The sequence below is a fragment of the Streptomyces sp. bgisy100 genome (genome assembly GCF_057709105.1).
The window spans coordinates 222,478-324,699 of record NZ_JBYITE010000001.1 but is presented as its reverse complement, the minus strand read 5'-3'; the positions used below and the strand labels follow the sequence as shown (position 1 = coordinate 324,699).

Here is a 102,222-nt window from a genome sequence, read left to right as displayed (position 1 = left end):
CACATCACAGTCCGTCCCACCGAACCGGACACATCAGGAGCGGGCCGCGCAGCAGCGGGCCGCTCAAGGCTTGGCGGACGGCGACACCCAGGCCCGGTACCGCCCGTGCCCCGACAGCGGCGGCAGCGGGACGACGCGCCACCCGCGGGCGTAGTAGGGCGGCGGCACGTTCCCGGTCCCGAGGTGGACCACGGGCCGGCGGCCGGCCACGTCGAGCAGCTCCGCCGGGGTGATGCTGCGGTCGTTCCCCCGGATCTGCCGCGAGGAGCAGCCGGTGCGGAACGCGATCCGGACAGCCTCGTGCCCGCTGATCACACAGGGCGCCCGCACCCCCTGCCGGTGCAGTCCGGCGGCGATCCGGTCGACGGCCTCGCGGGTGACGCGGGCGCGGGACACCATGCTCCGCAGCACCGCGTACTGCACGGCGAGGTGCCCGGCCAGGGCGAGGACCAGCACGCCGACGACCACCGGACGCAGCCCCGGCCGCACCCCGGCCACCATGCTGACCAGGCACAACGCCACCGGCAGGGCCAGCAGGGCGTACATCGGCAGCAGGAAGCGGGGCGCGGCGTAGTCGATCAGCAGCAGATAGGGCACGGCGAGGAACAGTCCGGTGACGACGGGCAGCAGGGCCACGGCCGTGCGGCGGGCGCGGGCCGCGGCGACGACGCCGCCCGCGGCGAGCAGGGGCAGCGCGAACCACCAGGCCGCGGTCGCCGGGTGCCGCCACGGCACCTCGCACGGCCGGCACAGCGAGCGCCCCTCCAAGGCCCGCACCTGGTCGTCGACGGCGAGGTGCAGGCCCATGCCGCCCTGGACCTCGCCGGCCCGCTCCAGCCGGGCGAACAGCCCCCCGTACCGGAGATACGCCTCGATGATCCACTCGGCGCTGCCGACGAGCGTCCCCGCCGCCAGCACCAGCAGCACCACCGGACGCCGCCAGGCGCGTACGCACAGCGCGGCGACGGCGAGCGGCAGGGCCAGCCAGAGCGCGTCCGCGGGACGCATCAGCGCGGTGAACGCCACCGCACAGCCCAGCCCGACCAGGGCACGGCGGTCCACGCGGCCCGGGCCGGCCGGGCGAGCTGTGAGGTCCGGGCCGGCCGGGCCGGCTCCGGCCTGACGGGCCGCGAGGGATCCGTCCCGGCGGGTCCCGACCGGGCCGTCCTCACCGGCCCCGGCCGGGCGCCTCCCCCGGACGGCGCGCAGGAAGCATCCGGTGGCGAACAGCGCCCCGTACGCGACCCACAGGTTGGGCATGGCCTGCGGGCCGTAGTACAGGGTGATCCACAGCGAGGCGAACAGCGCTCCGGCGAGGGCGAGCACCGGGGCGGGCAGCAGCCGTCGCCACACCCACAGCGCGAGCAGGAGGCCCAGGCCGGAGAGCACCGCGAGATACACCCGGAGCGCGGTGACCGACGTGGTCAGCTCGGTGACGGGCGCGACGAGGAAGCTGATGCCCCGGGCGCGCGGGGCGCTGAAGAACGCTGCGGGGGCGTGCGGGCTGACCTGGCTGATGTAGACCGTCTCGTCCCAGCCGAGGCCGATGCCGGGCATCACCAGGACGAGCTGGGCGAGGGTGAACGCGGCGGCGACGGCGGCGAGCAGGGGCAGCGGACGGGGCGCCGGACGGCCGCCCGGACGGGTACCGGATCCTCGCCGGCCGGGGCCGACGGCCAGACTCGCTGGGTGCATGACCGACCTCGCCGTACCTCGGACGCGTGGTCGGCTCCCGGAGGGTGCGGACTCCCACGGCGTGTGCGGATGGGCTCGGCACCACGCTCCGCCGGGTGCACCGGCCGGGCCAGGCGGGAGGGGCAGTCGGCGCAACGTTGCCCTCGAACGGGTAACCGCCCGACGCCGCCGTGCGGCGCCCACGCCGGTGACCGGCCACCCGGCACCGCGCCCGACCACCCCGCGACCGGGTGCAGCCGTGACCGGGCCCGGGTTTCAGCGGTCCTTGCACGGTGAGCGCCCGATGGGGTCGCGTGGTCCGGTGCCGTGCGTCGCAAAGCGCCGAACAGCCCTGGTAGCTCTGCTACCAGGGCTGTTCGGCAACGCGGCGAGTCACGGTGCCGGGCCGCGCGCCCCGGGCGGGCACGGGGCAAGGCCCTCAGCCGGTGACCGGCCGCCCGGTGAAGCGGTGCCACCAGTGGGTGCGGCGCGGGTGCACCGCCCGGCCGAGCCGCCGCCCGAGCAGCAGGTAACCCAGCAGCGCGCCGGAGGTGTTGAGGATGACGTCGTCGATGTCGAACGCCCGGCCGGTGACCAGCGCGCCCTGCACCAGCTCGACCAGGACCATCACGACGGCGGTGGCGACGCCGACCCGCAGCAGCCCGCGGGCGCGGGGCACCAGCACCGGCAGCAGCAGCCCGAACGGGACGCCCAGCACGATGTTGCCGCCGATCTGCTTCACCGTGTCGCGGAAGGCGGGCTGGGAGACGTAGTCGCGGATCGAGTCGCCCGGCTGGAGGTTGCTGTGCGTCAGCGGCTCCGAGGCCGACGACGGGACCAGGGTGAGCTTGGCCAGGACGACCGCGAACCCCACCATCGCGGCGAACGCCACCAGCATCAGCAGCACCCGGACCGCGGTGGGGGTACGCGGTGCCGGAGCGACCGGCCGGGTGTCCTCCCGCTCCACGCCCTGCGGGCGCCCGGTCCACCAGGCGCGGAGGGCACCGCCCCGTCGGGAGGCGTCGTCCCGCCGGGATGCGTCGCCGCTCCGGGACGCCGTCGCCCGCCCACCGCGCGCGCCCGTCCGGTTCCTCCCGGACGCCCCGCCCCGCCCGAAGACCGTGCCCCGCCCGGAGGCCTTGCCCTTCGCCGCGGCCTTGCCCTTCCCGGACGTCGCGCCCTTCCTCGGCGCCGTGTTCCCGGACGTCCCGCTCTTCCCGGAAGCCTTGCCGATCTCGTAGCCGAACAGCACCACTCTGCGTGCCATGAGGTACCCCAAGTCCGGGGCGGGTCCCGTGGTGGGGGCACGGGATTCCGCCGCTGCCATTGCCGGTGTCGCCTCACTCGCGGTTACCCGGAGTCCGGCACGGCACGCGCCCCGCCTCGGCGGGCCCGGGGTTCGGCGGCGGGCCCAGGCGGTCACCCACCCGGACGGCCGAGCAGCGCACACGGACGAGGCGACCGGTCCGGAGGAGCCCCGTCCGGCCGCGGCGCCCCCGTCCGGGGCGCCGCGGCCGCTTGCGGTCAGACGCCGATGTCGCGGCCGTCCCGGCGCCACACCGTGACGACCGACGGGCGCACCAACGTGCCGGGCCCGTCCGGCCAGGCCGACGCGGGCTTCTCGACGCTGGCGCCGTCGACCTCGCCCGGATGCTGCACCGCCACCAGGACCCGCTTGTCCTGCACGATCGGACCGCAGGTCTCGGCGCCCTTGGGGACGGTGAGGAACTGCCGCACCTCGCCGCGCCGCTCCCCGGCCGTCGCCACACCGAACAGCCCGTCGTGGCTGCCCAGCGCGTTGCCGTCGGTGGAGATCCAGAGGTTGCCGTACGCGTCGAACGTGATGTTGTCCGGGCAGGAGATCGGGCTGACGTGTTCCTTGGGGAAGCCGCCGAAGTAGGTGGCCGGGTCCTCCGGATCGCCACACACCAGGAACAGCCGCCAGGAGAAACGCTTCGCCGCCGGGTCGTCCCGCCGCTCGGCCAGCTCCAGCACCTGGCCGTGCTTGTTGCCGTTGCGCGGGTTGACCTCGTCGGCACCGGCCTTGCCCGGCTTGCCGCGGTCGGTGTTGTTGGTCAGCGCGACATAGACCCGTCCGGTGCGCGGGCTCGGCTCCACGTCCTCGGGCCGGTCCATCTTGGTGGCGCCCGCCTTGTCGGCGGCGATCCGGGTGAAGACGTACACCTCCTCGGCGGTCATGCCCGCCACATGGGAGGTGTTGCCGGTCGCCAGCGGGATCCACTCGCCGGTCCCGTCGAACCGGCCGTCCTCCGGGAGCGTGCCGGAGCCGTCGATCTCCCCGGCCGGGCTGTCGCCGGTGAACTTCGCGACGTAGAGGGTGCCCTCGTCCAGCAGCGTGCGGTTGTGCTCCCGGGCGGCGCTGCCGGTGCCCCGCATCATCCGCTTGGCGGAGACGAACTTGTAGAAGTAGTCGAACCGCTCGTCGTCACCCATGTAGAGAACGGGCCGGCCGTCGTCGGTGAGCCGCGGCTCGGCGGCCTCGTGCTTGAAGCGGCCCAGGGCGGTGAGCTTCCGCGGTGTGGAGTCCGGGTCGGACGGGTCGATCTCGACGACCCAGCCGAAACGATTGCTCTCGTTCGGCTCCCGGGCCACGTCGAACCGCCGGTCGAACCGCTCCCACTTGCGCTCAGAGGCACCGCCGGTGATGCCGTAGCGCTTGAGGCGGGCCGCCGTCTCCGGGTCGGTGACGGATCCGCCGTTGGCGAAGTACTGGTTGACGTTCTCCTCGCCGGACAGCACGGTCCCCCAGGGGGTGATGCCGCCGCCGCAGTTGTTGAGCGTGCCGAGGATCCGGGTGCCGGTGGGGTCCGCGGAGGTGCGCAGCAGCTTGCTGCCGGCCGCCGGGCCGGTCACCGCGAACGGTGTCGTGGCGGTGATCCGGCGGTTCAGCCGGTGGCGGGGCACGGCCGTGAGCTTCCCGGACCGGCTGTCCTCGGCCGCGACGAGGACGGACAGCCCGTGCGCCGCCCAGCCGATCTCCGCCTGCTCCCGGGTGGGGTCGTCCGGGTCGTAGTGGGCGAACATCAGCTGCTCGTCGGTGTACTCGTGGTTGATCACGAGCAGTTGACGGTCGCGCTCGCCCGGCACGTCCAGCACGGCCATGTAGTCGTTGTTGTAACCGAACTGGCCCGCCTGCGCCTTCGCCGACTGCCGGTCGGGGTCGAAGGCGGGCGCCCCGCGCAGGATCGGGTCGCCCCAGCGGATCAGGATGTTCTCGGCGTACCCCTCGGGGACGGTGACCGCGTCCGTGGTGTTCGGCCCGACCAGGGGGAACCGCAGGCCGCGGGCGGCCCGGTCCGCCGCCCGTCCGGCCCGCTCCGCCGCGCCGGCCGTGCCCGCCGGGGCCGCGGCGCGGGCCTGCGGCGCCTGCCCGGCGGCGGTGGCACCGGCCGTGGCGGCCACGGTGACGACCGCGCCCGCCCGCAGCAGCGAACGGCGCGAGAGGGCCTCGGCCACCACATCGCCGAGGTAGGCGTTCCCACTGGTGTTCGGCACCTCGTGGAAACAGGCGTCGCCGCAGCGGTAGCGGCAGGTCATCGCGGAACGTCCGCCCGGGTGCGAGCTGATCAGCGGCAGCAGTCTGCGCACTTCTTCCCCTCCGTAGGGCCCTCACCGGCGCAGCGCGCCGACATGATGTCGGAATAGGTCCGCGGTGACGCTAGGGGCGCGGCCCCGCTCCTGGGAGGACTGCGGGTGAACGCGCGATGAACGAGGACGGACGGACCAATTCCGCCGTTCCGCACGGACGTTGGCGGGAGCCACTACGATCCGGCGTCATGACCGACGAGTTGCTGATCGATCTGCGCGGCCGGCACCTGGGGACGCTGGACGCGTTCTGGGACGCCGTCCGGGAGCCCTGCGCGCTGCCCGCCTGGTTCGGCCGGAATCTCGACGCGTGGTGGGACGTCATCGAGTCGCGCGGGATCTCAGCAGTGATCGACGCCCACGAAGTCCTCGTCGTACAAGCCGACACGGCAGGTCTCTTCGCCCCGGACAATCCGGAGGGGAAACGACTCGCCGGGCTCTTCGCGGAAGCCACCCGCGCCCGGCTGGAACTCGCTCGAGCCCATTCCCGTCCGCCGTCCGGACATTGACGCCGGACCGCGGGTGGCGAGGCGAGAACCGGGGGAGCGGCGCGGCACCGGAACATACCTGATGAGCCCCGCCCGTCAGCGGATTTCTCCGGCTGCCGATCCTGCTATTCGGTTTCTGCATGAGCGTTCCATTTCCCGGTCCGCATCGCGCCGCCCGCCCGGCGGGAACGCCCCCTTCGAGCACAAACGGGTCTTGTTCATTGGCCCGATCCGCATCACCCGGCGTCAAAACCGGAGCCTGACGAACAGATACCGGTAGCCTTACGTGTCCGTCCTGGTCAGGGACGAATTCCCGCACCGCGGACATTCATCGCACCCGATACGTGTGAAGGGCTTAATCCCATGGGCATTCGGAGTCTGCTGCGGAATGCGTTCGGCCGGTCGCGGGCGACCGGGAACGATGAGCCGACCGTGCCGGAGGCGCGTGGCGCCGAGGCGACGACGGGCGGGACGGCGGACGCCGCCCCCACCGCCACCGCGCCGGTCCCGGCTCAGTCGACACCGGCCGAACCCGCATCCGCGTCCCCGCAGCCGGAGAAGAGCGATTCCCTCCTCGCCGCCTTCGACAGCGGCGCCACGGAGCCGGCCCCGCAGCAGGAGCCGGCCGCCCGGCAGGATCCGGCGGCCGAGGGCCGGCGGGCCGACGCACGTCGGCAGGAGAACACCGCCCCCGCCGAGACGCCCGGGGCCGACCGTGCGGCGGCGCCCGCGGACACCGCGTCCGCCGCCGTGCCCGCCCAGGCCGCTTCGCCCGACCCGGAGCCCGAGGCCGCGGAGGCCGCGCAGCCGGAGGCCCCGGCGGTGCCCGCGCAGGCCAAGCCGGTCGAGGAGCCCCGGAACACCCAGGTGCCCGCGCAGGCCGAGCCCACGGACGCGGAGCCCGCCCCGGCCGCGAGCACGGAGCAGGCGGACGCCGCGGCGCCGGACGCCATCACCGAGCCGGAGGCCGCTGCCGGGCCGGAGCCCGTGACCACTGCCGAGCCGGGGCCCGTCTCCGAGCCGGTGGCCGCCGACGCCCAGGCGTCGGAGACCGTTGCCGCCGCGGAGCCGGAGGACGTCACCACGCCCGAGCCGGTGACCACCCCCGCAGCCGTCGCCGCTCCCGCAGCCGAGCCCGAGGTCGCCGCCGAGCCGGAGCCGGCGCCGGAGGCCGCCGCCACCGCGGAGCCGGAGGCCGCCGTCACCCCGGCACCGGAGGCCGTCGTCGCCACGGAGCCCGAAGCCGCTCCCGAGCCGGCTGCCGCCACCGACCCGGGGACCGCTCCCGAGCCGGAGCCCCTCGCCGCCCCGGAGCCCGAGGCCGCCGCCGTCCCGGACCGGGCCGAGCCCGTCACCGCCGAGCCCACCGAGGCGCAGCCCGTCACCGCGGAGCCCGTCGCTGCCGAGCCCGTCGCCCACGAGGCCGCCGCGGCCGCCGCGGCCGCCCCGGTCGGTTCCGCCGGCGCCCTCTCGCTCACCAAGATCGAGGAGTCCGCGCCCGGCCTGGTCAGCCTCTACAAGAGCGCCGGCTCCGCCCTCGGCGCCCAGGGCCTCACCGGGACGCGCGCCGCCGTCTACCTCGTGCTCGACCGCTCCGGCTCCATGCGCCGGTACTACAAGGACGGCACGGTCCAGCACCTCGCCGAGCAGACGCTCGCGCTCTCCGCCCACCTCGACGACGACGGCACCGTCCCCGTCGTGTTCTTCTCCACCGACATCGACGGCACCGCGGACGTCTCCCTGGACGACTACTCCGGCCGGATCGAGACCCTTCACTCCGGTCTCGGTCACATGGGCCGGACGAACTACCACCGGGCCATCGAGACCGTCGTCGAGCACTACCAGAAGTCCGGCACCACCGCCCCGGCCTTCGTGATCTTCCAGACGGACGGCGCCCCCACGTCCAAGCCCGCAGCGGAGAAGGCGATCTGCGAGGCCGCCGGGCTCCCGATCTTCTGGCAGTTCATCGGGTTCGGCGAGCCCGACGCGAAGGGCTTCGACTTCCTGCGGAAGCTCGATGTGCTGACCGTCCCCGACCGGCGCCCGGTGGACAACGCCGGCTTCTTCTCCGCCGGTGCCGACCCGCTGACCGTCGCCGACGCGGAGCTCTACAGCCGGCTCACGGCCGACCTCCCGCAGTGGCTGACCGAGGCGCGCGCCGCCGGCATCCTGCGCTGACGTGCGCCGCGGAACCGTCCGCGGCCGGCCGCCGCACACCACCGGCCGGCCGCGGACATCCGCACGGCCCACCCGAACCCCGCCCCCGGCGGGCACCCAGCGGGGCACCCGCACCCGCGGTGCGCACACCGGGGCTTACCACGGGGAAAAGCGTGCGGAAAAAGGGGGCGCGGACGGCCCCCGGGGGTCCAGTACGATATTGACAGCCTGTAGACGCTGTATTCCGATGAACTACGGGCCTCACTCCGCGTCACGAATTGGGAGCAGCCGGCAATGGCTCGACACCTCATCACCAGCGCCCTTCCGTACATCAACGGGATCAAGCACCTGGGCAACATGGTGGGGTCCATGCTCCCGGCCGATGTCTATGCCCGCTATCTGCGGCAGCGCGGCCACGACGTCCTCTACATCTGCGCCACCGACGAGCACGGCACCCCGGCCGAGCTGGCCGCCAAGGAGGCGGGCCTGCCCGTCGACACCTTCTGCGGGCAGCAGCACGACGCGCAGAAGGCGATCTACGACGGCTTCGAGCTGGCCTTCGACTACTTCGGCCGCAGCTCCTCGCCGGAGAATGTGGAGATCACCCAGCGCTTCGCCCGCAGCCTCAAGGAGAACGGCTTCATCGAGGAGCGCTCGATCCGTCAGGTGTTCTCCGTCGCCGACGACCGTTTCCTCCCGGACCGCTACATCGTCGGCACCTGCCCGCACTGCGGCTACGACAAGGCACGCGGCGACCAGTGCGAGAACTGCACCCGGGTGCTGGACCCGACGGACCTGATCGACCCGCGCTCCGCGGTCAGCGGCAGCAGCGACCTCGAGGTCCGCGAGACCAAGCACCTCTTCCTCCTCCAGTCCAAGCTGCAGCCCGAGGTGGAGGCCTGGCTGGAGGGCAACGGCAGCAAGGACTGGCCGACGCTGGCCTCCTCGATCGCCCACAAGTGGCTCACCGAGGGCCTCAACGACCGGGCGATCACCCGCGACCTGGAGTGGGGCGTTCCGGTCCCCGCCGACACCTGGCCGGAGCTCGCGGCCGAGGGCAAGGTCTTCTACGTCTGGTTCGACGCCCCGATCGAGTACATCGGCGCGACCAAGGAGTGGGCGGACGCCGACCCGGAGAGCCGCGACTGGAAGTCCTGGTGGTACGAGGCGGACGACGTCCGGTACACGGAGTTCATGGCGAAGGACAACGTCCCGTTCCACACGGTGATGTTCCCGGCCATGCAGCTCGGCACCCGTGAGCCGTGGAAGAAGGTCGACTACGTCAAGGCCTTCAACTGGCTGAACTACTACGGCGGGAAGTTCTCCACCTCCCAGAAGCGCGGCATCTTCACGGACGCCGCCCTGGAGCTGCTGCCGGCCGACTACTGGCGCTACTTCCTGATGGCGAACGCCCCCGAGTCCGACGACACCTCCTTCTCCTGGGAGCTGTTCTCGTCCGTGGTCAACAAGGACCTGGCGGACACCCTCGGCAACTTCGTCAACCGGGTGCTGTCCTTCTCCCGCAAGCGCTTCGGTGACGAGGTGCCCGCCGGGAAGGAGGCCGGGGAGGCCGAGGTCCGGCTGGGCGAGGAGATCGCCCGCCTGCTGTCCGAGTACGAGGGACACCTGGAGGCGCTGCAGTTCCGCAAGGCCGCCCAGTCCCTGCGGGCCCTGTGGAGCGCGGGCAACTCCTACCTGGAGGAGAAGGCCCCCTGGCTGGAGATCAAGACCGACCAGGAGGCCGCGGCCCTCACGCTGCGCACCGCGATGAACCTGATCCACCTCTACTCGGTGGTGTCCGAGCCGTTCATCCCTGCGTCGGCGAAGGCGATGCGGTCGGCGTTCGCGCTGCCCGAGGACGCCCGGACCTGGGTGACGGCCGACGAGGCGAAGACCCTGGACTCCGTCCCGGCGGGCACCGGGTTCACCGTTCCGCCGGTGCTCTTCGCCAAGATCTCCGAGGAGGACCTGGAGGCCTACCGCGAGCGCTTCGGCGGCGCGGAGACCAACGAGTCCGCGGAGTGACAGGTCACGCCTCACCTCCGGGGACGTGAGGCGTCCCGCACGGCGGGACACGTACCGCACCTACGACGAGGGGCCCGAACCATCCGGTTCGGGCCCCTCGTCGCTGTCCGTCCCGGCCGGACAGTCATCCGTCCGGCCGGGCAACGCGGTTACTTCGCGCCGTCCGCCTCGGGCTTCTCGGCGCCGGACTGCTCGTCCGTGCCCGCCGCCTTGGCCTTGGCCTGCTTGACCACGGGCTTGCGGATGTTGAGGTGCAGCTCCTTCAGCCGAGCCTCCTCCACCTCGCTCGGCGCGCCCATCAGCAGGTCCTGCGCGTTGCCGTTGAGCGGGAACGCGATGGTCTCGCGGATGTTCGGCTCGTCGGCCAGCAGCATCACGATGCGGTCGACGCCGGGGGCGATGCCACCGTGCGGCGGGGCGCCGAAGTGGAACGCGCGCAGCATGCCGCCGAACTCGCGCTCCACCTCCTCCTTGGAGTAGCCGGCGATCTCGAAGGCCTCGTACATGACCTCGGGCTCGTGGTTCCGGATGGCGCCGGAGGAGAGCTCGACACCGTTGCAGACGATGTCGTACTGCCAGGCCAGGATGTCGAGCGGGTCCTTGGTGCGGAGCGCCTCGAGGCCGCCCTGCGGCATGGAGAACGGGTTGTGGGAGAACTCGATCTCGCCGGTGTCCTCGTTCTTCTCGAACATCGGGAAGTCGACGATCCAGCAGAAGCGGAAGACGTTCTCCTCGAAGTGTCCGGCGCGCTTGGCCGCCTCGACCCGGACCTCCGACATGATCTTGGAGACCTCGTCGAACTCGCCCGCGCCGAAGAAGACCGCGGTGCCGGGCTTGCCGTCGACCTCGGCGAGCAGCTTCTCGACGTCGGCCTCGCTGAGGAACTTGGCGATCGGGCCGGTGATGCCGCCGTCGTCGCCGATCCGGATCCAGGCCAGGCCCTTCGCGCCCTTCTCGACGGCGAACTCGCCCATCTGGTCGAAGAACTTCCGGGTCTGCCCGGCGGTGTCCGGCACCGGCAGCGCCCGCACGTGCTTGCCCGCGAAGGCCTTGAAGCCGCTGCCGGCGAAGACGTGCGAGACGTCCACCAGCTCCAGCTTGGCCCGCAGGTCCGGCTTGTCGCTGCCGTACTTCAGCAGCGCCTCGCGGAACGGGATCCGCGGGAACGGCGAGGTGACCTCACGGCCCTGGCCGAACTTGTTGAACAGGTCGGTCATCACCTTCTCGATGACCTGGAAGACGTCCTCCTGCTCAACGAAGCTCATCTCGACGTCGAGCTGGTAGAACTCGCCCGGCGAGCGGTCCGCGCGGGCGTCCTCGTCGCGGAAGCAGGGCGCGATCTGGAAGTACCGGTCGAAGCCGGCGATCATCAGCAGCTGCTTGAACTGCTGCGGCGCCTGCGGCAGCGCGTAGAACCTGCCGGCGTGCAGCCGGGACGGGACCAGGAAGTCCCGGGCGCCCTCGGGGGATGTCGCCGAGAGGATCGGGGTCGCCATCTCGTTGAAGCCGAGCGCGGTCATCTCCTCACGGATGGTGGCGATGACGGCCGACCGCAGCATGATGTTGCGGTGCATGCGCTCCCGGCGCAGATCGAGGAAGCGGTACTCCAGACGCCGCTCCTCGTTGACCCCGTCCTCCGGGTAGACGGTGAACGGCAGGGCGTCGGCGGCGCCGAGCACCTCGACGTCGGAGACCTCGACCTCGATCTCACCGGTGGGCAGCTCGGGGTTGACGTTGTCGGCGCCCCGGGCGAGGACTGTCCCGTCGACCCGGACGACGGTCTCCTTGGTGATGCCGCTCAGCGCCTCGTACGCCGCGGTCTCGGGCCGGACGACCAGCTGCACCAGACCGTAGTGGTCGCGGAGATCGATGAAGAGGATGCCGCCCAGGTTCCGACGGTTGTGCAGCCAGCCGCTCAGCCGCACGTCGGCGTCGACGTCGGCGGCACGGAGCTCGCCGCAGGTGTGGGAACGGTACCGATGCATCGCTCATCCAAGTCGTCAGGTCGGGGTGTGCGCCCCTGGGGGCACTCGTCGGCCTAGCGAAGGCCGTATGCAAGGGTACCGGCACACCTCCGGCGCCCGGCCGCTCGTCAAAGCTTTGGAAAGCCTCATAAAGTGGTGCAATGCGCACCGAGGATGTCCTGGCCGCCACCGCGACCGGCCTTTGGCGCTGGGACAACGCCTCGGGGACGGTGACCGTCGACGCCGAGGCCGCCCGGCTGCTGGGCCTGCCCGCGGATCCCGCCACCCTTTCCGTGTCCGCCGTGCGCTCCCGCTTCCACCCCGTCGACTGGGTCGAGATCAACGGTGTGGTGAATCTCGCCGTCGCCGAGGGGACCCTCGCCGAGATGCGGCTGCGGATCATGGGCGACGACGGCAAGGTGCTGCGCACCGTCCGCGCCCGGACCCGCCCCGACGCCCAGCAGCACGAGATCGTCGGCACCATCCAGGAGGTCGCCGAGCCGCAGCCCGGCACCGCCGCCGCGGCCCGCACCCGGGTCACCGGCGACTGGCGCCGCTCCCGCGAGGCGTTCCTCCTCGACGCGGGCCGGGCACTGGCCGAGGCCCGCTCCACCTCCGAGGTGCTGCGGGTGGCCGCGGCCCTCTCCATGCCGGGCTTCTCCCCGGACGGGCTGGCCGTCTTCGGGGTGGAGGGCGACCGGCTGAACGTCATCGGCCACCACGGCTACGGCGACGGCGACGAGCGCCCCTTCGTCCACATGGGGCTGAACACCGACTACCCGGCCGCCGAGGTGGTGCGCACCGGACGGGCCGTCTACCTGCCCAGCCCCGAGGAGTACCGGCGCCGCTTCCCCGGCACCTGGCCGCTGTCCGCCCCCTTCCACCGGCAGTCGTGGGCGTTCCTCCCGCTGATCGTGGCCGGCCGCACCATCGGCGCCTGGATGGCGGCGTTCCGCTACCCGGTGACCTTCACCCCCGACGAGCGGTCGGTCCTCACCACCGTCGCCCGGATGCTGGCGCAGGCGCTGTCCCGGGCCAGCGTCCAGGAGTCCGAACGCGAACTGGCCAGCGGCCTGCAGCGCAGCATGCGGCCCACCGTCCAGCCCGACATCCCCGGGATGACGGTCGCCGCGCGCTACGTGCCGACCGGCGGCGGCCTCCAGGTCGGCGGCGACTGGTACGACATGATCCCGCTGCCGTCCGGCCGCATAGCCCTGGTCATCGGGGACGTCCAGGGGCACGACGTGCGGGCCGCAGGGCTGATGGGCCAGCTGCGGATCGCGCTGCGCGCCTACGCCGCCGAGGGCCACCGGCCGGACGCCGTCCTCTCCCGGGCCTCCCGCTTCCTGTCCGGTCTGGTCGACCAGTGGCCCGACGGGGAGGGCGGGCCCGACCCGCGCTTCGCCACCTGCCTCTACATCGAGGTCGACCCCGAGACCGGCGCCCTCGACGTCGCCCGGGCCGGCCATCCGGACATCGCGACCCGGATGAGCGACGGCACCATGCTGGTCCGGCCGACCGCCGGCGGGCTGCCGCTGGGCATCGACCCGGACACCGACTACCCGACCACCCGGCTGACCCTGGAACCGGGCGAGCTGATGATGGTCTGCACCGACGGGCTGATCGAGACCGGCGGCCACGACCTGGAGAGCGGCTGGCGGCGGCTGCGCGGGATCATCGAACAGCACGCGGGCGAGGACCTGGAGTCCCTCGCCGACGGGCTCGTCCAGGCGGTGCACGGGCCGTCCTCGCACCACACCACCGGCCCGCTCGCCGACCGCCGCGAGGACGACATCGCACTCCTCCTGCTCTGCCGGAACGCGCCGGGCTGCGGCTGCCACCCCGCCGAGGGCCCGGCCCCGCGGCCGCTGCGCCGGACGGTCCTCACCATCGCGCAGGCCGAACCCGAGCGGGTCGCCGGCGTCCGGCACGAGCTGCGGGAACTGCTCCACGACTGGGCGGACCCGGAGCAGGTCGACTCGGCGGTGCTGATGGTCTCGGAGATGGTGACCAATGTGCTGGTGCACACCGACGGCGACGCCCTGATGGTCGCCGAGGCGGCGGGCGAGCGCTCCTCCCGGAAGCTGCGGGTCGACGTCTCGGACGCCAGCGACGAGCTGCCGCACCGCCGCCGTCCCGGCGAGATGGCCTCCTCGGGACGCGGGCTGCTGCTGATGGAGATCCTCGCCGACTCCTGGGGCGTGGACCCGCGGGGCGAGGGCAAGTGCATCTGGTTCGAGCTCTACGAGGGTTCGCCCGGTTCGGCGGACGGGCCTTCGCCGGACGGGCCCTCGCCCGACGGCTCCTCACCCGATGGCGGCGGCGACGGCCCCTCACCGGACGGCGACGGCTCCGGTCCCTCCTCGTAGGCCTCCCGGAGCGCACCGAGCACCCCGAAGGCGGCCGCGGCGATCGGCACCGCGAGCAGCATGCCGAGGATCCCGGCGAGCCCGGCCCCCGCGGTGATGGCGACCATCACCATCGCTGGGTGCATCTGCACGGTGCGGCTCTGGATCACCGGCTGGAGCACATGCCCCTCCAGCAGCTGCACCGCCAGCACCACGCCCACCGCCCACAGGGCGATGACGAAGCCCCGGTCGGCGAGCGCCACCAGCACCGCGACGGTGCCGGAGATCAGCGCGCCCAGATAGGGGATGTAGGCGCCGACGAAGACCAGCGCGCCGAGGCCGACCGCACCGGGCACCCTCAGGATCAGCAGCCCCGCGGTGATGCACACCGCGTCGATGAACGCGATCAGGGTGGTCCCGCGCATGAAGCCCTCGACGGCCCCGAAGGCGATGCGGGCGACGGCCTCCACCCGGGGTCCCGTCCCGCGGGGCGCGAGGGTGTGGAGGGTGCGCGCGGCCCGGTCGGAGTCGCGCAGGAAGAAGAAGGTCAGCAGCAGGGCGAGCACGGAGGCCGCGAGGAGCTGCCCGACGACGCTGAGCCCGGACAGCAGCCCGGACGCGGCGGACCCGCCGAACTTCCCCACCAGCTCCTTCGCCTTCGAGGCGAAGTCGTCGAGCGAGGTGCCGGCCAGATCGAGGTGGTCGCCGATCTGCCGGGCGACCGTCCGGACCGAGTCGACGATCTGGTCCCCGGAATCGATCAGCGCGCTCACCACGATGTATCCCGCGCCGCCGACCACGCCGACCAGGGCGAGACAGGTCAGCCCGGCGGCCAGGGAACGGGAGAGGCCCAGCCGGACGAGCCGACGGTGCAGCGGCCCGAGCAGCGCGGTGCCGAGCAGCGCGAGCAGCACGGGCACGAGGGCGTCCCGCAGCACCACACAGAGCCAGATGGCCACCGCGCCGACCCCCGCGACGAGCAGCGCCACGGCGCACCAGGCCGCGGTCCTGCGCGCCGCGCGCGGAAGCAGAGGCGGGTCGTTCGCCACCACCCCAGCCCACCACGGGCGCGCCGGGCCATCCCGCCCAGCGCGCCCGGCCGGGTGACGGCGGGGTCAGGCGGCCCCGGCGGGGACGGTGCCGAGGCGGCCGGCCTGGAAGTCCTCGAAGGCCTGGGCCAGTTCCGCGCGGGTGTTCATCACGAACGGTCCGTACTGCATCATCGGCTCCCGGATCGGGGCGCCGCCGAGCAGCACCACCTCGAGGTTCGGGCTGCGCGACTCCTGGGTGGCGTCCGCCCGTACCGTCAGCGTCTCCCCCGGGCCGAGGACCACGGCCTGGCCGGTGCGGAAGGGGCGTCCCTCGGCGCCGGCGGTGCCGCGTCCGGCCAGCCCGTACACCAGGGCGTTGAAGTCGGGGCGCCACGGCAGGGTGAGCTCCGCGCCGGGGCCGACCGACGCATGGATCATGGTGATCGGGGTGTGCGTGATCCCCGGCCCGCGGTGGCCGTCGAGCTCGCCCGCGATCAGCCGCAGCACCGCTCCGCCGTCGGACGAGGCGAGCAGCTTCACGTTGCCGCCGCCGATGTCCTGGTACTTCGGCGGGATCATCTTGTCCTGGCGCGGCAGGTTCACCCACAGCTGGAGGCCGTGGAACAGGCCGCCGCTCACCACCAGCGACTCCGGCGGCGCCTCGATGTGCAGGAGCCCGGAGCCGGCGGTCATCCACTGGGTGTCGCCGCCGTTGATGGTCCCGCCGCCGCCGTGCGAGTCCTGGTGCACAAACGTTCCGTCGATGAGATAGGTGACGGTCTCGAAGCCGCGGTGGGGGTGCCAGGGGGTGCCCTTGGGCTCGCCGGGCGCGTACTCCACCTCGCCCATCTGGTCCATCATGATGAACGGGTCGAGGTGCCGGTAGTCGATGCCGGCGAAGGCCCGGCGCACCGGGAAGCCCTCACCTTCCAGCCCGCTCGGCGCCGTGGCGACGGCCAGCACGGGGCGCGGCGCGGCGTCCGCGGGGGCGGTGACGCGGGGCAGGGTCAGCGGGTTCTCGGGCGTGACAGCAGGCATGTCGGCCTCCTCGGGGCGTGCTCCCAATTTAGTTGAATGGTGAACATCCGGCAACCGCGGAGCATTCCCGGGGCGCCCGGCACCTCCCGCCCCGGACGCGCCGGAGGGCCCGCCGCACGGGTGCGGCGGGCCCTCCGGGAGCGGGCGGGGCGTACGGGAAGAGGCGGGAGCAGGGAGGAGAAGGGGCGGAGCAGGAAGGGGAGCGCGGTCAGCCGTACATCCGGCGCATCGCGAAGTCGACCATCTGCTCCACGGCCTTCGCGTCGAAGACCATGCGGTGGTCGCCCTCCATGTCGAGCACGAAGCCGTACCCCGTGGGCAGCAGGTCCAGGACCTCGGCTCCGGTGATGACGAAGTACTTCGACTCCTTGCCGGCGTAACCGCGCAGCTCCTTGAGCGAGGTGAACATCGGGATCACCGGCTGCTGGGTGTTGTGCAGCGCCAGGAAACCCGGCCCCTCACCGCGGGGGCAGTAGACCTTGGACGTGGAGAGAATCCCCTGGAAGTCCTCGGCCGACATCGAGCCGGTGGTGAAGGCACGCACCGCGTCGGCGAGCGAGGGCGGCGACGGCTCGGGGTACAGCGGCTGGCCGCCGTACCCTCCGGGCGCCTGCTGCGGCGGTGGCGCGGCGTACTGCTGCCCGGCGCCCGCGTTCTGGTCGTAGCCGTACATGGGTCAAAGCGTAACGAGTCACAGTTGCGCGGTTGGGGGTTGCTTCTTATTACCGGCCGGTAGCATCATGGCGGCAACGTAGTTGATATGCGCACGAGGATCCCGCCTCCCGAGCCTTAACGGAGCCGTCGCCATGGGGCACTACAAGTCGAATCTCCGCGACATCGAGTTCAACCTCTTCGAGGTCCTCGGCCGCGACACGGTGTACGGCACCGGCCCGTTCGCGGAGATGGACGTCGAGACCGCCAAGAGCGTGCTGTCCGAGATAGCCCGTCTCTCGGAGAACGAGCTGGCCGCGTCCTACGCCGACGCGGACCGGAACCCCCCGGTGTTCGACCCGGAGACCAACACCGCGCCCGTCCCGGCCAGCTTCAAGAAGAGCTACCAGGCCTACATGGACGCCGAGTGGTGGCGTCTGGGCATCCCGGAGGAGCTGGGCGGCACCTGCACCCCGCGCTCGCTGCTCTGGGGCTTCGCCGAGACCATCCTCGGCTCCAACCCGGCCGTGTGGATGTACGCCTCCGGCCCGGCCTTCGCGGGCGTCCTCTACGACGAGGGCACCGAGCAGCAGAAGCACATCGCGAAGATCGCCGTGGAAAAGGGCTGGGGCTCCACCATGGTGCTCACCGAGCCGGACGCCGGCTCCGACGTGGGCGCCGGCCGCACCAAGGCCGTCAAGCAGGAGGACGGCTCCTGGCACATCGAGGGCGTGAAGCGCTTCATCACGTCCGGTGAGCACGACATGTCGGAGAACATCCTCCACTACGTGCTCGCCCGCCCCGAGGGCGCCGGCCCCGGCACCAAGGGCCTCTCCCTCTTCCTCGTGCCGAAGTACGAGTTCGACTTCGAGACCGGCGAGCTGGGCGAGCGCAACGGCGTCTACGCCACCAACGTCGAGCACAAGATGGGCCTCAAGGCCTCCAACACCTGCGAGATGACCTTCGGCGACCGCCACCCGGCCAAGGGCTGGCTCATCGGCGAGAAGCACGACGGCATCCGCCAGATGTTCATGATCATCGAGTTCGCGCGGATGATGGTCGGCACGAAGGCGATCGCCACCCTCTCCACCGGCTACCTGAACGCCCTGGAGTACGCCAAGGAGCGCGTGCAGGGCCCGGACCTGGCCGCCTTCACCGACAAGACCGCCCCGCGCGTCACCATCACGCACCACCCCGACGTGCGCCGCGCGCTCATGACGCAGAAGGCGTACGCCGAGGGCATGCGCGCCCTGGTGCTCTACACCGCGACCGTCCAGGACGAGATCCTCGTCAAGGAGGCCGCGGGCGAGGACGCCTCCGCGCTGAGCCGCCTGAACGACCTGCTCCTGCCGATCGTGAAGGGCTACGGCTCGGAGAAGTCCTACGAGCAGCTCGCCCAGTCCCTGCAGACCTTCGGTGGCTCCGGCTACCTGCAGGAGTACCCGATCGAGCAGTACATCCGGGACGCCAAGATCGACACCCTCTACGAGGGCACCACGGCCATCCAGGGCCAGGACTACTTCTTCCGGAAGATCGTCCGGGACCAGGGCCAGGCGATGACCGCCCTCTCCGAGGAGATCAAGAAGTTCCTCGCCGAGGCCGTCGGCGGCGAGGGCCTGGCCGAGGCCCGCGAGGAGCTGGCCAAGGCCGCGGTCGACCTCGAGGCCATCGTCGGCGCCATGCTGACCGACCTCGCCGGCACCGAGAAGGACGTCAAGTCCATCTACAAGGTCGGCCTCAACACCACCCGCCTGCTGATGGCCTCCGGTGACGTCGTCATCGGCTACCTGCTGCTCCGCGGCGCGGCGGTGGCGGCCGACAAGCTGTCCTCGGCGTCCGCCAAGGACAAGGCCTTCTACGAGGGCAAGATCGCGGCGGCGAAGTTCTTCGCGCACAACGTCCTGCCGGGCGTCGCCGTGCAGCGCAACCTCGCCGAGACCATCGACAACTCCCTGATGGAGCTGGACGAGTCGGCCTTCTGAGCCGGGTGATCCACTGACGGTGCAGCCGTGACGGGGCCCCTGTCCGCTTGATGCGGACGGGGGCTTCGTCGTGGGTGGCGGGGCCACGGGACACCCGGCGGTCGCGCCCGGCGCCCTGGGCACCCGCCCGTCGCTCTCTGTCCGGTCCCTTCGGACAACGGCCTGCCCGTTCGGATCCAGCCCGTCCCGTCTCCTGTCCGATCCAACAGGACTGCCCGGCTCTCGTGCCCGATCCAGCAGGACTGCCCGGCTCCCATCCAGCAGGTCTGCCCGGCTGCCCTGTCCGCAGCAACAGACTGCTCGGCTCCCCTGTCCGACCCAACAGGACTGCCCGGCCACGGGCCCGGCCTCACCCGTCGCCGCCCGCGGCCGGCCCGCCCACCGTGCGCCCCGCGGCCGCCGGCCCACGCCCCGGCGCCGACCCGCGAGGACCGCGGAACGCGTCACACCCGCTCCAGCTCCGGGAAAGGCATGCGGCCTGCTCTCTATGCTGTTTGCATGAGCGCGCACGCCCGCTTCGACCGCGGCCACACCGACGACCTGATCACGTTTCTCGCCGGGAGCCCCTCCCCGTACCACGCGGTGGCGAGCGCGGCCGCCCGGCTGGAGAAGGCCGGGTTCCGTCAGGTCGAGGAGACCGCGGCCTGGGACGGCAGCACCGGCGGCAAGTACGTGCTGCGCGGCGGGGCGATCGTGGCCTGGTACGTCCCGGAGAACGCGCGCCCGGAGACCCCGTTCCGGATCGTGGGCGCCCACACCGACTCGCCCAACCTCAGGGTCAAGCCCATCCCGGACACCGGCTCGCACGGCTGGCGGCAGATCGCCGTCGAGATCTACGGCGGCACCCTCCTCAACACCTGGCTCGACCGGGACCTCGGCCTGTCCGGGCGGCTCACCCTGCGCGACGGCAGCCACCGCCTCGTCGCCGTCGACCGGCCGCTGCTGCGGGTCCCCCAACTCGCCGTCCACCTCGACCGGTCGGTCAACAGCGAGGGCCTCAAGCTCGACAAGCAGCGCCACATGACGCCGATCTGGGGTCTCGGCGACCCGCGCGAAGGCGATCTGATCCGCTTCGTCGCCGGCGAGGCGGGCGTTCCCGCCGACGACGTCACCGGCTGGGACCTGATGGTCCACAGCGTCGAGCCCCCCGCCTACCTCGGCCGGGACCGGGAGCTCCTCGCCGGGCCGCGGATGGACAACCTCCTGTCCGTGCACGCGGCCACCGCCGCCCTGGCCGCTGTCGCCACGTCCGGCCAGGAACTGACCCACATCCCCGTCCTCGCCGCCTTCGACCACGAGGAGAACGGCAGCCAGTCCGACACCGGCGCCGACGGCCCGCTCCTCGGGAACGTCCTCGAACGGTCGGTCTTCGCCCGCGGGGGCAGTTACGAGGACCGGGCCCGCGCCTTCGCAGGAACGATCTGTCTCTCCTCCGACACCGGGCACGCCGTCCACCCCAACTACGCCGAGCGGCACGAGCCCGGCCACCATCCGATGCCCGGCGGCGGCCCGATCCTCAAGGTCAACGTCAACCAGCGCTACGCCACCGACGGCAGCGGCCGGGCCGTGTTCGTCGACGCCTGCGACCGGGCGGGGGTGCCGTGGCAGTCCTTCGTCTCCAACAACTCGATGCCGTGCGGCACCACGATCGGGCCCATCACGGCGGCACGGCACGGCATCGCGACCGTCGACATCGGCGTCGCGATCCTGTCCATGCACTCGGCCCGTGAGCTCTGCGGCGCCGAGGACCCGTACCTTCTCGCCAATGCCCTTTCGGCATTCCTGGGGGACTGAGTTGGAATTCTCGCTGCTCGGGCCGGTCACCGTCACGGGTGGATCCGGTGAGCTGCCGCTCGGACCCGCCAAGCGGCGCAGTGTGCTGGCGATGATGCTGCTCCAGCCCAACGTCATCGTCTCCCTCGAGCAGCTGATCACCTGCCTCTGGGAGGACGAGCCACCGGCCCACGCCCGCACGGTCGTCCAGGGACACGTGTCGCGGCTGCGGGCCGTTCTGGCGGAGGGCGGCGCCGAACTGCACGGCATCGAACTGGCCACGCACGGTTCGGCGTACCTGCTGCGGCTTCCCGAAGAGCTGCTGGACGCCCACCGTTTCAGTGAACTGCTGGACCTCGCCCGGCCCGAGAGGGCCCCCGGCGACGCGGTGGGGCTGCTGCGCGAGGCGCTGAGCCTGTGGCGCGGGCCGGCGCTCACCGGCACCGTGCCGAGCCCGCCGTTCGCCGCCGCGTCGCACGCCCTGGAGGAACGGCGGCTGGCAGCCGTCGAGGCGCTGGCCACCGCGCACGTGGCACTCGGCGAACACGAGCAGGCCGCCGTCGTGCTGTACGCCGAAGCCGCCGCCAACCCGCTGCGCGAAGGGCTCGTCGCCGACCTGATGCAGGCGCTGTACCGGTCGGGCCGCCAGTCGGACGCCATCAGCTGGTTCCACCGGACCCGGCAGCTCCTCGGCGAGGAACTGGGCGTCGACCCCGGGGAGCGGCTCACCCGCGCCTACGAGGACATCCTGCACGCGGAGGCCGCCACCCCCGCGCCCCATCACCCTTCGCAGCGGCACACGACGACCGGACCGGAAGCATCCGGAACCACAGACTCCGGATACACCGAGTACACCGCGCCCTCCCTGCTGCCCCGGCCGCCGGCCCGTTTCCTCGGACGGGAGATCCAACTGCGGGAACTGTCCGACTGGTTCACCGCCACCGCGCAGGGGGAGAGCCCGGTCGCCGTCGTCACCGGGCCCGCCGGGGCGGGCAAGACCGCCTGCGCCGTGCAGTGGGCACACCAGCACGCCGGCGCGTTCCCCGACGGACAGCTCTTCGCCGACCTCGGCGGCTTCGGCGAGGGCGAGGAGGCCCACCCGGCCGCGGTCCTGCGGGAGTTCCTCATCGGACTCGGCACTCCGCCCGACCGGGTCCCCCCGTCGGTGGAGGCGACATCCGCGCTCTACCGCACCATCGCGGCGCGCCGCAGGCTCTTGGTCGTCCTCGACAACGCCCGCAGCTCAGCGCAGGTACGGCCGCTGCTGCCGGGCGGCCCGTTCTGCGCGACCCTGGTGACGAGCCGGAGCCGGCTCGACGGACTGGTCGCCACCGACTGCGCTCGGCCCGTCCCGGTGCCGGCGTTCGGGGCGGACGAGGGGGTGGCGCTGCTCGGCGCCATGCTCGGCGCGGAGCGGGTGGCCGACGATCCGCAGGCCGCCAGGGAGTTGGTGGATCTGTGCGACGGCCTGCCCCTCGCACTGCGCGCTGCCGCCGCGCAACTGACGGCCCGCCCGCGCTGGCGGCTGGCCCGGCTGGCGGCCGCGCTCCGCGACGAACGGCGCCGGCTGGCCCTGCTGTCCGCGGAGGACGCCGGGGTCGCCGCGGCACTGAGGAATTCGGTGGCGCGGCTCTCGGCGGACGACGCCCGGCTGCTCAGCACCCTCGCCATGGGCTCCGGCCGCCAGGTCGACGCCTCGGCCGCGGCCGCCCTCGCCGGTTCGGATCCCGACCGCACCCGGGACGGCCTGGACCGGCTCGCCGAGATGCATCTGGTGGACGAGGAGGCCACGGACCGCTACGTCATCAGCGCGCTGGTGCAACTGTTCGCCCGCGAGGCGGAAGCCGGTGCGGGGCCGGACGGGGCTGTGCCGGACCGTCCTGCGCGGCCCGACACCGACCGCCCGGGGGCGGCACCACCCGGGGACGCGGAGCGGTAGGGACGCGGAGCGGTAGGGGCACGGACCAGCAGGGCAGACGGTCCGGCGAGGCGGGGACGGGTGTCCGGGCCGGAACCGGCCCGGGCGGAGCGTTAGGCGGAAGTTAGCGGCACGGCAACGCCCCACGGCAGGGTTCCCCCTGTACTCGTCAGCCGCCCAGCCCCACGGGAGACCGACATGCCGTCCGCCATCCCCCGCCAGTCCCGTTCGCTGCGTCTCGCCGCGGTGTGCCTGACCGCCGTGGCCGCCCTCGCACTCACCGCGTGCAACGACGGTTCGGGCGCCGGGGTGCGGATCTCCGACGACTCCACGAACAGCCTGGAAACGACCGGTTCACCTGAGGCGAGCCCGTCGGGGTCGCCCACTCCGACGGCCTCGGGACGGGCCGGCGCGGGCCGGGACGACGACAGCGCGGGTCCGGATGGCGAACGGCGCCGCGCAGGCGGAGGGCGCGGGGCTTCCGGTCTCCGGGGAGAGAGCGACGCACGGAGCGACACCGGCCGGGCGCAGGCGGGCGAGGGAGCGGAGCCGGGGTCCGGGCGGCCGGGCAACGACGGACACGGCTCCGGCGGGGAGGCCGGGACCGGCGAACGACGGGCCGGGAGCGGGCAGGAGCCCGGCAAGACGTCGGGTGGGGCCGACGGTCAGGAGTACAGCCTGGGCGGCGCCTTCGCCCCGGGTGACGCCGCCGGGCGGACGGGTCCGGTCTGCACCACCGCGAACACCGTTCTGCGGATCAAAGCCATCGAACGCCCCGTCAGGGACCTGGTCCTGATGGCCACCAACACCTCGCGGACCGCCTGCGACGCCGCCTCCGGCCCCCGAGTGGCCCTGGGCACCGGCCGGTCCGCCCTCGACCGGGCGGAGACCAGCAGGTCGCAGTCGGTCACCACGATCCCGCCCGGCGGCACCGTCTACGCCGGCATCCGTCTCTCCGGTACGGACACGGGCGCGGACACCGGGAAGGGGTCGGGCCGCTACGTCATTTCCGAACTCCGCGTCGATGTCACCGGGACGGACGGGAAGCGTGGCGCAGGCCGTCCGGTGATCCTCAGGGCCCCGGGCGGCCCGGCCCACGCCGACGCCCACGCCCGGGTGACGTACTGGCTGGACAGCATGGCCGACGCTCTCACCTGGTGACGCACCGGACCGGCTGAGACGGCGGCCCGGGAACGGCCCGGGTCCCGGAGGAGACGCGGCCGGCCGGATTCCCGTCCGGTTCCCGTACGACCGGCTCTCCTGGGCGGGCCCCATGAGGCCTCCACCGCATGGCCGTTCCGGACCCGGGTACCCGAAAAGGGTCCAGTCCGTCACAGGTCCGGCAGCAGCCGGCCCCGGTCACGGAACAGCCATACGAACAACGAAGGCGGACACCATGGGTATCGGCGGGTGCATCGGTCTGATCGCGGTAGGGGCGATCCTCACCTTCGCGACCGACTGGCACATGGCCGGGGTCAACATCGACCTGGCCGGCCTGATCATGATGGCGGTCGGATTCATCGGCCTCGCGGCGTACGTGAGCATTCTGAAGCGCCGGCGGGTCCAGCCTCCGGCACCGGGCGCTCCAGTGGTCGAGGTCGAGGACGAACACCGCTACTACCGCTGATCGTTCCCGCGGCCGTCGCCGGCGCTGTCCGCTTCAGCGGGACACTCACCGTCGGTCCCTCCACCGTCAGTCCCTCCGCGAGCTGTCCCGTCGGCCGGGACGCCATCGGCAAACGCTGCGCGGCACCCGTTCACCGGGGGACCGTCAACAGCAGCCGAGCCGACTCCGGACAGCTGTCCCGTTCACCAGGACACTGCTGCTGACATACGACTGCGCGGCGCCGAGGGCGGACCAGGGTGCCGAGACACGACCGCCGCGCCGCTGACGTCCGGTGAGCTCTCCGCCTCCCACCGACCCTGAGTGATGGGCTGCCGCTGGTGCACATCGCCGTGCACACGGATCCCACCCCCCACCCGCCACATGTGCGGCCCTGCCCCCGATGTCAACGGGCCCGGAGCCCGGCGTCACCCCTCGTCCAATCCGGCGAGCAGCAGCGGAAGCCGGTCCGCACCGTCCGCGGTCACCCGGACGGGGACGCCCCAGTCCTGCTGGTGCACATGGCAGGCCGGGTACTCGTTCGCCGGGTCGTCGTCGCAGGACGCCGCCATCGCCGAGACGTGCAGCACGCCGTCCGTGACCCCCTCGGCCAGGACGAGGTCCCGGCTGAGGTCCGTACCCGTACCGGCGCCGTCCGCCAGCAGTTCCGGCGGCGAGGAGCTGACGATCAGGCGGGTCGACGGGCCGTACCGCTCATCGAGCTTCTGGCCGGCCGGGGCCCGGAAGACCACGTCGAGCCGCAGCGTCCCCGGGGCGATATCGGTCGCCGTCCGCTGCGTCCGGTGCGCGACCGATTCGACCCGCACGGCCTCCTCGGGCAGCCGCAGCCGGGTCAGTCGGTGACGGGCGGACTCCACGACCACGATGTCACCGTCCACCAGCACGGCTCCGGACGGCTCCCGCAGGTCGGTGGCGAGGGTGCTCACCTCGTCGGTGTCCGGGTCGTAGCGGCGCAGCGCGTGGTTGTAGGTGTCGCTGACGGCGACCGAGCCGTCGGGCAGCGCGGTCACGCCCAGCGGGTGCTGGAGCAGGGCCTGTCCGGCGGGACCGTCCCGGTGCCCGAAGTCGAAGAGACCGGTTCCGACGGCCGTGCGGATCGCGAAGCCCTCGCCGTCGCGCTCCGCCCAGCGCACGGCGCTCGTCTCGGAGTCGGCGATCCACAGCCGTTCCTCGGTGGCCGCGAGCCCGGACGGCTGGGCGAACCAGGCGTCGGCCGCGGGCCCGTCGACCAGGCCCTCGTTGGTCGTGCCGGCGGCGGCCTCGACGGTGCCGGCCGACGGGTCGTACGTCCACAGCTGGTGCACACCCGCCATGGCGATCCACAGCCGGTCCGCCCACCAGGCCACGTCCCAGGGAGAGGAGAGGTTCACCTCGCGGGCGGGTCCGGACGTGGGCGAGCCCTGCCACCACTGGCGGCCGGTGCCGGCGAGGGTGCCGACCTCGCCGGTGGCGGGGTCGAAGCTGCGCAGCGCGTGGTTGACGGTGTCGGCGACGGCCACCGTGCCGTCGGGCAGCAGGGCCAGGCCCTGCGGTTCGCTGAACCGCGCCCGGTCCGGCCCGCCGTCGGTGAACCCGCGCTCACCGGTTCCGATGCGGCGGAGCACCGTCTCGCCGTCCCCGGCCAGCTCCACCAGGGCGTGCCGCGTCGTGTCCGAGACGAGGAAGGTGCCTCCCCCTGAGGTTCCCGCCCCGGAGGTCCCTTCCGGCAGGAAGAGGGCCTTGCCGGGGAAGCGCAGCTCGGTCGCGACGGGCTCGGGTGCGACATACGGGCCGTCGCCGCGGCGCAGCGTGCCCTTGGCGGTGTGCGTGGCCTCCAGCTCCTCGACGAGCTTCTCCAGGGCGTGGGCGTGTCCCTCACCGGCGTGCTGGGCTACGACGTAGCCCTCGGGGTCGATGACGACGAGCGTGGGCCACGCGCGCACCGCGTACTGCTTCCAGGTGGCCAGGTCGGGATCGTCGAGGACGGGGTGGTGGACCTCGTACCGCTCGACGGCGTCCACGACCGCCTGGTGCTCGGCCTCGTGCACGAACTTGGGCGAGTGCACCCCGATGATCACGACAGTGTCGCGGTGCTTCTCCTCCAGCTCGCGGAGCTCGTCGAGAACGTGCAGGCAATTGACACAGCAGAACGTCCAGAAGTCCAGAATGACCACTCGTCCTCGCAGGTCGGCGAGGGTGAGGTCGTTGCCGCCGGTGTTGAGCCAGCCGCCCTTCCCGATCAGCTCGGGAGCGCGGACGCGTGCACGTGGAGCCATGTCCTCAGCCAACCACATGCGGGACGTGGTCATTCCTGCGGCTCATTCCGCGGCTGGGCGCCTCATTACGGCCCGGGGCTGGGCGCCACGGCTGGTTCCTGCGGCGGTTCCCTCCGGCTGAAGCCTGCCGTCGGCTTCTGGGGGCGGGTCCAGGTTTTCGGGGCCGGTCGCCGGGCTGGCTGGTTTCCCGGGGCCGGGCTGCCGGAGCTCTCGCGGCGCGGGGCTCTCACAGCGCCGCGCGCTGAGCCGCACGGGCGGCCCCGGGCAGGGGGCGTGGGTGGGGGTACGCGACAGGCGGGCCGGGTGCGCCTACGGGCGGCGGTCGGGGTCGGGCAGGCCCAGCATCCGGTCACGCTGCGCCGGGAAGTCCTCCCTGGTCCGGGCCACGCGCTTCGGGTCCAGCTGCACCGTGAGCACCTCCTCACCCGTGCCCCCTTCGGCGAGGACCTCGCCCCACGGATCGACGACCAGGCTGTGCCCCGCCTGCTCCACCCCGGAGTGGGTGCCGGCCGAGCAGCAGGCCAGGACGTAGGCCTGGTTCTCGACGGCGCGGGCGCGGGACAGCAGGGTCCAGTGCTCGCGGCGCCGGGCAGGCCACCCTGCGGGGATGACGAGCAGCTCGGCACCGGCCATGGTGAGCCGCCGGAAGAGCTCCGGGAAGCGGAGGTCGTAGCAGGTGGCCAGGCCGATGACGGTGTCCGGGACGCCGACGGTGACGATCTCGTCGCCGGCCCCCATCATCACGGCCTCACCCTTGTCGAAGCCGAACCGGTGGATCTTGCGGTAGGAGCGGTGGAACGCGCCGTCGGGGCCGAAGACGAGAGAGGTGTTGTAAAGGGTGCCGTCGGGCGCCTTCTCGACGATCGAGCCCGCGTGCAGCCAGACCCGGGCGTCGGCAGCGGCAGCGGCCATCGCCTCGGAAGTGGGGCCGAGCGCGGACTCCGCACCGTCCGCCGTGGGAACCGGCTCGGCGTGGTCGGTGAAGCTCTCGTAGGCGAAAGCACCCACGTGCCACAACTCGGGAAGGACCACGAGATCGGCGTCGGACTGGGCACGGACGAGAGCAGCTACTCGCTCACGGCGGGATTCGACCGACTCCTGCTGATTCACGTCGATCTGGAGCAATGAGGCGCGCACACTATCACCAGTCTCATGGTTCGAGCGTTCGAATCGAGGCGGTCAACAGGCCCTACGATCAGTCGTGAAAGCACTGCCGGGGTGCCCGTGCGCAGCGTAACTTAACTGGCAGAGCCGAGGCTCGAGCACCCAGCCCACGTACCAACCGCCCGAGGGGTCACGTGACCGTCCACCCAAGCCTCCAGACCTACGTCGACGCCTGGACCCACTCCATCGAGGCAATATCCGAGCTGGTGACACCGCTCGTCGAGGGCGAGTGGAACCGCGCCACCGCCTGCCCGGGCTGGTCCGTGCGCGACGTGGTCTCCCATGTCATCGGGGTCGAATGCGAGATGCTCGGCGACCCCCGTCCGATCCACACCCTGCCTCGCGACCTGTACCACGTGACGAACGAGCTCACCCGGTACATGGAGGTCCCGGTCGACGTCCGGCGGTGCCACACGGCGCCGGAGATGACGGCGGAGCTCGAGTACACGGTCATCCGCCGCTCCCGGCAGCTGCGGAACGAGACCCGGGACCCGGACACCAGGATCCGCGGCCCGCTCGGCAGTGAGACGACGCTGGAGCACGCCCTGCGGCTGCGGGCCTTCGACGTCTGGGTCCACGAGCAGGACCTGCGACGGGCCGTGGGCAGGCCGGGCAACCTCGACTCGCCGGCCGCGTTGGTCGCCCGCGACCTGCTGCTGGAGGCACTGCCGAAGGTCGTCGCCAAGGACGGGGACGCGCCGCCGAATTCGGCAGTTGTCTTCGACGTGAGCGGGGAACTGGAGTTCATCCGTACGGTCCGGGTGGATGCCGAGGGGCGGGGCTCCATCACCGGCAGCCCGTCGTTGGGCCCCACGGCGACGCTCTCGCTGGGCTGGGAAACCTATGTGCTGCTGGCCTGCGGGCGGGTCAAGCCGGACACCGTGGCGGAGTCAGTGAAGATCGAAGGCGAGCAGGAACTCGCCCTGACGATTCTGCGGCGGTTCGCCATCACGGTGTAGCGGCGCGGGGTCCTGTCACGGGGTCGTGTCACGGGCGCTGCCCGAAGACTAGGCAGGGACGTGGACCGTCTCCACCCGGCTGGCCACGATCCGTTCACGCTCCAGCCGGTCCGCCCGGCGCCGCAGTCGCAGGATCTGCGAAAGCCCCAGCGCCTCCAGGACGAAGACGGAGGCGAAGGCGATCCGGTAGTTGTCGCCGGTGGCGTCGAGCAGGACACCGATGGCCAGCAGCGTCACCATCGAGGCCGTGAAGCCGCCCATGTTGACGATGCCCGATGCCGTACCCATCCGCTCGGGCGGATTGGCGGGACGGGCGAAGTCGAAACCGATCATCGAGGCGGGCCCGCAGGAGCCCAGCACCAGGCAGAGCGCGGTCAGCAACCACACCGGTGCCTGTCCGCCCGGCCAGCCCAGGGCAAGCCCCCAGACGAGCGCGGTCGTGGCGACCGTGCCGAGCGCCAACGGCATCCGGGCACGGTGATGACGGGCGATGACCTGTCCGTAGACCAGCCCGACGGCCATGTTGGAGAGCACGACGAGGGTGAGCAGTTCCCCGGCGACGCCCCGGGAGAGCCCCTGCGCCTCGACCAGGAACGGCATCCCCCAGAGCAGCATGAAGACCATCGCGGGGAACTGGGTGGTGAAGTGCACCCACATGCCGAGCCTCGTACCGGGCTCGCGCCAGGCAGCGGCGATCTGTTTCCGTACGAAACCGCCGCCGGCATGCGGGACGGTCCCGGGCTCGAAGCCTTCGGGATGGTCCTTGAGGAACAGCAGGATCAGCACCAGGACGAGGACGCCGCCGAGCGCGCTGCTCGCGAACGTCGGGGTCCAGCCCACGCTGTGCAGGAGCCGGGCGAGCACCATCGTGGAGACCAGGTTGCCCGCCATGCCGAACAGCGCGGCGACCTGTGCGATGAGCGGGCCCCGCCGAGCGGGGAACCAGCGTGCGCCGAGTCGCAGCACGCTGATGAACGTCATGGCGTCCCCGCAGCCGAGAAGAGCACGCGCGGCGAGGGCGGCGCTGTACGAATGGGAGAACGCGAAGCCGAGCTGGCCGACCGTGAAGAGGACGACACCGAGGGACAGCACCTTCTTCGTGCCGAGCCGGTCGACCATCAGCCCGACGGGTATCTGCATCCCGGCGTAGACCAGGAGCTGGAGGATGGAGAACGTCGACAACGCCGAGGCATTGATGTGGAACCGGTCGGCGGCGTCGATGCCGGCGATGCCCAGACTGGTCCGGTAGGTGATGGCCACGAAGTAAACCGCGACACCGAGCCCCCAGATGGCCACAGCACGTCGTCCTCCGGGCGGGTCCCCCGGAAGCCGTAGCTCGCCGCTCACCGCTCGTCTCCGCGGACCAGGTTCTTCACCCAGCTGACGTGCTGGTGGACGGCGGCGGCCGCGGCTTCCGCGTCACCGTTGCGCAGGGCCCGGAGGATCTCCGCGTGCTCAGTGATGTTCTTGGCGATCCGGTCCGGGTGAGCGTGCATCACAGCGACGCCCATCCTCAGCTGGCGGTCACGCAACTGGTCGTAGAGCCGCTCGAGAATCTGGTTCCCGGCGTTGCGAACGATTTCGGCGTGGAAGCACCGGTCGCTGGCTGCCACTGCGGCCAGATCGCCTTCTGCGGCGAACCGACGCTGCTCCTCCAGCAGTTCCTCCAGCCGCTGGATGAGCCTTGGTCCCGCGGGAACGGCCTTGCGAACTGCGTGCTCCTCGACGAGCAGGCGCGTTTCGACGACATCCCCGATCTCCTGAGCGGAGACCGGAAGCACCAGCGCGCCCTTCTTCGGGTAGAGCTTGATGAGCCCTTCGACCTCGAGACGGAGCAGCGCCTCGCGCACAGGCGTCCGGGAGACGCCGACGGCATCGGCGAGGTCCCCCTCGGTGAGCAACGTGCCGCCCTCATAGCGGCGGTCGAGGACTGCCTGCTTGACGTGGCTGTACACCCGCTCGGCAGCGGGAGGTTGCTTGGCGGGGGCAGCAGCGGAAGACATGCGCACAGCATAGATACAACACGTATGCGTCGGCCTGTACCGTCCGAGATACGGACACAGCTCTCAGACACTCGTGAGCGGCCTCACGCCACCGCGGTGAAGTCACCCGGTTCATTGAGGTAGACGTGCCCGGTGGGTGCGGTCCAGGTCGTCCGCCCGGTGGCAGGGTCACGCGTGACCGACCAGCCGGCGTGGTGCTTCAGCATGTGATGCCGACGGCACAGGGCGACGAGGTTGTCCGGCGTCGTCGGCCCACCGGACGCGAAGTCACGGTGATCGAACGGCACGACGTGATCGAGGTCGCAGCGGTGAGCCGGCATCCGGCAACTCGGAAAGGCACAGCGCCGGTCCCGGATGGTGACATGGCGCGTGACGTCGGCCGTAGGCCGGTAGGTGGTGGGATCGACCTTGAGCAGTATCCCCGTCCCGGGATCTGTGATCAGGCGTCGCCAGACCGAGCCCGGATCCGAGGCGAGCGCCCGCGCCTGGACAGCGGTGACCGCGCCGTACCCTTCGAGTTCCGCAGGCTCCTCGGAGACACCGATCAGTGTGTCCAAGGAAACCGTCACCTGGATGGTTGGCGCCGAACGCCCGCCTGCGCTGATCGGCCGGAGGGTCGCCCCGTCCTCAAGGAGTTCCATACCGCTGAACGGGACGTCTCCGTGCAGAACCAGGTCGACCAGCGCGTCCACCCGCCGCTGCTCCAGAGTTCGCCCGGCGTCCACTCCCGGCCGGCTCTCCGGGCCACGCGCGCCCTTCGCGCGCCGGTGTTCCTCCGCGCCCTGCAGGCAACGGGCGTGGGCGTCGACGGCGGCATCCAACTGCGCTGCCTGTTCTGCGGGCAGGTAGACGGACCACCAGGCCATACCGTCCTGGTCCATCCGGTGAGAGACCCTCCGCTCGGCACGCGCCGACCGGTGACGGCCGTCCGCGCCCTCCGGGTCGGCCTTCAGTACCGCGCGGTGCAGCGCCTTACGAGTGGCCGACACGGCCTGCTCGGGCATCTTGCGTACCACCAGCGTCTCGACCCGCGCCGCGGTCGCGCGCGGCAGATTGCGCGTCACGTCGACGACGGCGTGTGCCTGCATGTAATGGATCCGCCCCGCTTGGAGCAGGTCCAGAGTGGCACGGAAGGTGCGGGTCAGATGCCGGGCGGTGGCCAGGCGGGTGGCAGCCGTGCGGTTCGAGATCCGTAACGCACAGGCGACCTGTTCACAGGTGAAATCCCACACCTTCTCCGCGGGGCTGTCACCCTCAGGGGCGGGGTCGACCCGGTCGGCGTCCAGCGCACCCAGCAGCCGTACCTGCAGAGCCTGAACCCACTCGGCGTGACGCTCCAGAGCCCGCAGCGCGTCGATCCGGCCCGCCGCGGAAAGCTGGGCCGGGTCCAGGTCTCCAAGGAGTGGGGCGGTCTCCGGGCCCGGCGCACATGTCGCAAGACAGGCGGCCCGTTCGTCCGGCGACACCGGATTTGCAGCTCCAGACCCCGCAATGCCGCCGCCACCCACACCGGCACCCGCAGTCGCAGTCGCAGTCGCCGAGGGAGCGTCTGCCGTTCCCCGGTCGGCTCCCGCAGAAGAGGCTTGTCCTGCCACCTCTGCCACTCCGTCCACGCAGCACATTCCGTTCATGATGTCTCCCCCATCCCCGATGAACCTCTCGCTCGTACGGAGGTTCGCAAGCCATCCTTAATCACGGAGAGTGATGAATCCAGGCTCCGCAGGGTGAATCACTCCATCAGGTGGCACGGAAGGCTGTCGGGAACGGCTGCCAGGGCGAGCCACGTTCGCCCTGCACAAGAGGCACCGGCGTGCGTCCCGTCCGGCCGGACAGGGCAGTACAGCGCGGTGGCCCGCCTGCTCGACGCAGACGGGCCACCGTCACAGAGTGCAATCTCCAGCTATCGACCACCGGGGGCACCGATGCGCCACTCACCAGCCGGAGAAGTCCGAGGCGACCGGCGATCAACACCCAGCTGCCAACCACCGCCGACCATCGGCCCGTGCTGTCCGGCGCCCGGCTTCGGGCATCCGTCGAGCGGGCGGGGCGGGCAGCTCCTGGCCACAGATCCGGTCAGTGCTGCGGCCGTCCTGCGGCCGGCCCTCGGTCATGTCAGCCATCGGCGCTCCAGAGCGCCTGGCCGACAGCCAGGGGCCGACCGGTGGACCGGCTCCGGCGGTCCACCGGAGCCGCAAGACGGCCAGGTCAGCTCAGCCCCAGGTGACGAGCCTCTTCGGATCCTCCAGGACCGACGCGATGTCCGAGAGCACCTTGGAGCCCAACTCGCCGTCGACCAGTCGGTGATCGAAGGAGAGCGCAAGAGTCGTCACCTGGCGGGGCTTCACCTTCCCCTTGTGGACCCACGGCTGAAGCTTGACCGCTCCGAACGCGAGAATCGCCGACTCCCCCGGGTTGAGGATCGGGGTACCGGTGTCGACACCGAAGACGCCGACGTTGGTGATGGTGACCGTGCCGCCCTGCATCGCAGCGGGGGAGGTCTTGCCCTCCCGCGCGGTGGACACCAATTCACCGAGGGACTCGGCGAGCTCGGCCAGGGTCATGGCGTGGGCGTCCTTGATGTTCGGGACGATCAGGCCACGCGGGGTGGCCGCAGCGATCCCCAGGTTCACGTAGTCCTTGCGGACGATCTCCTGGTTGGCCTCGTCCCACGCCGCGCTGATCTCCGGGTTGCGCCGGATGGCGATGAGCAGCGCCTTCGCCACCAGCAGGAGCGGGTTGATGCGCACACCCGCCATGTCCGGGTCCTGCTTGAGCTTCTGCACCAGCTTCATCGTCCGCGTCACGTCCACGGTGATGAACTCGGTGACGTGCGGTGCGGTGAAGGCGCTGGTGACCATCGCCTGGGCGGTCGCCTTGCGAACGCCCTTGATCGGCACCCGCGTCTCCCGGGCTCCCGGGGCGAACGTCTCAGCACCCTCGGGTGCGACGGCCGGCTGTGCCACCGGTGCCGGGGCCGGGGCCGGCGGCGTCACCGGCGCGGCTTCGGTGGCCGCCATGGCCGAAGCCGCGGCAGCGTGCACGTCCTCGCGGGTGATCACACCGTCGCGGCCCGTCGGGGTCACCGCGGCCAGATCGATGCCCAGGTCCTTCGCAAGCTTGCGGACCGGGGGCTTGGCGAGTGGCCGCGCCCCACCGGGCTCACCACCGGACGGCGCCGTGGGGGTCACTGCCGCAGGGGCACCGGTGTGTCCGTTCAGCTCCGCCTGGATCGCGGCGGCTGTCGGCCGCGGCGCGGCCGTGCCGTTGTTGCCGCCTGCGCCGGCACCCGCCTGCCCCGGCACGGAACGCCCCGGAACCGCCTGCCCCGGCTGCGGCTTGCGCGGCCGGCGCTTCGTCGAGGAGACGGACACGCCGTAGCCCACGAGAACCGGCTGGCGGCCCTCCGGCTCGGTGTTCTGCTCGGCGGCCGGAGCGTCGGCCGCCGCAGTGCCCGGCTCTGCCGCCGCACCCGCCTCGGACGAGGCCGGGGCCGGGGCCGGGGCTGGAGCAGCTCCCCCGGGCGCGGTGTCCACCGAGATGATCACCGTGCCGACGTCCACCGTCGTGCCCTCGGCGAAGCGCAGCTCGTGCACCTGCCCGTCGAAGGGGATCGGCAGCTCGACCGCCGCCTTGGCCGTCTCCACCTCGCAGACCACTTGGCCGTCGGTGACGGTGTCACCGGGCTGTACATACCACTTGAGGATCTCCGCCTCGGTGAGTCCCTCGCCCACATCGGGCATCTTGAACTCTCGGAAGCGCTGACCGGTCTCAGTCATCGTCACGAACTCTCCTCAAGCCCCTCAGTACGCCAACGCGCGGTCGACGGCGTCCAGCACCCGGTCGAGCCCCGGCAGGTACTCGTCTTCCAGCCGGGCCGGCGGGTACGGGGCGTGCATGCCGCCGACCCGCAGTACCGGAGCCTCCAAGTGGTAGAAGCACCGCTCGGTGATCCGGGCGGCGATCTCCGAACCCGTACCCAGGAATACCGGAGCCTCGTGGACGACGACCAGCCTTCCGGTCTTCTCGACGGACTGCTGGACCGTGTCGAAGTCGATCGGGGACATCGAGCGCAGGTCCACAACCTCGAGGGACTTGCCCTCCTCGGCCGCCGCGGCGGCGGCTTCGACGCAGACCTTCACCATCGGCCCGTAGGCGGCCAGCGTGAGGTCGGTGCCCTGCTGCGCGACCCGGGCCTTGTGCAGCGGGCCGGGGATGGCGGTGGTGTCCACCTCGCCCTTGTCCCAGTAGCGGCGCTTCGGCTCGAAGTAGATGACCGGGTCGTCGCTCTCGATGGCCTGCTGCATCATCCAGTAGGCGTCCGAGGCGTTGGACGGGGAGACCACCTTGAGGCCCGCGACGTGCGCGAAGAGAGCCTCGGGCGACTCACTGTGGTGCTCGACGGCGCCGATACCGCCGCCGTAGGGGATCCGGATGACGACCGGCAGCTTGATCTTGCCGAGCGCCCGGGCGTGCATCTTGGCGAGCTGCGTGACGATCTGGTCGTACGCGGGGAAGACGAAACCGTCGAACTGGATCTCCACGACGGGGCGGTAGCCGCGGAGCGCCAGACCGATCGCGGTGCCGACGATGCCGGACTCGGCCAGCGGGGTGTCGATGACCCGCTCCTCGCCGAAGTCCTTCTGCAGACCGTCGGTGACGCGGAAGACACCGCCGAGCTTGCCGACGTCCTCGCCCATGATGAGGACCTTGGTGTCGGTCTCCATGGACTTGCGGAGCGACTCGTTGATCGCCTTGGCGAGCGAGAGCTTCTCGACAGCCATCTCAGTTCCCCTCCTCGGCGAAGGACGCCTGGTACGCAGCGAACTGCGCGCGCTCTTCGTCGACCAGTGCGTGGCCATCGGCGTAGACGTTCTCGAACATCGCCATGGAGTCCGGGTCGGGCATGGCGCGTACGGCCTCCCGGACCCGCTTCGCGAGCGCGTCGCTCTCGGTCTCCAGCGCGGCGAAGTACGCCTCGTCGGCGTGCCCTTCCTTCTCCAGGTAGGCCTTCAGCCGCTGGATCGGGTCCTTGGCCTCCCAGGCCGCCCGCTCGTCGTCCTGGCGGTACTTGGTCGGATCGTCGGAGGTCGTGTGAGCACCCATGCGGTAGGTGAAGGCCTCGACAAGGGTCGGGCCCTGGCCACTGCGGGCCCGCTCCAGCGCGGACCGGGTCACGGCCAGGCAGGCGAGTACGTCGTTGCCGTCGACCCGGACACCGGGGAAGCCGAAGCCCTGGGCGCGCTGGTAGAGCGGGACGCGGGTCTGCCGCTCGGTGGGTTCGGAGATCGCCCACTGGTTGTTCTGGCAGAAGAACACCACGGGGGCGTTGTAGACCGCGGAGAAGGTAAAAGCCTCGGCGACGTCGCCCTGGCTGGAGGCGCCGTCCCCGAAGTAGGCGATGACGGCGGAGTCGGCGCCGTCCTTCGCCACACCCATCGCGTAACCGGTCGCGTGCAGCGTCTGCGAGCCGATCACGATCGTGTACAGGTGGAAGTTGTTGCTGTTCGGGTCCCAGCCGCCGTGGTTCACGCCGCGGAACATGCCGAGCAGATTGGTCGGGTCGACCCCGCGACACCAGGCGACACCGTGCTCACGGTAGGTGGGGAAGACGTAGTCGTCGTCGCGCAGCGCACGGCCGGAGCCGATCTGGGCAGCCTCCTGGCCGAGCAGCGATGCCCACAGGCCCAGCTCGCCCTGCCGCTGCAGCGCGGTCGCCTCGGCGTCGAAGCGCCGGGTCAGCACCATGTCCCGGTACAGGCCGCGCAGCTCGTCGGGGGTCAGGTCGATGGAGTACTCGGGGTGCTCGACCCGCTCGCCCTCCGGCGTCAGCAGCTGTACGAGCTCGGGCTGGCCGGCCGGTGGCTTCTTGGCGCCGGCTCGCTTGCCGCTGCTGCGACGCGGTTTCCGCGCGGCAGTGCTCTCCACGGTCACGGTGTGCTCCTCCGTCTGTCCGGCCCCCGGGATCCGCCGGGTGGCCTGGTGTCCCCCCTGGCCGTCGGCCAGGGGAGGGGCTCACCCGCTTCGGAACGGCGCACGGGGTAGGTGCGGCGGGCCGAACGGGCGTGACAGGCGCCCGGACAGTGGCCTGCAACACGCACGTTACCCAGTGCTTCGCATCTCTGCGAAACCCCTCCTGACCTGCGATTTTGCTTGGATTTCCAAGTAAATCGAGAAATTCGGGAACAACCACTGGTCACAGCCTTGCAGCCCTCCGGGCCAACGGCACGTTATCCCGGAGGGCAAGAGCACGGGAAGAGTTCGTGTGTGAGACTGACTATGTGTCCGAAGAAGGAAGAATTAGTGTATTTCTCCTCGACGACCATGAAGTGGTACGACGCGGCGTTCATGACCTTCTGTCGGTTGAGGACGATATCGAGGTGGTCGGCGAGGCCGGCACCGCCGCGGACGCGCTGGCCCGCATTCCGGCCACCCGCCCCGATGTAGCCGTGCTGGACGTGCGGCTTCCGGACGGCAGCGGAGTGGAGGTCTGCCGGGAGATCCGCTCGGCGAGCGAGGACATCAAGTGCCTGATCCTGACCTCGTACGCCGATGACGAAGCGCTCTTCGACGCGATCATGGCAGGGGCGGCCGGCTACGTACTGAAGGCGATCCGCGGCAACGAGCTGCTGTCCGCCGTGCGGGACGTCGCGGCCGGCAAGTCCCTGCTGGATCCGGTGGCGACGGCACGGGTACTGGACCGGCTGCGGGCCGGGAATGTCCCGGAGAGCGACTCCCGGCTGGCGAACCTCACCGAACAGGAACGCAAGATCCTGGAACTGATCGGAGAGGGCCTGACCAACCGGGCCATCGGCGAACGACTTCATCTCGCTGAGAAGACGATCAAGAACTACGTCTCCAGCCTGCTGGCGAAGCTCGGCATGGAACGTCGCTCCCAGGCCGCCGCGTACGTGGCCCGACTGCAGGCGGAGAAGCCCTGACCCTGCCCCTGACCCCGGCCCCCGAACGCCGGCGCCGAGACGCGGCGGCGGGTGAGTTGCCCGCGATCGGCCCGGCTGCCCGGATCGGGACCAACGGCCTCCGCTTCGAGGGCCGCCGCCCCTAGGGGCTGTCCGCTTCGACCGGACAGGCTGGTGGGCATGTCCCCCGATCCCTCCTCCCCCGACCCGTCCACCGAGCCCGCTTCCCCGTCCGGCACCGCACCCGGCACACCACCCGGCCCTGCCTCCGGAACCACCCCCGAGCCCGCCGCCGGGCCCTCTTCCGGCAGCCGCGCGATCGACCTGCTGCGCAGCATCGCGTACGGCCGTCTCTCGGTGAGCATGCGCGCCCTGCCGTTCGTGACTCCGGCACGACACATCGTGGCGGACGGCAGAGTGCTGCTGCGGCTGCACCGTGGATACGGCTACCACCGGGCCTGCGACGGCAATGTGGTGGCCTACGGGGCGGACAACATCGGACACGGCACCGAGGACATCTGGTCCGTCCAGTTCACCGGGACAGCCCGCAGCGTCGACCCGGAGCCGCGGGAACTCGCCCTGTTCGGGCGGATGCCGCGCTCCGCCGACAGTGACCCCTTCGAGCCGGCATATCTGCACGTCGAGCCCCGGTTCATCACCGTGCACGACCTGTCCGGCGTCCCGCTGCGACATTCCGGGCACACTGTGTGACCCCAGGTGATCTAACATCTGGCGAGTGCCGCGCTCATATGCCGCCTCGGCTTCTCGCGCCCCGCTGCCATCGCCCCGGACCGCTCCGGACGGCGACGGCGGCCCGGGTGCTGCGCCGGACGGCGGCCCCGACGCCGACGACGGGCCCGCCGGCGAGACTCCGGACGGCGGCACCCTGTGCGCCCTGTTACGCCGGTACGAGGGCGCGGGCGAACCGCTGTCCTGCGAGCGCCTCACACAGGGCCTGCTGAACCGCGGCTACCACCTGGCCACCACGCGCGGCCGGTACTTCCTCAAGCACCACCTCGACGGCGACCGCGCCGCCATCACCCGCCAGCACGGCGCGACCGCACGGCTCGCCGTGCTGGGCCTGCCGGTCGCCCCGCCGGTCGCGGACGCCGAGGGGCGCACCGTCGCCGTGATCGGCGGCCGCTGCTACGCGCTGCACCCCTGGGTGGACGGCCGGCACCGCGGCGGCGGCGAGCTGACCGCCGCCCAGTCACGGCGCCTGGGGTCCCTGCTGGGGCTGGTGCACACCTGTCTGGAGCGGGTGATGCAGCAGTCCGCGGTCCCCGAGGCGGAGGCCCGGGTGGAGAGCGCCGACCCGTCGGACACCTTCGAACTCATCGAGGAGCTGCTGGCGCTCGCCCGCGCGAGGCGGCCCCGGGACGCCTTCGACGAACTGGCCGAGCACCGGCTCGTCGAACGGCGGGCGTTACTGGAGCGGCACGCCCACCACCGCCCGGAAGCCGGTGCCGAGCCCGCGACGGGCTGGGTGCACGGCGACTTCCATCCGCTGAACCTGCTCTACCGGGGCGCCGAGCCCGCGGCGATCCTCGACTGGGACCGGCTGGGCGTCCAGCCGCGCGCCGAGGAGGCGGTCCGGGCCGCGGCGATCTTCTTCGTCGGCCCCCGGGGAACGCTGGAGCTGTCCAAGGTGCGGCCGTACGCCCGCGCCTACCGGCGGGCCACCGGCGCCGCACCGGAGGAGCTGGCGGCGGCCGTTCACCGGGTCTGGTGGGAGCGGCTCAACGACTTCTGGATGCTGCGCTGGCGCTACCAGCTGCGCGACGGCAGGGCGGACCCGCAGTTCCCCGCGGCGGCCGCGCTGTCGGTCTGGTGGACCCGGGAATACGAGGCCGTGCGCGACGCCTTCGCGGACTGAGCGAACCGGCCCGGTCCGGGTGGACCGGGCCGGACAGGCGACCGGGGCGGGGCCGACAGCCCGGGCGGGCGGCCCCGACAAGGCAACTCGGGCCAGGTTCAGCCCGTCGGCTCTCCGACCGTGCCGGGGCTGCCGATGGCGCCCTCGTCGTCCCCGTTGCCGCCGTCGGTCGCGGTGTCGTCCTCCGAGGGGACCGGAGTCTCGCCCGTACCGCCGTCGCTCGTACCGCTCGAGGTGCTCTCGCTGGGCTGCTCGCTCGGCGACACCGACGGTGTCGAGGACGGTGTGTAACTGGGCGTGTACGACGGAGTGTAGGACGGCGTGTAGTCGTCCTGGCCGCCCACCGAGCTGTCGCCGGTGTCGGTGTCCTCCGTCGTCTCCTCGTCCGAGGGCTCGCTCGACTCTTCCTTCGTCGTCTGCGAGCTGCTGGGGCGCTGCTTGGGGTCGTCCTTCGTCGTGGTCTTCATGTTCTGGACCGCCACCACGACCCCCACCGTGACCGCGATCACCGCGAGTGCGGCGAGCAGCCACGCCTTGCCACGGCCGCCCTTGCCGTTGCCGCCGCCCTGCCGGTGGCCTCCGTCGAAGCCGCCGTCGTCGTCCCGGCCACCCGGCAGGATCGGACCGCCGACGCCCATCTGCGAGGTGTCGCCGTGGCTCGGGTGCGGCAGCACGCTGGTGCCGGCCAGCCCCATCGCCGGGGACCCCATGCCCGCGTGCTCGACCGGCCCGGTGTCCCACACGCCGGTGTGGCCGCCCTTGTCGGTCAGCATCTGCAGCGCGTACTGCACCAGCCCGCGCATCTCCTCGGCGCTCTGGAACCGGTCGTCCGGGTCCTTCGCCAGGGAGCGCATGACGAGACCGTCGAGCTCCGGCGGCACCGAGTCGGAGACCTCCGACGGCGCCACCGGGGTGTCCTGAACGTGCTGGTAGACCACCGAGAGCGGCGTCTCGCCGGTGAACGGCGGGCGCAGCGCGAGAAGTTCGTAGAGAAGGCAGCCCGTGGCGTACAGGTCGGAGCGGTGGTCGACGGCCTTGCCGAGGGCCTGCTCGGGGGAGAGGTACTGCGGGGTGCCCATGACCATGCCGGTCTGGGTCATGGTGGACTGGGCGCCGTGCAGGGCGCGGGCGATGCCGAAGTCCATGACCTTGACCGCACCGCTGTTGGTGATGATCACGTTGGCGGGCTTGATGTCACGGTGCACGATGCCGTGGTGGTGGCTGTAGGCCAGCGCCTCCAGCACACCGGAGACGATGATCAGCGCCTGGTCCGCCGGCGGTGCCTCCGCGTTGAGCAGGAGGTCGCGGATGGTGCGGCCCTCGACCAGCTCCATGACGATGTACGGCACGGTGTTGGGGCCGACGACGTCCTCGCCGGAGTCGTAGACGGCGACGACGGCGTGGTGGTTGAGGCCCGCGACGGACTGGGCCTCGCGGGTGAAGCGGGCCTTCGAGACCGGGTCCTCGGCGAGGTCGGCGCGGAGGAGCTTGACGGCCACGGTGCGGCCGAGCCGCACGTCCTCCGCGGCGAAGACCTCGGCCATGCCTCCGCGGCCGAGGCGGTGGGTCAGGCGGTAGCGGCCGTCGCCCACAAGTCCGCCGCTACCCCACTGCTCCGGTGCGTCGGGGGTTCCCCCGCCGGAGGCCTCGGGTTCGGACGGGCCCTGGGCGCGCTGCGTCTGTGCCATCGGTCCTCGCCGTCATTTCTGTCCGCGGCTCGAATGGCTGCGGTCCTACGGTCTTCCGCTAAGGCACGCTACAGGGTCCGGAGGGCGCGCCGTCCCGTGATGGACAGGCCATCAAACCCGCTCCGGAAGGAGCGGCGCAAATCCCGTGGTGAGCCCGTAACGCTTCATGAACTCTTCCTGCGCAACCAGTCACGGAACGGGCATGCGGCTTGACGTGTCCGACCCCTGCGGCAGACTTTGGCGAGAATCACAATCGCAGCATTGCCGAAATCGGTACACCGGGCCGCGTTGCCAGGCTGCGTGCCACGGGGGGAGCAGGAAAATGAGTCAGGACGGTGCTCAGGGACGCTACGAGGGCCGTGCGGTCGGCGGCGGCCGCTACCAGCTGCGCGACCTGCTCGGCGCCGGCGGCATGGCATCCGTGCACCTGGCCTACGACACCGTGCTCGACCGACAGGTCGCGATCAAGACACTGCACACCGAACTCGGCCGGGAACAGTCGTTCCGCGAGCGGTTCCGCCGCGAGGCGCAGTCCGTGGCGAAACTCTCACACACCAATATCGTCTCCGTCTTCGACACCGGCGAGGACGCGCTGCCGGACGATCAGGGCGGCGGCGCGGTGATGCCGTACATCGTCATGGAGTACGTCGAGGGCAAGCCGCTGCGCTCGGTGCTCGACGCCGATGTGGCGCAGTACGGCGCAATGCCCGCCGACAAGGCACTGAAGATCACCGGCGATGTGCTGGCGGCGCTCGAGGTGAGCCACGAGATGGGCCTGGTCCACCGGGACATCAAGCCGGGCAACGTGATGATGACCAAGCGCAATGTGGTCAAGGTCATGGACTTCGGCATCGCCCGCGCCATGCAGTCCGGGGTCACGTCGATGACGCAGACCGGCATGGTCGTCGGCACTCCGCAGTATCTGTCGCCGGAGCAGGCGCTGGGCCGCGGTGTGGACGCCCGGTCCGACCTGTACTCGGTGGGCATCATGCTCTTCGAGCTGCTGACCGGGCGGCTGCCGTTCGACGCGGACTCGCCGCTGGCCATCGCCTACGCCCACGTCCAGGAGGAGCCGGCCGCACCGTCGAGCATCAACAGCTCGATCCCTCCGGCCGTGGACGCACTGGTCGCGCGGGCCCTGAAGAAGAACCCCAACGAGCGTTTCCCGACGGCCGAGTCGATGCGCGACGAGTGCGCGCGCGTGGCGGGGAGCGGGCAGACCGGGGCCGCGCCGATCATCATCGCCGGCGGCCCGGCGGCCCGCAGCGGGGCGGGCGTGGGGTCCGCGGTCTTCCCGCCGGTGGACCAGCCCACTCCGCCGGCGCCGCAGGTGCAGACCCCGTACCAGCCCCACCCGTCCAGTGGTCAGATGGGCAGTTTCGGGCCGTCCACCCCGCCGCCCCCGACGCACCCGCTCCAGCAGGGCTACCCGAGCCCGCCGCCGTCCCCGTACGCCGGCGGCCCCCAGACTCCGCCGCCGTACTCGACGCCGCCCGTCACGCCGTCGACCGGCGGCAGCGGGGGGAAGAACAGCGCGTCGGTGATCGTGGGCGCGACCCTCGTGGCACTGCTGGCGATCGGCGGACTGATCACCGCGATCGTGGTGAGCAAGGGCGACGACAGCGGCGGACAGCAGGCGAGAACCGGAAACGCGTCCCAGTCGGAGAAGCCGGACCCGGACGACGACGATGACGACGAGGCGTTCAACCCCGGCGACAAGACGAAGACCGTCAAGCGCGAGGCGTGCACCGAGGCGTACGAGTACTACGACGACAAGTCGAAGCTCACGGCGCCGGACTTCCAGTACCGCGACATCACCTCGGTGAAGGACTGCCTGCGCGCAGCCGGGTGGAAGTACGAGGTGGTGCGCGAGAACGAGAACACCTGGGGCAAGGACCTGGTGCTGCGTCAGACTCCGCTGGACGGCGACCCCTTCGACCCGAACGACAAGACGGCGAAGTTCGTCCTCACCATCTCCACGGGCAAGCCCTCCTGACGCCGGCCGGTGGGCCGACGGGTCCTCGGGGCAGTACGGGGACGCCGCCCACCACGCCAGGGCTGCGGGGTGCGGATGGCGGAGTGAGCACGACAGAGGATCCGCCCGGCGCACCGTGCCGTCCGTCCGGAGGCCCCGGCGCGCGATGTGCGCCGGGGCTGCCTCCGGGTATCAGTTCAACGGAACTGCGGGTGCGGCCCGATGCAGCACTCCGTGCTCCATCGGTCGACTCGTGACGCTGAGCGCTGACGCCGGTCACGGGACGGCTGCGGGCTCCCTCCGGGCAAAGACCCTCGATCCCGAGCCGACGGCAGCCATCCCCGCACCCGGATCAGCGGCTGAGGTGCCGATGGCCCGCCGGATGAGCTTCGGAGATCAGAGGTACGGCCCCGAGCGGGCACCGCCGTGGGCAGGCACGTCCTCGCCGTCCTCGGCGCCCATCACGCCGGGCGGGAGAGCCCGGCGCATCTGCTCCAACTGCGCCCGCGCCGCCATCTGCTGTGCGAACAGCGCGGTCTGGATGCCGTGGAAGAGACCCTCCAGCCAGCCGACCAACTGGGCCTGGGCGATACGCAGTTCGGCCTCGGTCGGAATGGCCTCGTTGGTGAAGGGAAGCGACAGCCGCTCCAGCTCCTCGACGAGTTCCGGCGCGAGGCCGTCCTCCAGCTCCTTGACCGAGCTGGCGTGGATCTGCTTGAGCCGTACCCGGCTCGCCTCGTCGAGAGGAGCCGCCCGGACCTCCTCCAGAAGCTGCTTGATCATGCTGCCGATGCGCATGACCTTCGCGGGCTGCTCGACCATCTCCGTCACCGGGACCTCGCGCGACTCGTCGTCGCCCTCCCCGCTGCCGGGGTTGGCGTTGCCGAGAGCCATTCCGTCGGGTCCGACGACCAGGACGTGGGGGCTCTCCTGCGACCGTTCGTTCCTCGGCATCTCCATGCCGCCCATTCTCTCGCACCCCTGCCTCGAAGGCGTTGTGCCCCTGCCAGGGCGTGATCCCCCCTGCCGCGGCGCCTGCGGTGGCATTGGCGACCGGGCCTCGTGCCCGGCGGCCGGCTGGGCACGGAGGGGCGGGGCGGGAAGCCGGGGTAAGCGCGGGTTGTCGGCGGCTGTCGTCACGGAACACCGGGCTCCGGGGCGGGTGGGTTGTCAGCGACTGCGACGGTCAGCCATGCGGCGCCCCGCAGCTCTGCGAGCGCCGGTCAGCGCCGGCGGAGCCGGAAGCCGATGAAGGCCAGGCCGATCCCCATGAGCGCCAGCCCGGTGCCGAGCGGCAGCACCCGCAGCATCCGTCCGGAGTGCTGGGCGACCGTCTGCCCGGTGCTCTCGCCGGTCGCGCTCGGGTCGTCCGGACCGGTCGCCGAGGTGACGGGCTCGTCCGGTTCCGCGGCACCGCTCTCTGCCGGACGGGGCGACTGCTCGGCCTCCCCGAGGTCGCGACCCGTCCGGGAGGGGTCCGGCTTCGGGGAACCGTGGGGTTCCGGTGGCCTGGAGATGCCGGCGCCGGGCGAGGGAGGGGCGGCGGGACGGTCCGGGCGGCGCGCCTCGGCCGGTGCGCTCGGGTCTCGCAGACCAGGCCGTTCCGGGATTCCCGGCGGCACCTCGGGGCGGGCCGCCGGGCCCGGACCCCGGCCCGGCCGCGCCCGCCCTTCCCCGGCGAGACGCCCGGCGAAGGGCCCGTCCGGGTCCCTGCTCCGCTGCCATTCGGCGACTCGTTCGTCGAGCTCGGCGAGCAGTGGAGCCGGGAGTCCGATCACGGGAAGCGCCGGCTGCGGGCCGGACCAGAGGTCGGGGGTCCGTCCGATGGAGTGATCCCTGGACCAGGTGTCGGGCGCCCGGCCCGAAGTGTGGGCGGACCGGTCCTCAAGAGCGAACGCCGCAGGTGCCGGCAGCAGCACGGCCCCCGCAAGGAGGCCGATGGCGAAACGTAGGCGGAGCGCTGGAGCCACGGCTGTGACCCCCTCCCGTGCCGAGCCGTGAAGTGACCGTGTTCAGCGTCACACGACCGGAAGAATCTGGCATCTCGGGCATTTGATGCAATTCACCGCCATGGTGCGGCCGTCCGCCCGCTGTTCCGGAGCCGCGCAGCCGGTGCCACCGCCGCCGGTCGACCTCTTCAGACGGTCAGCAGGATCTTCCCGATGTGGCCGCTCCCCTCCAGCACTCGGTGGGCTTCGGCCGCATCGCGCATCGGCAGGGCCCGGTCCACCACCGGGCGGACCCGCCCGTTGGCGATCAACGGCCAGACGTGCTCACGCACCGCCGCGACGATCGCGGCCTTCTCCGAGAGCGGGCGCCCGCGCAGCGACGTCGCCGTGACCGCCCCCCGCTTGGCCAGCAGCGCACCGAGGTCCAGCTCTCCCTTGCGGCCGCCCTGCATGCCGATGATCGCGAGGCGGCCGCTGACCGCGAGCGCCTTCACGTTCCGGCTCAGATATTTGGCGCCCACGATGTCGAGGATGACATCGGCCCCCTTGCCATCGGTGGCCTTCCGGAGCTCCTCCACGAAGTCCTGCTCGCGGTAGTCGATCAGGATGTCGGCACCCAGCTCCCGGCAGCGCTCGAGCTTCTCCGCGCTGCCCGCCGTCACCGCGACACGCGCGCCGATGGCCTTGGCCAGCTGGATCGCCATCGTGCCGATGCCGCTGGAGCCGCCGTGGATCAGCAGGGTGTCCCCGGGGCGCAGGTGGGCGACCATGAAGACGTTGGACCAGACGGTGCAGACGGCCTCCGGCAGAGCCGCGGCCGTCACCAGGTCGACGCCCTCGGGCACCGGCAGCAGCTGGCCCGACGGGACCACGACCTGCTCCGCGTACCCGCCGCCCGCCAGCAGCGCACACACCTCGTCGCCCACGGCCCACCCGGACACGTTGGGCCCCAGGGCGGTGATCCGCCCGGAGCACTCCAGGCCGGGGTACGGGGAGGAGCCGGGCGGCGGATCGTAGAAGCCCTGCCGCTGCAGCAGATCGGCGCGATTGACCGCGCCGGCCGCGACCTCGACCAGGACTTCTCCCTCGCCGGGGACGGGTTCCGGGACCTCGGCCCACACCAGGGCCTCGGGTCCGCCGGGTTCGGGGATGGTGATCGCGTTCATTGACATGGCCGCGAGGCTACTCCGCCCCCGTACGGCACGACGATCACGCGGCCCGGAACAGCGGCCGGCGCCGTGCCGCGGCGCCGGCCGGTCCGTCAGCGCGCCGTTCGCGGACGGACGGTCGCCGTACGGTACTGCCATCCGCTCGCCCCTGACCGGTTCACCGGAAGCCGTCCCCGGCCGCAGTTGCGGCCGCGTCGAACCGGTCGGGCCAGGGCAGTTCGAGGATCTCCGCATCCGCTCCCGCTTCGGCTCCGCCCGGCGGTACGACGGCAAGCCCGTCAGCGGCGGCGATGCCCCGCAGCATGGCCGGACCGGTGAAGTGCAGCGGCCTGGCGGCCTCGCCGTCGAGGGCGACCGGGACGAGGCGGGTGTCGTGAGGATGGCCCTGCACATCGGTGGCGAACGGCAGTGTGACGGCGTACGGGTTCGGGCCGCGGCCGGACAGCGTCCGCAGCAACGGTTCTGCAAGCGTGAGCAGGCCGGAGACGGCCGCGAGCGGATTGCCGGGAAGCCCCACCAGGTGCCGTTCCGGGGCGATTCGGGCGAGCAGCATCGGGTGCCCCGGGCGCACGGCGACGCCGTCGACCAGCAGCGTGGCACCGACCCGGCGCAGCACCGGATGGACGTGGTCGACGGGTCCGGCGGCGGTGCCACCGGTCGTGACGAGGAGGTCGGCGGTGGAGTCGGCGACGGCCCGGTGCAGGAGGCCGGCGTCGTCGCCGAGCCGACGGGTGGACACCACATCCGCCCCGAGCGCCCGCAGCCAGGGGCCGAGCATCGGTCCGAGCGCGTCCCGGATACGGCCTTCGCGGGGAAGTCCGCTGCTCAGCAGCTCGTCGCCGAGGATGAGGACCTCGACCCGGGGGCGGGTGACGGTCGGCAGTTCGTCGTAGCCGGCGGCGGCCGCGAGGCCGAGGACGGCAGGGGTGACGAGCGTCCCGCCGGGCAGCAGCCGGTCGCCGCGGCGGCACTCCTGGCCACGGGGACGGATGTCCTGGCCAGGGGCGATGTTCCGGCCGGGGGCGATGTGCAGGCGCTCACCGGGGGAGCCGGCCCGCCCTCGGGTCTCGCCGTGCTCGGTACGCAGCACCGCGGTGGTTCCGGCGGGTACGGGAGCACCGGTGGCGATGCGGACGGCGTGCCCGTCGGGCAGCGCCGCGGGACCGTCCTGACCGGCGAGAATGCCAGCGTCACCGGAGTCGTCGACCGTCCAGGGGCCGGGGCCGGCGAGGGCCCAGCCGTCCATCGCGGAGGTGTCGAAGGAGGGCAGATCGGTCAGCGCTGGAACCGGCTCGGCGAGGATGCGTCCCAGCGAGTCGTCCAGCCCCAGGACCGCCGTCGGCAGCGGACCGTTCGCGGCACGGGCGGCACGTTCCCTGGCATGGGGCCATGGAGTCGCCCCGTGACGGGCACGGCCACCGGATGACTGACGACCGCTCATCCGGCCGACGCCACGGGCAGCATCGGCTCCACGGCCCGCGTCCGTGTCCGGAGCCGTGCCGGAACCCCGAGCAGCATCGGATCCGCGAGCAGCGCCGGAACCTCGAGAAGCGCCGGACCCCTGGGCTGCGCCGGAACCTCGGGCAACGTCCGAGCCGTCACGTGCAGAGGAAGTCCCGGCAAGGACGTCGGCCCAGGAGGAGAGACCGGAGTCGGAGGGGAGGTCCGGATCGGGATCAGGGCGGGAAGAGAGGTCGGGGCCGGGATTGCAGGACCGGTCCGAACCGGGACCGTACCCGGTGGCTGCGACGGTTTCGGCACCAGCAAGACCATCGGGCCCCGGGCCTCGCCCCTGGTCACGGTGGCTGTCCGTTTCGGACGGACAGCCGGTTCCGGGCGGTGACACCGGCCCCGAGCCCTGCCCACGTCCGCCGAGAGGCCTGCCGGCGAAAGACCTGCCGTCGAGAGCCCTACTCTCGAAACCGCTGCTGTCGAGAAGGCTGCCGTCCAGAGGCCTGCCCTCCCGGACCTGGCCGGCACGCGTGACCGGCACGGAGGCCGCGGCGCGCTCCGGCCGCGAGTGCTCCGGCCCGGCGAATCGTTCCGGCACGCCGAGGATGTCCGCCACGGACGGCCACACGTCGTCCTCGGACGGCGAGTGCCCGGCCGCCCCCGGGCCCTGAGCGCGCGCGCCGGAACAGGAGGCGGGCCCCCCGGCGCCCTCGGACGCGGGGGCGGCCGCCCCGGGGGCCCACTCACCGGTAGGAAGTTCCTCGTACGCCTCGAACCCAACCGCCGATTCGCGCGTGTCCGGCTCCGCCCGCACGCTGTCCGGTCCATCGGGGCACCCGGAAGCGGCCTGTCCCGGCGCCGCGCCGGCCACCGGCGAACCGTGCAGTTCCCCCGTGCAGCAGCACGGGCAATGCCCCTGGGCGGTCGCCGTGGTGCGCCCGCCGGGACGAGGCGCGGCAGGGTCGACGGAGTCGGTCGAGCGCCGTCCCGTGAGTGGCCGACGCCCCTCGTTCGCGATGGCCAGGGCCTCGTCCACCGCCTGGTCGACGTCCCTCCCGGCTACCGTCGGCCGGGACCTCCCGTCCGCCACCGACCGGGCTTTCCGGCCCGGTCCGGTGGCCTCGGGGCCGGAGACGTCATTCCGCTGGGCGTTCCGATGTGCCTCGCTCCCCCTGGCGACCGTCCCCTCGTTGTCCCCGCAGCCGGGTGCGGAGCGGTGGGCACGCCCGTGCCGGACATCCCCGCCGGCGCGGCCGTCACCGAGAACACGGCCGTCGCCGGAAGACAGAGCGTCGCGGTCCGCGTCCCGGTCGGTGTCGTAGTCCGTCTCACGGTTCGTCATCGGTCCGCGCCCTGCCTCGTCATCCGTCGGTCTTTCCACCGTCGGCCGGTCCCTCGTCGGACTCCGCCGCCCAGCGCGCGGCGAGTGCCGCCGCCCGGCGCGCGGCTTCGGCCACCTCGGCCGGAGTGCCACCCGCCCGGCCCGCCGCGTACCCCACCAGAAAGGTGGTGAGGGGCGCCGCCGGCCGGGTCACGCCGTGCGCGGCATCGCGGGCGAGGTCCAGCAGAACGCCGGTGTCGACGTCCAGCTCGATCCCGAGTTCGTCCTTGACTGCGGCCATCCATTCGTCCAGCACGTTTCCATGCTCCCTGATGCGGGCGCGGGCGGACGCAAGATCCTCCCAGGTGTCGCAGTCGAAGGACGCCGCGGGGACGGGCCCGGATATGCGCCGGAGGGTGAGTTCGGCGCTGAGCAGGCGCAGCGGCAGATGGGCGAGGCCGCCGTGCTCGGCGGCGAGCAGGGAGAGTTCACGGCGCAGTGGCTCGGTTCGGTAGGCGGCGACCAGCGGCTGATCCCTGCCATCGGAATCGACGAGCAGCACCCCGTCGGCCGGCTCGTTTCCCGCGGTGCCGTCGGCCTCACCTGCCCTGGCCGTGGCCGGGTCCCACGCCGCCCGGGAGGTGTCGGCCGCCTCGGCCCGGGCCGCGCCGCCGGCCCGGGTATCCCGATCCGCGCCTGCCCGGTCCATGGTGGCCCGGTCCGCCGTGGCCCGGTCCGCGGTGGCCCGGTCCGCGGTGGCCCGGTCGGCATCCGGGCCGGCGTCCCGCCGTGCCGCGGGGGCCGGGCCGGGCCCGGGCTTCTCCCCGTCCAGCGCTCCGATCAGCGCCCGCACCGTCTCGGCCGACAGAAACGGCAGATCCGCCGAGAGGGCGAGTACCACCGGCTCCGTGACGTGGGCGAGGCCGGCGGCGAGCGCCGCCAGCGGGCCGCCGCCGGGTGGCTCCTCGCGCGCCCAGCGCACCGGACGCGCGGTCGGTCGCCGGGAACCGACGACAACGGTCGTGGTGGCGTCGGCGCACGCCCCGAGCACGCGGTCCAGGAGAGGGCGCCCGCCCACGCGGAGGCCCGGTTTGTCCGCCCCACCCATTCGCTTCGCGGCGCCACCGGCCAGCACCACCGCGTCGTACCCCTGCGCAGTCATGCATCGAGTATCCCGGGCGGGTGGGACGTCGCGGCAGCCTCATGGCTCCCCGCCCGCATGGGCGCGCGCCCCACTCCTGGAAGGTCGGCCCTGTCCCCGGCGCCGGCCGCCGGGGACAGGCGACGTCACACGGTGCGCAGCAGCACCGCCGGCTGCTCGACGCAGTCGGCGACGTACCGGAGGAAACCCCCGGCGGTGCCCCCGTCGCATACCCGGTGGTCGAAGGTGAGCGACAGCTGAACGACCTGCCGCACCGCCAACTCGCCCCGGTGGACCCACGGCTTCGGCACGATGCGCCCCACGCCCAGCATCGCCGCTTCGGGGTGGTTGATGATCGGCGTCGAACCGTCCACGCCGAAGACGCCGTAGTTGTTGAGCGTGAACGTACCGCCGGTCAGGTCGGCCGGTGTCAGCGTGCCCGCCCGCGCCTTCTCCGTGAGCCGGGCGAATTCCTCGGACAGGGAGGCCGCGTTCCGGGTGTGCGCGTCCCGGACGACGGGCACGACCAGGCCCCGGTCCGTCTGCGCCGCGAATCCGATGTGGACGCCGGGGAGCCGGACGACCTCGCGGGCCTCCATGTCCACCGTGGAGTTCAGTTCGGGGTAGCGGGCGAGTGCGGCCGTGCAGATCCGGGCCAGCAGCGCGAGCAGCGACACCTTCGGCTCACCGGCGGCGTTCATGGCGGACCGGGCCGCCATGAGTTCGGTGGCGTCGGCGTCCACCCAGCATGTCGCCTCGGGGATCTCCCGCCGGCTCCGCGACAGCTTGTCCGCCACGGCTCCGCGCATCCCGCGCAGCGGGATGCGTTCCGCCACCGGTGCCCCGCCGGTGGCCGGCTGCCTGCCCACCTCGGGCCTGCCCCGATCGGTGGCGGTCGCCTCTCCGGAAGCGTAGGGAGCCGTGTCGCTCGGCGCCGGCCGGGCGGGCGGCTCGGTGAGCGTCCGCGCGGCGCTCTCGACGTCGGCCCGCAGGATGAGCCCCTCGGGCCCGCTGCCCCGCACCTCGCGGAGATCGATCCCGTTCTCCCTGGCCAGCCGCCGGACGAGAGGCGAGATCACGGCAACCGGTCCGGAGCCGCCGGCTGCCATGGCTCCGGAGGTGGCGCCTGTCGTGGCACGGCCGTCCGCCGGAACGCTCACGTCCTGCGGCGGGGCCGCGCGGACGGCGGCTCCCCCTCGCGGTCCGTCGGCCGCGGGCGCGGAAGGCGGGGAGAAACCGCCCGCGGGACGAACCCTGCGCCGACGGGCCACCGGCGCACCGGTGCCGTAGCCGACGAGCACATTGCCCGAGCCCTCGGCCCCGCCCGCGTCGGCCCTGCCGTCGACACCGCCCGCGGACCCGACGCCCGGCGCGACCGAGTCCGCGCCGGCCGAGGACGGGGTGGTTCCCGGTACCGAGGTGCCGGGCTCGGGACCACCGGGGGCGCCCGCATCCGCGCCGACCGCGACCGTCAGCAGCGGTGCCCCGACCGGCAGCTCCGTGCCCTCCTCGCCGTAGCGTGCGGTGACCACGCCCCCGTAGGGACAGGGCACCTCCACCATGGCCTTCGCCGTCTCCACCTCGACCACCGGCTGGTCGACGGCGACGACGTCGCCGACCTGCACCAGCCAGCGGATGATCTCGGCCTCGGTCAGGCCCTCGCCGAGATCGGGCAGCTTGAACTCCCGCACCACGGCCATCAGCTCCGCACCTCCCCCGGTGTCCACTCCGACTCCCACTGCAGCCGGGCGACCGCGTCCAGGATGCGGTCGACCCCGGGCAGATGATGGCGTTCGAGCATCGGCGGCGGATACGGGATGTCGAAGCCCGCGACCCTGAGCACCGGGGCCTCCAGGTGGTGGAAGCACCGCTCCGTCACCCGCGCGGCGATCTCCCCTCCGGGACCGCCGAACCCGCTGGACTCGTGGACCACGACGGCCCGCCCTGTCCGGCGGACGGACGCGCACACCGTCGCGTCGTCGAACGGCACCAGACTCCGCAGGTCGAGAACTTCCAGATCCCAGCCTTCGGCGCGGGCGGCCTCGGCGGCCTCCAGGCACACCGGCACGGACGGCCCGTAGCTGATGAGCGTCGCGCTGCGGCCCGTCCGACGGACCGCGGCGCGACCGATCGGGCCGACCGTTTCGGGCTCGTCCGGCGACCAGTCGGCCTTCGACCAGTACAGCCGCTTGGGTTCCAGGAAGACGACGGGATCGTCGGAGGCGATGGCGGCTCGCAGCAGGCCGTACGCGTCCGCCACCGTCGCCGGGGTGACGACGTGCAGGCCCGGGGTGGCCATGTAGTAGGCCTCGGACGAGTCGCTGTGGTGCTCGACGCCGCCGATCCCGCCGCCGTACGGCACCCGCACCGTGATCGGCATCGGCATCGCGCCCCGCGTCCGGTTGCGCATCCGTGCGACATGGCTGATGAGCTGCTCGAACGCCGGGTACGCGAAGGCGTCGAACTGCATCTCCACAACGGGCCGCAGACCGTACATCGCCATGCCGACCGCCGTGCCCAGGATTCCCGCCTCGGCCAGCGGTGTGTCCGTGCAGCGGTCGTCGCCGAACTCCCGGGCGAGGCCGTCGGTGATCCGGAAGACGCCGCCGAGCGTGCCGACGTCCTCCCCGAGGACGTGCACGGACGGGTCCTCGGCCAGGGAATCCCGCAGGGCGCGGCCCAGGGCCTGGGCCATGGTGGCGGGTTTGCGCACCGGGGCGGCGGGCCCGGCGGCGGCTGGTGCGGTGGTCACTTCCCGCTCTCTCCCTCGTGGTCGGCGGCGTCGAGCTCGGCGCGCAGCTGAGCGGCCTGTTCACGCAGCTGCTCCGTCTGCTCGGCGTACACGTGGCCGAACAGGTCCATCGGGTCCAGGGCCGGGTCCTGGTTCATCCGCTCCCGCAGGTCGGCCGCCATCTCCTCGGCGGACTCGCGGACCACCCGGGCCTCCTTGTCGTCCAGCAGGTGCCGGTCCCGCATCTCGCGCTCCAGCAGAGTTATCGGGTCGTGTTCCCGCCACTCCTCGACCTCGTCGTCCGGCCGGTAGCGGGTGGCGTCGTCGGCGTTGGTGTGGGCTTCCATGCGGTAGGTGACGGCTTCCACGAGCGTCGGACCGTCGCCCGCGCGGGCACGGCGGACGGCCTCGCCGAGCACCTCGTGGACCGCGACCGCGTCGTTCCCGTCGACGAGCCGGCCCGGCATGCCGTACCCCACCGCCTTGTGGGCCAGGGAGGGCGCGGCGGTCTGCTTGGCGAGCGGCACGGAGATCGCGAAGCCGTTGTTCTGGACGAGGAAGACGACGGGGGCGCGCCAGACGGCGGCGAAGTTCAGCGCTTCGTGGAAGTCGCCCTCGCTGGTGCCGCCGTCGCCGACCATGGCGAGCGCGACCACGTCGTCCCCCTTGAGCCGGGCGGCGTGCGCCAGGCCCACGGCGTGCGGGAGCTGGGTGGCGAGCGGTGTGCACAGCGGCGCGACGCGGTGCTCCCTCGGGTCGTACCCGGTGTGCCAGTCGCCGCGGAGCAGGGTGAGCGCCTGTACGGGGTCGAGCCCGCGGGCCACGGCGGCGAGGGTGTCGCGGTAGCTGGGGAAGAGCCAGTCCCGGTCCTCCAGCACGAGGGCGGCGGCGACCTGGCAGGCCTCCTGGCCGGTGCTGGAGGGATACACGGCCAGCCGCCCCTGCCGGGTGAGGGCGGTGGCCTGCGTGTTGTAGCGGCGGCCGCGGACCAGCTCGGCGTGGAGCCGCTTCAGCAGGGCGGGGTCGGTGTCCCGCCCCGCGGGGGTACCCAGCAGGCGGTACGGCTCCTGGTCGGGAAGGAGCGGCGCCGGGTCGGTGCGGGGCCGCCAGGCGGGCGGCGGGGCCGGGTGGTACGACCCGGGCTGTTCGAGGACCGTCATTCGAGCACCTCCTGGGACTCGCCCCTGGGCTTCGGCGTGGGGGCCTGGGGCCTGCTGGCCGGGGCGACGGGCAGGGCTTAGCGCGACGCGGTGTGGCACGTCTCACCTACCGATTGTTCGGTCGACGGCACATTTTGGCTACATGCGGCCTCAGCCTGTGGACAAACGGTTTTCCACAGCCTGAGATGAAGGCAGGACGTCCACCGTGGGGAGGCATAGGCGGATGGCAACTGAACGGATGGCCGACGAGAGCCGGATGCCGCCCCCGCGCCCGCTGGACGCGATCGACCGCGCGATCCTCCGGATGCTCCGCACCGACGGGCGCGCCTCGATACGCTCCGTGGCCGAGCGGGTGCACATCTCGCGGGCCAACGCGTACGCGCGCATCAACCGGCTCATCGAGGACGGCGTGATCCAGGGCTTCGGGGCCCGGGTCGACATGGAACGGGCAGGCCAGGGCGCCGCCGCGTACATCACGCTGAAGATCGTGCAGAACTCCTGGCGCACGGTCCGCGAGCAGCTCGAGGAGCTGCCGGGCGCCGCGCACATCGCCCTGGTCAGCGGCGATTTCGACGTCCTGCTGCTGGTGCACACCGAGGACAACCGCGCGCTCCGGGAACTCGTCCTGACCCGGATCCAGTCGATCCCCGAGGTGCTGAGCACGCGCACGCTGCTGGTGTTCGAGGAGACGGACCTCTGGCCGGAGGATCCGGCCGAGGCCTGAACCGCGGCAGGGACGGAACCGGCCCGGGACGGCGCGGGGGAAGCCCGGAGCGCCGCCGGGGTCATCGGCCCGCCGGCACCTGACCGGAGCGTCACCCCCGGAGGAAGGCCGACGCCCAGAAGAAGGGTCTACGAAGAGGCGGACGTCCGCAGGCCCGCGAAGGCCATCCGCACCACTGTTTCGGCCACGTCCTCGCCGTCCGCGTGGCCGCTGCCGTGCGGCCGGTACCACTCGACGATCGAGTTGATCATGCCGAACAGGAGCCGGGTGGCGAGCCGCAGGTCCACGTCGTCGCGCAGGTCGCCCTCCGCCGCGGCCTGCTTCAGCAGCTCCGCGACCTGCTGGTCGAACTCGCGGCGGCGCTCCATGGCCCACCGTTCGGTGTCGGTGTTGCCGCGCACCCGCAGCAGCAGGGTGACGTACGGCAGCTCGGCCATCAGCACCTCCGCGGTCCGCCGCGTCACGTGCTCGAGACGGTCGATGGCCCGGCCCTCGCACGTCCCCGGCTCCCGCAGGATCGCGAAGAGCCCGTCGAGGGCGCGGCGTATCGCCAGTCGCAGCAGTTCCTCCTTGCCGCGGACATGGTGGTAGATGGACGACTTGGAGATCCCCGCCGCACGGGAGAGGTGCTCCATGGAGGTGCCGTCGTAGCCCCGCTCGTTGAACACCTCGACGGCGACCGCGAGCAGCGATTCGGGCGTATAGGTGTCGCGCTTGGCCATGGTCATGATGAGAACAGCTTTCCTTCGGCCGTCGCACGACGGAGCAAGGGCTGGGACGGGACGTAGCGGCCAGTAGGGTACGCGTCGTCGAGGCCCCACAGGACCCTGCGCACCCAGCCGGCGCCGAGCTCGTCGGCCCACTCCAGCGGGCCGCGCGGGTAGTTGACGCCCAGCCGCATCGCGGTGTCGACGTCCTCCGCGCCGGCGACGCCCCGGGCGACCGCCTCGGTGGCGAAGTCGGCGAGCATCGCGACGGTGCGCGCGACGATCATTCCGGGGACGTCGTCGATCACGCTGACCTGCTTGCCGAGCGCCTGGAACAGGCCGATCGCGTCGCTGAGGGCCTCGGGGGAGACGAGGTCGGAGGGGGCGAGGGCGATCCGGGTCGCGGTGCGGTAGTCCAGCGCGAGATCGAAGCGGATGTGGGTGCCGGACAGATCGGTGGTGGCGGCCGAGCCGTCGGTGAGTGTGAGCCGCGTGCCGCCGGGCAGCGCGATGAACCCCTCCGACACGAAGGAGGTGCGGTCGCGGGTGACCTCGATGCCCGCCTCGGCGATCAGCTCGGCCAGGACCGCGGCGGGCCCGAGGTCGCCGTGCACACCGACCGTGGCCGGTGCCTTGCGGGGCTCCGCGGTGTGCGGCTCCGGCCTGGACTCCCCCTCGCCGTACGGGTACCAGCCGCGGCCCGACTTCCGGCCGTGCAGACCCGATTCGACGAGCCGGCGCTGAGCGAGCGAGGGCGTGAACCGCGGGTCGTGGAAGCAGGACTCCCAGACGGACCGCGTGACGGCCTCGTTGACGTCCTGGCCGATGAGGTCGGTCAGCTCGAACGGGCCCATCCGGAAGCCGCCGGACTCCCGCAGGACGGCGTCGATGGTGGCCGGGTCGGCCGCCCGCTCCTCGTACAGCCGGAAGGCCTCGGCGTAGAACGGCCGGGCGACGCGGTTGACGATGAAACCGGGGGTGTCGGCGCAGCGGACGGGCGTCTTCCCCCAGGCCGCCGCCGTGTCGTGGGCACACCTCGCGGCGGCTTCGTCGGTGGCGAACCCGCTCACCACCTCCACCAGCGGAAGGAGCGGCGCCGGATTGAAGAAGTGCAGCCCGACCAGGCGCCCGGGGCGGGAGAGCGCCCCGCCGACCGCGGTGACGGACAGCGAGGAGGTGTTGGTGGCGAGCAGGCAGTCCTCGGAGACCACGGATTCAAGGGCCGTGAAGAGCTGCTGCTTGGCACCCAGCTCCTCGAGGATCGCCTCGACGACGAGCCGGGCGTCCGCGAGCCCGCCGAGTTCGGTGACCGCGCCGAGCCGGCCGCGGGCGGCGTCCCGCTCCTCCGCGGTGAGCCTGCCCTTCTCCACGAGCCGGTCGAGACGCACCGCGATGGCGTCGACCGCCGTCCCGGCCCGGCCGGGCGCCACGTCGTAGAGCCGCACCGGGTGCCCGGCCAGCAGCGCGACCTGGGCGATCCCCTGGCCCATGGTGCCGGTGCCGACGACGGCGACGGTGCCGGTGCGGTCGATTGCGGTCATGGTGAAGATCCTCCCCGACGAGTTGTCCACAGGACCCGAGGCCCCCTTGTCCCGACCGATCGTTCGGTTACAGTATCTCCCGGGGGGAGCCCCCGGGCCCCTCGCACTCCGGATACTCGATTCCCAGCCCGGCTCAACGAGGAGTTGGTCAGCCATGGCCGCCGATCTCACCGCTCTCCAGCTGATCGAGAAGCACCGCTCGACCCTCGACCAGGCGCTGGAAGCCATCCGCACCCGCGCGTACTGGTCTCCCCACCCGGAGCACCCGAAGGCGTACGGCGAATCCGCGGCCGACGACGGCCTGGCCGCCTTCGAGGCACTGCGCGGCAAGCGCCTCGACCTCGGCCAGCCGGGGACGGACGCCTGGGTGGGCGACGAGGTCTCGCCGTACGGGCCGGAGCTCGGCGTGGAGTATCCGCACCCGGATGTCGACGTGCTGCTGCCGGCCATGCGGGCGGCCATGCCGGGGTGGCGGGAGGCCGGGCCCGAGACCCGCGCGATGGTGTGCCTGGAGATCCTGTCCAGGATCAGCGCCCGGACCCATGAGTTCGCCCAGGCGGTCATGCACACCAGTGGCCAGGCGTTCATGATGGCGTTCCAGGCGGGCGGGCCGCACGCCCAGGACCGCGGTATGGAGGCGGTGGCGTACGCGTACGTGGAGCAGGTGCGCACCCCGGAGGCCGCGGACTGGTCCAAGCCCCAGGGGAAGCGGGACCCGCTGAACCTGCGCAAGGCGTTCACCGCCGTGCCGCGCGGCATCTCCCTGCTGATCGGCTGCAACACCTTCCCCACCTGGAACGGCTACCCGGGCCTGTTCGCCTCCCTGGCCACCGGGAACGCCGTGCTGGTCAAGCCGCACCCGCGGGCGGTCCTGCCGCTGGCGCTGACGGTGGCGGTCGCGCGCGAGGTGCTGTCCGAGGCCGGGTTCGACCCGAACCTGGTGGCGCTGGCCGCCGAGCGGCCCGGCGAGGGGCTGGCCAAGACCCTGGCCGTGCGGCCCGAGGTCCGCATCATCGACTACACCGGCTCGACCGCCTTCGGCGACTGGCTGGAGGCAAACGCCCGGCAGGCGCAGGTGTACACGGAGAAGGCCGGCGTCAACACGGTGATCGTCGACTCGACCGACGACTACAAGGGCATGCTGGGCAACCTCGCCTTCTCGCTGTCCCTCTACAGCGGCCAGATGTGCACCACTCCGCAGAACCTCCTCGTCCCGCGCGACGGCATCACCACGGACGCCGGCCACAAGTCGTACGACGAGTTCGTCAGCGACCTGGCGGGCGCGGTGAGCGGCCTGCTGGGCGACGACGCCCGGGCGAACGCCCTGCTGGGCGCCATCGTCAACCCCCAGGTGCGGGAGCGTCTGGAGTCCGCCGCCGGGCACGGCGAGGTCGCCCTGGAGTCCCGGAAGGTGGCGCACCCGGACTTCCCCGGAGCCACGGTCCGTACGCCCGTGATCGTGAAGGCGGACGGGGCGCGGAAGGTCTGGGAGGGGGCGGAGCCGGACGCCGCCTATCTGTCGGAGTGCTTCGGACCGGTGTCGTTCGCGGTGGCGGTCGACTCCTCGCCGGACGCGGTGGAGCTGCTGCGCCGCACCGTCCGGGAGAAGGGCGCCATGACGGTCGGCGCGTACACGACCTCCCCGGAGGTCGAGCAGTTGATCGAGGAGGCCTGTCTGGAGGAGTGCGCCCAGCTGTCGCTGAATCTGACCGGCGGCGTGTACGTCAACCAGACCGCGGCGTTCTCGGACTTCCACGGCTCGGGCGGCAACCCGGCGGCGAACTCCGTGCTCTGTGACGGGGCATTCGTCGCGAACCGCTTCCGCACGGTCGAGGTCCGCCGCCCGGCGTAGTGCGCGCTCCCCCGGCGCCGCGGATCCCTCCGGCGCCGGGGGAGGGGCAGGGGGCTACGGGTTCTCGATACGGGCGTGGCGGCTGATCCAGGCGTGCATGGCGACGGCGGCCGCCGCGCCCGCATTGATCGACCGGGTGGAGCCGAACTGCGCGATCGAGCACACCATGGCCGCGTGCCGGCGGGCCTCCTCGGTCAGCCCCGGGCCCTCCTGGCCGAACAGCAGCACACAGCGGCGGGGCAGCTCCGTGGTCTCCAGGGGAACGGAGCCGGGGAGGTTGTCGATACCGATGATCGGCAGCCCCTCGGCCGCCGCCCAGGCGGTGAGCTCCGCGGTGTCGGGGTGGTGGCGGACGTGCTGGTAGCGGTCGGTGACCATGGCGCCGCGCCGGTTCCAGCGCCGCCGCCCCACGATGTGGATCTCCTTCGCGAGGAAGGCGTTGGCGGTGCGCACCACGGAGCCGATGTTGAAGTCGTGCCCCCAGTTCTCCACGCCGACGTGGAAGTCGTGGCGGCGGGTGTCGAGGTCGGCGACGATCGCCTCACGCGTCCAGTAGCGGTAGCGGTCGACGACGTTGCGCCGGTCACCGTGCGCGAGCAGCTCGGGGTCGTAGCGGTCGCCCTCCGGCCACGGCAGGGGGTGCGGGCCGACGCCGACCTCGGCGGGTCCGTAGCCGTCGTCGTACTGAACGGTCTCGATGCTGTCGCTGCTCACCCGATGAGGGTACGGTCCGGCCGCCTGCCGTCGCTTCCGACGGCCTCCCCTGCCGAGCGGGCGGGGCGGAGCTCCCGGAGCCGGGCGGCCCGGCCCCCGACCCACCGGAGGAAACCGGTCGGCAGGAAGACCGCGTCCGCGGCGATCATGGCGAGCGAGAAGAAGGGCAGGCCGAGCGCGAAGGCGATGGCCAGGTGCTCGGCCATCATCAGCACGAGCAGGACGTTCTTGACCCCGCGGTTGAAAAGGGTGAACGGGAAGGCGACCTGGACGATCACCGTGCCGTAGGTGATGAGCATGACCAGCACCCCGCTGCCGGCGAGGACATCGGACAGCTCGGGCCAGGGCGAGAAGTAGTTCAGGTGCATCGGGTAGTAGAGGGCGGTGCCGTCCTGCCAGCGCGTGCCCTGGACCTTGTACCAGCCGGCGGTCGCGTAGATCAGACAGACCTCGGCCATGATCACCAACAGGGCGCCGTTGTGGACGAGGTTGGTGATGGCCTCCAGGACGGTGGCCGCCTCACGGCTCACGGTCCGCTCCGGCCGCACCTCCCGGGGCGATCTCCCCGCGGCCGCCCCCGCGCCCGCTGCGCCCGCCTGCTGCATCGTCGTCTGCTCGGCCGGTGCGGGTTCCGTCAGTGCGGCACCGGCAGACGCAGCCAGAGCTGGTGCCGTCCGTGCGAGTGGCGCGGCGGCCGGTCCGCGCTGCCCCGGCACACTCGGTGCGCTCGTGTCCCCGGGCCTCGGCCGGCCGGCGCCTGAGACGCGGCGGCGCACCGCTCCGTACACGCCCTGCGCGGCCCAGAGGCCCCAGTAGACCGCCTGCCAGCCCGCGCTGAGCCGGTCCAGTGCGGTGGCGAGGAGGAGAACGGCGCCGAGCACGGCCCAGAGAACGATCCCGCCCCGGTCCCGGCCGCAGTCCCTCGTCCGCGCGCGACGCCGGGCGTCCAGGGACCACACCTGGCCGCAGCGGGTGAGCACGAGGTAGATCGCCATGAGGTGGATGACGTTGTCGCCGCCGTCGCCGACGAAGATGTTGCGGTTCTGCAGGGACAGCACCCCGGTCATGAACAGCACCGATGTGGCACGGGTGCGCCAGCCGAGCAGCAGCAGCGCGGCGGCGGCGATGGCGAAGAAGTAGACGGCTTCGAACCAGAGCCTGCCGTCGGACCAGATCAGCGCGGTGAGGGCACCGTTCTCGTCGATCAGCCGACGTGCCATGTCCCAGTTCCACGGTCCGTCGGGCCCGTACAGCTCATGACGGTGCGGCCACTCGCGGAGCAGGAAGGCCAGCCAGGTGAAGGAGAAGCCGATCCGGATCACTGCGGTCTGGTACGGCCCGAGGGCGCTGCCGGTGACGCGGGCGATGCCCTGGGCGAGCGCCCGTTCGGCGCGGCGCGGGACGGAGATCGGGGTCATCGGTGGCCGGCCCCTTCCGGAACGTCCTTCGGGGAGACCGTCCACCAGGGCATGACCCGGTGGACGGTCTTGGTGTCGACCTTCTCGTCACTCCACGGCGGCGGGGCGATCGGGGTGGTGGCGGACCTCAGCTGGATCCGCTGGACCTTGCCTCCGGACTCCTCGGGGCCGAACCGGAGCATCACGATGCGGCGCATGTACTGCTCGGACAGCTGTCCGCGCAGACCGTTGGGCCGGTTCTCGGTGTCGTGCGAACCGATGAGCAGGTCCCAGGCGCGGCGCAGTTCGTTCTGCTCGGTGTGGCTGGGGAGGAGCCGGTGGTGGATCGCCGCACCGTCCTGGGCGGACAGATCGGTCCACTTCGTGGTCGCGGTGCCGCCCTCGGCCGTGCGTATCTCGGCACGGGCCTGGACGGCGATGTTCTGCTGGAGCGGGTTCGGGGCGAACAGCTTCCAGTTCTGTTCGAACTCCGGATAGATGTAGTCGTCGATCGTCGTCGCGTGCTGCTTGGTGATCGTGTTGGCGGGAGCGAGGTGCAGGAAGACCATCCCGAGATGCACTGCGGCGGCGACCACGACCACGGCGAACGCCACCGCGATCACTATGCGCGAGGGCAGCGAGAGCGCGGCGACGCCGCCCGGCACCGCCGTCCCCTCCTCGTGACGCTCCATTCCGCCCCTCCCGAGTCCGGATCTCCGTGGAACGGTACTCAGAGCGCCCCTTCCGGCACAGCGTCTCGCGGTTATCCACAGCCTTGACACCTTACGATCCCCCACCGCACCATTGAACCGAACGATCGGTCGGTAGGCGGCCGGTCGGTCCGGGCTCGTCGGATGAGAGGGGCGCCTGGTGACAACGGTGGTTGCAGCCGAGAGCGCGGGCGCGTACGCAACGGCGTTCGACGCGGCGGTGGCGGCGGACGAACGGATCGAACCACGTGACTGGATGCCGGACGCCTACCGCGCGACGCTGGTGCGGCAGATCGCCCAGCACGCCCACTCCGAGATCATCGGCATGCAGCCGGAGGCCAACTGGATCACCCGCGCGCCGTCCCTGCGGCGCAAGGCGATCCTCATCGCGAAGGTCCAGGACGAGGCCGGCCACGGGCTCTACCTGTACAGCGCGGCCGAGACCCTGGGCACCGGACGGGACGAACTGCTCGACAAGCTCCACTCCGGTCGCCAGAAGTACTCCTCGATCTTCAACTACCCCACGCTGACCTGGGCGGACGTGGGGGCCATCGGCTGGCTGGTCGACGGTGCCGCGATCACCAACCAGGTGCCGCTGTGCCGCTGCTCCTACGGGCCCTACGCCCGCGCCATGGTGCGGATCTGCAAGGAGGAGTCGTTCCACCAGCGGCAGGGCTACGAGCTGCTGCTCGCCCTCAGCCAGGGGACCGAGGCACAGCACGCGATGGCACAGGACGCGGTCGACCGCTGGTGGTGGCCGTCCCTGATGATGTTCGGCCCGCCCGACGACGAGTCCGCGCACTCCGCCCAGTCGATGGCCTGGAAGATCAAGCGGCACTCCAACGACGAGTTGCGGCAGCGCTTCGTGGACATCTGCGTGCCGCAGGCAGAGGCCCTCGGGCTGGCCCTCCCCGACCCGGACCTGCGGTGGAACGAGGACCGCGGGCACCACGACTTCGGGGCCATCGACTGGGACGAGTTCCGCGAGGTCCTCAAGGGCAACGGCCCGTGCAACGAACAGCGGATCACCCAGCGCCGACGGGCGCACGAGGAAGGCGCCTGGGTGCGCGAGGCAGCGGCGGCGTACGCCGCCAAACACGGGGAGGCATCGGCATGAGCTCTACGGACTGGCCGCTGTGGGAGGTGTTCGTCCGCAGCAGGCGGGGCCTGTCGCACACCCACGCCGGAAGCCTGCACGCCCCCGACGCCGCCATGGCGCTCCGCAACGCCCGTGACCTCTACACCCGGCGGGCCGAGGGCGTCTCGATCTGGGTGGTGCCCTCCGCGGCCGTCACCGCCTCCTCCCCCGACGAGAAGGACCCCTTCTTCGAACCGGCCGCCGACAAGCCCTACCGGCACCCGACCTTCTACGAGATCCCGGAAGGGGTGCAGCACCTGTGACCGCAGCGCTGGCACTCGGCGACGACGCCCTCGTGCTCTCCCACCGGCTGGGGGAGTGGGCGGGTAACGCCCCCGTGCTCGAGGAGGAGGTCGCTCTCGCCAACATCGCCCTCGACCTGCTCGGCCAGGCGCGGGTCCTGCTGTCCATGGAGGGCGACGAGGACGAACTCGCCTACCTCCGCGAGGAGCGCGCCTTCCGCAATGTGCAGCTCGTCGAACAGCCCTGTGCCGACTTCGCACAGGCCATGGCCCGGCAGCTCTACTTCTCCACCTACCAGGAGCTGCTGTACGGGCAGTTGGCCCGGGGGGACAGCGCGTTCGCCCCGCTCGCGGCGAAGGCGGTCAAGGAGGTCGCCTACCACCGCGACCACGCCGAGCACTGGACCCTGCGCCTGGGTGATGGCACGGCGGAGAGCCACGCCCGGATGCAGCGCGCGCTCGACGAGCTGTGGCGCTTCACCGGCGAGCTGTTCCAGCCGGTCGAGGGGCCGGCCGTGGACTGGGAATCCCTCCGCGAGGCGTGGACGGCATCCGTGGCGTCCGTGGTGGAGCGCGCCACCCTGACGCTGCCGACCGGTCCGCAGCGCGGTGGATGGGCCGCGGGCGCGGGCCGTCAGGGCCTGCACACCGAATCGTTCGGGCGGATGCTCGCGGAAATGCAGCATCTGCACCGCAGCCACCCGGGGGCGGCATGGTGACCCCCGACACGGCGTCCCCGGCCGCCCCGACCCTCCTCGAGGAGGAGCTCCGACGGCTCGCCGGTTCGGTGCCCGACCCGGAACTCCCCGTGCTCACCCTGGAGGAGCTGGGGGTCCTGCGCGGACTGCATGTCCTGGGCCCTGGACGGGTCGAAGTGGAGCTCACCCCGACGTACACCGGCTGCCCGGCCATCGAGTCCATGACCGCGGACATCGAGCGGGTACTGCACGAGCGAGGCATACCCGACGTCGCCGTCCGCACGGTCCTCTCCCCGCCGTGGTCCACCGATGCCATCAGCTCCGAAGGCCGGCGCAAGCTCGAAGAGTTCGGTATCGCACCACCGCGCCCGGGAGGCCCGAGCGGTCCGGTCATGGTGGAGCTGTCCGTGCGCTGCCCGAACTGCGGATCCACCGACACCACGCTGCTGAGCCGTTTCTCCTCCACCGCGTGCAAGGCGCTGCGCCGCTGCGAGTCCTGCCGCGAACCGTTCGACCACTTCAAGGAGTTGTAGATGGCCGCGGCTCGTCATGGCGCCTTCCATCAGCTGCAGGTGGCCGCGGTCGACCGGCTCACCGACGACTCGGTCGCCGTCACCTTCGCGGTTCCGCCCGAGCTGCGCGAGGCGTACCGGTTCACCCCCGGGCAGCACCTCGCGCTGCGGCGCCGCAGCACGGACGGCTCGGAGATCCGCCGCACCTATTCCATCTGCGGACCCGCCGGGAGTTCCGGGGGGCCGGAGACGCTGCGGGTGGGGGTACGGCTGGTCGAGGGCGGGGAGTTCTCGACGTTCGCCCTCAAGGAGTTGCAGGCCGGCCACACCGTGGAGGTCATGGCGCCGGCCGGGCGATTCGTCCTGGAACCCACGGCGGGGCACTTCGCCGCCGTGGTCGGGGGCAGCGGTATCACCCCGGTGCTGTCGATCGTCTCCACCCTGCTGGCCCGGGAACCCAGCGCCCGCTTCTGTCTGATCCGCAGCGACCGCACCGCCGCCTCGACGATGTTCCTGGACGAGGTCGCCGACCTGAAGGACCGGTACCCGGACCGGCTGCAACTCGTCCAGACTCTGTCCCGCGAGGATCAACAGGCCGGTCTGCCGTCGGGACGGCTGGACGAGGCCCGGCTCGGGGAACTGCTGCCGGCTCTGCTGCCCGTGGACTCGATCGACGGCTGGTTCCTGTGCGGCCCCTACGGACTGGTGCAGGGTGCGGAGCGGGCCCTGCGGGCGCTCGGCGTACCGCGCGCCCGGGTCCACGAGGAGATCTTCCATGTGGCGGACGACTCGTCCGCGTCGGCCGCGCCGGCGTCGGCACCGGCGCACAGCACGGTGACGGCAACGCTGGACGGCCGGTCCGGCAGCTGGCCGGTGCGGAACGCCGAGTCGCTGCTGGAGGCCGTTCTGCGGAACCGCGCCGACGCTCCGTACGCCTGCAAGGGGGGCGTGTGCGGGACCTGCCGGGCCTTCGTGGTCTCCGGCGAGGTCCGTATGGACCGGAACTTCGCGCTGGAGCCGGACGAGGTCGGCGCGGGCTATGTCCTGGCCTGCCAGTCCCACCCGGTCACCGAGCGGGTGGAGCTGGACTTCGACCGCTGACCTGCGGACGCGTCGCTCCGGGGGTGGCCGGCCCGGGCGCCGAACGGCATCATGCAGTGCCCGGCGCCGGGGTCGGCGTGCGGCGTCGGGTGCGCGGGCGCGCCGGAGTCACCGCCGGCCGCCCCGGGCGTTATCGGCGGGGGGACGTAGCCGTGGCCGGGCGCCGCCAGCGGCGATCCGGGGGTGCCACGCTCCGGTGGCCTCGCTCCGCAGGGCCCTCGCTCCGGGGAAGCCACGCTCCGGGGGACTTCCGCCTTGCCTGCGGAGCCTTGCCTGCGGAGCCCTGCCTGCGGAGCCCTGCCTGCGGGCCCTTGCCTGCGGGGTCTTCCCGGCGGAGAAATGCAGCGTGCTGTCCGGTGGGAGTGCGGACACCATTCCCAATTCCTGCAACATGTTCTACCTTGACGCACCGTCAGAAACTCTGCGGGTGTGTGCGGGAGGACGGGCAGTGGACTTCACCTTCACCGAAGAGCAGCAGGCGGCCGTCGAGGCAGCACAGGCCGTCTTCTCCGGGGTGGCACCCGACGGTGTGCCCAGCCCGGCCCTCGTGCCCGGTGCCGTCGCCGAGGACTTCGACCGTGCGCTGTGGCACAAGCTGGCCCGGGCCGACCTGTTGAGCCTCGTCCTCGAACCCCGGCACGGCGGGGCGGGCCTCGACCTCATGGCGCTCTGCCTCGTACTGCGGGAGTCCGCGAAGGTTCTGGCACGGATTCCCCTGCTGGAAACCGGCGCCGCTGCCCTCGCCCTGCGGGCCCACGGCAGTACCGGGCTCCGTGACGACCTTCTCCCCCGGGTCGGCCGGGGTGAACTCGTCCTGACCGTCGCTTCCAACGGCCGTACCGGCCACGACGCGGCGCCGCTCTCGGTCACCGCACACCGGGACGGTGACGCCTGGCTGCTGGACGGGGTGCAGACGGCCGTGCCCTGGGCACAGGTCGCGGACCTCATTCTCGTACCGGCCCGTGCCGGGGACGGTCGAACGGTGGTCGCTCTGGTCCCCCGCCTCCACGACGGGGTGTCCCTGGCCGAGCAGGTGTCCACCAGCGGCGAGCGCTACGCGGAGGTCTGTCTGGACTCCGTACGGATCGCCGGCCGCGACACCCTGTCCGGCGAGGGCGTCTGGGAGCGGCTGCGCGATGTGCTCGCCACCGGCACGTGCGCTCTCGCGCTCGGCCTGGGGCTCGGTGTGCTCGGGATGACCGGCGAATACACGGCCAAGCGGGAGCAGTTCGGCTTCCCCGTGGCCACCTTCCAGGCGGTGGCGGTCCAGGCCGCGGACCGCTTCATCGATCTGCGCGCCATGGAGGCGACCCTCTGGCAGGCCGCCTGGCGGCTCACCAGCGGAGCACCGGGGGCGCTGCCCCCGAGCGGCGACGTGGCGGTGGCGAAGATCTGGGCCTCCGAGGGCGTACGCCGAGTCGTGCAGACGGCCCAGCACCTGCACGGGGGCTTCGGGGCGGACACCGACTACGCGCTGCACCGCTACCACGCCTGGGCCAAACAGCTGGAGCTGTCGCTCGGCCCGGCCGCGGCGCACGAGGAAGCCCTCGGCACGCTCCTCGCCGCCCACCCTCTCGCTTCCTAGACGCCGCCCGGGAACCGGTCGGCCTCCACGGCCACCCGAGCGCCGGACATCCGGACGCCGGGCCCCCGGACACCGGGGCCCCCGGACATCCGGACCGCTGGGGACCGGGACGGAAAAGCCGGGGCGACGCAACAGCGGGAAGCGCCGAACCGGACAGAGATGTCAGAGCCCGGGTGGGAGGCTCAGAGCACGGGCGGGAGGCTCAGAGTACGTAGGCCTGTGCGCCGGTCTCCGCGACCAGCGGGCGTCCCGCGGCCTCCCAGCCGAGCATGCCGCCGTCGACGTTCACCGCGTCCAGGCCCTGGGCGATCAGGTACTGCGCCACCTGTGCGGACCGGCCTCCGACCCGGCACACCACGTGCACCCGCCGGCCGTCGGCGGCCGCCTCGGTCAGCTCGCCGAACCGTGCCACGACCTGGCCCATCGGGAGGTGCAGCGCGCCCTCGGCGTGCCCGGCGGCCCATTCGTCGTCCTCACGGACGTCCAGCAGAAAGCCGTCGGACGGAACCGCCCCGGCATCCACGGCGGGCAGCTGGGCGAAGTGCATGAGGTCAGCCTCTCTCGGTGTCGTCGGGCCGGATCGGCCCTCCCCGCACGTTACCCAACCAGCTCCGCCAGCCGCGCCTCCCGCTCGGAGACCTGCGCCAGCAGCTGCTCGGCGATCTCGTCGAGCAGGGCGTCCGGGTCTTCCGGAGCCATCTTCAGCATCGCGCCGATGGCACTCGACTCCAGTTCGGCCGCGACGGCGGCCAGCATCTCCTTGCGCTGGGCCAGCCACTCCAGGCGGGCGTACAGCTCCTCGCTCCTGCTGGGCCGCTGCTCCTCGCCGCGGGGACCGGCCTCCCACTCCTCGGCGAGGTCGCCGAGCGCCGCCTGATCGCCCGCCGCGTAGGCCTTGTTGACCCGCACGATGAACTCGCTGCGCCGCTCCCGCTCCGTCTCGTCCCGTGCCAGATCGGGGTGCGCCTTGCGGACCAGCTCGCGGTACATCCGCCGGGCCTCCTCGCTCGGCCGCACCCGCCGCGGCGGCTGCACCGGGCGCTCGGTGAGCATCGCCGAGGCTTCGGGCGACAGGCCGTCGGAGTCGATCCAGCCGTTGAACAGCTCCTCGACGGCAGGCATCGGCAGGACCAGCCCCCGGGCCTGCTGTGCCTTGCGCAGGTCCTCCGGGTCACCGGTCCGGGCGGCGATCGCCTCGGCGATCTTCGCGTCGAGCTCGTCGAGCCGGGCATACATCGGGCCGAGCCGCTGGTGGTGCAGCCGGGAGAAGTTCTCCACCTCGACCCGGAAAGTCTCCACGGCGATCTCGAACTCGATCAACGCCTGCTCGGCCGCGCTCACCGCCTGCTCCAGGCGTGCCTCCGGCCGCGGACCGCCCTGGGGCTCCGTCCGCTCCGCTTCAGGGTTCGTCTCGGCTTCCGGATTTGTCACCCGGCCAGCCTACGGGCCGTTCTTCCCCGGTGGTTCCGGTAGGGCCTCAACGGTGGCCCGGCAAAGGACTGCCGCCTCGCCGGAGCGGTGCCGCACTCCGGTTCACGAGCCGCCGGTTCGCCGACCGCCGTTCGCCGAACCACCGGCTCGTGAGCTGCCGCACACCGGTACCGGCCGGACCGCTGCCGTCCCGGGACGGCAGGCACGGGACGGCAGGCACGGGACGCCGGAACGGTGACGGCCGGGCCCGGGAGCGGACCCGGGATGCCGGCGCAGGAGCGACCCAGGATGCCCGGCACGGGAGCGGACCCAGGGCACCCTGCCCGGCCCGCAGGCCCAGCCGTCCCGGCCGGGTCAGCAGGCCCAGCCGATCAGCCGGATCAGCCCGGTCAGACCCCCGGCTCAGCAGCTATCCGGCCGTTCCGCACCGCGGTGGCGAGTTCGGCGTGGTCCGCCTCGGTCCGGTCCGCATACGCGACCGCGAAGGCGGCGATCGCGTCGTCCAGCGCCTCGTTCTTGCCGCAGTAGCCGGCGATCAGCCGGGGATCCACGCTGTGCGTGTGCGCCCGCGCCAGGAGCGCGCCGGTCATCCGCCCGTAGTCGTCGAGCTGGTCGGGGGCGAGGGCTGCCGGGTCCACACTGCCCTTCCGGTTCCGAAACTGCCGGACCTGGAACGGATGCCCGTCGACGGTGGCCCAGCCGAGCAGGAGGTCGCTCACCACCTGCATCCGCTGCTGGCCGAGCACCACACGTCGTCCCTCGTGCCCGCCGCGGCGCTCCTGGTGCGTGCCGAATCCGGCCTTCTCCACATGGGGCAGCAGCACCGAGGGGCGCGCCTCCTTGACCTGGAGCACCAGCGGCTCGCCCAGGTGGTCGAGCAGCAGCACCACATAGGACCGCAGGCCCACACTGCCGGTGCCGACGACCCGGAAGGCGACGTCGTGCACCGCGTACCGCCCGAGCAGCGGCAGCCGGTCCGGCGGCAGCGTCCGGAGATAGCCGGGCAGCGCGGATGCCACCGCGGCGGCCTCGGCATCGGGGACCCGCCGGAGCACCGGCGGGGCGTCCGTGAAACCGCGACCGCCGTCCGGGAGGCTCTCGGTCGCCTTGGCGGCGAATCGCGCACTGGTGTTGCGCCGCGCCTTCTCCGAGACCCGCTGCAGGGTGCCGATCAGGTCGCGCGCGTCGGTGTGGGAGACCAGCTCCTCGTCCGCGATGGCGTTCCAGGCGTCCAGTACCGGCATCTTCGCGAGCAGCCGGGCGGTGCGGCGGTAGGCCCCCGCGGCGTCCCGTGCCGCCTTCCGGCAGGTGTCCTCGTCCGCGCCCGTCACCCGGCCCGCCAGCACGAGCGACGTGGCCAGCCGCTTGAGATCCCACTCCCAGGGACCGTGCACGGTCTCGTCGAAATCGTTGATGTCCATGACGAGATTGCCCAGGGGATCGCCGTAGAGGCCGTAGTTCCCGGCGTGCGCGTCACCGCAGATCTGCGCGCCGACCCCGGTGACAGGCGTGCCCGACAGGTCGTACGCCATCAGCCCCGCCGATCCGCGGAGGAAGGCGAACGGGTTCGCGGCCATGCGGCCGACCCGGATCGGCGTCAGCTCCGGGAGCCGCCCGGCGTTGGACTCCTCGACGGCCGTCAGGGCATCCGGCCGCCCCGCCCCGAGCGCCGCCTCGGCGTGCGCGGAGCGCGGCACCCGCTCCCGCAGCGCCTTGCCCCGCTCCTTCGGCGTGGGGGATCCCTCCGGCCACGGGGCGAACCCCGGCACATGAGGAATCCGCCTGCCCGGCTGCCCCGCCCGTCCCGTGTCCGCCTCGGCCTCGGCCATGATGTGCCGCCTCCCCGTAACCACCCACTACGACTGGGCCATGACCGTACCGCCGGTTCCCGGCCGGCGCAGACCCTGTGGAAAACCCCGGCGGACGGCGGCCCGGCGGTCGGCGTGGGAGCGGCTCGCACCGGGCGCGACCTGCGGGGGAGCGGCAGGAGGGACGGAAGGACGAGGACCGAGGACCGAGGACAAGAACAAGGACGAGGGCGAGAACGAGGACGCACCGTTCCGCACCGCTGTGCGCCGGCAGTCCCGCGCACCGGACGCCGGCCATCGGTCGCCGGGCACAGGCCGCCGGGCGCCAGCCACCGGGCCCCAGCCGTCAGCCCCCAGCCGTCAGCCGTCAGCACTCAGCCCCGGCCTCAGCGCCGTCAGCGCCGGTCCTGCACCCCGCACCCCTCAGCCGCGGAAGCGCTCCGGGCAGTCGCCCCCGTCCGAGAGGTGCAGTTCCGCCCAGCGCCCCAGCTCCTTCAGCGCCGGCTCCAGAGCCCGGCCGGCCTCCGTGAGCCGGTAGGAGACACGCAGCGGAGGCCCGGCGTCGACCTCGCGCACGACCAGGCCCGCCCCGGCGAGCTGCGTCAGCCGGTCCGACAGCATGCGCTCGCTGATGCCCGGGATCGCCCGGCGGAGCTCGGCGAAGTGCACTGCCCGCTGCAGCAGCACGGACACGATCAGGCCGGTCCAGCGCTTCCCGAACAGCTCGAAGACCCGCGTCATGCCGGCATCGACCGTCTTGCACGCCTGCTCGTCGCCGTTCGTCATGGCTCCAGCGTACTAGCCATCCGTACGGGACTGCAGAAAAGTAAGTGACTATGCTAAGAATAGCTACGTACGGATTTCAACTTCTCTCGATGCCGGAGGCACCCCATGCCCACGCTGCTCCACCTCGACTCCTCCGCCTTCCCGCTGGGCGGCTCCTCCTCCCGTGACGTCGCCGCCACCTTCCGCAAGGCCTGGGAGGCTCAGCACCCCGACGGCACGGTCATCCACCGCGACCTGGCCGCTGATCCGCTGCCGCACATCGACGCCGCGGGGATCTCCGCGGCCTTCGCCGACCCGTCCGGGCACTCCGCCGAACAGCAGGCGGCCTTCGCCCTCCGCGACACCCTCGCGAAGGAGCTGGAGCAGGCCGACGCGGTGCTCATCGGCGCCCCGATGTACAACTTCACGATCCCCTCGACCCTCAAGGCCTGGCTCGACCACGTGATCGTGATGGGCCGGACGGCCGGGGACGCCCCCTCCGCGGCGGGCACGCCGGTCACGGTGATCGCCAGCCGGGGCGGTTCGTACGCCCCGGGCACACCGCGCGAGGGCTTCGAGTTCGTTCAGACCTACCTGGAGAAGGTGCTCGGCGGGATGCTCGGGCTCGAGGTCGACTTCATCGTTCCGGAGCTCACGCTCGCCCGGAGCAACCCGGCCATGGCCGACCTGGTCGGGCTGGCCGACGCGTCCCGCACCAAGGCGCACGAGGACGCGACGGAGAAGGCCGAGGCCCTCGCCGCCCGCCTCGCCGCCTGAACCGGCCCGCGACAGGGCCGGGACCCACACCCCCGCACCAACCCTGGGGAACCGGCCCGGATCTCCAACCCGGCCGGCTCACACCCCCCGCCCCTGGCCCCCGGACCCCGGACCGTCGACCCCCGGACCGAAGCCGCCCCGTCGGGCCGTTCCGGCGGCGAGGGCCGGCCCGACCGGTGGGCAGGCCCTCCGGGAACAACAACCCATCGGAACAACAGGCCAGGACCGCCGGACAGCCTGCCGGGCGTCAACGCAGCGACGCCCGACGAGCAGTCCCGGCCCCCCGGGGCCACGCATTGGCACCCGACGCCCCGACAGCGGGCCCCGTCGATCGGCGGGGCCCACTGGGTGCGCTCACCGCCCACGCGTCGGTCGGGTCCGCGCATTCCCTGCAGAACCGCACACCCGCGCCCCGCCCCAACACGCACCGCACCGCTCCGCGCACCGCCCGAGCGCCGCGCCCCGAACCTCGTCGACAACTCGGCGTCGGGGACACCCCAACCTCGGGGCAACCCCCGGCGAACTCCGGGCAATCGGCTCGACAACTCTTCTTCGAACCACCCGACCCACCCGATTCGACCCACCGGATTCGACCCACCCGACGCCGACCCGCGGCCTCCCCGCACGAGGCAGAGACCCGCACGGCTGCGCAGCGGAGACAAGCAGCGCCGCCGGGACGAACGGATCCGGCCCCAGCCGCCCACGGCCTGAGCCGCGGATCGCCCGGCCACCGGAAACCCGTCGACTCCATGACCGAACGCCACGCCAAGACCACACTCAGCAATGACAAAGGGCAAAACGAAGCGGACCCCTCCGGGTGACTATCGTCACCTCGAAGAGGCCCGCTTTCGCATGGTGCGCGAGGGGGGAGTTGAACCCCCACGCCCTTTCGGGCACTGGAACCTGAATCCAGCGCGTCTGCCTATTCCGCCACCCGCGCATGGGTGTTGCCGTTCGACTCTCCCCGCCGGAACCGGACCTTGCGGCCCGTGTCGTTGGGGTGAGCGCCTTCCGACATCCAGAAGATTAGCACGCTGGCGGGGGTGGGTTCACACGCGTATTCCTCGCCCTCGGGCCGGGCACCTCGCCGGTTGCGGGACACTGTCGTGGTGGTCGCCTCTACGATCCGGTGGGGACGGCCCCACGAGCACTCCCGCGAACCGCTCCGGGCGGGCCCCTGTGAGGGGCGACACTCGACGGTGATGGCGGGAAGTGGAACCACCTGTGTTTGCGGCTCGTGGATACGATCAGTAAGCAGTACTTGGACGACTTCAAGGAAGAGCATCAGGGAAGGAGGTGCCCCGTGGGAGTACTGAAGCGCTTCGAGCAGCGACTCGAGGGTCTCGTCAACGGCACCTTCGCCAAGGTGTTCAAGTCCGAGGTCCAGCCCGTCGAGATCGCGGGGGCACTCCAGCGGGAGTGCGACAACAACGCGACCATCTGGAACCGCGACCGGACGGTCGTCCCCAACGACTTCATTGTCGAATTGAGCACACCGGACTACGACCGGCTCAGCCCGTACTCGGGCCAGCTCGGCGACGAGCTGGCCAGCATGGTGCGCGACTACGCCAAGCAGCAGCGCTACACCTTCATGGGCTCGATCAAGGTCAACCTGGAGAAGGCCGACGACCTCGACACCGGTCTGTACCGCGTGCGGAGCCGGACGCTGGCCTCCAGTGAGTCCCAGAGCCCCGCGGGCCGGCGCCCCGCCGCCGCCCCGCATCCGGGCGGATACCCGGCGCAGCCCGCCGGCGCACCGCCGATGCCCACCTCGCCGCCCGGCGGCCGTCCGCAGGGCGGCTCCTCCACGGCGACCCGACCGCCCGGTCCGGGCGGGGGGCCGACGCCGGGCGCCCAGATCCGGCGCTGGATCGAGATCAACGGCAACCGCCACCAGATCTCCCGGCCCACCCTGGTGCTGGGCCGCAGCACCGAGGCCGACGTCCGGATCGACGACCCCGGTGTCTCCCGCCGGCACTGCGAGATCCGGACCGGAACGCCCTCGACGATCCAGGATCTGGGGTCCACCAACGGCATCGTGGTGGACGGGCAGCACACCACCCGCGCTACGCTCCGCGACGGCTCGCGGATCGTCGTGGGCAGTACCACCATCGTTTACCGGCAAGCCGAAGGGTGAAGCGGGGGCAATGTCAGAGCTGACCCTGACGGTCATGCGGTTGGGTTTTCTCGCCGTACTGTGGCTGTTCGTCATCGTGGCCGTGCAGGTCATTCGCAGCGACCTGTTCGGAACGCGGGTGACCCAACGCGCGGGGCGCCGCAACGCCTCCGAGCAGAACCGCCAGCCGGCCTCCGGCCGCCAACAGCAACAACCGCCGCAGCAGCGCACCCAGTCCGGCGGCCGCGGTTCCGGCCGCCAGCGCCGCGGAGCACCCACCAAGCTGGTGGTCTCCGAGGGCTCGCTGACGGGCACCACGGTCTCGCTCCAGGGCCAGACCATCTCCCTCGGCCGGGCCCACGACTCGACGATCGTGCTGGACGACGACTACGCGTCCAGCAGGCATGCCAGGATCTACCCGGACCGTGACGGCCAGTGGATCGTCGAGGACCTCGGGTCCACCAACGGCACGTACCTCGACCGGACCCGACTCACCACCCCGACCCCCATTCCGCTGGGCGCGCCGATCCGCATCGGCAAGACCGTCATCGAGCTGCGGAAGTAGTACGACATGAGCGAGCGGAGCGAGCGAGCCGTGGCCTCGTTGTCAACAGGCCACGGCAAGCTCCCGACCGGAGGGTGGGCACCGTGCGGATGTACCCGGAGCCGACGGGCGAGGTGCGCATGAGTCTGTCACTGCGCTTCGCCGCCGGATCGCACAAAGGCATGATCCGCGAGGGCAACGAGGACTCCGGCTACGCCGGTCCCCGCCTCCTCGCCATCGCCGACGGGATGGGAGGCCAGGCCGCCGGCGAGGTCGCCAGCTCCGAGGTCATCTCCACGCTGGTCCAGCTCGACGACGACGTACCGGGCTCCGACATCCTGACGTCCCTGGGCACGGCCGTGCAGCGGGCCAACGACCAGCTGCGGGTCATGGTCGAGGAGGACCCCCAGCTCGAGGGCATGGGCACCACGCTCACCGCCCTGCTGTGGACCGGACAGCGGCTGGGCCTGGTGCACGTCGGCGACTCCCGCGCCTATCTGCTGCGGGACGGCGTCCTCACCCAGATCACCCAGGACCACACCTGGGTGCAGCGGCTGGTCGACGAGGGCCGGATCACCGAGGAGGAGGCCACCACGCATCCGCAGCGTTCGCTGCTGATGCGGGCGCTGGGCAGCGGCGACCACGTCGAGCCCGACCTCTCGATCCGCGAGGTCCGGGCCGGTGACCGGTATCTCATCTGCTCCGACGGCCTCTCCGGCGTCGTCAGCCACGAGACGCTCGAGGACACCCTCGCCGGGTACCAGGGCCCGCACGAGACCGTGCAGGACCTGATCCAGCTCGCGCTGCGCGGCGGCGGCCCCGACAACATCACCTGCATCGTCGCCGACGTCTTCGACGTGGACGTGGGCGACACCCTCACCGGGCAGCTCAACGACACCCCCGTCGTGGTGGGCGCGGTCGCCGAGAACCAGCACCAGCTCGGCGACGGCGGCGCCATGGAGACCCCGGCCGGCCGCGCGGCCGAACTGGGCCGCGGCGTACCGCCGCAGAGCCCCTCGGGCGCGGGGGGCTTCGGTCCGCCCGGCAGCGGTGACATCGCCGATCTCGCCGACGGCGGCTACGGCGCGTACACGGACGAGGACTTCACCAAGCCCCGTCGCCGCGGCCGGTGGCTGAAGCGTTCGCTGATCATCACGCTGGCGCTCGGTGCCCTCGGCGGCGCGCTGTACGGCGGCTACACCTGGACCCAGACCCAGTACTACGTGGGCACCAAGGGCCAGCACATCGCGCTGTACCAGGGCATCAGCCAGGATCTGGCCTGGATCAGCCTCAACGAGGTCCATGAGGACCACCCCGAGATCGAACTCAAGTACCTCCCCGCCTACCAGCGGAACCAGGTCGAGGAGACGATCGCGGTGGGCAGCCTCGACCAGGCCAAGGGCAAGGTTTCGGAGCTGAACAAGCAGGCCTCGGCGTGCCAGAAGAGCTCCGAGCGGGCCGAGAACGCCCGCAAGCAGGCCGAGGAACGCCGCAAGGCCGAGGAACGTCAGTCCAAGCCCGGCAACAGCCCGAGCAGCAGTGCCTCGGGCAGCAATGTCTCGACCCGCAGTACGACCGATACGACCCGCCCGTCCAGCAGCGCCACTCCGTCGCCCGGCCCCAGCTTGTCGGAGGAAGAGAAGCAGCTGGCCAAGCAGTGCGATAGCACCCAGCAGTAGCCGTAGGGGGCCATCCGGACCATGACCAGCACCACGAACACGACCACGATCAGCTCCGTTGGAGCGCCGAGCCGTCGCAACACCGAGCTCGCGCTCCTCGTCTTCGCGATCCTGATCCCGGTCTTCGCCTATGCCAACGTCGGCCTGGCCAAGGACGGCACGATGCCGACCGGCATGCTCGGCTACGGCGTCGGGCTCGGCCTCCTCGCGGGCGTCGCGCACCTGATGGTGCGCAAGTTCGCCCCGTACGCCGACCCGCTGATGCTGCCCATCGCCACCCTGCTCAACGGTCTGGGTCTGGTCCTCATCTGGCGGCTCGACCTGGAGCCGTCCATCAGCACACCGACGCTCGGCGGTGCCATGGCGCCGGGCCAGCTGATGTGGTCCACCCTCGGTGTCGCGCTCTTCCTCGGGGTGCTGGTCTTCCTGAAGGACCACCGCGTCCTGCAGCGCTACACCTACATCTCCATGGTCGTGGCGCTGGTCCTGCTGATCCTCCCGATGTTCTTCCCGGCCCGGTTCGGCGCACGCATCTGGATCACCATTCCCGGTGTCGGCTCCCTCCAGCCCGGTGAGTTCGCGAAGATCGTCATCGCGGTCTTCTTCGCCGGCTACCTGATGGTGAAGCGGGACGCGCTGGCGCTGGCCAGCCGCCGGTTCATGGGCCTCTACCTGCCGCGCGGCCGTGACCTCGGCCCGATTCTGGTGATCTGGGCCCTCAGCCTGCTGATCCTGGTCTTCGAGACCGACCTCGGCACCTCGCTGCTGTTCTTCGGCCTCTTCGTGATCATGCTGTACGTGGCGACCGAGCGCACCAGCTGGGTCGTCTTCGGCCTCACCCTCAGCGGGGCCGGCGCCGTCGCCGTGGCCTCCTTCGCGGGCCACGTCCAGCGCCGTGTCGACGACTGGCTGGACCCGCTGCGGCTGGTCAACGGCGGTGTCACCGAGACCGCCCAGGCGATGTACTCCTTCGGCTCCGGCGGCATCTTCGGCTCCGGCCTCGGTCAGGGCTACTCCCGTCTCATCGGCGGCATCGCCCCCAAGAGCGACTACATCCTCGCCACCGTCGGCGAGGAGCTCGGCCTCACCGGCCTGATGGCGATCCTCGTGCTGTACGGCCTGCTCATCGAGCGCGGCGTGCGCACCGCCCTGGCCGCGCGTGACCCGTTCGGCAAGCTGCTGGCCGTCGGCCTCTCCGGCGCGTTCGCCCTCCAGGTCTTCGTCGTCGCGGGCGGCGTGACCGGGCTCATCCCGCTGACCGGTATGACCATGCCCTTCCTCGCGCAGGGTGGCTCCTCCGTCATCGCCAACTGGGCCCTCGTCGCCGTTCTGCTGCGCATCAGCGACACCGCGCGCCGGCCGGCCCCGGCCCCTGCTCCGTCCACCGACGCCGAGATGACCCAGGTGGTCCGACCGTGAACAAGCCTCTACGCCGGGTCGCCATTTTCTGCGGCCTGCTCGTCCTCGCCCTGCTGGTCCGGGTCAACTGGGTCCAGTTCGTCCAGGCCGAGGAGCTCTCCACCGACTCCAACAACCGCCGGGTGGCCATCGGCCGCTACAGCCAGGAGCGCGGCGACATCATCGTCGACGGCAAGCCGATCACCGGCCACCGCGAGACGACCGGCAGCGACTTCAAGTTCAAGCGCACCTACAAGAACGGGCCGATGTGGGCCCCGGTCACCGGCCGTGCCTCGCAGGCCTTCGGCGCCAACCAGCTCGAGGAGCTGTACGACGGCATCCTCACCGGCGACGACGACCGGCTCTTCTTCAACCGCACGCTGGACATGATCACCGGCAAGGAGAAGAAGGGCGGACAGGTCGTCACCACCCTCAACGCGAAGGCGCAGAAGGCCGCCTTCAAGGGGCTGGGCGACAAGAAGGGCGCCGCGGTCGCGCTCGACCCGAAGACCGGTGCGATCCTCGCCCTGGCGAGCACCCCGAGCTACGACCCGTCCAGCTTCGCCGGCAACGGCACGGACGACGAGAAGGCCTGGGTCGAGCTCAACAAGGACAAGGACAAGCCGATGGTCAACCGGGCGCTGCGGGAGACCTACCCGCCCGGCTCGACCTTCAAGGTCGTCACCGCCGCCGCCGCGCTGGAGAACGGCGTGGTCGACGACATCGACGCGAACACCAAGTCCCCGCTGCCCTGGCAGCTGCCGCTCAGCTCCCGGAACCTGGAGAACGAGGGGAACATCCCCTGCGAGAACGCCACGCTCCGGGACGCGCTCAAGGTGTCCTGCAACACCGTCTTCGGCAAGCTCGGTGACGACGTGGGCCGGGACAAGATGGTGGAGCAGGCCGAGAAGTTCGGCTTCAACAAGGAAGTCTTCACCCCGGTCCGCGCCGACAAGAGCGTCTACGACGACAAGATGGACCGGCCGGGCAACGCCCTGTCCTCCATCGGCCAGTTCAACACCGCCACCACCCCGCTCCAGATGGCCATGGTCGCCTCCGCGGTCGCCAACGACGGCAAGCTGATGGAGCCGTACATGGTGGACGAGCTGCGGGCGCGCAACCTCACCAAGGTCGAGCAGCACACTCCCAAGGAGATGAGCCGGCCGCTGAAGCCGGAGAACGCCCAGAAGCTCCAGGAAATGATGGAGACGGTCGTCCAGGACGGCACCGGCAAGAACGCCCAGATCCCGGGGACCACCGTGGGTGGCAAGACCGGTACGGCGCAGCACGGTGTGGACAACAGCGAGAAGCCGTACGCCTGGTTCATCTCGTACGCCAAGACCGACAACGGCAGCCCGGTCGCGGTGGCCGTCGTCGTCGAGGACGGCAGCGCCAACCGGGACGACATCTCGGGTGGCGGTCTGGCCGCTCCGATCGCGCGGAACATCATGGAGGCGGTCGTCAACGACGACAAGTGACCGGGATCACGGTCTGAACCGAACCGCCCACGAGACCGTACCGGTCCGGTATCAGGTAGCGGTCGTGTCCGGGACCCCCACGGCGTGCCGGGTACGGTAGGCCCGAACAGCACACTGCCGGACCCACACCGGTGCGCCGGGAAAGACGGAGAGGGCTGGAGAAAGCTATGGAAGAGCCGCGTCGCCTCGGCGGCCGGTACGAGCTGGGCTCGGTGCTCGGGCGCGGAGGCATGGCCGAGGTGTACCTCGCCCATGACACCCGCCTCGGTCGCACCGTGGCTGTGAAGACGCTGCGGGTCGACCTGGCCCGTGACCCGTCGTTCCAGGCCCGGTTCCGCCGAGAGGCCCAGTCGGCCGCATCGCTCAACCACCCGTCGATCGTCGCCGTGTACGACACCGGCGAGGACTACGTCGACGGGGTCTCGATCCCGTACATCGTCATGGAGTACGTGGACGGGTCGACTCTCCGTGAGCTGCTGCACTCCGGCAGAAAGCTGCTGCCCGAGCGGTCGCTGGAGATGACGGTGGGGATCCTCCAGGCGCTGGAGTACTCCCACCGGGCGGGCATCGTGCACCGGGACATCAAGCCGGCGAACGTCATGCTGACGCGCACCGGTCAGGTCAAGGTGATGGACTTCGGCATCGCCCGCGCCATGGGCGACTCCGGCATGACCATGACGCAGACGGCGGCCGTCATCGGCACCGCGCAGTACCTCTCGCCCGAGCAGGCCAAGGGCGAGCAGGTCGACGCCCGCTCGGACCTCTATTCCACCGGCTGTCTGCTGTACGAGCTGCTGACCGTGCGGCCGCCCTTCGTGGGCGACTCGCCGGTCGCCGTGGCGTACCAGCACGTCCGTGAGGAGCCGCAGCCGCCGAGCACCTTCGATCCGGAGATCGCTCCGGAGATGGACGCCATCGTCCTCAAGGCGCTCACCAAGGACCCCGACTACCGCTACCAGTCGGCCGACGAGATGCGAGCCGACATCGAGGCCGCGCTCGAGGGCCAGCCCGTGGCGGCCACGGCGGCCATGGGGTCGGTCGGTTACGGCGCGTACGGCGGCGACCACCCGACGACCGCCCTGCGCCCGCAGGACGGGAACGGGCAGACGTCGATGCTGCCGCCGATGCGGGACGACGACGGCGGCTTCGGCTACGACGAGCGGGGCGGCCGCCGCGGCGGCGGCAAGAAGAGCAACACCTCCACGGTGCTGCTGGTGGTCGCGGGCATACTCGTGCTGGTCGGAGCGATCTTCATCGGCCGGGAGATCTTCGCCGGCGACCGGCCGGAGGATCAGGTGGACGTACCCAACCTGGTCGGCGACTCCCTGTCCGCGGCCAAGGCGCAGGGTGAGAACGGCGGCTTCAGCGTGGTCAAGGACGGCTCGACGTCCTGCGACAACGTCAAGAAGAACCAGGTCACCAAGCAGGATCCGGAGCAGGGCGCCCAGGTCGAGAAGAAGGGGACCGTGAAGGTCACCCTGTGCTCGGGTCCCGAGCTGGTCTCCGTCCCGGACGTCGAGGACCTGCCGCTCGACGACGCCCGGAGCCGCCTCCAGCGCAAGGGTTTCGACAAGATCCTGACCAAGCAGGTCGAGTCGGACCGGACCCCGCGCACGGTGATCGAGCAGACTCCTTCCGCGGGCAGTGAGCGGGCGAAGACCGCCACGATCACGCTCACCGTGGCCAAGGAGAAGACGAAGACCCAGGTCCCGGACGTCACCAACCAGCCCTTCGACGCGGCGAAGCAGCAGCTCGAGGGCTTGGGCTTCACGGTGCAGAAGCAGGAGACGGAGAGTGACGACGCCGCTCCCGGCACGGTGGTCTCCCAGACGCCCACCGGCAATAGCGAGGTGGACCCGTCCACCACGGTCACCCTGGTCGTGGCGAAGCAGGCCGAACAGTTCGCCATGCCGGACGTGACGAACCAGAAGCTCAAGGACGCCAAGAAGGCCCTGGAGGACGCCGGCCTGGTCGTGCAGTCCGCCGGTCCGGCGCAGGAGGACGACGCCACCGTGGTCGCCTCCAACCCGGCGGCCGGTACCCAGGTGAAGAAGGGCGACCAGGTCGGCCTGGTCACCTCGCCGCCCCAGGGCGGCGACGACGGCGGAGTCCTCTTCGGCGGCACGGCCGGCGAGAAGGGCAAGAAGAACTGAGAGGCCGCCGCAGGGCGTGACGCCGCTGCACGGCATGACAGAGGGCCCCTGACACCTTCGCGGGTGTCAGGGGCCCTCTGTCATGCTTCCCGGTTCGCCGCCGGCCACCGCAACACTGCGGCCGGGTCGCTCCGGGGCTCTCAGAGCGGCGGAGAGGCCCGTGGAGCCGTCCGTGCGCGGACCGGCTTTCACCGGGCGGCCCTCAGGTACGCCTCATGGGCTCCTCAGCGGCGCCGTGTGCCCGGCGCCCCTGTACCTGTCCCTGTCCCTGTCCCTGTCATTGCCCCTGCCCCCGCCTCCGGCTCTGCGGCGCGGGGTCAGCTCAGTTCCTTCGGGGGCGTGCGGTCCGCGTCGACCTTCTCCGTGCGCTCCAGCTCGCCCCAGACGATGTACCGGTACTTCGACGTGAGGACCGGAGTACAGGTCGTGAGGGTGATGTAGCGGCCCGGCTTCTTCCGTCCCGACTCCTTCGGGATCCGGTCCAGGACGTCCACGTTGTACTTGGAGGTCTCCGGGAGCTTCGCGAAGACCTTGTAGACGTACCAGGTGTCGCGGGTCTCGAAGACGACCGGATCGCCCTCGTCCACCTTGTCGATGTTGTGGAACTTCGCGCCGTGGCCGTCGCGGTGAGCGGCCAGCGAGAAGTTGCCGGTCCGCTTCCAGGGCATCGCCGACTTGACCGGCTTGGTGTAGTAGCCGGCCACGCCGTGGTTGAGTTCGTCGGAACCGGTGCCCTTGGTGACGAGCACCTCACCGTTCTTCATCGCCGGCACGTGCAGGAAGCCGATGCCGTCCTTGGTGTCCAGGGGCCCGGGGCCGTCCGCCCAGCGGTCCCGGATCTGGTGGCCCTTCTCCGAGGCGTCCCGGTCGGCCAGCACATTGGTCCACCACAGCGAGTAGACGACGAACAGGGCGAGCACCAGGCCCGCCGTGATCAGCAGTTCGCCGATGACGCTGACGACGGCAGCTGCCCGCCGCCGGGGGCGCTGGGGTCGCGGTGGCTGTGCCTCGGTGTCCTCTGCGTGATGGGTCGCTGCCACCGCGTCGTACTCCGTTTCAGTTTTCCGTGTGCTCTGGTGCTCGGGTGCTGCTTCTTCGGTGCTGCTCGGGTTCGGTGCTGCTCGGGTTCTCGGTGCTTCTCAGCGGCTCCGGCCCTGCGGAGCGCGGGGTCTAGCCGACGAGTGCGTCCGGTTTGCCCTGGCTGCGGGCCCGCTCGTCGACCATCCTTCCCCAGACGATCATTCGATACGTGCTGGTGAACTCGGGCGTGCAGGTCGTCAGCGTGATGTAGCGCCCCGGTCCGGCGAAGCCCGAACCCGGGGGAACCGGCTTGATCACATCGGTGTTGGACGGCGGCGTCTGCGGAAGGATGCTCGCCATCTCGTACGTGTAGAACGTGCGCTGCGTCTCAACGATGATCTCGTCGCCGGGGTTGAGGCGATTGATGTACCGGAAGGGCTCACCGTGGGTGTTCCGGTGGCCCGCGACCGCGAAGTTCCCCTTCTTGTCCCAGGGCATCGCCGTCTTCAGCTTCCCGTCGGCGTAGTGGCCGACCATGCCGTGGTCCAGCACCTTGTTCTTGTCGATGCCCTCGGCGATGGGGACCTTCACGTCCAGCTTCGGGATGTACATGATGGCGAAGCCCTGCCCGGGCGAGAACGCGCCGGCGCTGCGCGCGCCCTTGCCGTCCCACTCCTTCTGCAGATTGCTGGCGGCGCCGCCGGCCTCCTGCTGGGCGAGGACGTTGGTGTACCAGAGCTGATACGTCACGAACAGCAGCATCAGCACACCGATGGTGATGAACGTCTCACCCACGACGCGGCTGGCGATCACGCTCGGCGGGTCCTTGCGCGCTCGCGCCTGCCGCCGGGCCTCCACCCGGGAGAGCGGAGCCGAGGCGGCCGTCCCGGACGCGGCGGAGACGGCGGAGGCGGCCGGTCCGGCCGCGCGCCGTCCGTGCCCGGCCCGGCGGCGTCCGCCGCCCTGCGCGGCCTTGCGCCGGGCGGCCCGGCCTCCCCCGGCCGGTGCCCCCGCGGACGGTGCTCCGGCGGTCGCGGCGGAGCCGCCCGCGACGTTGCGCAGCTCGTCCACGCGCAGCGCCACGGTCCGCTCGTCGCCGAGCCCGCCGGCACCGGCGGCGGGTTCCCGGCCGTCCGCGGGCGACGGGGCGTCTCCGGCGGGGCCCGCGGCGCGGCGACGGGCCGCCGCCCGGCGGGCGGCACGGCCCATCGTCGGCTCCTGCGCGGCCGCGTAGTCCTCCGGGGCGGGGGTCTGCTCCAGCACCCGCCACGCGTCGGCGGGGGTGTAGGAGGGCGGGTTCTCCGGCGGGAGGGGCAGATGCGCCTGCGCGGGCCCCTGGGGCGGGCCGTACGCCCGGGCGTGCGGGTCGGCGTACCCCTGGCCGTACGCCGTGGACGGCGTCTCGGAGCCGGGCGGCGGGCCGTGCTCCGGCTGGGCGCCCGGCCACGCAACGGCCTGCGGTTCCGGTTCGTGGCGCGGGAGTTGGTGGGGCACATGGCCCAGCGCCCGGCTGCCCGTGCCGTGGCCGGGGGCCTGATCGTGGGCCTGGCCGGGCAGCGGATCGTTCAGCGGATCGTGGAGCCGTCCGACAGCCGCCTCGAACGTGCCGGACTCGCCGTACGGCTCTCCGTACGGCGACCCGGTGTCGCGTTCGGGGCGGAGTGCGGTCACGCGCCGACCTTGCCGACCACCGGCGCCAGTCCCGCGGATCGTTCGACGGCGCCGGAATCGCCGCACACCACCAGCCAGTTGGCGAGCATCCGGTGGCCCCACTCGGTGAGCACCGACTCGGGGTGGAACTGCACGCCCTCCACCGGGAGATCGCGGTGGCGCAGGCCCATGGCGATACCGGTCTCCGTCCAGGCGGTGACCTCCAACTCGTCCGGGACGGTGCCGCGTTCGACGGCGAGCGAGTGGTAGCGGGTGGCCGTGAACGGCGAGGGGAGACCCCCGAAGACCCCGCTGCCCCCGTGCGTGACCAGGGAGGTCTTACCGTGCAGCAGTTCGGGGGCGCGGTCGACGACCCCGCCGTAGGCGACCGCCATCGACTGCATGCCCAGACACACGCCGAACACCGGGACTCCGGTGTCCGCGCAGTGCCGCACCATGGCGGTGCACACCCCGGCCTGTTCCGGCGTTCCGGGGCCCGGGGACAGCAGGACGCCGTCGAAGCCGTCCTGGGCGTGGGCGGTGGCGACCTCGTCGTTGCGCAGCACCTCGCACTCGGCGCCGAGCTGGTAGAGGTACTGGACGAGGTTGAAGACGAAGCTGTCGTAGTTGTCGACGACGAGAATGCGTGCGCTCATCGGGCTGAAGGTCCTCCGCCGTTGTCGACTGTCACGTCGTTGAACGGAAGCAGGGGCTCCGCCCACGGGAAGACGTACTGGAAGAGAACGAAGACGATCGCCAGTACGAGCACGAGCGAGATCCCCGCCCGTACCCAGGCGTTCCCCGGCAGATGCCGCCAGATCCAGCCGTACATGCTGTCCCTACTTGCCGATGTTGAAGCCGCTTGCAGCTCCAGAGTAAGGGTCGGAGCGCGGGGAAGGTGGGTCAGCTGCGCAATGCGTCGGGCTTCCCCGCTCCGACGCGGCGGGTGTCGTCCAGGTGTGCCCAGGCGATCAGCCGGTGGCTGTGCCCCCACTCCGGGTCGCAGGTGGTGAGGGTGAGATAGCGGCCCGGCCCGCCGTATCCCGACTTCCGCGGAACCGGGTCGATCACCCCGGTGTCGGTGGGCAACGTGCGGTACGGCCGGCGGTCGATGCGGTAGGTGAACCAGGTCGTGCCGTCGGTCAGCACCACGGCGTCCCCGGGGCGCAGCTTCGGGAAGTCCTTGAACGGGTCCCCGTGGGTGCGGCGGTGGCCGGCCACGGAGAAGTTCCCGCGCGCGCCGAGCGGGGCGGTGCGTGCGTAGTGGCCGAGGCCGCGGGAGAGGGTGTCCCGGCCCGTTCCCTCCAGCACCGGCTTGGCCCAACTGTCCCCGAAACGAGGGATGTACATCACGGCGAACGCCTTCCCCCGCACGTAGGGCGCAGCGGTGGGCGGGGCTCCGGCGCCGTCCGGTTCCGGTCCGGCCGGCGCTCCGGCGACCGGGCCGTCCGACCACCGCTCCTGGAGCCGGTCGATCTCACCGTGCATCGCGCTGTCGGCACGGACTCCCGTCCAGAACAGCACATAGGTGACGAACAGCACGATAACGCTGCCGACGGTCACGCATAACTCGCTCAGGGTTCTGACGATCAGTCGCGCGGTCACCGGCACCAGCAACGGCGGCCCCTCCGTCCCGGGCTACTTCACGGGCTTGGCGTAGTGCAGGTCCACTGTGCCGGAGTAGCCGGGCAGAGTCACCGCCTGCTGCTGGTCGACTCTCCAGCCCAGCCCGTAGGCGTTGACGTACTGCATGTAGTTCTGGATGGCCGGGGACTCGGCCAGCGCCGTCTGGAGCCGTTCGGTGTTGCCCACGGCCGTCACCTTGTACGGCGGCGAGTAGACGCGGCCCTGCAGGATCAGGGTGTTGCCCACGCAGCGGACCGCGCTGGTGGAGATGAGCCGCTGGTCCATGACCTTGATCCCGCGGGCGCCGCCCTGCCAGAGAGCGTTGACGACGGCCTGGAGGTCCTGCTGGTGGATGACGAGATCGTTGGGCTGCGGCTCGGGGACGCCGGGGATCCGGGCGGTGGCGTTGGGGGGCGCGTCGGTGAGGGTGACGCTCACCCCGGACCCCTTGAGCGGCTTGGTGCCCGCGATCCGCTCCAGGGCGTCGAGCTTGACCTTCTCGGCCTCCGTGCTGCCGTCGTCCCGCTCGGCGACCCGGTCGACCTGGCTCCGGGCGGTGGCGGCCTCGTCGGTGAGCTCGGCGTTCTTCCGGCTGCGCTCACGGATCAGGTCGGAGAGCCGGAGCATCGAGTCGTCGGAGCGGAGGTTTGTACCCTGGGCCGTGTTGAAGCTGGTCCAGAAGATGAGCCCGGCGAGCGCGAACACGGCGGCGGTCAGAAGTCGCACCGGACGGAACCGGCGGAACCGCCCGGCCCGGCCGGCGTCGGTGTCGGCAGAATTGCTCACCGTACCCTTATCTCCTTCTGCGCCGCGGAAGGACTACGCTAACGGACGCCCCCGGGGTGAACGCACGCCCCGTCGGGCCTCGCCCCGGCGACAGACCCAGATCACTGCGCGGTCACGCAGCGCATCGACAGGAGAGACCCTCGTGCCGAAGTCACGTATCCGCAAGAAGCCCGATTTCACGCCCCCGCCGGCGAAGCAGACCAACATCAAGCTGACCAGTCGCAGCTGGGTCGCGCCGCTGATGCTGGCCATGTTCCTGATCGGGCTGGCCTGGATCGTGGTCTTCTACGTGACCGCCGGCGACATGCCGGTCGGCTCCCTGGGCAACTGGAACATCGTCGTCGGCTTCGGCTTCATCGCCGCGGGATTCGTCGTCTCCACCCAGTGGAAGTAGCGGTCGGCGCGCCGGTCGGAGCACCGCTCGACGTACCGCCCGGCGCAGTCCGCCGCAAGCCTTGCCCCAAGGTTGCCCACAGAGTTATCCACAGCCCTGTCCACATGGGGAAAAGGTCAGACGATCTGTGGATAACCCCTTGAGCATTGACGCCGGTGTGACTGGTGGTACGTCCTACCACTCACCCGTCACCCCTGCGCGGTACTGGGAAAACGCAGGTCAGTGCGATTCCCGTAGCCATCTCCGCACAGCACGCACAAGATCCGCCACCCGCTGTGGACAACGGCCCCGTCCGGGCCGTCGGGAGCCCCTCAGGGGGTGAGCTGCAGGGTCCGTACGCACACCATCGCGACGATCACCAGGAGCGCTGCCAGGCAGGTGGCGCGCTGCACCAGGGCGCGGTGCTCACGCGGCGCGTGGACCAGGCCGTAAGCAACCGCCGCCCCCACCACCAGCCCGCCGATATGGGCCTGCCAGGCGATGTTCCCCCAGGTGAAGGTGAAGATCAGGTTGAGCACCAGCAGGGCGAGGACCGGCCGCATGTCGTAGTTCATCCGGCGCATCAGCACGGCGGTCGCGCCGAGCAGGCCGAAGACGGCGCCGGAGGCCCCCAGCGAGGGCTGGCCCGGGGACGCGAGCAGGTACGACAGCGCGCTGCCGCCGAGCCCGGAGAGCAGGTAGAGCGCGAGATAGCGCACCCGGCCGAGGGCGGCCTCCAGAGGCGGGCCGAGCCACCACAGCGAGAGCATGTTGAACGCGATGTGCATCAGCTGCTGGTGCAGGAACATCGCGGTCAGCAGCCGGTACCACTGGCCCTCCGCGACGCCTTCGACCGGGCCGCCGTAGTAGTACTGCAGCCGGCCGACCAGGTCGAGCTCGTCGACGAGCCGGTCGCCGGCGCCGAGCACGGCGAACCAGAGCGCCAGGTTCAGCCCCAGCAGGATCTTGGTGACCAGACGCGGATCGTCGGCCACCGAGCCGCCCGCTATCGTCCGCGGGCGCGAGGCCTGCGGGGCGTGGCCGGTCCCCGACCCCTCCTTCACACAGGTGGGGCACTGGAAGCCGACGGACGCGCTGACCATGCACTCCGGGCAGATGGGCCGCTCGCAGCGGGTGCAGCTGATGCCCGTCTCGCGGTCCGGGTGCCGGTAGCAGCCGGGCAGGCCGCCCGCGGCCTCGGGAGCGTCCGAGCTTCCTGGCGCCTGATCCATCGGTTCCCTCGTCTCCGTCCTGCCGGTGGCACGGTCCCGCCGGGTGGCAGGCTGCCACCGGATGACACAGGCCTGCCCGGTGCCTCTCGGCCCGGACGCCTGCCCACCGGACACCTGCCCACCGGGTGTGTGCCCGCCGGGGGCGTGCCAAAGACTGCCCCGCCCGTCATACGGACGGGCGGGGCAGTTCGGTTCCCGTTCGGGTCAGCCCTCGCGGGTCTCCACGACGACCGACTCGATGACGACGTCCTGCAGCGGACGGTCGGTGCGCGGGTTGGTGTCGGCGGTCGCGATGGCGTCCACGACCTGCTGGCTCTTCGGGTCGACGACCTCACCGAAGATGCTGTGCTTCCCGGTCAGCCACGCCGTGGGCGAGACCGTGATGAAGAACTGCGAGCCGTTGGTACCCGGGCCGGCGTTCGCCATGGCGAGCAGGTAGGGACGGTCGAAGGCGAGGTCCGGGTGGAACTCGTCACCGAACTCGTAGCCCGGGCCGCCGGTGCCGTTGCCCAGCGGGTCGCCGCCCTGGATCATGAAGCCGCTGATCACCCGGTGGAAGACCGTGCCGTCGTACAGCTTGTCCTGGGACCGCTTGCCGGTCTCCGGGTGGGTCCACTCGCGAGTGCCCTCGGCAAGCTCGACGAAGTTCTTGACCGTCTTCGGCGCGTGGTTCGGCAGGAGCCGGACCACGATGTCGCCGCGATTGGTCTTCAGGGTGGCGTAGAGCTGCTCAGCCACGATCTGCCTTCCGTAGTTCTCACTGACGTCCACCGATCCTCGCACGGACTTCGTCGCGACGAGTAGCCGCCGGACCGTTGGCGGGTGACGGAATGCCCGCCCGCCCGTGACGGGAGAGGCCTCTGTGGCGCGCCTGTCCTTCCGTGGTGGCGCCTCGGTCCTTCCTTTCGGGGAAGCTGTCCCGCCTTTCGGGGATGCCGTCCCGGGGAAGCCGTCCCGCCTTTCGGGGAACGTGACCCGGATGCCTGTCCACGCATGCCGTACGGACCCCGGAGGGGCATGATCTCTTATCGGGTGGAAAGGCGAAAACCGTACCGCCACCGAGGAGGAGGTTCCTGTGACCCGCATCGACAGCGTGCGCGCCGCGACCGGCACCGCGAAGGACAGCGTGCTGCACGCCGCGGAGGTGGTGGCGCCATACGCCGGCACGGCGAAGGACCAGGCCGTGCAGTACGCGCACGAGGCCCGCGCACGGCTGGCGCCCAAGGTGTCCCAGGCCGCTCAGCAGGCCCGTGAGACCGCGCTCGTCCAGTACGACGCCCACCTCCAGCCCCGTATCCAGCACGGGCTGCACCAGGCCCGGGAATCGCTGCCGCCCAAGGTCGACGCCGCCGCCACCCGGGCCGCGAAGCGCGCCCGCAAGGCCGCGCGGCAGGCCGCCGAGTACACCGTGCCCCGGGTCGAGCAGGCGGTCGCGGCCGCCGAACCGGTGCGGGAGGAAGCGGTGGAACGCAGTGCCGCCGCCCTCGCCGCGCTGCGCGGCCAGGTGACCCGGGCCGAGGTCGAAAAGCTGGTGCGCAAGCGCCGGCGCCGCGCCACCTGTGGCCGGGCCACCAAGCGCCTCCTGGTGATCGGCGCCGTCGCCGGAGCGGCCGTGGCCGCCTGGAAGTGGTGGGACCGGCAGGCCAACCCGGACTGGCTGGTCGAACCGCCCGCCGCCACGGAGCTCGGCGACCGTCCGCCGCTCACCTCGGTGGACGGCAGCGAGCAGACCGCCCTGGACCCGGAGGTGCAGGCGAAGCAGGCGGAGGCGGACCAGCGCAAGCGCGGCGAACAGGGCTGAGCCGTCGGCGGCCCGGTCGGTACCGGCCCCGGTCGGTACCGGCTCCGGTCGGTACCGGCTCCGGTCGGCGCCGCCGACAGCGTGGGCCATGGCGGCGACGGTGCGGGCCGCGGCGGCGACGGTGCGGATCGGGGCCGGCGCATCGTCGGCGCCGATTCGGAGCGTGGTCGGTCCGGCCCGTGACGACCGCGGCTGCGGCTGTGCCCACGCGACGCCTCGGATGGCGGGGGACCACTCCTGGTCCCCCGCCATCAGTCGTCCGGGGTCGCCAGGCCGCCCTGCTGCTTGCTCCGCCGCTGCGGACCCGGGACGGATCAACCACGTTTCCTTGCAAGGGGCTTCCGCCCATGCAGGAGGCATTCTCCGAGCAGTAGGCAGACCGCGACGGTCGATCGTCCCTGGACGACCGTCCGTGGCGGACCGTCCGTGAGGGCGGCCCGAGGAACCTCAGGGGCGCGCGCGGGCCGGCCGCGCAGAGCAGCGCGCACAGGGGGCGGGCGGCCGAGTTGGCACCAGAGCGCAAAGAACCCCCTGACCGTCTCGTGCGCAGGTCAGGGGGTTTCTCGGGAGTGGAGCCTAGGGGAGTCGAACCCCTGACATCTGCCATGCAAAGACAGCGCTCTACCAACTGAGCTAAGGCCCCGAGGGTGGGAAAGCCGGACGTTGCGCATCGCGCGCCGCCGACTGCCGCAGACCAGAGTACCGGGTGTTCGGGGGAACCCTGCAAAAGGATAAGGGACTCCCGATCGGCAATCACGCTCCGTAGGATGTCGCGCGAGGTTCGCAGCAGCGAAGGGGAGTCGGCATGGATGCAGCACAGCAGGAAGCCACAGCGAGAGCCCGGGAGCTGCAGCGCAGCTGGTACGGCGAGCCGCTCGGCGCGCTGTTCCGTCGGCTGATCGACGACCTCGGCCTCAACCAGGCCCGGCTGGCCGCTGTGCTGGGACTGTCCGCCCCCATGCTGTCGCAGCTCATGAGCGGCCAGCGCGCGAAGATCGGCAATCCCGCGGTCGTGCAGCGGGTCCAGGCCCTCCAGGAGCTCGCGGGGCTCGTCGCCGACGGCAGCGTGAGTGCCGCCGAGGCCGCGGACCGGATGGAGGAGATCAAGAAGACCTCCGGCGGCTCCGTACTGAGCACCACCGCGCAGTCGACGCCCAGTTCGGGTGCTCCCACCGTGCGGCGGGTGGTCCGGGAGATCCAGTCGCTGCTGCGGTCCGTGGCCGCGGCGGGGGACATCATCGAGGCCGCGGACGCTCTCGCCCCCACCCAGCCGGAGCTGGCAGAGTTCCTCCGGGTGTACGGCGCCGGGCGGACGGCTGAAGCGGTCGCCCACTACGAGGCGCACCAAGGCTGACGGGCAAGGGGCTGACACGGGGCAATGGGTGAGGTCTTCGCCGGCCGGTACGAGCTGATCGATCCGATCGGACGCGGTGGGGTGGGCGCGGTCTGGCGCGCGTGGGACCAGCGGCGGCGGCGCTACGTCGCCGCCAAGGTGCTCCAGCAGAGCGACGCGCACACGCTGCTGCGGTTCGTGCGCGAACAGGCGCTGCGGATCGACCACCCGCACGTCCTGGCTCCGGCGAGCTGGGCCGCGGACGACGACAAGGTGCTGTTCACCATGGAGCTGGTGCGCGGCGGCTCCCTCGCCCACCTCATCGGCGACTACGGACCGCTGCCTCCCCGCTTCGTCTGCACCCTGCTCGACCAGCTGCTCGCGGGCCTCACCGCCGTGCACGCCGAAGGCGTGGTGCACCGCGACATCAAGCCCGCCAACATCCTGCTCGAGGCGACCGGTACCGGGCGCCCGCATCTGAGGCTCTCCGACTTCGGCATCTCGATGCGCAAGGGAGAGCCGCGGCTCACGGACACCAACTACGTCGTGGGGACGCCCGGTTACTTCGCTCCCGAGCAAATGCTGGGGGCGGAGCCGGACTTCACCGCGGACCTCTACGCGGTCGGTCTGGTCTCGGTGTTCCTGCTGACCGGCACCAAGCCGGACTCCCAGGCCCTGGTCGAGCGCTTCACCTCCCACGGGGTGCCGAACGCTCCGGAGGGCGTGCCGGAGCCGCTGTGGCAGGTGCTCGCGGGCCTGCTGCAGCCGGATCCGCAGGCTCGCTTCCGGACGGCGACCGGCGCCCGCAAGGCCCTCACCGCCGCGATCGAGATGCTGCCGGACACCACGCTCGAGGAGGAGGCCGTCGAGGTCTTCGACCACATCGGTCCGCTGCCCGCGGGGTTCGGCCCGGAGGGGCCCGCCTCCGGGAAACCGGCCGGCGGTGCCACACCCGCCGAGGCGTCCGCGTCGATGTCGGCGACCGGCAGCTTCCCGCTCGCGCCGCCCGCGCAACCCGCCCCACAGTCCGTCGCCCCACAGTCCGTCGCCCCGCAGTCCGTCGCCCCGCAGTCCGTCGTCCCGCAGCACACCGCACCACAGTCCACTGCCCCACAGCCTCCCGGACCGCTGCCCGAGCAGCCGGGCACTCCGCCGACGCCCGATCCCGTGCCGAGCGGCGGGCCGTACTCCCCGGCATCGGCTCACGCTCCGGCCCCCGCTCACCCTCCGGCAGCGCACTCCCCTGCGCCATCGCCCCCTCATGTGCCGACGCAGGCTCATCCAGCGGTGCCCGCCCAGCCTCCGGCCACGCCCACCGCTCCGGTACCTCGGCCCCAACATCCGGCGACTCCCTCCCCCATGGCGGCTCCGGACTCCTCCGGTGCCTCGGTGTCCGGCGTGCTCGCTCAGCACACTCCCACCCGTCCATACACCGCGGGGAGCCCGCAGGTTCCCGCCCCGCCTCCGGCCTCCTCCGCGACGCCCCCGGCCCTCGCCCCGCAACGCCGACCGGGACCGCCCCCGAAGGTGGCGGTCCCGGTGCTGGCTCTTGCGCTGCTGTGCTTCGCGGTCGGCATCTGGGCGCTGGCGACGAGCTGAATCACCAGACCGGCGGCGAACCGTACGGCGGCGATTCCGGCTGCTGCGGTGCTTCCGGCTGCTGCGGCCCCGACTGCCCACCCGGCCCACCCGGCCCGCCCGGCTGCTGAGGACGGGGGAACGAGGAGTGCTCCGGATGCGCCGGCGGCTGGTGGTGCGGAGGCGACTGATGGGGAACGTGGGCCTGCTGAGCGCCCGTTGTACCCACCGCTGAGGGCACCGGGTCCGGTGCCCCCGCGGGCGCCCGGGTGGCGCGCCGCCGCGCGGCGAGCGTCCACGCTCCCAGCCCCAGCAGCAGGACCGTTCCGGCGCCGAACCCCGCGACGGCGACGAGCTGCCGGGAGTCGCTCCGCTCGCTCTCGGCAGCCGTCTGCCCCTGCTCCGCCATCTCGCGGTCCTCGTCACTGACCCCGAAGCCCGCCTTGACCGCGTCCCCCCGGTAGCGGGGCGCCGCCTTCGGCTCGCCCTTGACGTCGACGCGCAGCGTGAGATCCGCGCCCTTCGGGAAGAACGCCTCGGTCTTCGGGTGCAGCGAGACGGCGAGGTAGTACCAGCCCGCGACGCACATCGGTGGGACCCCGGTCTCGGTGCGGAAGCGGTTCCCGTACTCCACCGGCGCGGTGAACAGCGTGGCCGCCGTCTGCTTCCCCTGGTACGCGGCGAAGTTGTCGTCGTCCACCAGCCCGCGCGCCGGGTTGTAGACGGTCAGACCGAGCGCCTCCGTGATGAAGGGGGCGGAGACGCCCTGTTGCCCTCCCGCGGCGTTCGGCAGTTCCGCGCTCAGGTTCAGCCGTTGTCCCCAGTCGACGGGGACCCGGAAGAAGCGGGTCTCCCCGGGCCGGATCCGGTCCTTCCAGATGCCCTCGGCGACCGAACGGGCGTCGTTGAAGCCCGTTCCGCCCCTGGCTTCCTTCCGGGCCGCGGTGCCGGTGAGCGGTGCGGGTGTCGCCGTGCTCCAACTTCCCGGTTCCTGACCGGCGGACGCGCCGCCCTTCAGCCCCGGCTCGGACATGTAGCGGATCTCGATCGGCCAGCGGCCCGGATCCGAGGTGGCCTTCCCGCCACGCTCCACCTTGAGGAAGTAGGGGCCGCGGCGCTGGCACTGGAGAACGTCCGCACCGATCCGCCGGGTGGCGTGGTTCCCCATGGGATAGGCCATGCCGTTCCCGGTGAAACTGACCTCGCCGCTGCCGCATTCGTTGCCGTCGTTGTCCTCCAGCACCACGTCGAGGCTGTCGCTGTAGTCCTCGACCCTGGTTCCGGGCTTCGGCACCGCCACGGCCGAGACGAAGGCGGTGGACGTGGCGTCCAGCGTGACGCTGTAGTACCTGGTCTCACCGCGGCCGATGGAGTCGGTGTAGATGCCCGGCTCGATGCGTTCGGCATTCGCGCTGCTCGCAGTGCCCTCGACCGCCTGGGCACCCTCGGCGGTCCGGTACTCCGCGAGCCCCTGCGCACCGTCGGCCACGGCGGTGCCGGGCACCGCGGCCACCGCGCACAGCGCCGCCAGCGCGGCGAGGCACCGCGTCCTCACATCCCGCGTCACCACGAGCCACTCCTCATCGGATCGGTCCTGTTCTTCCTGCGCGCCCGCCCGTAGGCCACCGCCAGGCCGGCGAGGAGCGCGACGCCGGTACCGCCCGCGACAGCGGCGATCACCGGCCGGGAGGGCCATCCTCCACTGCCGCCGTCACCGGTGTCGGCCGCGGCGCCGGGAGCACCGGCCTTCACCACGGGCGCGCGGTGCTGCGGTCCCGACTTCTCCTTGCCGAGCAGTGCGACGCGCAGGGTGACACCGATCCGCGGGTTCTCGGCGATCTCGGCAGCGCCGGCGCCCAACGTCACCGCGATGTAGAAGTCGCCGCGGTGATGGACGGGGATGACGTTGGGATGGTTCTCGTAGCGGTTGGTCCAGGCCACCGGCACGGTGGCCATCCGGAGCGCCATGGGCCGCCCCGTGTAGATCTCCTGCTGCCCGAACTCCGTGGTGCCTCCGCCCACCGGGTGCCGGGCGGGGGTGTGGACCTCCGTCCGGCCGTAGGAGAACCGCCCGCCGAATCCCCGCACCGTGGGCTCGTTGGCGAACTCCACGTCGTAGCGCAGCTGCTGGTTCCAGCCCACCGGCACCTTGTACCAAAGGGTCTGCGAGGGGAGGATCCTGTCCCGCCAGACTCCCCGGCCGATCGCCCGTGCGTCGTTGAACCCCGTCCCTCCGGTGACGTCCTTCGGGGCGGTGTCCGGCAGGTTGCCGTCCTCGGCAGCCGCCCCGTAGTCCGGCTGCGACTGGGCCGGGGTGACGCCCTTGGCCAGCGGCTTCTCGACGTCGAAGGTCAGCTCCAGCGGCCACCGCGCGGAGTCCGACCCCTCGGCGTCCCTGCGCTCGACCGACAGCCGGTACCGGCCGCTGCCGTCGCACAGGCCGTCGCCGCTCTCGGACGGGACGCGGCTGACCCCCGAAGTGATCGGGGCCGCGCCCTCGTTCTGCCCGAACATCTCGGTCTCGGACATGCAGACGCTGCCGGACCCGGACTCCACCTGAACGGTCAGCGCGTCGGTGCGGTCCACGGCCGCACCGGGCTGCGGCACTCCGGTGGCGGAGAAGCCCGCGGTGGACCTCCCCTCCAGCTCGACCGCGTAATAGCGCTTCTCGTTCGGACCGATGGTGTCCAGGAACTGCCCCGGCGTGAGCCGTGGAGCTCCGCCCGTGTCCGGGGTGCCGGTGACCTTCCGGCCCTTGAACCGGTAGCCGTCGGCCGACAGCTGTCCCGCGCGCTGGAGTTGCCGGGTGAGGGCCTTCGCGTCGGGTGCGTCGTAGTAACGGCCGTTTCCGGCCCCGGCGATGCACTCGAGCTGCTTGCGCGCCTTGCCGCGCACCTGGAAGCCGATCGCGTCGATCCGCAGGTCGACCCCGCTCCTGCCGAGCTCTTCGGCGACCTCGCACGACGGCGGGGCCTGACAGTTGTCCTCGCCGTCCGAGACCAGCAGGATCGTGCGCTTGCCGATCGCCCCGGCGGGGTGCTCCGGGAGGTCGGCGGCGGCCTTGCGCAGCGACAGGCCGATGGGGGTGTCGCCCTTGGGCTTCACCGCCGCCACGGCCCGCTTGATCCCGGCCCGGTCAAGCGGCTCCACCGGCTGCGCCAGCCGGGTGTCGTCGCAGCCCCGGGCCTTGTCGGCGCCGTAGACCCGCAGGCCGGTCGGGTAGTTGTCGGGAAGCGAGTCCACGACCGTGCCGACCGCGCTGCGGGCAGCGGCGATCCGGGTCCTCCCGGATCCGTCGTCATCGGCCATCGAGCCCGAGGAGTCGAGCACCATCACCATGCTGCCGCGGCCGTTTCCAGCCGTCGCCGCTGTCGTCGCCGTCGTGGCTCCCGTGGCTCCCGCGGCAGCCGGTGGGAGAGAGACCAAGGCCCCCGCCAACACAACACCCCCCAGCAGACCCCGAGCTGTTCGGCGATGCGGTCGTGCCATGTCGTACGTCCCCTCCGCACCCTCTTGAACTTTTGCTCCTGCAAGGTATTGCTTTGCTTGGGCAAACATCAAGAGTCATGCGTCATGTCCCCGCAACAGCACGAAGCCCCGGCTGCACAGCAGCCGGGGCTTGTCAGGACTTGTCAGCTCACACACCCGAACCTGCGGGCACGGAGTCGGTCGCCTCCGTCCACAGATCCTGCTCGGCGCGATCCGCCTGGATCTGGCGGTACACGAGGAGCCCGCCGATGGCGGCCAGTGCGACCAGGAGAAGCTTCTTCACCGCGCGACCTCGTCTTTCTTTGACGTAGGGGACCTCTGCCGCCCGACTATACACACCGACCGATACCGATCGGTGACCTACACCGGAGCCAACTTCCCGGCCCCGCCGACGAATCAGGCCCGGGCGGAGAATTCTCCGTCCGGGCCTGATCACCGCGGTGGGGCTAACAGGACTTGAACCTGTGGCCTCTTCCTTATCAGGTCGGTCCGCGGGCTTTGCTCGACTCGGCCAGCAGTGGATCTTTAGGCCGTTTGCGGTGGTCACCGGGCGTGCAGGGCAGGTGACGGCAGCCGATGTCAGCTGATGTTGATGTCTGCGATGGATGTCAGGAGGGGGACCTGGCGGGCTGAACCATATGGGGGGTGGAGCGGTGCGCAGCGGCCATGCCGGTCCGTCTCGGACGGACACAGTGACACCGTGACCACGGTGACACTCATTGTTTCAACCATGGGTCTGATCACTCTCCGTATCAGATCATCACTCTATGGAGGCATCGGAATGCACCTTGGTCGACGGTGAGACCGCCGTCCCCCAGACAGGGCGGTGAGCGAAGCCGCCGTGGCGACCGTAACCTCGGGGTTCAACACGGGAAATGTGTAGTAGACGATGCCCAGCTGGTGATCTGGGTGAGGCAGAGGCCAGGCGAGGCGGGCTGGGCCGATACCCCCCCTGTCCCCCTTCGCTGCGATCTACCCCTTACCCGCAGTTTTGAAGCGGAAGCCGAAGAGACCACCGGTTTCGTGCTCGTCCGTGAGGCGGGGGCTGCGGATGTAGGGCCCAGGATCAAATCCGCGTTGTGAGGCCATGCCCAAGTGATCGGTGTTGATGGTGACGATGTACTGCAGGTTCTCTTCTTCGGTGACTTCGGCGGCGAGCTGTAGGGCGGCGGCGACCTGCCGGTCGTCGACTCCGTCGTAGAGATGGCTGTCGTGGATCAGGAAGTCGGGGCCGCGGCCGTGTCGGTGAGCCAGGACAGCGAGGGTGAGATCGAAGCAAAAGATGACCATGTTGCCGATGCCGCGGCTGCCGTCGCTGTCGATGCGCGGGGTGATGGTCAGGCTGTTGCGGCCTGCCTCGATGGCGAGGTAGGCCTCGCGTCCCTGGCCGTAGAGGCGCTGCGCATAGTGGGAGAACAGCAGGATGGCTTCGTCTGTCTGTCGGCGGCGCTCCTGGAGATCCGTGTCGACTGCCTGCTGTAGCTCCACGCTTTTCGCGGTGATCTGCCGCGCGCTGGCTTCCAGGGTCTGAGCTGCTTCGAAGCGGTGACGCAGCGCTTCAAGTGCAGCTTCTTCCCGTCCAAGGGCCGTCTGCAGGGCGGTGAGGGCCTCCAGTGCGCCGCCCTCAGCAAGGTCTCGAAGAAGGCGCGCTTGGTCTTCTCCCAAACGTGCTCGCTCCGCGCGGCGAGTGTGAAGCCGTTCGGTGAGCTCGGCAATTTCTTCCTCTAGGAAGCGCCGCCTATTGCGGACGACGGAGTGGTGGAAGGTCTTCACGTCCTCGAACCGACGACGGACCTGCTCGTTGAGGACAACTCCCAGTTCGCGGTAGACCGGCTCGAGGTAGTCGACTTCGACGTCGGAGGTCTCTGTGACGGCCGCCTGGAGCTCTTCGAGGTTGTGCTGATCAATAACGTCTTCCTGCGCCAGCTGCTTGATGCGCCGGCTAACTTCATCTGCCCTGTCCTTGAGCCGCTCGTACTCGGGCACGACCTGGAACGCTGCGACCTGACCGCGCAGTCGTTCCACCTGTGCTTCGGCCAGCGTGATCTGTCCTCGTAGGTCTGCAGTGGAGCCGACGATGCGCCCCCACACAGGATCGTTGACCGCCTTCTTCAGCTGTGAGCGCGTCGCCTTTCGTGCCGCAAGCTGCCGGTACTCGTCGACGAGCTGCCAGTCCAGGCCCAGCAAGTAGGCCAGATTCGAGGCGGCCTCCGGAGCGGACTGGCGGGAGAAGGTACGAGTCGGCTCGTTGAAACCGTGCGACGAAATGCGCCTGGCCAAGAAGGAGAGCAGCACCCGTCCGCTCACACCTGGGTGGTCGCCGCGGAGCCCGAAGAGGTCTCGCTCGATGAGCTGAGTCCACCGCTCTACGGGCACCTCAAGATCACCAGTGTTCGGAAAGAGGGCACCGTCGTGCACGCCGGTCACGTCCTGGTCCAACGCCACGAACCCGGCTCGCTGCCCGCTGCGGCGGATACGAAGCGGAGCATCCAGACCCGGCCAGTCCATCTCAAGGCCGAACGTAGTGTGACGCAGCGCCTTGTTCATCGCGAGCGTGGCGGTTGTAGCTCGCGCTCCCAGCAGGAAGTGGATGAGCTCGATCAGACTGGATTTGCCAGCGCTGTTGCGGCTGTCAGTGTCTGCTGATGAGGCAGTTGTGTCCGCAACCAGCAGGTTCAGGCCCTCGACGAAGGACACCTTTTTGAAGCGCTGGTCGTCAGCGCTCAAGCAGCGCAGCATCCGTACTCCTAGCAACGAGGACGTCCTGGTCCAGCGCTACGGCACCCATGCTGTAAAGCACATCCAGGGCCAGAACGAACCAGCCGAACGATACTGGCGAGGTATGGGCGTGGTCGGCCCGCCAGGTCTTCAACCGGGACCACGCCTGACTGACAGACCGCGGCTCGTCCAGCTGCAGCAGGATCTGTGCCCCGATGGCGAGCAGGCACCGGTCAGGTGAGATGCCTTTCGTGGGAGTGATCACGCGGTTATCCCGAGTTCAGGGCGCCAGCCAGCAGGAGGAGCTTCAAAGATGTCACAGCGCTCGAAGAAGTGAGCGAGCACAACGAGGGCAGCCCGGAGTACCTTCGGCCGCGGCTGGGCGTTGCCCAGTACGTACATCTGGAGCTGCCACAGCACGTCTTCAGGATCGTCCCAGTCCCTGCGCACCTGCTCGTAGTACACGCGAAAGCCCTGCGCGACTTCGTCGTGTTCCAGCTCCCGCATCGTGCCCTCGTAGAAGGAGTCCACGAGGTGACTCTGGCGCATCCCACGGAGCAGGTCCTCTCGGGCCTCGCCTTCGAGCCGATTGAAGTCCAGCTTTTCGTGTCTCACGTCCGGAAGGGACATCAGAGGGTCAGGGTCGGTGCGTAGTTCCTGAAGCTGCTTCAGGAGCGGCTCAAGATCATCCATACCGATACCAAACGTCATCTCCTTGATCGGGATCTCACACCGGAGGACGTCCTCAGCTGTGACCTCGTCCAGTTGCATGCACTCCTGCCACAAGCGACGACTACCCATCTGCTCGAAGCGCACTGCGGGCTTGCTGGCGGCCGCCTGAGACAGCATCGTCGCCACTTCGGGGTGTACACCACGCCGGTCGTTGTGCACGAACACGAACGTGTCGAACTGCCCACTCCGCTTGGCAAGCGCACCAGCCAAATCGCCGTCGAACTTCTCGCGGATCTTGCTGGACTTAACCGTCTGCGGCGCATAGCAGGCGTATAGCTTCCGGGAGTACAGTGTGAGCCCGTCAGCCGACATATCACCCAGGCTCCCTGCGGTACGCACGTCCAGGAAGTCCGGGTACCGAGAGCACATGAGCCGGTGGAAGAAGTCTTCGAACTCGTTCTCGTACAGCTCCGCCAAGAGCTCAAGGAACTTCACCCGTGCATAGGCACGCTGCTCGTACCGCATACACCCCCCTCACGCACAATGATGTAAGCGTAGCTTTAAGTGATCACACGGGGAAGCCTCCTCCGCTATGTCCACCGGATCCAAGCACAGTCCGCTGAGCCCGGCTCCGACACAGGGGAGCTGCTGCGATTCCTCACTTGCCAGCGAACGCGCGCAAGACCCCCGGGGCCACCAGTCGGTTGCGGAAGCGAGAGCGGGGTAGTGGCGCAGCAACTTCTCAGGCTTGCCAGATTAGAGGCATCAACCTGCTCGTCATCCCATAGCAAGACCTGGGCACCCGGCGAGCTGACCGGCTGAGGGTGCCAGGGGAGCTTGTGCAGGCCCTTGTTGTGGCAGGTCGTGAACGCCACTCGCGCTTGTTTAGCGGCAAGGGCGGCGACCACGTCGAAGACGAAGTCTGCTCCCTGTGCCTGCGGGGACTGTTCCGAGGTCGGGCAGACTCAGGCCAAATACCTGCCCTGCTCCCCACTCACGCGGAGCCTCCCGTCAAGACGGAGAGCCGTCACTCCCACGATGGGAGGGCGGCAGCAGCAGATCCCGCTCCGGATGCTTCTCGCCGGTGACGTTCCCCTGAACACCGAGGTCCTGACGAGCCGCCTCGTGGAACTCGTTGATCTCGCGGAACACCACCCGGTTCCGCTCCCGCCAGTCCTTCAGCACACCCGAGACCTTGCCCTGAGCCTGCCAGTCGACCTGGAGCGCGGCGGCGTTCAACTGGTGTGCCGCTTCGACGACCTGGTCCCCGGCGAGCAGCATGATCCGTTCGAAGGCCCGCCCTCGGAGACGGCCGGCTTGGGCCATCTCCGCGTTCATCTCCGGCTCCGTCCTGTCGCTCCGGCGGATGCCTTCCTTGTGCTCGTAGAGCTCGACGGCCAGGAAGATGCACGCCCGCACGCAGTCCACGTAGCCCTCGTAGGCTTCGAGCTTCTTGCTGTCCCACCTGGTCAGCAGCTGGTACCGATTCCGGTTCCGCTCCATCGCGTAGTTGGTCACGTGCGTGGTTAACGCACCCAGAAGTACCGCGGCGATCGTCACGAGCTGCTCGACGGCTCCCACGTCATCCCCCAGAGACAGGCAGTCATGTAGATGTCCTGATGAGGATCTTAGGAGTGGGGCCGACCGTCCATCGCGTGAGGCCGTTGAGCGCATCGCCTCTCAGCCACCGCGCCGGCCGCTCCCTCACGGACTGCCGGGAACCCACCCCGTAGGAGAGCCTCGACGACGCCGTCCCTGGGTGAGCGGATCCGCACACGGGTAGATAGCTGACGGTTCGTCAGATACATTCGGCCCCGGTCATCCGTCTCGCGAAGGGTGAGCTCAGTGGAAACACGTCCCCGAAGCCCCGAACCCGCTGGTTCCCCGCGCTGGGTCGCGATGTTCTACCAGCAGGCGTCAGCCTCATGGAGGGTGGGCGCCGAAGCTGCCGAGCGCGCTCCCGTGCTCTTCGCGATCGGGCAGATGCAGCAGACCATTCGGGGGCGTGGCGAGGAAGCGACCGTCGACCTCTGGGGCCCGGACAACGGCGCCTGGAAGCGGATCCCCGTACCCGCGGCCGCCGCTCCCGAGCCCGAAACCGCGCCTGCTGCCGACGCGCAGCGGGAAACGGGCAAGCTCGGTGAGCGGATGAGCGACCGGCGTCACCAGTCCCTGATGGCGGGGCTGAGCAAGGCCGGTCTCTACGACTTCACTCCGGAGGACTCGGCCGCCATCCAGACCCTGGTGGACCGTCTCGACGAGGACACCGTGCGGAGGGTCGCTCACTGGCTGGCTGTGGCCGGCAGCGGGCGGTAGGCATTCCCGCGGGCCGAGTCGTAGGGTCGGTCCCATGGGCGTATCCGGGGTGGACAGTCACGCTTCAGAGGCATTGATCACCCTCTGTCGTTCATACGTGCGGGATGCCCCGGGGTCGCTCGGCAAGACTGCGTTGGCCGCGCGGTACCTCAACCCTTATCTGCGGGACCACCCCCGGCGGCGAGTCGTCCGTGCCCGGTTCGGCTCCAGATTCGCCGTCGACACGCAGGACCTCATTCAGCGGTACCTCTACCTCTTCGGGGTGTGGGAGCCGCACATGACGCATTGGCTCCGGCGCAGGCTGCGCCCGGGGGACACGTTCGTCGACGTCGGCGCGAACATCGGCTACTTCAGCGTGCTCGCCTCACACCTCGTCGGCAGCACAGGCCGGGTGGTCGCCGTCGAGGCTTCTCCGACCTTCCACGAGAGGCTTCTGCAGCAGGTGCGGCTCAACGCGGCCGACAACGTCCGCGCCGTCAACACCGCGGTGTCCGACAGCCGGAAGCTGCTGACCTTCGT

General features: G+C 71.4%; 82 protein-coding genes, 2 tRNA genes and 1 pseudogene (1 of these 85 only partly in view). 35 read left to right on the top strand and 50 right to left on the bottom strand.

Translation table 11 applies throughout. The features are described from left to right. Window positions 1-63: 63 nt before the first annotated feature. From AC3EQ1_RS01500 to AC3EQ1_RS01490, 3 genes are all read right to left on the bottom strand, one after another. Window positions 64-1,695, bottom strand: a complete 1,632-nt coding sequence (locus AC3EQ1_RS01500) for a hypothetical protein (protein WP_432092373.1) — start codon at window positions 1,693-1,695, stop codon at window positions 64-66. A 418-nt stretch (window positions 1,696-2,113) separates the two neighbouring features. Then, complete coding sequence (locus AC3EQ1_RS01495; RefSeq protein WP_432092393.1) at window positions 2,114-2,641, bottom strand: VanZ family protein; 528 nt, start codon at window positions 2,639-2,641, stop codon at window positions 2,114-2,116. A 557-nt stretch (window positions 2,642-3,198) separates the two neighbouring features. Next, the gene (locus AC3EQ1_RS01490) at window positions 3,199-5,283 is read right to left on the bottom strand and encodes a PhoX family protein (RefSeq protein ID WP_432092372.1); all 2,085 of its coding nucleotides are present in this window, start codon (window positions 5,281-5,283) and stop codon (window positions 3,199-3,201) included. Window positions 5,284-5,471: 188 nt separating this feature from the next. On the opposite strand from AC3EQ1_RS01490, the gene AC3EQ1_RS01485 reads away from it, so the two are divergent. From AC3EQ1_RS01485 to metG, 3 genes are all read left to right on the top strand, one after another. Further along, the gene (locus tag AC3EQ1_RS01485) at window positions 5,472-5,789 is read left to right on the top strand and encodes a barstar family protein (protein ID WP_432092371.1); all 318 of its coding nucleotides are present in this window, start codon (window positions 5,472-5,474) and stop codon (window positions 5,787-5,789) included. Between the two features lie 342 nt (window positions 5,790-6,131). After that, complete coding sequence (locus AC3EQ1_RS01480; protein WP_432092370.1) at window positions 6,132-7,946, top strand: vWA domain-containing protein; 1,815 nt, start codon at window positions 6,132-6,134, stop codon at window positions 7,944-7,946. 273 nt (window positions 7,947-8,219) lie between these two features. Next, window positions 8,220-9,950, top strand: a complete 1,731-nt coding sequence (gene metG, locus AC3EQ1_RS01475; RefSeq protein ID WP_432092369.1) for a methionine--tRNA ligase — start codon at window positions 8,220-8,222, stop codon at window positions 9,948-9,950. Between the two features lie 149 nt (window positions 9,951-10,099). Here the strand turns inward: metG and aspS are convergent, their stop codons facing one another. Further along, window positions 10,100-11,935: an aspartate--tRNA ligase gene (aspS, locus tag AC3EQ1_RS01470; protein WP_432092368.1), complete on the bottom strand. Its 1,836-nt coding sequence runs from the start codon at window positions 11,933-11,935 to the stop codon at window positions 10,100-10,102. A gap of 140 nt (window positions 11,936-12,075) precedes the next feature. Here aspS and AC3EQ1_RS01465 point away from each other — a divergent pair. Continuing rightward, window positions 12,076-14,211, top strand: a pseudogene (locus AC3EQ1_RS01465) (ATP-binding SpoIIE family protein phosphatase); the annotation flags it as partial. Here AC3EQ1_RS01465 and AC3EQ1_RS01460 read toward each other — a convergent pair. The 3 genes from AC3EQ1_RS01460 to AC3EQ1_RS01450 form a co-directional block, all read right to left on the bottom strand. Continuing rightward, window positions 14,157-15,311: an AI-2E family transporter gene (locus AC3EQ1_RS01460; RefSeq protein WP_432092367.1), complete on the bottom strand. Its 1,155-nt coding sequence runs from the start codon at window positions 15,309-15,311 to the stop codon at window positions 14,157-14,159. The pseudogene AC3EQ1_RS01465 and the gene AC3EQ1_RS01460 overlap by 55 nt on opposite strands. Before the next feature lie 66 nt (window positions 15,312-15,377). Beyond that, window positions 15,378-16,331, bottom strand: coding sequence for a pirin family protein (locus AC3EQ1_RS01455; protein ID WP_432092366.1), 954 nt, complete (start codon window positions 16,329-16,331; stop codon window positions 15,378-15,380). 208 nt (window positions 16,332-16,539) lie between these two features. Further along, window positions 16,540-17,004, bottom strand: coding sequence for an SseB family protein (locus AC3EQ1_RS01450; protein ID WP_351506662.1), 465 nt, complete (start codon window positions 17,002-17,004; stop codon window positions 16,540-16,542). Between the two features lie 133 nt (window positions 17,005-17,137). Here AC3EQ1_RS01450 and AC3EQ1_RS01445 point away from each other — a divergent pair, with 133 nt between their 5' ends. The 5 genes from AC3EQ1_RS01445 (at window position 17,138) to AC3EQ1_RS01425 (ending at window position 24,282) form a co-directional block, all read left to right on the top strand. Then, window positions 17,138-18,964: an acyl-CoA dehydrogenase gene (locus AC3EQ1_RS01445; protein ID WP_432092365.1), complete on the top strand. Its 1,827-nt coding sequence runs from the start codon at window positions 17,138-17,140 to the stop codon at window positions 18,962-18,964. Between the two features lie 498 nt (window positions 18,965-19,462). After that, entirely contained in the window at window positions 19,463-20,758 is a 1,296-nt protein-coding gene (locus AC3EQ1_RS01440) for a M18 family aminopeptidase (protein ID WP_432092364.1), read from the top strand. 1 nt (window position 20,759) lies between these two features. Further along, entirely contained in the window at window positions 20,760-22,676 is a 1,917-nt protein-coding gene (locus AC3EQ1_RS01435) for an AfsR/SARP family transcriptional regulator (RefSeq protein WP_432092392.1), read from the top strand. A 177-nt stretch (window positions 22,677-22,853) separates the two neighbouring features. After that, window positions 22,854-23,816 (top strand): DUF4232 domain-containing protein, encoded by a 963-nt coding sequence (locus tag AC3EQ1_RS01430; protein WP_432092363.1) that lies wholly within the window; start codon window positions 22,854-22,856, stop codon window positions 23,814-23,816. Between the two features lie 235 nt (window positions 23,817-24,051). After that, window positions 24,052-24,282, top strand: coding sequence for a hypothetical protein (locus AC3EQ1_RS01425; RefSeq protein WP_432092362.1), 231 nt, complete (start codon window positions 24,052-24,054; stop codon window positions 24,280-24,282). 404 nt (window positions 24,283-24,686) lie between these two features. On the opposite strand, the gene AC3EQ1_RS01420 is transcribed toward AC3EQ1_RS01425, so the two are convergent. Both AC3EQ1_RS01420 and AC3EQ1_RS01415 read right to left on the bottom strand, forming a co-directional pair. After that, the gene (locus AC3EQ1_RS01420; RefSeq protein ID WP_432092361.1) at window positions 24,687-26,534 is read right to left on the bottom strand and encodes an NHL domain-containing thioredoxin family protein; all 1,848 of its coding nucleotides are present in this window, start codon (window positions 26,532-26,534) and stop codon (window positions 24,687-24,689) included. Between the two features lie 309 nt (window positions 26,535-26,843). Continuing rightward, on the bottom strand, window positions 26,844-27,671 hold the full coding sequence (locus tag AC3EQ1_RS01415; RefSeq protein ID WP_432092360.1) for a carbon-nitrogen family hydrolase: 828 nt from the start codon (window positions 27,669-27,671) through the stop codon (window positions 26,844-26,846). Window positions 27,672-27,832: 161 nt separating this feature from the next. Here AC3EQ1_RS01415 and AC3EQ1_RS01410 point away from each other — a divergent pair, with 161 nt between their 5' ends. Continuing rightward, entirely contained in the window at window positions 27,833-28,657 is an 825-nt protein-coding gene (locus AC3EQ1_RS01410) for a maleylpyruvate isomerase family mycothiol-dependent enzyme (protein WP_432092359.1), read from the top strand. A gap of 48 nt (window positions 28,658-28,705) precedes the next feature. Here the strand turns inward: AC3EQ1_RS01410 and AC3EQ1_RS01405 are convergent, their stop codons facing one another. The 6 genes from AC3EQ1_RS01405 to pdhA (AC3EQ1_RS01380) all read right to left on the bottom strand — a co-directional run bounded on the left by AC3EQ1_RS01405 (window position 28,706) and on the right by pdhA (AC3EQ1_RS01380) (window position 36,591). Then, entirely contained in the window at window positions 28,706-30,037 is a 1,332-nt protein-coding gene (locus AC3EQ1_RS01405; protein WP_432092391.1) for an MFS transporter, read from the bottom strand. Beyond that, complete coding sequence (locus tag AC3EQ1_RS01400) at window positions 30,001-30,660, bottom strand: GntR family transcriptional regulator (protein WP_432092358.1); 660 nt, start codon at window positions 30,658-30,660, stop codon at window positions 30,001-30,003. Before AC3EQ1_RS01400 ends, AC3EQ1_RS01405 begins: the two co-directional genes overlap by 37 nt. A gap of 83 nt (window positions 30,661-30,743) precedes the next feature. Next, entirely contained in the window at window positions 30,744-32,126 is a 1,383-nt protein-coding gene (locus tag AC3EQ1_RS01395) for an HNH endonuclease signature motif containing protein (protein ID WP_432092357.1), read from the bottom strand. 744 nt (window positions 32,127-32,870) lie between these two features. Beyond that, window positions 32,871-34,436, bottom strand: coding sequence for a dihydrolipoamide acetyltransferase family protein (locus AC3EQ1_RS01390; RefSeq protein WP_432092390.1), 1,566 nt, complete (start codon window positions 34,434-34,436; stop codon window positions 32,871-32,873). 24 nt (window positions 34,437-34,460) lie between these two features. After that, complete coding sequence (locus AC3EQ1_RS01385; protein WP_351506640.1) at window positions 34,461-35,441, bottom strand: alpha-ketoacid dehydrogenase subunit beta; 981 nt, start codon at window positions 35,439-35,441, stop codon at window positions 34,461-34,463. Between the two features lies 1 nt (window position 35,442). Continuing rightward, a complete protein-coding gene (gene pdhA / locus AC3EQ1_RS01380) occupies window positions 35,443-36,591 on the bottom strand; it encodes a pyruvate dehydrogenase (acetyl-transferring) E1 component subunit alpha (protein ID WP_432092356.1) in 1,149 nt (382 codons plus the stop codon). Between the two features lie 347 nt (window positions 36,592-36,938). On the opposite strand from pdhA (AC3EQ1_RS01380), the gene AC3EQ1_RS01375 reads away from it, so the two are divergent. From AC3EQ1_RS01375 to AC3EQ1_RS01365, 3 genes are all read left to right on the top strand, one after another. Further along, a complete protein-coding gene (locus AC3EQ1_RS01375) occupies window positions 36,939-37,598 on the top strand; it encodes a response regulator (protein ID WP_432092355.1) in 660 nt (219 codons plus the stop codon). Window positions 37,599-37,757: 159 nt separating this feature from the next. Further along, window positions 37,758-38,288, top strand: a complete 531-nt coding sequence (locus AC3EQ1_RS01370; RefSeq protein WP_432092354.1) for a pyridoxamine 5'-phosphate oxidase family protein — start codon at window positions 37,758-37,760, stop codon at window positions 38,286-38,288. 175 nt (window positions 38,289-38,463) lie between these two features. Further along, entirely contained in the window at window positions 38,464-39,453 is a 990-nt protein-coding gene (locus AC3EQ1_RS01365; protein ID WP_432092389.1) for a phosphotransferase, read from the top strand. Window positions 39,454-39,551: 98 nt separating this feature from the next. On the opposite strand, the gene AC3EQ1_RS01360 is transcribed toward AC3EQ1_RS01365, so the two are convergent. Beyond that, window positions 39,552-41,141, bottom strand: coding sequence for a protein kinase domain-containing protein (locus tag AC3EQ1_RS01360; protein ID WP_432092353.1), 1,590 nt, complete (start codon window positions 41,139-41,141; stop codon window positions 39,552-39,554). A 322-nt stretch (window positions 41,142-41,463) separates the two neighbouring features. Here AC3EQ1_RS01360 and AC3EQ1_RS01355 point away from each other — a divergent pair, with 322 nt between their 5' ends. Further along, on the top strand, window positions 41,464-43,137 hold the full coding sequence (locus AC3EQ1_RS01355; protein ID WP_432092352.1) for a protein kinase domain-containing protein: 1,674 nt from the start codon (window positions 41,464-41,466) through the stop codon (window positions 43,135-43,137). A 375-nt stretch (window positions 43,138-43,512) separates the two neighbouring features. On the opposite strand, the gene AC3EQ1_RS01350 is transcribed toward AC3EQ1_RS01355, so the two are convergent. The 8 genes from AC3EQ1_RS01350 to pdhA (AC3EQ1_RS01315) all read right to left on the bottom strand — a co-directional run bounded on the left by AC3EQ1_RS01350 (window position 43,513) and on the right by pdhA (AC3EQ1_RS01315) (window position 54,039). Continuing rightward, window positions 43,513-44,076 carry a bacterial proteasome activator family protein gene (locus AC3EQ1_RS01350; RefSeq protein ID WP_432092351.1) on the bottom strand — a complete coding sequence of 188 codons (564 nt, stop codon included), beginning with the start codon at window positions 44,074-44,076 and terminating at the stop codon, window positions 43,513-43,515. Window positions 44,077-44,339: 263 nt separating this feature from the next. Continuing rightward, window positions 44,340-45,086: a hypothetical protein gene (locus AC3EQ1_RS01345; protein WP_432092350.1), complete on the bottom strand. Its 747-nt coding sequence runs from the start codon at window positions 45,084-45,086 to the stop codon at window positions 44,340-44,342. A 167-nt stretch (window positions 45,087-45,253) separates the two neighbouring features. Continuing rightward, entirely contained in the window at window positions 45,254-46,231 is a 978-nt protein-coding gene (locus tag AC3EQ1_RS01340) for an NAD(P)H-quinone oxidoreductase (RefSeq protein ID WP_432092388.1), read from the bottom strand. 160 nt (window positions 46,232-46,391) lie between these two features. Then, the gene (locus AC3EQ1_RS01335; protein WP_432092349.1) at window positions 46,392-48,080 is read right to left on the bottom strand and encodes a molybdopterin molybdotransferase MoeA; all 1,689 of its coding nucleotides are present in this window, start codon (window positions 48,078-48,080) and stop codon (window positions 46,392-46,394) included. 967 nt (window positions 48,081-49,047) lie between these two features. Continuing rightward, a complete protein-coding gene (locus tag AC3EQ1_RS01330; RefSeq protein ID WP_432092348.1) occupies window positions 49,048-50,169 on the bottom strand; it encodes an NTP transferase domain-containing protein in 1,122 nt (373 codons plus the stop codon). Between the two features lie 125 nt (window positions 50,170-50,294). After that, complete coding sequence (locus AC3EQ1_RS01325; protein ID WP_432092387.1) at window positions 50,295-51,848, bottom strand: dihydrolipoamide acetyltransferase family protein; 1,554 nt, start codon at window positions 51,846-51,848, stop codon at window positions 50,295-50,297. Next, window positions 51,848-52,843, bottom strand: coding sequence for an alpha-ketoacid dehydrogenase subunit beta (locus AC3EQ1_RS01320; RefSeq protein ID WP_432092386.1), 996 nt, complete (start codon window positions 52,841-52,843; stop codon window positions 51,848-51,850). The genes AC3EQ1_RS01325 and AC3EQ1_RS01320 overlap by 1 nt, the downstream gene beginning before the upstream one ends. Before the next feature lie 53 nt (window positions 52,844-52,896). Continuing rightward, a complete protein-coding gene (gene pdhA / locus AC3EQ1_RS01315) occupies window positions 52,897-54,039 on the bottom strand; it encodes a pyruvate dehydrogenase (acetyl-transferring) E1 component subunit alpha (protein WP_432092347.1) in 1,143 nt (380 codons plus the stop codon). Between the two features lie 223 nt (window positions 54,040-54,262). Between pdhA (AC3EQ1_RS01315) and AC3EQ1_RS01310 the strand changes: the two genes are divergently transcribed. Next, the gene (locus AC3EQ1_RS01310) at window positions 54,263-54,763 is read left to right on the top strand and encodes an Lrp/AsnC family transcriptional regulator (protein WP_351506619.1); all 501 of its coding nucleotides are present in this window, start codon (window positions 54,263-54,265) and stop codon (window positions 54,761-54,763) included. Window positions 54,764-54,891: 128 nt separating this feature from the next. On the opposite strand, the gene AC3EQ1_RS01305 is transcribed toward AC3EQ1_RS01310, so the two are convergent. Beyond that, on the bottom strand, window positions 54,892-55,491 hold the full coding sequence (locus tag AC3EQ1_RS01305) for a TetR/AcrR family transcriptional regulator (protein ID WP_432092346.1): 600 nt from the start codon (window positions 55,489-55,491) through the stop codon (window positions 54,892-54,894). Next, the gene (locus tag AC3EQ1_RS01300; RefSeq protein WP_432092345.1) at window positions 55,488-57,011 is read right to left on the bottom strand and encodes a 3-hydroxyacyl-CoA dehydrogenase; all 1,524 of its coding nucleotides are present in this window, start codon (window positions 57,009-57,011) and stop codon (window positions 55,488-55,490) included. The genes AC3EQ1_RS01305 and AC3EQ1_RS01300 overlap by 4 nt, the downstream gene beginning before the upstream one ends. Window positions 57,012-57,165: 154 nt before the next feature. On the opposite strand from AC3EQ1_RS01300, the gene paaN reads away from it, so the two are divergent. Continuing rightward, window positions 57,166-58,863, top strand: a complete 1,698-nt coding sequence (gene paaN / locus AC3EQ1_RS01295; protein WP_432092344.1) for a phenylacetic acid degradation protein PaaN — start codon at window positions 57,166-57,168, stop codon at window positions 58,861-58,863. A 54-nt stretch (window positions 58,864-58,917) separates the two neighbouring features. On the opposite strand, the gene AC3EQ1_RS01290 is transcribed toward paaN, so the two are convergent. From AC3EQ1_RS01290 to AC3EQ1_RS01280, 3 genes are read right to left on the bottom strand one after another with little or no spacing between them, the layout of a single operon-like run. Beyond that, entirely contained in the window at window positions 58,918-59,577 is a 660-nt protein-coding gene (locus AC3EQ1_RS01290) for a TrmH family RNA methyltransferase (protein ID WP_432092343.1), read from the bottom strand. Next, entirely contained in the window at window positions 59,574-60,995 is a 1,422-nt protein-coding gene (locus AC3EQ1_RS01285) for an HTTM domain-containing protein (RefSeq protein ID WP_432092342.1), read from the bottom strand. The genes AC3EQ1_RS01290 and AC3EQ1_RS01285 overlap by 4 nt, the downstream gene beginning before the upstream one ends. Continuing rightward, entirely contained in the window at window positions 60,992-61,666 is a 675-nt protein-coding gene (locus AC3EQ1_RS01280) for a DUF5819 family protein (RefSeq protein WP_432092341.1), read from the bottom strand. Before AC3EQ1_RS01280 ends, AC3EQ1_RS01285 begins: the two co-directional genes overlap by 4 nt. A gap of 178 nt (window positions 61,667-61,844) precedes the next feature. Between AC3EQ1_RS01280 and paaA the strand changes: the two genes are divergently transcribed. The 6 genes from paaA (at window position 61,845) to AC3EQ1_RS01250 (ending at window position 66,960) form a co-directional block, all read left to right on the top strand. Beyond that, window positions 61,845-62,801, top strand: coding sequence for a 1,2-phenylacetyl-CoA epoxidase subunit PaaA (gene paaA, locus AC3EQ1_RS01275; RefSeq protein ID WP_432092340.1), 957 nt, complete (start codon window positions 61,845-61,847; stop codon window positions 62,799-62,801). After that, window positions 62,798-63,085, top strand: a complete 288-nt coding sequence (paaB, locus tag AC3EQ1_RS01270) for a 1,2-phenylacetyl-CoA epoxidase subunit PaaB (protein ID WP_432092339.1) — start codon at window positions 62,798-62,800, stop codon at window positions 63,083-63,085. Before paaA ends, paaB begins: the two co-directional genes overlap by 4 nt. Further along, entirely contained in the window at window positions 63,082-63,783 is a 702-nt protein-coding gene (gene paaC, locus AC3EQ1_RS01265; protein ID WP_432092338.1) for a 1,2-phenylacetyl-CoA epoxidase subunit PaaC, read from the top strand. Before paaB ends, paaC begins: the two co-directional genes overlap by 4 nt. Then, window positions 63,777-64,295: a 1,2-phenylacetyl-CoA epoxidase subunit PaaD gene (paaD, locus tag AC3EQ1_RS01260; protein WP_432092337.1), complete on the top strand. Its 519-nt coding sequence runs from the start codon at window positions 63,777-63,779 to the stop codon at window positions 64,293-64,295. The genes paaC and paaD overlap by 7 nt, the downstream gene beginning before the upstream one ends. Further along, complete coding sequence (gene paaE / locus AC3EQ1_RS01255) at window positions 64,296-65,375, top strand: 1,2-phenylacetyl-CoA epoxidase subunit PaaE (RefSeq protein ID WP_432092336.1); 1,080 nt, start codon at window positions 64,296-64,298, stop codon at window positions 65,373-65,375. It abuts the gene before it with no gap. A gap of 448 nt (window positions 65,376-65,823) precedes the next feature. Further along, on the top strand, window positions 65,824-66,960 hold the full coding sequence (locus AC3EQ1_RS01250) for an acyl-CoA dehydrogenase family protein (protein WP_432092335.1): 1,137 nt from the start codon (window positions 65,824-65,826) through the stop codon (window positions 66,958-66,960). 202 nt (window positions 66,961-67,162) lie between these two features. On the opposite strand, the gene AC3EQ1_RS01245 is transcribed toward AC3EQ1_RS01250, so the two are convergent. The 4 genes from AC3EQ1_RS01245 to AC3EQ1_RS01230 form a co-directional block, all read right to left on the bottom strand. Continuing rightward, on the bottom strand, window positions 67,163-67,507 hold the full coding sequence (locus AC3EQ1_RS01245; RefSeq protein ID WP_432092334.1) for a rhodanese-like domain-containing protein: 345 nt from the start codon (window positions 67,505-67,507) through the stop codon (window positions 67,163-67,165). Window positions 67,508-67,557: 50 nt separating this feature from the next. After that, window positions 67,558-68,391 carry a J domain-containing protein gene (locus tag AC3EQ1_RS01240; protein ID WP_432092333.1) on the bottom strand — a complete coding sequence of 278 codons (834 nt, stop codon included), beginning with the start codon at window positions 68,389-68,391 and terminating at the stop codon, window positions 67,558-67,560. A gap of 389 nt (window positions 68,392-68,780) precedes the next feature. Then, window positions 68,781-70,220, bottom strand: a complete 1,440-nt coding sequence (locus AC3EQ1_RS01235) for a DUF2252 domain-containing protein (protein WP_432092332.1) — start codon at window positions 70,218-70,220, stop codon at window positions 68,781-68,783. Between the two features lie 402 nt (window positions 70,221-70,622). After that, window positions 70,623-70,985 (bottom strand): winged helix-turn-helix transcriptional regulator, encoded by a 363-nt coding sequence (locus AC3EQ1_RS01230; protein WP_432092331.1) that lies wholly within the window; start codon window positions 70,983-70,985, stop codon window positions 70,623-70,625. 105 nt (window positions 70,986-71,090) lie between these two features. On the opposite strand from AC3EQ1_RS01230, the gene AC3EQ1_RS01225 reads away from it, so the two are divergent. After that, window positions 71,091-71,741 (top strand): FMN-dependent NADH-azoreductase, encoded by a 651-nt coding sequence (locus AC3EQ1_RS01225; protein ID WP_432092330.1) that lies wholly within the window; start codon window positions 71,091-71,093, stop codon window positions 71,739-71,741. Window positions 71,742-72,594: 853 nt separating this feature from the next. On the opposite strand, the gene AC3EQ1_RS01220 is transcribed toward AC3EQ1_RS01225, so the two are convergent. Beyond that, window positions 72,595-72,681 (bottom strand) — tRNA-Leu (locus AC3EQ1_RS01220). 363 nt (window positions 72,682-73,044) lie between these two features. Between AC3EQ1_RS01220 and AC3EQ1_RS01215 the strand changes: the two genes are divergently transcribed. From AC3EQ1_RS01215 to pknB, 6 genes are all read left to right on the top strand, one after another. Beyond that, window positions 73,045-73,878 carry an FHA domain-containing protein gene (locus tag AC3EQ1_RS01215; RefSeq protein ID WP_432092329.1) on the top strand — a complete coding sequence of 278 codons (834 nt, stop codon included), beginning with the start codon at window positions 73,045-73,047 and terminating at the stop codon, window positions 73,876-73,878. A gap of 10 nt (window positions 73,879-73,888) precedes the next feature. Continuing rightward, window positions 73,889-74,422: an FHA domain-containing protein FhaB/FipA gene (locus AC3EQ1_RS01210; protein WP_432092328.1), complete on the top strand. Its 534-nt coding sequence runs from the start codon at window positions 73,889-73,891 to the stop codon at window positions 74,420-74,422. Between the two features lie 119 nt (window positions 74,423-74,541). Then, entirely contained in the window at window positions 74,542-76,080 is a 1,539-nt protein-coding gene (locus AC3EQ1_RS01205) for a PP2C family protein-serine/threonine phosphatase (RefSeq protein ID WP_432092327.1), read from the top strand. A gap of 21 nt (window positions 76,081-76,101) precedes the next feature. Further along, the gene (locus tag AC3EQ1_RS01200; RefSeq protein ID WP_351506539.1) at window positions 76,102-77,499 is read left to right on the top strand and encodes an FtsW/RodA/SpoVE family cell cycle protein; all 1,398 of its coding nucleotides are present in this window, start codon (window positions 76,102-76,104) and stop codon (window positions 77,497-77,499) included. After that, the gene (locus AC3EQ1_RS01195) at window positions 77,496-78,956 is read left to right on the top strand and encodes a peptidoglycan D,D-transpeptidase FtsI family protein (RefSeq protein ID WP_432092326.1); all 1,461 of its coding nucleotides are present in this window, start codon (window positions 77,496-77,498) and stop codon (window positions 78,954-78,956) included. Before AC3EQ1_RS01200 ends, AC3EQ1_RS01195 begins: the two co-directional genes overlap by 4 nt. Window positions 78,957-79,123: 167 nt before the next feature. Further along, entirely contained in the window at window positions 79,124-81,109 is a 1,986-nt protein-coding gene (pknB, locus tag AC3EQ1_RS01190) for a Stk1 family PASTA domain-containing Ser/Thr kinase (protein ID WP_432092325.1), read from the top strand. 317 nt (window positions 81,110-81,426) lie between these two features. On the opposite strand, the gene AC3EQ1_RS01185 is transcribed toward pknB, so the two are convergent. The 6 genes from AC3EQ1_RS01185 to AC3EQ1_RS01160 all read right to left on the bottom strand — a co-directional run bounded on the left by AC3EQ1_RS01185 (window position 81,427) and on the right by AC3EQ1_RS01160 (window position 86,191). Continuing rightward, entirely contained in the window at window positions 81,427-82,149 is a 723-nt protein-coding gene (locus AC3EQ1_RS01185; protein ID WP_432092324.1) for a class E sortase, read from the bottom strand. 130 nt (window positions 82,150-82,279) lie between these two features. Further along, a complete protein-coding gene (locus tag AC3EQ1_RS01180) occupies window positions 82,280-83,800 on the bottom strand; it encodes a class E sortase (RefSeq protein WP_432092323.1) in 1,521 nt (506 codons plus the stop codon). After that, a complete protein-coding gene (locus AC3EQ1_RS01175) occupies window positions 83,797-84,435 on the bottom strand; it encodes an aminodeoxychorismate/anthranilate synthase component II (RefSeq protein WP_432092322.1) in 639 nt (212 codons plus the stop codon). Before AC3EQ1_RS01175 ends, AC3EQ1_RS01180 begins: the two co-directional genes overlap by 4 nt. Continuing rightward, the gene (locus AC3EQ1_RS01170; RefSeq protein WP_432092321.1) at window positions 84,432-84,611 is read right to left on the bottom strand and encodes a hypothetical protein; all 180 of its coding nucleotides are present in this window, start codon (window positions 84,609-84,611) and stop codon (window positions 84,432-84,434) included. The genes AC3EQ1_RS01175 and AC3EQ1_RS01170 overlap by 4 nt, the downstream gene beginning before the upstream one ends. Window positions 84,612-84,682: 71 nt before the next feature. After that, window positions 84,683-85,384 carry a class E sortase gene (locus AC3EQ1_RS01165; RefSeq protein ID WP_432092320.1) on the bottom strand — a complete coding sequence of 234 codons (702 nt, stop codon included), beginning with the start codon at window positions 85,382-85,384 and terminating at the stop codon, window positions 84,683-84,685. A 33-nt stretch (window positions 85,385-85,417) separates the two neighbouring features. Further along, a complete protein-coding gene (locus AC3EQ1_RS01160; RefSeq protein ID WP_432092319.1) occupies window positions 85,418-86,191 on the bottom strand; it encodes a DUF881 domain-containing protein in 774 nt (257 codons plus the stop codon). 142 nt (window positions 86,192-86,333) lie between these two features. Here AC3EQ1_RS01160 and crgA point away from each other — a divergent pair, with 142 nt between their 5' ends. Further along, the gene (gene crgA / locus AC3EQ1_RS01155; protein WP_432092318.1) at window positions 86,334-86,585 is read left to right on the top strand and encodes a cell division protein CrgA; all 252 of its coding nucleotides are present in this window, start codon (window positions 86,334-86,336) and stop codon (window positions 86,583-86,585) included. A gap of 311 nt (window positions 86,586-86,896) precedes the next feature. On the opposite strand, the gene AC3EQ1_RS01150 is transcribed toward crgA, so the two are convergent. Next, on the bottom strand, window positions 86,897-87,796 hold the full coding sequence (locus tag AC3EQ1_RS01150) for a rhomboid family intramembrane serine protease (RefSeq protein WP_432092317.1): 900 nt from the start codon (window positions 87,794-87,796) through the stop codon (window positions 86,897-86,899). A 204-nt stretch (window positions 87,797-88,000) separates the two neighbouring features. Further along, window positions 88,001-88,534 (bottom strand): peptidylprolyl isomerase, encoded by a 534-nt coding sequence (locus AC3EQ1_RS01145; RefSeq protein ID WP_351509157.1) that lies wholly within the window; start codon window positions 88,532-88,534, stop codon window positions 88,001-88,003. Window positions 88,535-88,871: 337 nt separating this feature from the next. Here AC3EQ1_RS01145 and AC3EQ1_RS01140 point away from each other — a divergent pair, with 337 nt between their 5' ends. Next, window positions 88,872-89,597 (top strand): DUF5324 family protein, encoded by a 726-nt coding sequence (locus AC3EQ1_RS01140; RefSeq protein WP_432092316.1) that lies wholly within the window; start codon window positions 88,872-88,874, stop codon window positions 89,595-89,597. A 570-nt stretch (window positions 89,598-90,167) separates the two neighbouring features. Here AC3EQ1_RS01140 and AC3EQ1_RS01135 read toward each other — a convergent pair. After that, window positions 90,168-90,240, bottom strand: a tRNA-Ala gene (locus AC3EQ1_RS01135). A gap of 162 nt (window positions 90,241-90,402) precedes the next feature. Between AC3EQ1_RS01135 and AC3EQ1_RS01130 the strand changes: the two genes are divergently transcribed. Together AC3EQ1_RS01130 and AC3EQ1_RS01125 are read left to right on the top strand one after the other, a co-directional pair. Further along, a complete protein-coding gene (locus tag AC3EQ1_RS01130) occupies window positions 90,403-90,951 on the top strand; it encodes a helix-turn-helix domain-containing protein (RefSeq protein ID WP_351509109.1) in 549 nt (182 codons plus the stop codon). Between the two features lie 24 nt (window positions 90,952-90,975). Continuing rightward, window positions 90,976-92,529, top strand: a complete 1,554-nt coding sequence (locus tag AC3EQ1_RS01125) for a serine/threonine-protein kinase (protein ID WP_432092315.1) — start codon at window positions 90,976-90,978, stop codon at window positions 92,527-92,529. 1 nt (window position 92,530) lies between these two features. Here AC3EQ1_RS01125 and AC3EQ1_RS01120 read toward each other — a convergent pair whose 3' ends face one another. The 7 genes from AC3EQ1_RS01120 to AC3EQ1_RS01090 form a co-directional block, all read right to left on the bottom strand. Next, entirely contained in the window at window positions 92,531-94,075 is a 1,545-nt protein-coding gene (locus AC3EQ1_RS01120) for a hypothetical protein (RefSeq protein ID WP_432092314.1), read from the bottom strand. Then, window positions 94,072-95,997, bottom strand: a complete 1,926-nt coding sequence (locus AC3EQ1_RS01115) for a vWA domain-containing protein (RefSeq protein ID WP_432092313.1) — start codon at window positions 95,995-95,997, stop codon at window positions 94,072-94,074. The genes AC3EQ1_RS01120 and AC3EQ1_RS01115 overlap by 4 nt, the downstream gene beginning before the upstream one ends. 148 nt (window positions 95,998-96,145) lie before the next feature. Beyond that, window positions 96,146-96,280 (bottom strand): DLW-39 family protein, encoded by a 135-nt coding sequence (locus tag AC3EQ1_RS01110; RefSeq protein WP_003958712.1) that lies wholly within the window; start codon window positions 96,278-96,280, stop codon window positions 96,146-96,148. 689 nt (window positions 96,281-96,969) lie between these two features. Beyond that, entirely contained in the window at window positions 96,970-98,724 is a 1,755-nt protein-coding gene (locus AC3EQ1_RS01105; protein WP_432092312.1) for an ABC-three component system protein, read from the bottom strand. Next, complete coding sequence (locus AC3EQ1_RS01100) at window positions 98,714-98,980, bottom strand: ABC-three component system middle component 6 (protein ID WP_432092311.1); 267 nt, start codon at window positions 98,978-98,980, stop codon at window positions 98,714-98,716. The genes AC3EQ1_RS01105 and AC3EQ1_RS01100 overlap by 11 nt, the downstream gene beginning before the upstream one ends. Then, window positions 98,977-99,912: an ABC-three component system protein gene (locus AC3EQ1_RS01095; RefSeq protein WP_432092310.1), complete on the bottom strand. Its 936-nt coding sequence runs from the start codon at window positions 99,910-99,912 to the stop codon at window positions 98,977-98,979. Before AC3EQ1_RS01095 ends, AC3EQ1_RS01100 begins: the two co-directional genes overlap by 4 nt. 486 nt (window positions 99,913-100,398) lie before the next feature. After that, window positions 100,399-100,968 (bottom strand): hypothetical protein, encoded by a 570-nt coding sequence (locus AC3EQ1_RS01090; protein ID WP_432092309.1) that lies wholly within the window; start codon window positions 100,966-100,968, stop codon window positions 100,399-100,401. Between the two features lie 351 nt (window positions 100,969-101,319). Between AC3EQ1_RS01090 and AC3EQ1_RS01085 the strand changes: the two genes are divergently transcribed. Both AC3EQ1_RS01085 and AC3EQ1_RS01080 read left to right on the top strand, forming a co-directional pair. After that, on the top strand, window positions 101,320-101,703 hold the full coding sequence (locus AC3EQ1_RS01085) for a hypothetical protein (RefSeq protein ID WP_432092308.1): 384 nt from the start codon (window positions 101,320-101,322) through the stop codon (window positions 101,701-101,703). Between the two features lie 97 nt (window positions 101,704-101,800). After that, a protein-coding gene (locus AC3EQ1_RS01080) for an FkbM family methyltransferase (protein ID WP_432092307.1) crosses the window boundary here: on the top strand, window positions 101,801-102,222 show its 5' end (the start). The gene runs 451 nt beyond the window's last position; 422 of the gene's 873 nt are visible here — the first part of the coding sequence; its start codon is at window positions 101,801-101,803; its stop codon lies off the right edge, out of view.

Excerpts from the sequence above, each read along its gene's own strand:
- AC3EQ1_RS01500 (WP_432092373.1), bottom strand. The coding sequence starts at position 1,695 with ATGCACCCAGCGAGTCTGGCCGTCGGCCCCGGCCGGCGAGGATCCGGT.
- AC3EQ1_RS01485 (WP_432092371.1), top strand. The coding sequence starts at position 5,472 with ATGACCGACGAGTTGCTGATCGATCTGCGCGGCCGGCACCTGGGGACG.
- AC3EQ1_RS01480 (WP_432092370.1), top strand. The coding sequence starts at position 6,132 with ATGGGCATTCGGAGTCTGCTGCGGAATGCGTTCGGCCGGTCGCGGGCG.
- metG (WP_432092369.1), top strand. The coding sequence starts at position 8,220 with ATGGCTCGACACCTCATCACCAGCGCCCTTCCGTACATCAACGGGATC.
- aspS (WP_432092368.1), bottom strand. The coding sequence starts at position 11,935 with ATGCATCGGTACCGTTCCCACACCTGCGGCGAGCTCCGTGCCGCCGAC.
- AC3EQ1_RS01455 (WP_432092366.1), bottom strand. The coding sequence starts at position 16,331 with ATGCCTGCTGTCACGCCCGAGAACCCGCTGACCCTGCCCCGCGTCACC.
- AC3EQ1_RS01450 (WP_351506662.1), bottom strand. The coding sequence starts at position 17,004 with ATGTACGGCTACGACCAGAACGCGGGCGCCGGGCAGCAGTACGCCGCG.
- AC3EQ1_RS01445 (WP_432092365.1), top strand. The coding sequence starts at position 17,138 with ATGGGGCACTACAAGTCGAATCTCCGCGACATCGAGTTCAACCTCTTC.
- AC3EQ1_RS01440 (WP_432092364.1), top strand. The coding sequence starts at position 19,463 with ATGAGCGCGCACGCCCGCTTCGACCGCGGCCACACCGACGACCTGATC.
- AC3EQ1_RS01430 (WP_432092363.1), top strand. The coding sequence starts at position 22,854 with ATGCCGTCCGCCATCCCCCGCCAGTCCCGTTCGCTGCGTCTCGCCGCG.
- AC3EQ1_RS01425 (WP_432092362.1), top strand. The coding sequence starts at position 24,052 with ATGGGTATCGGCGGGTGCATCGGTCTGATCGCGGTAGGGGCGATCCTC.
- AC3EQ1_RS01420 (WP_432092361.1), bottom strand. The coding sequence starts at position 26,534 with ATGGCTCCACGTGCACGCGTCCGCGCTCCCGAGCTGATCGGGAAGGGC.
- AC3EQ1_RS01400 (WP_432092358.1), bottom strand. The coding sequence starts at position 30,660 with ATGTCTTCCGCTGCTGCCCCCGCCAAGCAACCTCCCGCTGCCGAGCGG.
- AC3EQ1_RS01390 (WP_432092390.1), bottom strand. The coding sequence starts at position 34,436 with ATGACTGAGACCGGTCAGCGCTTCCGAGAGTTCAAGATGCCCGATGTG.
- AC3EQ1_RS01385 (WP_351506640.1), bottom strand. The coding sequence starts at position 35,441 with ATGGCTGTCGAGAAGCTCTCGCTCGCCAAGGCGATCAACGAGTCGCTC.
- AC3EQ1_RS01370 (WP_432092354.1), top strand. The coding sequence starts at position 37,758 with ATGTCCCCCGATCCCTCCTCCCCCGACCCGTCCACCGAGCCCGCTTCC.
- AC3EQ1_RS01360 (WP_432092353.1), bottom strand. The coding sequence starts at position 41,141 with ATGGCACAGACGCAGCGCGCCCAGGGCCCGTCCGAACCCGAGGCCTCC.
- AC3EQ1_RS01355 (WP_432092352.1), top strand. The coding sequence starts at position 41,464 with ATGAGTCAGGACGGTGCTCAGGGACGCTACGAGGGCCGTGCGGTCGGC.
- AC3EQ1_RS01350 (WP_432092351.1), bottom strand. The coding sequence starts at position 44,076 with ATGGAGATGCCGAGGAACGAACGGTCGCAGGAGAGCCCCCACGTCCTG.
- AC3EQ1_RS01340 (WP_432092388.1), bottom strand. The coding sequence starts at position 46,231 with ATGAACGCGATCACCATCCCCGAACCCGGCGGACCCGAGGCCCTGGTG.
- AC3EQ1_RS01330 (WP_432092348.1), bottom strand. The coding sequence starts at position 50,169 with ATGACTGCGCAGGGGTACGACGCGGTGGTGCTGGCCGGTGGCGCCGCG.
- AC3EQ1_RS01325 (WP_432092387.1), bottom strand. The coding sequence starts at position 51,848 with ATGGCCGTGGTGCGGGAGTTCAAGCTGCCCGATCTCGGCGAGGGCCTG.
- AC3EQ1_RS01320 (WP_432092386.1), bottom strand. The coding sequence starts at position 52,843 with ATGGCCCAGGCCCTGGGCCGCGCCCTGCGGGATTCCCTGGCCGAGGAC.
- pdhA (WP_432092347.1), bottom strand. The coding sequence starts at position 54,039 with ATGACGGTCCTCGAACAGCCCGGGTCGTACCACCCGGCCCCGCCGCCC.
- AC3EQ1_RS01310 (WP_351506619.1), top strand. The coding sequence starts at position 54,263 with ATGGCAACTGAACGGATGGCCGACGAGAGCCGGATGCCGCCCCCGCGC.
- AC3EQ1_RS01305 (WP_432092346.1), bottom strand. The coding sequence starts at position 55,491 with ATGACCATGGCCAAGCGCGACACCTATACGCCCGAATCGCTGCTCGCG.
- AC3EQ1_RS01300 (WP_432092345.1), bottom strand. The coding sequence starts at position 57,011 with ATGACCGCAATCGACCGCACCGGCACCGTCGCCGTCGTCGGCACCGGC.
- paaN (WP_432092344.1), top strand. The coding sequence starts at position 57,166 with ATGGCCGCCGATCTCACCGCTCTCCAGCTGATCGAGAAGCACCGCTCG.
- AC3EQ1_RS01285 (WP_432092342.1), bottom strand. The coding sequence starts at position 60,995 with ATGACCCCGATCTCCGTCCCGCGCCGCGCCGAACGGGCGCTCGCCCAG.
- AC3EQ1_RS01280 (WP_432092341.1), bottom strand. The coding sequence starts at position 61,666 with ATGGAGCGTCACGAGGAGGGGACGGCGGTGCCGGGCGGCGTCGCCGCG.
- paaB (WP_432092339.1), top strand. The coding sequence starts at position 62,798 with ATGAGCTCTACGGACTGGCCGCTGTGGGAGGTGTTCGTCCGCAGCAGG.
- paaD (WP_432092337.1), top strand. The coding sequence starts at position 63,777 with ATGGTGACCCCCGACACGGCGTCCCCGGCCGCCCCGACCCTCCTCGAG.
- paaE (WP_432092336.1), top strand. The coding sequence starts at position 64,296 with ATGGCCGCGGCTCGTCATGGCGCCTTCCATCAGCTGCAGGTGGCCGCG.
- AC3EQ1_RS01245 (WP_432092334.1), bottom strand. The coding sequence starts at position 67,507 with ATGCACTTCGCCCAGCTGCCCGCCGTGGATGCCGGGGCGGTTCCGTCC.
- AC3EQ1_RS01235 (WP_432092332.1), bottom strand. The coding sequence starts at position 70,220 with ATGGCCGAGGCCGAGGCGGACACGGGACGGGCGGGGCAGCCGGGCAGG.
- AC3EQ1_RS01230 (WP_432092331.1), bottom strand. The coding sequence starts at position 70,985 with ATGACGAACGGCGACGAGCAGGCGTGCAAGACGGTCGATGCCGGCATG.
- AC3EQ1_RS01225 (WP_432092330.1), top strand. The coding sequence starts at position 71,091 with ATGCCCACGCTGCTCCACCTCGACTCCTCCGCCTTCCCGCTGGGCGGC.
- AC3EQ1_RS01210 (WP_432092328.1), top strand. The coding sequence starts at position 73,889 with ATGTCAGAGCTGACCCTGACGGTCATGCGGTTGGGTTTTCTCGCCGTA.
- AC3EQ1_RS01205 (WP_432092327.1), top strand. The coding sequence starts at position 74,542 with ATGAGTCTGTCACTGCGCTTCGCCGCCGGATCGCACAAAGGCATGATC.
- AC3EQ1_RS01200 (WP_351506539.1), top strand. The coding sequence starts at position 76,102 with ATGACCAGCACCACGAACACGACCACGATCAGCTCCGTTGGAGCGCCG.
- pknB (WP_432092325.1), top strand. The coding sequence starts at position 79,124 with ATGGAAGAGCCGCGTCGCCTCGGCGGCCGGTACGAGCTGGGCTCGGTG.
- AC3EQ1_RS01175 (WP_432092322.1), bottom strand. The coding sequence starts at position 84,435 with ATGAGCGCACGCATTCTCGTCGTCGACAACTACGACAGCTTCGTCTTC.
- AC3EQ1_RS01170 (WP_432092321.1), bottom strand. The coding sequence starts at position 84,611 with ATGTACGGCTGGATCTGGCGGCATCTGCCGGGGAACGCCTGGGTACGG.
- AC3EQ1_RS01150 (WP_432092317.1), bottom strand. The coding sequence starts at position 87,796 with ATGGATCAGGCGCCAGGAAGCTCGGACGCTCCCGAGGCCGCGGGCGGC.
- AC3EQ1_RS01130 (WP_351509109.1), top strand. The coding sequence starts at position 90,403 with ATGGATGCAGCACAGCAGGAAGCCACAGCGAGAGCCCGGGAGCTGCAG.
- AC3EQ1_RS01125 (WP_432092315.1), top strand. The coding sequence starts at position 90,976 with ATGGGTGAGGTCTTCGCCGGCCGGTACGAGCTGATCGATCCGATCGGA.
- AC3EQ1_RS01115 (WP_432092313.1), bottom strand. The coding sequence starts at position 95,997 with ATGGCACGACCGCATCGCCGAACAGCTCGGGGTCTGCTGGGGGGTGTT.
- AC3EQ1_RS01095 (WP_432092310.1), bottom strand. The coding sequence starts at position 99,912 with ATGCGGTACGAGCAGCGTGCCTATGCACGGGTGAAGTTCCTTGAGCTC.